General features: G+C 38.2%; 89 protein-coding genes and 1 tRNA gene (1 of these 90 running past the window's edge). 55 read left to right on the top strand and 35 right to left on the bottom strand.

Features of this window, described 5'->3' with window-relative positions; translation table 11 throughout:
• The 6 genes from ACSQ6I_RS14415 to ACSQ6I_RS14390 all read right to left on the bottom strand — a co-directional run.
• Positions 1–354: the 5' end (the start) of an FAD-dependent oxidoreductase gene (locus tag ACSQ6I_RS14415; RefSeq protein WP_438891005.1), read on the bottom strand. It extends 1,281 nt beyond the left edge of the window; 354 of the gene's 1,635 nt are visible here — the first part of the coding sequence; it begins with the start codon at positions 352–354; its stop codon lies off the left edge, out of view.
• A gap of 73 nt (positions 355–427) precedes the next feature.
• The gene (locus ACSQ6I_RS14410; RefSeq protein ID WP_438891004.1) at positions 428–1,228 is read right to left on the bottom strand and encodes an SDR family oxidoreductase; all 801 of its coding nucleotides are present in this window, start codon (positions 1,226–1,228) and stop codon (positions 428–430) included.
• 60 nt (positions 1,229–1,288) lie between these two features.
• The gene (locus ACSQ6I_RS14405; protein ID WP_438891003.1) at positions 1,289–1,729 is read right to left on the bottom strand and encodes a beta-lactamase hydrolase domain-containing protein; all 441 of its coding nucleotides are present in this window, start codon (positions 1,727–1,729) and stop codon (positions 1,289–1,291) included.
• A 27-nt stretch (positions 1,730–1,756) separates the two neighbouring features.
• Positions 1,757–2,968, bottom strand: coding sequence for a glutathione S-transferase family protein (locus ACSQ6I_RS14400; protein WP_438891002.1), 1,212 nt, complete (start codon positions 2,966–2,968; stop codon positions 1,757–1,759).
• Between the two features lie 3 nt (positions 2,969–2,971).
• Complete coding sequence (locus ACSQ6I_RS14395; RefSeq protein WP_438891001.1) at positions 2,972–3,628, bottom strand: class I SAM-dependent methyltransferase family protein; 657 nt, start codon at positions 3,626–3,628, stop codon at positions 2,972–2,974.
• 342 nt (positions 3,629–3,970) lie between these two features.
• The gene (locus tag ACSQ6I_RS14390; RefSeq protein ID WP_438891000.1) at positions 3,971–4,906 is read right to left on the bottom strand and encodes a LysR substrate-binding domain-containing protein; all 936 of its coding nucleotides are present in this window, start codon (positions 4,904–4,906) and stop codon (positions 3,971–3,973) included.
• 335 nt (positions 4,907–5,241) lie between these two features.
• Here ACSQ6I_RS14390 and ACSQ6I_RS14385 point away from each other — a divergent pair, with 335 nt between their 5' ends.
• From ACSQ6I_RS14385 to ACSQ6I_RS14360, 6 genes are all read left to right on the top strand, one after another.
• A complete protein-coding gene (locus ACSQ6I_RS14385; protein ID WP_438891051.1) occupies positions 5,242–5,994 on the top strand; it encodes a cadmium resistance transporter in 753 nt (250 codons plus the stop codon).
• Between the two features lie 105 nt (positions 5,995–6,099).
• Complete coding sequence (locus tag ACSQ6I_RS14380; RefSeq protein ID WP_438890999.1) at positions 6,100–6,723, top strand: hypothetical protein; 624 nt, start codon at positions 6,100–6,102, stop codon at positions 6,721–6,723.
• A gap of 387 nt (positions 6,724–7,110) precedes the next feature.
• Positions 7,111–7,536, top strand: a complete 426-nt coding sequence (locus ACSQ6I_RS14375; protein ID WP_438890998.1) for a YidH family protein — start codon at positions 7,111–7,113, stop codon at positions 7,534–7,536.
• 473 nt (positions 7,537–8,009) lie between these two features.
• A complete protein-coding gene (locus tag ACSQ6I_RS14370) occupies positions 8,010–8,684 on the top strand; it encodes a cadmium resistance transporter (protein ID WP_438890997.1) in 675 nt (224 codons plus the stop codon).
• Between the two features lie 35 nt (positions 8,685–8,719).
• On the top strand, positions 8,720–9,034 hold the full coding sequence (locus ACSQ6I_RS14365; RefSeq protein ID WP_438890996.1) for a hypothetical protein: 315 nt from the start codon (positions 8,720–8,722) through the stop codon (positions 9,032–9,034).
• Positions 9,035–9,273: 239 nt separating this feature from the next.
• On the top strand, positions 9,274–9,879 hold the full coding sequence (locus ACSQ6I_RS14360) for a pentapeptide repeat-containing protein (protein WP_438890995.1): 606 nt from the start codon (positions 9,274–9,276) through the stop codon (positions 9,877–9,879).
• Positions 9,880–9,984: 105 nt separating this feature from the next.
• On the opposite strand, the gene ACSQ6I_RS14355 is transcribed toward ACSQ6I_RS14360, so the two are convergent.
• On the bottom strand, positions 9,985–11,025 hold the full coding sequence (locus ACSQ6I_RS14355; RefSeq protein ID WP_438890994.1) for an NADP(H)-dependent aldo-keto reductase: 1,041 nt from the start codon (positions 11,023–11,025) through the stop codon (positions 9,985–9,987).
• Positions 11,026–11,484: 459 nt separating this feature from the next.
• Between ACSQ6I_RS14355 and ACSQ6I_RS14350 the strand changes: the two genes are divergently transcribed.
• The 11 genes from ACSQ6I_RS14350 (at position 11,485) to ACSQ6I_RS14300 (ending at position 23,807) form a co-directional block, all read left to right on the top strand.
• On the top strand, positions 11,485–13,164 hold the full coding sequence (locus ACSQ6I_RS14350; RefSeq protein ID WP_438890993.1) for an iron uptake porin: 1,680 nt from the start codon (positions 11,485–11,487) through the stop codon (positions 13,162–13,164).
• 71 nt (positions 13,165–13,235) lie between these two features.
• Positions 13,236–14,324 carry a sulfonate ABC transporter substrate-binding protein gene (locus ACSQ6I_RS14345; protein ID WP_438890992.1) on the top strand — a complete coding sequence of 363 codons (1,089 nt, stop codon included), beginning with the start codon at positions 13,236–13,238 and terminating at the stop codon, positions 14,322–14,324.
• 46 nt (positions 14,325–14,370) lie between these two features.
• Complete coding sequence (locus ACSQ6I_RS14340; protein ID WP_438890991.1) at positions 14,371–15,192, top strand: NADPH-dependent oxidoreductase; 822 nt, start codon at positions 14,371–14,373, stop codon at positions 15,190–15,192.
• Between the two features lie 484 nt (positions 15,193–15,676).
• Positions 15,677–16,486, top strand: a complete 810-nt coding sequence (locus ACSQ6I_RS14335; RefSeq protein WP_438890990.1) for an ATP-binding cassette domain-containing protein — start codon at positions 15,677–15,679, stop codon at positions 16,484–16,486.
• A gap of 34 nt (positions 16,487–16,520) precedes the next feature.
• A complete protein-coding gene (locus ACSQ6I_RS14330) occupies positions 16,521–18,002 on the top strand; it encodes an amidohydrolase family protein (RefSeq protein WP_438890989.1) in 1,482 nt (493 codons plus the stop codon).
• A 360-nt stretch (positions 18,003–18,362) separates the two neighbouring features.
• A complete protein-coding gene (locus ACSQ6I_RS14325) occupies positions 18,363–19,475 on the top strand; it encodes an aliphatic sulfonate ABC transporter substrate-binding protein (protein WP_438890988.1) in 1,113 nt (370 codons plus the stop codon).
• A 38-nt stretch (positions 19,476–19,513) separates the two neighbouring features.
• Entirely contained in the window at positions 19,514–20,377 is an 864-nt protein-coding gene (locus ACSQ6I_RS14320) for a TauD/TfdA dioxygenase family protein (RefSeq protein ID WP_438890987.1), read from the top strand.
• Positions 20,378–20,780: 403 nt separating this feature from the next.
• Positions 20,781–21,581, top strand: a complete 801-nt coding sequence (ssuC, locus tag ACSQ6I_RS14315) for an aliphatic sulfonate ABC transporter permease SsuC (RefSeq protein WP_438890986.1) — start codon at positions 20,781–20,783, stop codon at positions 21,579–21,581.
• A 178-nt stretch (positions 21,582–21,759) separates the two neighbouring features.
• A complete protein-coding gene (ssuD, locus tag ACSQ6I_RS14310; protein ID WP_438890985.1) occupies positions 21,760–22,920 on the top strand; it encodes an FMNH2-dependent alkanesulfonate monooxygenase in 1,161 nt (386 codons plus the stop codon).
• Positions 22,921–22,986: 66 nt separating this feature from the next.
• On the top strand, positions 22,987–23,553 hold the full coding sequence (gene ssuE / locus ACSQ6I_RS14305) for an NADPH-dependent FMN reductase (RefSeq protein ID WP_438890984.1): 567 nt from the start codon (positions 22,987–22,989) through the stop codon (positions 23,551–23,553).
• A gap of 8 nt (positions 23,554–23,561) precedes the next feature.
• Positions 23,562–23,807 (top strand): DUF7219 family protein, encoded by a 246-nt coding sequence (locus ACSQ6I_RS14300; RefSeq protein WP_438890983.1) that lies wholly within the window; start codon positions 23,562–23,564, stop codon positions 23,805–23,807.
• Positions 23,808–24,176: 369 nt separating this feature from the next.
• On the opposite strand, the gene ACSQ6I_RS14295 is transcribed toward ACSQ6I_RS14300, so the two are convergent.
• On the bottom strand, positions 24,177–24,815 hold the full coding sequence (locus ACSQ6I_RS14295) for a DUF2808 domain-containing protein (protein ID WP_438890982.1): 639 nt from the start codon (positions 24,813–24,815) through the stop codon (positions 24,177–24,179).
• A gap of 409 nt (positions 24,816–25,224) precedes the next feature.
• Complete coding sequence (locus ACSQ6I_RS14290; RefSeq protein WP_438890981.1) at positions 25,225–27,354, bottom strand: sensor histidine kinase; 2,130 nt, start codon at positions 27,352–27,354, stop codon at positions 25,225–25,227.
• A 50-nt stretch (positions 27,355–27,404) separates the two neighbouring features.
• Here ACSQ6I_RS14290 and ACSQ6I_RS14285 point away from each other — a divergent pair, with 50 nt between their 5' ends.
• On the top strand, positions 27,405–27,545 hold the full coding sequence (locus ACSQ6I_RS14285; RefSeq protein WP_438890980.1) for a hypothetical protein: 141 nt from the start codon (positions 27,405–27,407) through the stop codon (positions 27,543–27,545).
• 312 nt (positions 27,546–27,857) lie between these two features.
• On the opposite strand, the gene ACSQ6I_RS14280 is transcribed toward ACSQ6I_RS14285, so the two are convergent.
• From ACSQ6I_RS14280 to ACSQ6I_RS14270, 3 genes are all read right to left on the bottom strand, one after another.
• A complete protein-coding gene (locus ACSQ6I_RS14280) occupies positions 27,858–28,385 on the bottom strand; it encodes an MgtC/SapB family protein (protein ID WP_438890979.1) in 528 nt (175 codons plus the stop codon).
• A 175-nt stretch (positions 28,386–28,560) separates the two neighbouring features.
• Entirely contained in the window at positions 28,561–30,369 is a 1,809-nt protein-coding gene (locus ACSQ6I_RS14275; protein WP_438890978.1) for a vanadium-dependent haloperoxidase, read from the bottom strand.
• 269 nt (positions 30,370–30,638) lie between these two features.
• A complete protein-coding gene (locus ACSQ6I_RS14270; protein WP_438890977.1) occupies positions 30,639–31,163 on the bottom strand; it encodes a P-loop NTPase in 525 nt (174 codons plus the stop codon).
• 201 nt (positions 31,164–31,364) lie between these two features.
• On the opposite strand from ACSQ6I_RS14270, the gene ACSQ6I_RS14265 reads away from it, so the two are divergent.
• From ACSQ6I_RS14265 to ACSQ6I_RS14255, 3 genes are all read left to right on the top strand, one after another.
• Complete coding sequence (locus ACSQ6I_RS14265) at positions 31,365–32,447, top strand: sulfonate ABC transporter substrate-binding protein (RefSeq protein ID WP_438890976.1); 1,083 nt, start codon at positions 31,365–31,367, stop codon at positions 32,445–32,447.
• A 178-nt stretch (positions 32,448–32,625) separates the two neighbouring features.
• Complete coding sequence (locus tag ACSQ6I_RS14260; RefSeq protein WP_438890975.1) at positions 32,626–32,853, top strand: PLP-dependent transferase; 228 nt, start codon at positions 32,626–32,628, stop codon at positions 32,851–32,853.
• A gap of 286 nt (positions 32,854–33,139) precedes the next feature.
• On the top strand, positions 33,140–33,607 hold the full coding sequence (locus ACSQ6I_RS14255; RefSeq protein WP_438890974.1) for a GNAT family N-acetyltransferase: 468 nt from the start codon (positions 33,140–33,142) through the stop codon (positions 33,605–33,607).
• On the opposite strand, the gene ACSQ6I_RS14250 is transcribed toward ACSQ6I_RS14255, so the two are convergent.
• The 3 genes from ACSQ6I_RS14250 to ACSQ6I_RS14240 form a co-directional block, all read right to left on the bottom strand.
• Positions 33,549–34,442 (bottom strand): sensor histidine kinase, encoded by an 894-nt coding sequence (locus ACSQ6I_RS14250; protein ID WP_438890973.1) that lies wholly within the window; start codon positions 34,440–34,442, stop codon positions 33,549–33,551. The genes ACSQ6I_RS14255 and ACSQ6I_RS14250 overlap by 59 nt on opposite strands.
• A gap of 26 nt (positions 34,443–34,468) precedes the next feature.
• Positions 34,469–35,062: an L-threonylcarbamoyladenylate synthase gene (locus ACSQ6I_RS14245; protein ID WP_438890972.1), complete on the bottom strand. Its 594-nt coding sequence runs from the start codon at positions 35,060–35,062 to the stop codon at positions 34,469–34,471.
• Between the two features lie 590 nt (positions 35,063–35,652).
• The gene (locus ACSQ6I_RS14240; RefSeq protein ID WP_438890971.1) at positions 35,653–37,185 is read right to left on the bottom strand and encodes an iron uptake porin; all 1,533 of its coding nucleotides are present in this window, start codon (positions 37,183–37,185) and stop codon (positions 35,653–35,655) included.
• 494 nt (positions 37,186–37,679) lie between these two features.
• On the opposite strand from ACSQ6I_RS14240, the gene ACSQ6I_RS14235 reads away from it, so the two are divergent.
• Positions 37,680–38,684 (top strand): metal ABC transporter solute-binding protein, Zn/Mn family, encoded by a 1,005-nt coding sequence (locus tag ACSQ6I_RS14235; protein WP_438890970.1) that lies wholly within the window; start codon positions 37,680–37,682, stop codon positions 38,682–38,684.
• A gap of 128 nt (positions 38,685–38,812) precedes the next feature.
• Positions 38,813–39,574 (top strand): metal ABC transporter ATP-binding protein, encoded by a 762-nt coding sequence (locus tag ACSQ6I_RS14230; RefSeq protein WP_438891050.1) that lies wholly within the window; start codon positions 38,813–38,815, stop codon positions 39,572–39,574.
• Between the two features lie 265 nt (positions 39,575–39,839).
• Here the strand turns inward: ACSQ6I_RS14230 and ACSQ6I_RS14225 are convergent, their stop codons facing one another.
• Positions 39,840–40,103, bottom strand: a complete 264-nt coding sequence (locus tag ACSQ6I_RS14225; protein WP_438891049.1) for an ArsR/SmtB family transcription factor — start codon at positions 40,101–40,103, stop codon at positions 39,840–39,842.
• Positions 40,104–40,339: 236 nt separating this feature from the next.
• Here ACSQ6I_RS14225 and ACSQ6I_RS14220 point away from each other — a divergent pair, with 236 nt between their 5' ends.
• Together ACSQ6I_RS14220 and ACSQ6I_RS14215 are read left to right on the top strand one after the other, a co-directional pair.
• The gene (locus tag ACSQ6I_RS14220; RefSeq protein WP_438890969.1) at positions 40,340–41,209 is read left to right on the top strand and encodes a metal ABC transporter permease; all 870 of its coding nucleotides are present in this window, start codon (positions 40,340–40,342) and stop codon (positions 41,207–41,209) included.
• Positions 41,210–41,290: 81 nt separating this feature from the next.
• Positions 41,291–41,363: transfer RNA gene (locus tag ACSQ6I_RS14215), tRNA-Phe, on the top strand.
• A gap of 222 nt (positions 41,364–41,585) precedes the next feature.
• On the opposite strand, the gene ACSQ6I_RS14210 is transcribed toward ACSQ6I_RS14215, so the two are convergent.
• Positions 41,586–41,843 carry a hypothetical protein gene (locus tag ACSQ6I_RS14210; RefSeq protein WP_438890968.1) on the bottom strand — a complete coding sequence of 86 codons (258 nt, stop codon included), beginning with the start codon at positions 41,841–41,843 and terminating at the stop codon, positions 41,586–41,588.
• A gap of 153 nt (positions 41,844–41,996) precedes the next feature.
• Here ACSQ6I_RS14210 and ACSQ6I_RS14205 point away from each other — a divergent pair, with 153 nt between their 5' ends.
• From ACSQ6I_RS14205 to ACSQ6I_RS14190, 4 genes are all read left to right on the top strand, one after another.
• Positions 41,997–42,629: a bifunctional 4-hydroxy-2-oxoglutarate aldolase/2-dehydro-3-deoxy-phosphogluconate aldolase gene (locus ACSQ6I_RS14205; RefSeq protein ID WP_438890967.1), complete on the top strand. Its 633-nt coding sequence runs from the start codon at positions 41,997–41,999 to the stop codon at positions 42,627–42,629.
• An 88-nt stretch (positions 42,630–42,717) separates the two neighbouring features.
• A complete protein-coding gene (locus ACSQ6I_RS14200) occupies positions 42,718–43,230 on the top strand; it encodes a L,D-transpeptidase (RefSeq protein ID WP_438890966.1) in 513 nt (170 codons plus the stop codon).
• A 220-nt stretch (positions 43,231–43,450) separates the two neighbouring features.
• A complete protein-coding gene (locus ACSQ6I_RS14195; protein ID WP_438890965.1) occupies positions 43,451–43,984 on the top strand; it encodes a L,D-transpeptidase in 534 nt (177 codons plus the stop codon).
• A gap of 301 nt (positions 43,985–44,285) precedes the next feature.
• Positions 44,286–48,917, top strand: a complete 4,632-nt coding sequence (locus ACSQ6I_RS14190) for a GAF domain-containing protein (RefSeq protein WP_438890964.1) — start codon at positions 44,286–44,288, stop codon at positions 48,915–48,917.
• Between the two features lie 170 nt (positions 48,918–49,087).
• Here the strand turns inward: ACSQ6I_RS14190 and ACSQ6I_RS14185 are convergent, their stop codons facing one another.
• The gene (locus tag ACSQ6I_RS14185) at positions 49,088–49,504 is read right to left on the bottom strand and encodes an ATP-binding protein (protein ID WP_438890963.1); all 417 of its coding nucleotides are present in this window, start codon (positions 49,502–49,504) and stop codon (positions 49,088–49,090) included.
• Positions 49,505–49,711: 207 nt separating this feature from the next.
• Here ACSQ6I_RS14185 and ACSQ6I_RS14180 point away from each other — a divergent pair, with 207 nt between their 5' ends.
• A complete protein-coding gene (locus tag ACSQ6I_RS14180) occupies positions 49,712–50,902 on the top strand; it encodes a PP2C family protein-serine/threonine phosphatase (RefSeq protein WP_438890962.1) in 1,191 nt (396 codons plus the stop codon).
• Between the two features lie 24 nt (positions 50,903–50,926).
• On the opposite strand, the gene ACSQ6I_RS14175 is transcribed toward ACSQ6I_RS14180, so the two are convergent.
• Together ACSQ6I_RS14175 and ACSQ6I_RS14170 are read right to left on the bottom strand one after the other, a co-directional pair.
• Positions 50,927–51,265, bottom strand: a complete 339-nt coding sequence (locus tag ACSQ6I_RS14175) for an STAS domain-containing protein (protein ID WP_438890961.1) — start codon at positions 51,263–51,265, stop codon at positions 50,927–50,929.
• A 101-nt stretch (positions 51,266–51,366) separates the two neighbouring features.
• Positions 51,367–53,388: a glycosyltransferase gene (locus ACSQ6I_RS14170; RefSeq protein ID WP_438890960.1), complete on the bottom strand. Its 2,022-nt coding sequence runs from the start codon at positions 53,386–53,388 to the stop codon at positions 51,367–51,369.
• A gap of 503 nt (positions 53,389–53,891) precedes the next feature.
• Between ACSQ6I_RS14170 and ACSQ6I_RS14165 the strand changes: the two genes are divergently transcribed.
• The 4 genes from ACSQ6I_RS14165 (at position 53,892) to ACSQ6I_RS14150 (ending at position 61,382) form a co-directional block, all read left to right on the top strand.
• Complete coding sequence (locus ACSQ6I_RS14165; protein ID WP_438890959.1) at positions 53,892–55,160, top strand: sensor histidine kinase; 1,269 nt, start codon at positions 53,892–53,894, stop codon at positions 55,158–55,160.
• Between the two features lie 338 nt (positions 55,161–55,498).
• Positions 55,499–56,950, top strand: a complete 1,452-nt coding sequence (locus ACSQ6I_RS14160) for a hypothetical protein (protein ID WP_438890958.1) — start codon at positions 55,499–55,501, stop codon at positions 56,948–56,950.
• A gap of 77 nt (positions 56,951–57,027) precedes the next feature.
• On the top strand, positions 57,028–58,482 hold the full coding sequence (locus tag ACSQ6I_RS14155; RefSeq protein WP_438890957.1) for a DUF3131 domain-containing protein: 1,455 nt from the start codon (positions 57,028–57,030) through the stop codon (positions 58,480–58,482).
• 119 nt (positions 58,483–58,601) lie between these two features.
• Entirely contained in the window at positions 58,602–61,382 is a 2,781-nt protein-coding gene (locus tag ACSQ6I_RS14150) for a DUF3131 domain-containing protein (protein WP_438890956.1), read from the top strand.
• Between the two features lie 53 nt (positions 61,383–61,435).
• On the opposite strand, the gene ACSQ6I_RS14145 is transcribed toward ACSQ6I_RS14150, so the two are convergent.
• Positions 61,436–63,025, bottom strand: coding sequence for an Hsp70 family protein (locus tag ACSQ6I_RS14145; protein ID WP_438890955.1), 1,590 nt, complete (start codon positions 63,023–63,025; stop codon positions 61,436–61,438).
• A gap of 57 nt (positions 63,026–63,082) precedes the next feature.
• Positions 63,083–64,027, bottom strand: coding sequence for a UV DNA damage repair endonuclease UvsE (uvsE, locus tag ACSQ6I_RS14140; RefSeq protein WP_438890954.1), 945 nt, complete (start codon positions 64,025–64,027; stop codon positions 63,083–63,085).
• A gap of 96 nt (positions 64,028–64,123) precedes the next feature.
• Between uvsE and ACSQ6I_RS14135 the strand changes: the two genes are divergently transcribed.
• The 11 genes from ACSQ6I_RS14135 to ACSQ6I_RS14085 all read left to right on the top strand — a co-directional run bounded on the left by ACSQ6I_RS14135 (position 64,124) and on the right by ACSQ6I_RS14085 (position 74,157).
• Positions 64,124–65,515, top strand: a complete 1,392-nt coding sequence (locus tag ACSQ6I_RS14135; RefSeq protein WP_438890953.1) for a hypothetical protein — start codon at positions 64,124–64,126, stop codon at positions 65,513–65,515.
• Positions 65,516–65,591: 76 nt separating this feature from the next.
• Positions 65,592–66,155 (top strand): Uma2 family endonuclease, encoded by a 564-nt coding sequence (locus tag ACSQ6I_RS14130; protein ID WP_438890952.1) that lies wholly within the window; start codon positions 65,592–65,594, stop codon positions 66,153–66,155.
• Between the two features lie 858 nt (positions 66,156–67,013).
• Complete coding sequence (gene cysE / locus ACSQ6I_RS14125; RefSeq protein WP_438890951.1) at positions 67,014–67,748, top strand: serine O-acetyltransferase; 735 nt, start codon at positions 67,014–67,016, stop codon at positions 67,746–67,748.
• A 3-nt stretch (positions 67,749–67,751) separates the two neighbouring features.
• Positions 67,752–67,982: an Asr1405/Asl0597 family protein gene (locus ACSQ6I_RS14120; protein ID WP_438890950.1), complete on the top strand. Its 231-nt coding sequence runs from the start codon at positions 67,752–67,754 to the stop codon at positions 67,980–67,982.
• A 503-nt stretch (positions 67,983–68,485) separates the two neighbouring features.
• Entirely contained in the window at positions 68,486–68,683 is a 198-nt protein-coding gene (locus tag ACSQ6I_RS14115; protein WP_438890949.1) for a DUF2949 domain-containing protein, read from the top strand.
• A gap of 505 nt (positions 68,684–69,188) precedes the next feature.
• Positions 69,189–70,322 carry a homocitrate synthase gene (nifV, locus tag ACSQ6I_RS14110; RefSeq protein ID WP_438890948.1) on the top strand — a complete coding sequence of 378 codons (1,134 nt, stop codon included), beginning with the start codon at positions 69,189–69,191 and terminating at the stop codon, positions 70,320–70,322.
• Positions 70,309–70,596 (top strand): nitrogen fixation protein NifZ, encoded by a 288-nt coding sequence (locus ACSQ6I_RS14105; RefSeq protein ID WP_438890947.1) that lies wholly within the window; start codon positions 70,309–70,311, stop codon positions 70,594–70,596. The genes nifV and ACSQ6I_RS14105 overlap by 14 nt, the downstream gene beginning before the upstream one ends.
• On the top strand, positions 70,571–70,774 hold the full coding sequence (gene nifT, locus ACSQ6I_RS14100; RefSeq protein WP_323309584.1) for a putative nitrogen fixation protein NifT: 204 nt from the start codon (positions 70,571–70,573) through the stop codon (positions 70,772–70,774). The genes ACSQ6I_RS14105 and nifT overlap by 26 nt, the downstream gene beginning before the upstream one ends.
• Positions 70,775–71,024: 250 nt before the next feature.
• A complete protein-coding gene (locus ACSQ6I_RS14095; RefSeq protein WP_438890946.1) occupies positions 71,025–71,591 on the top strand; it encodes a (2Fe-2S) ferredoxin domain-containing protein in 567 nt (188 codons plus the stop codon).
• Positions 71,592–71,868: 277 nt separating this feature from the next.
• Positions 71,869–73,038, top strand: a complete 1,170-nt coding sequence (locus ACSQ6I_RS14090; protein WP_438890945.1) for a hypothetical protein — start codon at positions 71,869–71,871, stop codon at positions 73,036–73,038.
• 228 nt (positions 73,039–73,266) lie between these two features.
• Positions 73,267–74,157, top strand: a complete 891-nt coding sequence (locus ACSQ6I_RS14085; protein WP_438890944.1) for a hypothetical protein — start codon at positions 73,267–73,269, stop codon at positions 74,155–74,157.
• Positions 74,158–74,615: 458 nt separating this feature from the next.
• Here ACSQ6I_RS14085 and ACSQ6I_RS14080 read toward each other — a convergent pair whose 3' ends face one another.
• From ACSQ6I_RS14080 to ACSQ6I_RS14055, 6 genes are all read right to left on the bottom strand, one after another.
• Entirely contained in the window at positions 74,616–77,786 is a 3,171-nt protein-coding gene (locus ACSQ6I_RS14080) for an MFS transporter (RefSeq protein ID WP_438890943.1), read from the bottom strand.
• Positions 77,787–78,369: 583 nt separating this feature from the next.
• Positions 78,370–82,371, bottom strand: coding sequence for a tetratricopeptide repeat protein (locus tag ACSQ6I_RS14075; protein WP_438890942.1), 4,002 nt, complete (start codon positions 82,369–82,371; stop codon positions 78,370–78,372).
• A gap of 574 nt (positions 82,372–82,945) precedes the next feature.
• Positions 82,946–83,638 carry a manganese catalase family protein gene (locus ACSQ6I_RS14070; protein ID WP_438890941.1) on the bottom strand — a complete coding sequence of 231 codons (693 nt, stop codon included), beginning with the start codon at positions 83,636–83,638 and terminating at the stop codon, positions 82,946–82,948.
• A 47-nt stretch (positions 83,639–83,685) separates the two neighbouring features.
• Complete coding sequence (locus tag ACSQ6I_RS14065; protein ID WP_438890940.1) at positions 83,686–83,958, bottom strand: GlsB/YeaQ/YmgE family stress response membrane protein; 273 nt, start codon at positions 83,956–83,958, stop codon at positions 83,686–83,688.
• A gap of 175 nt (positions 83,959–84,133) precedes the next feature.
• On the bottom strand, positions 84,134–85,516 hold the full coding sequence (hemN, locus tag ACSQ6I_RS14060; RefSeq protein ID WP_438890939.1) for an oxygen-independent coproporphyrinogen III oxidase: 1,383 nt from the start codon (positions 85,514–85,516) through the stop codon (positions 84,134–84,136).
• 357 nt (positions 85,517–85,873) lie between these two features.
• The gene (locus tag ACSQ6I_RS14055) at positions 85,874–86,548 is read right to left on the bottom strand and encodes a heme oxygenase (biliverdin-producing) (RefSeq protein WP_438890938.1); all 675 of its coding nucleotides are present in this window, start codon (positions 86,546–86,548) and stop codon (positions 85,874–85,876) included.
• Positions 86,549–87,000: 452 nt separating this feature from the next.
• Between ACSQ6I_RS14055 and ACSQ6I_RS14050 the strand changes: the two genes are divergently transcribed.
• Entirely contained in the window at positions 87,001–93,618 is a 6,618-nt protein-coding gene (locus tag ACSQ6I_RS14050; RefSeq protein WP_438890937.1) for a PAS domain S-box protein, read from the top strand.
• A gap of 573 nt (positions 93,619–94,191) precedes the next feature.
• On the opposite strand, the gene ACSQ6I_RS14045 is transcribed toward ACSQ6I_RS14050, so the two are convergent.
• From ACSQ6I_RS14045 to ACSQ6I_RS14035, 3 genes are all read right to left on the bottom strand, one after another.
• The gene (locus tag ACSQ6I_RS14045) at positions 94,192–95,283 is read right to left on the bottom strand and encodes a hybrid sensor histidine kinase/response regulator (RefSeq protein WP_438890936.1); all 1,092 of its coding nucleotides are present in this window, start codon (positions 95,281–95,283) and stop codon (positions 94,192–94,194) included.
• Between the two features lie 782 nt (positions 95,284–96,065).
• Positions 96,066–97,142 (bottom strand): magnesium-protoporphyrin IX monomethyl ester (oxidative) cyclase, encoded by a 1,077-nt coding sequence (acsF, locus tag ACSQ6I_RS14040; protein ID WP_438890935.1) that lies wholly within the window; start codon positions 97,140–97,142, stop codon positions 96,066–96,068.
• Positions 97,143–97,271: 129 nt separating this feature from the next.
• A complete protein-coding gene (locus ACSQ6I_RS14035) occupies positions 97,272–98,567 on the bottom strand; it encodes a hypothetical protein (protein WP_438890934.1) in 1,296 nt (431 codons plus the stop codon).
• Between the two features lie 198 nt (positions 98,568–98,765).
• Between ACSQ6I_RS14035 and recN the strand changes: the two genes are divergently transcribed.
• From recN to ACSQ6I_RS14015, 4 genes are all read left to right on the top strand, one after another.
• The gene (gene recN, locus ACSQ6I_RS14030; protein WP_438891048.1) at positions 98,766–100,493 is read left to right on the top strand and encodes a DNA repair protein RecN; all 1,728 of its coding nucleotides are present in this window, start codon (positions 98,766–98,768) and stop codon (positions 100,491–100,493) included.
• A gap of 431 nt (positions 100,494–100,924) precedes the next feature.
• Positions 100,925–102,007: a Photosystem Q(B) protein 1 gene (locus tag ACSQ6I_RS14025; RefSeq protein ID WP_438890933.1), complete on the top strand. Its 1,083-nt coding sequence runs from the start codon at positions 100,925–100,927 to the stop codon at positions 102,005–102,007.
• Between the two features lie 144 nt (positions 102,008–102,151).
• A complete protein-coding gene (locus ACSQ6I_RS14020; protein ID WP_438890932.1) occupies positions 102,152–102,808 on the top strand; it encodes an HD domain-containing protein in 657 nt (218 codons plus the stop codon).
• Positions 102,805–103,218: a thiol-disulfide oxidoreductase DCC family protein gene (locus ACSQ6I_RS14015; protein WP_438890931.1), complete on the top strand. Its 414-nt coding sequence runs from the start codon at positions 102,805–102,807 to the stop codon at positions 103,216–103,218. Before ACSQ6I_RS14020 ends, ACSQ6I_RS14015 begins: the two co-directional genes overlap by 4 nt.
• A gap of 95 nt (positions 103,219–103,313) precedes the next feature.
• On the opposite strand, the gene ACSQ6I_RS14010 is transcribed toward ACSQ6I_RS14015, so the two are convergent.
• From ACSQ6I_RS14010 to ACSQ6I_RS13995, 4 genes are all read right to left on the bottom strand, one after another.
• Positions 103,314–104,564 carry a family 3 adenylate cyclase gene (locus tag ACSQ6I_RS14010; RefSeq protein WP_438890930.1) on the bottom strand — a complete coding sequence of 417 codons (1,251 nt, stop codon included), beginning with the start codon at positions 104,562–104,564 and terminating at the stop codon, positions 103,314–103,316.
• A 292-nt stretch (positions 104,565–104,856) separates the two neighbouring features.
• Positions 104,857–106,212 (bottom strand): cysteine desulfurase-like protein, encoded by a 1,356-nt coding sequence (locus ACSQ6I_RS14005; protein WP_438890929.1) that lies wholly within the window; start codon positions 106,210–106,212, stop codon positions 104,857–104,859.
• Between the two features lie 109 nt (positions 106,213–106,321).
• The gene (locus tag ACSQ6I_RS14000) at positions 106,322–107,206 is read right to left on the bottom strand and encodes an ATP adenylyltransferase family protein (protein ID WP_438890928.1); all 885 of its coding nucleotides are present in this window, start codon (positions 107,204–107,206) and stop codon (positions 106,322–106,324) included.
• Positions 107,207–107,233: 27 nt separating this feature from the next.
• A complete protein-coding gene (locus ACSQ6I_RS13995; protein ID WP_438890927.1) occupies positions 107,234–108,022 on the bottom strand; it encodes a tryptophan-rich sensory protein in 789 nt (262 codons plus the stop codon).
• 532 nt (positions 108,023–108,554) lie between these two features.
• Between ACSQ6I_RS13995 and ACSQ6I_RS13990 the strand changes: the two genes are divergently transcribed.
• The 5 genes from ACSQ6I_RS13990 to ACSQ6I_RS13970 all read left to right on the top strand — a co-directional run.
• Entirely contained in the window at positions 108,555–110,363 is a 1,809-nt protein-coding gene (locus ACSQ6I_RS13990) for a proline--tRNA ligase (protein WP_438890926.1), read from the top strand.
• 91 nt (positions 110,364–110,454) lie between these two features.
• On the top strand, positions 110,455–111,162 hold the full coding sequence (locus tag ACSQ6I_RS13985) for a class I SAM-dependent methyltransferase (protein WP_438890925.1): 708 nt from the start codon (positions 110,455–110,457) through the stop codon (positions 111,160–111,162).
• 157 nt (positions 111,163–111,319) lie between these two features.
• Positions 111,320–112,957 carry a protein kinase domain-containing protein gene (locus ACSQ6I_RS13980; protein ID WP_438890924.1) on the top strand — a complete coding sequence of 546 codons (1,638 nt, stop codon included), beginning with the start codon at positions 111,320–111,322 and terminating at the stop codon, positions 112,955–112,957.
• A gap of 199 nt (positions 112,958–113,156) precedes the next feature.
• Positions 113,157–114,203, top strand: coding sequence for a zinc-dependent dehydrogenase (locus ACSQ6I_RS13975; RefSeq protein WP_438890923.1), 1,047 nt, complete (start codon positions 113,157–113,159; stop codon positions 114,201–114,203).
• Between the two features lie 133 nt (positions 114,204–114,336).
• Positions 114,337–115,343: inorganic phosphate transporter (locus ACSQ6I_RS13970; protein WP_438890922.1), on the top strand; the 1,007-nt coding region annotated here is incomplete at its 3' end.

Genomic DNA, 115,343 nt, shown 5'->3' with positions numbered 1-115,343 from the left:
AGGATAACCCCAATCAGCTAATTGGTTAACATTCGCATAAGTCTGATCTAGCACCCGTTGCATCCAATCCCGGCTGGACAAAAATCCGCCCAAAGCTTCCCTAGAAGCCATTGCTGCTTCTCTACTATCGGGGTCTGGTGGGACATACCACACACCGTTACCCGAAGCGGCAGCACAGCCACTTGTACCACAATAGCCTTTATCTACTAAAATGACTTTTGCACCAGCATTAGCAGCACTCCACGCTGACCAAGTACCAGCCGGTCCACCACCAATTACCAGCACATCAGCCAGTAAGGTTTGGTCAAAATCAGTAGTAGATGAATCTTCTGAAAATAATTGTTTCTGACTCATCGAAATTCCTCTTTATTAAGATTAGTATTGGCTTGAAAAACGTAACTTTTGGGATACAGAAAATCCCCGTAGCTTATACTCCAGGTGTGCTTCCACCATCAACTTGAATTTCTGCACCAGTAATAGAAGAGGCTAAATCAGAAACTAAAAATAATGCTAAAGCGGCAATTTCTTCAGGCTTGACGATTTTTCCTAGAGGAATTGCTTTGACTGCTTGCGCTTTATATTCCTCCACACTAATACCCAAGCTTTGAGCATTTTGTTCTGCTAAAGTTTTAGCTCTTTCTGTGTCTGTTAACCCCGGAGAGATAGCATTAATCCGAATATTATTTTGGGCTAATTCTTTAGAAATGCCCCGTGTAAAGTTGAGCAATGCAGCATTTGTCGTTCCTCCTGGTAGGAAGTTGGGGCGGGGTGTACGTCCAGCACCACCGATAATATTAACAATGCGTCCATCTCCCTGATTTTTCAAATAGGGGACAACGACTCTAACTAATCGAATGTAACCTAACAGTTTTAAATTCCAAGCATCTAAAAATGCTTCATCACTCAATTCTAAAAATGACCCAGCACGGGCTGAACCAGCATTATTAATTAAGATATCAATTTTGCCGAATTTTGCAATTGTTGTAGAGACAACTTTTTCAACATCTTCTGCTTTGGTTAAGTCGGCACTAATGCCAATAACTTTAGTTCCAGTTGTGGGTAAAGATTGGATATCAATTACTGCTTGTTCTAATCTTTCTTGATTGCGAGCAGCAATAACTACATTCACACCTTCACTGTATAAAGCTTTAGCTGTAGCTAACCCGATTCCGGAACTACCACCTGTAACAATAGCAGTTTTACTCAATAGATTTAGTTCTAAGCTCATAACAAATTGCACCCAAATAGGTTTGACTATGGGAAAAAGTGACAAAATAGATGTGAAAAATTAACTTTGCCTGGCAGCAAACTTTTCTAACAAGAATTGCTTCAAATGTGGCTGCTCTAAATTAATATCAAGTTCGGTGGCTTTATGAACAATTTGCTCATAAGTTAAACCTGCTTCTATGGCATCAGCAATTAAGGCTATTCCCCCGGCTCTTGCACCACCAGCGCAGTGAATTAAAATTGGCTTAGGTAAATGATCAATTTCTATAATTGCCTCTGCTGTTAGCTGTTGATTTGGTTCTTTAGGATTTAAAGGAATATTTGCATATTCTAGCCCCACTGCTTCTGCCTGTTGCTGTTCATTATGGAAAAAACCAGTTTCATCTGGAGAACGCAAATTCAAAACTGATTTAAAACCAACTGTTGCTAATTCTTGCAATTTCTCAGCAGAAATTTGTCCAGCGATACTTAGGTCATCATTAACTTTTTTTACGTCACTCATTTTTATTCCTCTTGGTGTGAGACAAAATTAATAAATAGATGCCAAAACTTTATCTGCTGCGGCTCGAAATGCAGTTGCAGCACCAGCACTCATATCTCGTGGCGCACAAATCCTATTCCGCACATAAGCCAGTGTAATAGCTCCTGTAGCCGCGATAATAGGATCGATACTTTCCTTACCTCCAGTTCTTCCTCCCGGTAATAGTTGACCATTACCATTAATGAGATAATCAGCTAATAATCGTAAATGAAAATCAACAGCTTCTTTGATTATTGAGCTATCACCTAAAGATTGAACTCCAGAATTTTTCAGAATATCGCTAATAGCAACTTCTCGATTATCACTTAATCTTTCCGCAGCTTCAGCCCGATATTCAATAAACTCACTTTCTGCTAAATCTAAAGGTAAGGGATTACCTATAGCTTGTAAGCCAAATCTGCGCCGTAAAAGTAAATTGTTGGTAATATTATCTGACTTAACTCTTTGGTAAGCAGAACGTTGATTAAGGGCTGCAAACCAGGCATTTATTAGAGGAAAACGAGGATTTCCTTTGATGTCATAGCCTCGATATACTGGTAAATTAGCCGCCAATCTGTCTAAATGGGGGCTATACATAATGTCTACTAGGCTAAATGTTGACAAAAAGAAAGAACCAGGATATCTACTTAATGCTTGCTCAATTTCATCTAACTTAGCTTCAAATTCTGCCTGTAAATTTACTAAATCATTCGCATCTTCAGGGGATTCTCTGAGAAATTGGTAAGCAATATTCCTAAAATTATTAGTTTCAGCATCATCAACCCATTTTCTAGCAACAGCATTTTCTTCTAGATTTTCTGGTAACAACGTTTCGCCAAAGTGTTCTTCCAATTCTAAAAGAATGTCTTTAGATTCATAAACTAACTTACCCTCAATTTTGGCGGCGGGGACAAGGGTTGTTGGGACTAAATCTGTGTACCATTTCGGTTTATTACTCAGATTAATAAATTCTGTTTCAAAGGGAATTTGTTTTTCTTCTAACGCAAACCAAACTCTTTCACAAAAAGGACACCAAGAGTTACTATCTCTATATAACAATACTGGCGGTTTTCTCTCAGGGGGAAGTTTATGTAAACTACTAGGAATAGGAGCAGTATAAGGTGCTTGTCCTGGTCTTTTGACTCGACGGGCGGGGGTATTTTGTCGAGCTTTTTCTAATAATTGATCCCAACTAGATATGGTAGTGCTTGCAATAGACATTTCTTACCTCGCCTTATTTGGAACGCCAGAAAATACAAATAGTTTTTCTTCTTTAGGTGTAGGTAGATTTTCACCTAAATAACGATGAATACCTACTCCCATATCTCCTGTTGCTGTGAGTTTAAAGTTAACTTCTGCAAATCCAAAATCACGGAAGTATTTACGCACTGTTTCTGAATAAGCAATACAGTTAAAATGTCCACGAGTCCAGAGAACAAACGCGCCTTTTTTACTTATAAAACTCAAGTTTCCTAACAACCGATTGAGTTCATTCTCATCAGCTAAATTGCCAAAAATACCACAAACAATGACAATATCTGCTGGTACTGCTCCTACATAGTTATCAGCAGCAGTTGCATCACCATTGATAAACTCAATTTGCTTTGTTAAACCTAATGATTCTATAGTTGCACGTCCACGTTCAACTAACTGGGGATTGATTTCAATTAATTTCGCATATACATCTTTAGCGCGGGGATGTTTTGCTAAAGTTCCTAATAAATCTCGTCCATCACCTGCACAAAGGCTGACTATCCGAATGTCCCCTGTTGGGGAGTTATCCAAACTATAGGAAATATATTCCTGCACGATTTTTAGACGCTGCTGTAATTTTGGTTCAGTGTTGTAAAGATCGTGCCATTCTAACCAATCTTTTAGCATAAAAGAAGATTTCCAATTGCTAAAAACTTAATTTTAGAGTGTGTAATTGATTACTTATATACAAAACTACTGCAAGTCTATCAAATTACCGTAGTTTTATGATAAATACAGACTACCATAGAAACTCTGAATAAATCAAGTCCTCAATAATTGAAAATTTGGCGTTGCATAATGGCGGTATGAATTTTGTTTCGCGCAATCGCGCTTCGCAATCTCGTTCGCGGTAGCGTTGCGTAGCAAAGAATAGGCGCAAAGAAGTTTTGAATTTCATCCTTCAATTCTGCAATGCCGAAAATTTACATCTGGTGAAAAAGATGCTAAATAATTTCTAATCAAGTCAAACTATGCAACTTGTGCATTTTCTTGCGTCAGTATTGCTTCAAAAGCTATCATTACGCGTGTATGAAAGCGTTGGCGGTGTTTGAGTTTCCAAACAGGCTGGACAATTTCTAGTTTCTTTCCAGATTTTTTGTGCGGGTTGGTAATCTGTACAGCGTGTAATGTCCCTAATTGTATTTCTTTTTTCACCATTGATTCTGGTAGTGCAGATGCACCAACGCCACTTTCTACAACTGCTTTCACCATTTCACTGGTGTTGAGGTTCAGTACAACATCCAGCTTGTTGGGTTCAATTCCCCAACTTTGTAAGGCTTGCTCAAACATTTGCTGTGCGCCGGAACCAGACTCACGCATTACCCAACTTGTGCTAAATAATTCATCTAAATAAATCTCAGTCAGCTGATACCAAGGGTGAGATTTACCTACAACGATTTGCAAGCGATCGCTTCCAACTTCGTTTTTTTCTAAAGATTGCTGCAATGATGGTTTAATATCACCTGTTACCAAACCCAAATCATACATACCTAAGGCAGTCCCTTCACAAATTTCTTCAGCATTTCCTAACTTACAATTTATAAAAATGCCAGGATATAACTGCTTAAATTGGCTAATTTTTTCGGGTAGCCAATAGTTACCAACTGTAAGACTAGCACCGATCTTCAACTCCCCTCGTTGTAGATTATTTAATTCCTTTAAGCCACGTTCTGTTAACTCTACATGATCAAGAATTTTTTGCGCCTCACCCTGTAATAATTTACCAGCGTCTGTAATTTCAATATGACGACCAATGCGATGAAATAATCTCACCCCATATCCTATCTCCAAGCTTTGAATAGCAGCACTGACTGCTGGTTGAGTAATATAAAGTGCTTCGGCTGCACGGGTGAAGTGCAGCATTTCTGCCACGGCTAAAAAAATTCGCAACTGTTCCAACGTCATTTTGACTATGTACAAGCTTGTACGGTAGTGATCTTGAACACCTTGAAAGCATTATACGGTAAATTTACCGGAAAACAGTAGATAACCGTAAATCTTCTTAATGTCGTGGTTACAGTCATCTTTGAAAAACCATAAGTTCAATCTATGGATTTGACAAAAAAGACTGTTTGCTCTTATTAATAATCAGCCATAGAGTAAAACTATGCCTTTAGCAAAAGTGCTTAGGGACTCAATAACTTTCTGAAACCTAAGAATTTCCAACACTCAAAGCCTTCATGTCACCGATACAGATGGTTGAGAGTCACTACCTACCATTAAGGAGACATGACGTACCCATGAGTGGATTATTAACTGCTATTCCTACTGGACTGACTGCTTTCGCTGCTACCAATCTCGATGATATCGTCGTCCTATCACTGTTTTTTTCACAAATAAATACTTGCTTTCGCAATCGTCACATCGTTTTCGGTCAGTATTTAGGTTTTAGTGCGTTAGTGGTTGCAAGTTTGCCCAGCTTTTTTGGCAAGTTCATTCTCCCAGACTCTTGGATTGGGTTACTCGGTATTATTCCCATCATTATTGGTATTAATCGTTTACTAAATCAAGAAACTAATGAGACAGAAAATTTAAACACTCCTGAATCTTCGTCAGCTTGGTGGAGCAATTTCCTTTCACCTCAAACCTATGGTGTAGCAGCAGTTACAATCGCTAATGGCAGTGACAACATTAGTATTTATATGCCAATGTTTGCCACAAATACATGGGATAGCTTACTTGTGATTTTGATAGTGTTCTTCGTAATGGTAGGTGTGTGGTGTTATACAGCTTATTGCTTAACTCAGGTAAAAGCGATCGCCTTGACAATCACTCGCTACGGTAATTCTTTAGTTCCCTTTATTTTAATGGGATTGGGTGTTTCCATTTTAATAGAAAGCCACACTTTAGAAACTCCTACTTTACTTCTCATCACTTGTTTAAGTCTTGGTTCTTACCTGTTAATTCTAGGCAAAAACACTTGGCTAGAAAATTATGGATTTTCTGTGGAGTTACCTGAAACTGAAGTTTTAATTGGAGTTAAAAAAAATTGAGCTTTTATTGTAATAAGCCGCATCAACCGACAGATTAAAAACGTTTAATTAATACCTGAAATCAGGTAATTAGGATCTAAAAAACTTTTTTCTGAGGATAAAAACATGAAATTCATCAAAAATACTCTTGTCAAGATTACCCTTATTTGCTTATTACTGCTAGTAAACTTGATGATTGCTCAACCATCATGGGCGGGAAAAAAATATGCTAATGATCCAGACTATATAGAAGTCACAAAATCACTAGAATCTACTTTACAAGATAAACAAACCCAAGGCTCTACACCAGAAATAGAACAAAAGATTTCTAATTTGCAATTCCAAAAATACATTTTAGAAAACAGTGAAGATTCTGTAGGAATTTGTCGTAATGAAACAGATAAACCCCTGCTAGTCTACGGTGAGAAATCGAAAAAATCTACCTCAACCTACGATAATGAATTATATCTGTTACCCAGTAATGTAGAAACTGATGATGCATGGGACTGTCAAGGCGTTTACATACCTGGACAAGCGGCTACAGAAGAAAAAGCAGCAATACCTGCTAAAGCTTTTAAGATTGTTCATGGAACTCGGTTAGTTGCGACAAACAACCCCCAAACTGGAGAAATTGAATTCAATCTCCCACCTGCGAAGGTTTCTCAATCTGGTGAAGTAAACTGGTTGATTCCTGAGAATTTCCAAACGGCGATCGATACCGGAATTACCACTGCACAAATTGACGATTAAGTAACTAGTATTGATTGAATATGTAGATTAAGCAAAAATTTTTAATAAACACAAAGAGTCAGAATTTTTCTGGCTCTTTTATTTTCAATTTATTAGGACTTATGCAAAAACTCTCCCTTTCCTCTTATTCCGAACTGCCCTCTGCGGTTCAATATTGTAGGACTCGTGCGTAAATCCTATTTATATTTTTATCAAGTTAAACCAAAGCAACCTAAAAATTATGAAATTCGATAAAAACAAGTGATTAAAAAACTTAAATTAATCAATAAAATGAATCGAGTAAAAATAAATAGCGTTTAATTGACAAATATATTAGTGATATAGTCTTATTAAATAAAAATAATTAAATACTAAAAAATTCAATAGCTACTTAAGCACATAAATCTTATGAAAATAGAGACAAAAAAATTAGAAGTGAAGAATTTAGAAAAAAAGAAGTACCGTTCAGACCGAGTTCGGGATCACTTAGCAAATGAACGTACTTATCTAGCATGGATGCGGAGTGGTATTGCCCTCATGGGTTTTGGCGTTTTAATTGTGCGGTTGCGAATTATTTCACCTCCACTAGCACCACAACCTCCTGGGAATGGTTGGAAGTTAGGTTTAGCTTTTGCCGTGGTGGGAGTATTGACAGTATTACTTTCAACACAGCATTATTTCGCTGTTCGCCGAGATATTGACGAAGATACTTATCAACCACCAGATCGTTGGATACTTCTGGCGAGTCTAGCTGTAGTTATTCTTGGGATGGGAGTACTATACTATGTGTTTACGGTTCCTCTAGATTATCTGAATACTTTTATACTGGAATGATTTAGTTAAGTTAAAAATACAAAAACCCAGCAATAATACCCTAAAATTCTACTGATTTTCCTAGATTGTATCTGTCAAATTAATTTTTAATTGATCAGGACTTATGCAATTGGCATATTAGTAGAGTGTGTTGCCCGTTACCAAATTATCGAGTCTGATACACTCTATAAGAAACATTAACTGTGACACGCAGCTATTGAGAAGGGCGTAAGCAAAAACTTTTTAGCAAACCCTAAATATTAATGTTTTGCACCAGGCTATTTCTAGTCCTGGTTTTTTAATGTTTAAATTAATAAATTCATTTTATCGTTTTAACAAAAAAGAGTATTTGCTCTTATCTTAGCCAGATCATATTATTGAATTTATAAGCTATTAAGCTTACCTGTTGAAGAAATAAATTACATCTTTAATTGATGATAATAGCTTCAAATAGCTTCTGAAATAATTTCGATAAATCATTGCGGAGAAAGACTATGAGTTGGCTAATTGGAACATTACTTATTGGAATATCTGCGGCTTTTGCAACGACGTTTGATGATAATTTATACTTGACAGCTTTTTTTGGCAAAGTAAATCATATATTTCGTCCCAAGCATATTATTATTGGCGAATTTATGGGGTTTACTACATTAGTAATGGCTAGTCTTCCTGGCTTCTTTGGTGGTTTATTGCTTCCAGAAGCATGGATTGGATTGCTAGGGATTCTCCCAATCATGATTGGTATCAGCCATCTTATGAATCGAGAAGAGGAAGAAGATACTGTACAAGCCGTATCAGTTAACTTTGCTCATTCAATCAAACATAAGCGTCATGACAAAACATTATTAGCAACGCTCAAAGATCCCCAAACTTATCGCGTTTCTGCGGTAACGATTGCCAATGGCGGAAATAATATTGGTATTTATGTCCCGTTATTTGCCAGCAGTAATGTTCCCAGTCTGGCAGTAATTTTATGTGTTTGCTATTCAAGTATTGGACTGTGGTGCTTTCTTTCTTACAACCTGACTCGCAATCCTATTATGGCTTCTGTTATGACTCGATATGGTCGAAAAATCTTTCCTTTTGTATTAATATACTTGGGGTTATCCATCATCGTTAAAAGTGGAACTTATGAACTTGTACCTAATCTAGCAATGCTTTTTCAATAAATTCTTTGTCGTAAATAAAAGCTTCAATCACACACATGAAAATTCTCAAAATATCTTTAATGATTTTAATACTTTTGGTCAATTTAGTAATTGCTGTCCCCTCTTGGGCAGATGGAACGTCACACTTAAGTGCAAATTCTGACTATTTCATAGGACAAAAACTTATCTGGCTTTATAAAGCTCGTGCTGACTCTGAAAACACCCAACGAATTCCTGTTGAAGTTATCAAATTAGGATCTAAGCAAGTACAAGTCAAGGTAGAAAAAGAGAAAAATGAGTTTGTTAATCGTTGGGTAAGTCGAGAACGGCTGGAAATTGACAAAAGTGATAATTATTTCAAAACCCTATAAACATAATTTAATTAATAGAAGTGTTCATGAATTATTTAGAACTGCTATAGATAGATGAATACATCAAGCAAATTATAGATTTGCAGTTTTAATAACCAACTAAAAATTAATCATCACTTTTATTTATCGTCATGCAAAATAATAGTATTTGATTTTGAGGATGGATTGGTATTAATGTAGAATCAAAGTGAATCTAACCCAAATTAAAAAACAATATCGAATTCAAGAGGAATAAACAAATGCACAAATCAAACTCAAAAAAAGTAAGTGCTTGGCTTTTAGGTGCTGTATTTATAGCATTTCTAACGGTATTTTCTCTGTTTGATCAGCCCTATGCTTTAGCTCAATCAGAAATACCATTAGTAGCTACAGAATCCGTATCAACTCCAATAGTATCTCCTGAGCCAGTTGCAAGTCCAAGAGCTACTGTAGCTGCAAATGTTCAACATCTATTAACAACTAATGAATGCGTTGGATGTAACCTAGTTGGAGCGCAATTAGACAATGCAAATCTGCAAGCAGCTAATTTGGCAGGTGCAAATCTACAAGAAGCAGAATTAGAAAGAGCCAATCTACAAGGAACAATTCTCACAGCAGCTAATTTAGAGGGAGTAGATTTAAGTAAAGCAAATCTACAAGGGGCAAATTTGCAAGGGGCTAACTTATTTGATGCAGATTTAGAGGGAGCAAATCTACTAGGGACTGATTTGCAAGGAGCAAACTTACAAAAGGCAGATTTACAAAAAACAAATCTCACAAATGCAAAAATACAAGGTGCAAACCTGCTAGAGGCTGATTTGGAAAATGCAATAGTACCCGCAGGATTCACGAATCAGTATCAGTAATTCCAAATGTGTAGCTAGATGCAATTGACATAAGTAACAAGTGCAATCTCACCATTACTATTAAGTAAGGTGAGAATTTCGTTTTGTATTTTCTACAAAAAATGATTAAGGTGCTGGATTAGGGTAACGGGTATGAATTGCATCTAATTCTGCGAAAATCTCTTTTTCTAGCACTACATTTACACCATCTATATTTTCTTGCAATTGTGTCAAAGTTGTAGCACCAATAATTGTGCTTTTAACAAACCAGCGACTTTTGACAAATGCGATCGCTAATTGTGTAGGTGTAATATTATACTTCTTGGCTACTTCTACATAAGCAACTACAGCTTCCTGCACATTGGGTTTTAAATAGCGTTGTCCAAAACCTGGAAACAGAGATATTCTCGTATTTTCCAATTGTTGATTCTCGATATACTTACCAGTTAAAAAACCAAAACCCAGGGGACTATAAGCCAATAAACCAACATTTGTATAGCGAGAAACTTCTGCTAAGGCTGACTCAAAGTTGCGATTGAGTAAATTATAAGCATTTTGTATTGACACAACTTTAGGTAATCCCAAATCATTAGCAATGCGAATAAACTCACTTACTCCCCAAGGCGTTTCATTACTCAAACCCAAATAACGAATCTTCCCAGCTTTAATAATGTCAGCAAATGCTGCTAACTGTTCAGCAATAGGTACGGTTTCCCTTTCAAATTCGGGATTATAACTTGTCTGTCCAAAGGTAGGGACATAACGATCAGGCCAATGAATTTGATACAAATCTATGTAATCAGTTTGTAATCTCTGCAAACTATCATCAACAGCTTGTGTAATATTATCACGGTCAATTTTGTTACTTCCGCCTCTCAACCATGAAAAAGGACGACCCGTCCCAGCAATTTTTGTGGCGACGATAAGTTGATCTCGTTGCTGTTTTTTCAACCATTCTCCAATATATGCTTCAGTTTTTCCTTGGGTTTCACCACGAGGTGGTACTGGGTACATTTCCGCAGCATCTAGGAAATTTATCCCTTGGGTAATCGCATAGTCGAGTTGTTGATGTGCTTCCTCAATAGTATTTTGATTACCATAAGTCATGGTTCCTAAACAAATTTCCGAAACCTGGAGGTCACTTTCTCCCAGTTGGTTGTATTTCATAATATTTGGATAATTCTCCTTAATTACTTTTTGCTACAAAAACTAAAAATATGACCATCTCACGTAACTACACTAAATCTATTGATTTACCGGAGTTAATATCTAAAACCGTATACTATCATACACTGTTGAGATAGACAACCCTTTGTAACAAATAATGTAAAGTTAGAAAAAATGTATCCATAAACACTCAAATTCTACATTTTTTGTGAAATAGTGCTATTTAATCAAAGCAAATAACAGTAAATCGACCAAGTTGCCGTATTATTATCAAATAAGGTAATCTTGTCATTACTATAGGCTTTCATGTCATTACAAATACAAAATTTACCGAGGGTAGACCTTTTATGGGAAAGTTTTATCTGATAAATTTTGATACTTTCCCTACGGTCAATACGATAAATACAAAATTGGTTGTAATTTCGTACTGGATAAAATTATGTGTGTGCGGTTATCAAAATGAAAAAACCTATTTGGAGTTTATTGCTCACTTTGCCAATTTTTCTAGGAATACTACTTTTTATAGATAGTAAAAAAACTATTGCTAATGAAAAAGAAACTGTATCAAGTATCCACTTAAAGATTGCTTCTTCTAAAGAAATTACCCAAATAGTTGCCCAAAACACTCTAGAAACTAAGGAATCTGCAATTACATCTGTATCCCAACTTTCCGATATTCAACCCAGTGACTGGGCTTTTCAAGCCTTGCAATCCTTAGTAGAGAGATATGGCTGTATTGTTGGCTATCCTGATAGTCAGTATCGAGGAAATCGCCCCTTAACTCGGTATGAATTTGCAGCGGGGTTAAGTGCCTGCTTAGACCAAGTTACTAAACTCATTGCATCATCCACTGCGAATATTGCGACTAAGGAAGATTTAGCAACTCTAGAACGATTAACTGAAGAATTTCGTCCAGAAATAGCTCAATTACGAGGAAGATTAGATAGCTTAGAAGCACGGGCAGCAGAGATAGAAGCCAATCAGTTCTCGACAACAACCAAATTGACGGGTGAAGTTATATTCTTAGCAGCTGATACCTTTGGTGACAGAGCAAATAATACTCCTGCTAATGATACCAAAGATGATACTAATACTTTTTTATCTTACCAAGCTAGGCTTAACCTGCAAACTAGTTTTACAGGTAAAGACCAATTAATAACTACCCTAACAGCAAACAATATTCCTGTTTTAGCAAGTAGTACAGGAACGCACATGACCCGGTTTTCTGTGGATAAGTCTGGTCCTTATGCAGATGGTAGCTTATATATTGCCAGTTTATTTTATCGTTTCCCAGTCGGCAAAAATGCTACGGTTTGGATAGGTCCGAGAACAGTCAATTTTCCGGCGACAACTCCTACATTAAACGCCTTAAATGGTAACCCTGCACAAGGTGGTATTTCTCGGTTTGGACAGTTTAACCCAACTGTTTATAGACCTGGTTTTGATGGTGCAGGGGCGGCTGTTGCTTACAAGTTTAACAATAAATTACAACTTAATTTAAGCTACATTGCTGATAATTTTCAGGCAAATCAACCCGATAAAGGACTTTTTAATGATAGTTCCCAAGCAGCACTGGCTCAACTCACATTCTCTCCTAGTAAGCAATTCGATTTAGGGCTAACTTACACCCGCAAATACTTTCCTACTAATTCTGGCAATAATCTCACTGGTGGTACAGGTAGTTCTTTTGCTAGAGATCCCTTCAGACTAAATTCTACAACTGTATATGCCACCACATCCGATAACTTTGGCTTGCAATTTAATTGGAAAACCAGTTCTAAGTTTCATTTAGGTGGTTGGTTTGGTTACACCCTTGCTCACCAAGAAGTTGGCGGTAACAATGATGCAACAATTATCAATGGGGCGCTTACTCTTTCTTTTCCTGATTTATTTAAACAAGGTAACGTGGGAGGAATTACTGTCGGAGTTCCACCTAAAGTCACAAGTAATAGTTTTCAGGTAGCTGGACAAAAGCGAGAAGATAAAGATACATCTTTGCACATTGAAACCTTCTATCGTTTCCGGGTAAATGACAACATCAGCGTCACTCCGATTTTTTATCTGATTACCACGCCAGAACATAATGCTACCAATGACCTAATTTGGGTAGGCGCTCTCCGTACAACCTTTAATTTCTAGAGTTTTTGCTCTAAAACTACGGTAAATTTATCAGTTTACTGTACTATTAGTCTATAAAGGATTTAATTGTAATGATCAACAGAATATTTCAGCGGTTTACAAGATTGAGGTTTTTTCAAATTGGTGGTCGAAAACAGTTATTTTCTGTCATCCCTATTCGCATTTTTGGCTCTTTCGTTACTGGCTTATGCCTCAGCTTATTATTTGCCGCTTGCACAGCCAATAATGCCAACAATACTAATACTGTATCTACTAATAATTCTACTCAGACAAAAGCCACAGTAGTTAGATTTGGTTATCAAAAATCAGCAATTCTTCTTAAAAATAAGGGAGTTTTAGAAAAACGCTTACAACCAGAAGGAGTATCTGTTCAATGGATTGAATTTCCGGCAGGGCCTCAGCTTTTAGAAGCAATGAACGTTGGTAGCATTGATTTTGGACATACTGGAGAATCACCACCAATTTTTGCTCAATCAGCAGGTGCTTCACTTACATATATTGCAGGAATAGCACCAAGTCCAGCAGGTTCAGCAATTTTAGTACCCAAAGCATCTTCTATTCAAAAAATAGCTGATTTGAAAGGTAAAAAAGTTGCTTTTCAAAAAGGATCAAGCGCCCATTACTTGCTAGTCCAAATTCTCGAAAAAGCTGGATTAAAATACAGTGAAATTCAACCTATTTATTTGCCACCAGCCGATGCCAGGGCTGCTTTTGTTAAGGGCAGTATAGATGCTTGGGTAATCTGGGACCCCTTTTACGCAGCAGCAGAAAAAAATACAGATGCTCGTGTATTAATTGATGGGCAAGCAATTACAAAACAGGGCGGCTATTATTTATCCAGCCGTAAATTTGCAACTGATAATTTACAAATTATTAAGTCCATGCTTGAAGAAATTCAGAAATTGGAGGATTGGTCTGATAAAAATCGTGATACTGTGGCAGAAACTCTTTCTCCGATTTTAGGTGTTGATTTAGAAACCATGAAAAAATCAACTCAAAGAAAGAAATTTGGTATTGTGCCGATTGATAATGCCTTAATTTCCGAACAGCAAAAAGTTGGGGATAAGTTTTATGAATTGAAATTGATTCCTAAAAAAATTGATGTTAAGGAAGCATTTTTAAAACCAGAGCAATATACAGATTTTTCGCCCAAATTATAAGTTAGGAGTTGGGGATTAAGAATCATTGATTAATAACTAATAAATTATGAGCAATTTTCGTGAACTACTTAACCGCCGTTATGGTTTAGCTCCATTTAGCGATAATTTACCTGAAAATGATACTTTAGCCACTTTGTTATCTCATCGTTCAATTCGGGCTTACTTACCTAATGCTTTACCTCCAGGAACTTTAGAAACTTTAATAGCCGCAGCCCAATCTGCTTCTAGTTCCTCTAATCTCCAAACTTGGAGTGTAGTAGCAGTAGAAGATAAAAATCGCCAAGAAGAGTTATCAAAACTGGCTAATAATCAAGTTCATATTCGCCAGAGTCCTCTATTTTTAGTGTGGTTAGCAGATTTGGCAAGATTGACCTATGTTGCCGAAAGTGATGGAATACCCCATGAGGGTTTAGATTATTTAGAAATGTTTTTAATGGCGGCTATAGATGCAGCTTTAGCAGCCCAAAATGCAGTAGTAGCGGCAGAATCTCTTGGTTTAGGAACAGTTTATATTGGTGCATTACGAAACAAACCAGAAGAAGTGGCGCAATTATTAAATTTGCCTTCTCATGTAGTTGCAGTGTTTGGGTTATGTATTGGTTATGCCGATCCCATTGTGAATGTAGCTGTTAAACCACGTTTGCCTCAGTCGGTAGTGCTACATCGGGAAACTTATCAACTTGCAAAACAAAATGAAGGAATTTCTCTTTACAATCAAATTATGAAAGATTTTTATGCTTCGCAGAAAATGAATATTCCTGGTGATTGGTCGGAATATTCTAGCAAAAGAGTAGCGTCTGCTGAGTCTTTATCAGGTCGGGATAGGTTACGGGAGGCTTTGAATAATCTGGGTTTTGAATTACGTTAAATACAGCAGAATTCAGGCTTTGCTGTGAGTCTCATTTATCTGCAATATGCTGTAACTCTTAAAGAGAGATTATTTTACTTGACGTGAGCAATTAATTAGTTAATTGTCAAAATTTTGAATGCGGTAAATCTCCATAGACAAGTGGGGATTTTTTTGTACATTTATTCTAAAAAATACTTGCATTTTTGATCTAATTATGCAAGACTAATATAAAGCTACGGTATTCCTACCGAGTTACCGGAGATTAACCTAAAACAGAGTTAAACAACAAGCATATTGGTATCAATGCCAGATGCTTGTTTACTAAAGCTTTTGTTTGAGAGACATTCAAGCTGATTAAAAATGAAACTTAAGCATTCAGCTATCAGCAGATACACAGTACCGAAATTTCGGTTGGAAAGATTGTTATGCGATCGCAGCCTATGTTTAGTTGACAGATTTACTTAGGCTGACTAATAAAAATCTAAAATGAGAGGTTTTGAATATGACTAATGAAGTAAAAGGAATGCAATTAAATCTTAAAGGGCTGAAAAAATCTTTTGGAAACAAAACTGTTTTACAAGGAATTGATTTAGAGATTCAGCCAGGAGAATTTGTGGCCATTGTGGGACGGAGTGGCTGTGGTAAAAGTACAATGTTGCGTTTAGTTGCTGGGTTAGATGCTCCTAGTGATGGCAATGTTTTATTGAATGGTAAATATAATGAGCAGCGCATTAATCCAACTATCCGCATGATGTTTCAAGATGCACGACTTTTACCTTGGCAACGAGTGTTAACAAATGTAGAGTTAGGTCTATTAGGTTCTAACTCCAAAGTTTATGCCAAGCAAACGGCTTTACAAGTGCTGCGTGAAGTGGGGTTAGAAGACCGCGCCCTCGAATGGCCTTCCGTCCTTTCCGGTGGACAACGGCAACGGGTAGCTTTAGCTAGGGCGTTGGCGAGTAAACCTTCTTTATTACTACTAGATGAACCCTTGGGGGCGTTGGATGCCCTAACCAGAATTGAAATGCAGCAATTATTAGAACGTTTGTGGCAAGAACAAGGATTTACAGCACTGTTAATTACCCATGATGTTGAAGAAGCGGTTGTACTAGCAGACCGAGTAATTTTACTTGAAAATGGTCAAATTAGTATGAATCTGAAAATTGACCTGCCACGTCCACGGGCTAGAGGAGATGCAAAGTTTGCAAAAACCGTAGAGAGAATCTTAGACAGAGTAATGGGTAAGGAAAAATACCCACAAAAAGAATTGATAGCCGAATCTTCTTATTTGTTGAGTTCAATGTCTGCATAAATGCCGAAATTAGAAACCATTTGGAGACAGTATTATGACTATTGCCATAGAACGTCCACACAAAAGCAAATCTGCACAGATACGCGAAAAGTTAGGTTATCCTGTGATAGATACCGATGTTCATACCCAGGAATTTCCCCCCGCGTTCTTAGATTATTTGGAGTTGGTTGCTGGAACTGAAATCGTAGACCGCTTTCAACAGCATTTACCTGGTGCTTCTCGCAGTAAATGGTTCCACCAAACTTCTGAAGAACGCCATAGTTACCGCACAGCCCGTCCTCCGTTTTGGACTCGTCCTACCAAAGACACTTATAGTTTAGCCACCGTTAGCTTACCCAAACTGCTGCATGAACGTTTGCAAGAAGCGGGAACAGATTTTGCTGTAGTGTATCCCAATTTGGCAACCCTCGCACCGCATATTGGACATGAAAAAATGCGACGTGCTGTTTGCCGTGCTGCCAACTTATATCATGCAGATATCTTCCGTCCTTATTCTGACCGCTTGACTCCGATCGCAGCGATTCCCATGCACACTCCCCAAGAAGCAATTGAGGAGTTGGAATATGCAGTCAAGGTACTGGGATTAAAAGCGATTCAAATTCCTGGTCATGTGCGGCGTGCGATCGCTGCATTCCAAAAATATGGGGAAGAAGTCACCAACGAAGCCGTCTGGATTGATACCTTTGGCTTGGATAGCGAATATGATTATGACCCCTTCTGGGCTAAGTGCGTAGAGTTAAAAGTAGTTCCTACTACCCATTCTTCGGGTATGGGTTGGACAACGCGCCGCTCAACTTCTAACTATCAATATAACCATATTGGCCACTTTGCCTCAGCCGGTGAGGCGCTGTGTAAATCCCTCTTTTTTGGTGGTGTGACACGGCGCTTCCCTTCCCTCAAATTCGCCTTTTTAGAAGGAGGTTCCGCTTGGGGTGCAAGTTTATACGCAGATATCCTTTGGCATTGGGAAACTCGTAACCGAGAATTTCTGCAAAATAATAACCCTGTGAATGTAGACCGGGAGTTACTACGGGAACTGTTTGCTACTTATGGCGACAAATTAGTAGAAGGTCGTTTGGATAAACTCGGTGATGGTTTAGGATTTTACAGTAAGTTATTTGCACCAGAAAATCCAGGGGAATTGGATGAATTTGCAGCAGCAGGAATTGAACATCCTGAGGATGTGCAGAAACGATTTTTGAATCATTTCTATTTTGGTACAGAATCAGATGATACTCGTGTTGCCCATGCTTTTAATAGAAAAGCTAATCCTTTTGGCGATCGCGTTAAAGCTTTTTTAGGTTCTGATTCTGGTCATTGGGATGTACCAGATATTACTGCCGTTGTTACTAATTCCTACTCTTTTGTAGAACGGGGAATTATCACTGAGGAAGATTTGCAGCATTTTCTGTCAATTCATCCCTTGGAATTGTATACCAGTCTCAATCGTAACTTCTTCAAAGGAACTGCTGTAGAAAAAGCCGCAGATGAGTATTTGGTTAGTGTTAATCGGTAATTAAGAATTTTCCCGTTATCTCAATTTCCATTCCTGCAATTTCTCTTCCCTAGATTTAGTATAGATACTGCCGGGATTTATTTTCCTTCAGGCTTCACATCCCGTAGATTACAAATTGAGCGATATCATATCGGCAATTGGTTACTCAACTAAAAACTACCAACTGTTACCTAATATTTCTAAAACCCACATTTCGTACTTCAATAAGTCTCTTTTACGGCTAAATGAGGTGGGTAATTTTCACCTTACTTTTTTAAAGATGAAACCCATCGGCTCAGAAAAACAAAAACTTCTTGAATTGAAATTGAGAATTAATTCAATTTTGAATTGAAGCCAAATTAACAAGAGGTAAATAAATTTATGGAAGATTGGCAAAATCAGTTTGAATCATGGAAAGTCCGACGTATCAACCGTCGTAACACAATATTTTTTCTTGGACACAGCTTAATCTTATCTATTCTGCTATTTAGTTGCAGTAACTCACCAAATAACACTCAAAAACAAGCAAATTTTTCTACAGATAACACAGCTAGTGCAAATACTTCTAGTAATAATACTAGTAAAAAAGTAGTCCGAATTGTCCGCTCAAAACAACTGACAGCCCTAGCAGTTTTAGAAAAACAAGGTACTCTAGAAAAACGATTAGAATCGCTAGGTTACAAAGTCGAATGGCCAGAATTTGCTGCTGGACCCCAACAGCTAGAAGCTTTAAATGCAGGTGGACTTGATATCGCTTCTACCGCAGAATCACCCCCCGTTTTTTCTCAGGCTGCTGGAACACCTCTTGTATACTTAGCCGCAAACTCTTCAGATGGTCAAGCAGTCTCACTTTTAGTTCCTGTTAATTCCCCAGTTAAAAATTTCCAAGATTTAAAAGGTAAAAAAATTGCTTTTCAAAAAGCATCTATAGGTCATTACCTGACAGTGAGAGCAGTAGAAAAAGAAGGGATAAAACTCGCTGATGTAGAATCAGTTTTTCTAGCACCTCCCGATGCTAATGCAGCATTCAGCCAAGGTAAAGTAGATGCCTGGTTTATCTGGGAACCATTTGTTACTAGAAATGTACAAAATAAAGTTGGTCGTGTGCTAATAGATGGTAGCGGTGGATTGCGAGATACTAACAATTTTTACACCACAAATCGCAAATTCTATCAAGAAAAACCTGAAGTAATTAAAGTATTTCTGGAGGAACTACAAAAAGCTCAAGTCTGGGCAAGGAATCATCCTAAGGAAATTGCTCAATTGCTCACTTCAGCAACGCAGCTTGATGTACCAACATTAGAAAAAATGCATAGTAAATATGATTTTGCTTTAGTACCAATTAATGAAGAAGTAATCAATAAACAACAAGAAGTTGCTGACAAATGGTTAAATTTAGGATTAATACCCAAAAAAGTAAATGTCAGAGATGGTTTTTTAACTCCTGAACAATATACAGAAATTACTCCCAAGGAAGTGCTTGCTCAAAAATAGCCATTATTTTTTGTTGAACTTTGAATTAATTTTTAATTATGCCAACACTCACTTTAACTAACTTTCAAATTACTCCCATTAATGCACCATTGGGAGCCACTGTTACTGGATTAGATGCTGGAAAATATCTTGCACCTGAAACAATTTTACAGATTAAACAAGCATTACGTGATTATCATATTCTCATCTTCAAAAATCAAAATCTCAATAATGAGCAATTTTTAAATTTTGCTTTTAACTTTGGCTCATTATTTGTACCACCAGATGATGTTCCGGTTCTAGCTTCTCAACCAGGATTTACACCAGTGATCATTCCTGTTTCTAATGTAGATGGTGGCTACACTGGTACAGGTGAATTAGCTTTTCATTCTGATCACAAATGGACACCCTATCCTTCCAGTGGTTCTCTACTCTATGCTTTAGAAGTTCCATCTGAAGGTGGAGATACTTCTTGGTTAAACCTGAATTTAGCTTATAAAACTTTGGATGATTCCACAAAGCGAAAAATTGCAGATTTGCAGTTGATTACTTATAATCCATTTTTAAATAAACCAGGTGTACCACGCTCAAAATATCGTTTTGATCAGAGTATTCCTCTAATTAGTCCTGTTTTTCCTCACCCACTAATAAGAACACATCCAGAAAGTGGTAAGAAGATTTTATATTTAGATTATGCCACAGAAGTTGAAGTTGTCGGTTTAGATCCTCAAGAGGGTTCAGAATTAATTGAACAGTTGAGAGAACATCTTCATCAACCTCAGTTTTATTATCAACATAAATGGTCTGTAGGTGATATTGTCTACTGGGATAATCAATCTACTTTGCATTACCGCCAAGCTTTTGATCCTAATCAACGTCGGGTCATGAAACGTGTTAGTTTGGCTGGTAGTCGCCCATTTTAATTCGATCCACCTAAATCCCTTTTAACCCTCTTTCGTCACTTTCGGCAACGCAAAATCTCAATCCTTTATTTAACAAGGCTTTTGGCGATTTATTAATGTTTCAAAATATTGAAATAAGAGAGCATATTTGGAGCGTGAAAATTAGGAAATTATTTTTTTGATTCCCAGTTTGACGAAACAGGGTTAAGGGGGCTTTGAGACTTTAAGTAATTTTTGAGCGAAAAAATCCTGCTATTACTGAAAGAGTGCTGAGTAAAAAAATTAATTAATTGCATTCTTTACCTAATTACAGCAGATTGCAGATCAATGAGGCTTCGCCGTGAGTTTCGACTCCTGAATTCTACTGTAATAGCTCATTATGAAACTTTATTCTAGTTCTAAAGATTTTTCCTCAAGTTATACAATGAGAAAGAATAAATTCTATTTTAAGTTTATTAACAATCGCTATTTTCAATGTTTTGTGCCTTGGATTGTACCGATGTTAATAATTGTTTTATGGCAAATATTATCCACTACTGGTGTAATTCCCACAAGAATATTACCAGCGCCTTTAGCAGTAGTTAATGCTGGGATTCAATTAACTAGAACAGGTGAATTGTTTATAAATATTGGTATTAGTGCTACACGGGCAATTTCTGGTTTTGTCATTGGAGGAGGTATTGGGTTTAGTTTGGGGTTACTTAATGGTATCTCTCCCATTTCTGAGAAGTTGTTAGATACGTCTCTTCAGATGCTGCGTAATATTCCTAACTTAGCATTAATTCCGCTGGTAATATTGTGGTTTGGTATTGGCGATGAAGCTAGGTTATTTCTTGTCGCTTTAGGTGTGATGTTTCCCATTTATTTAAATACTTTTCACGGCATTCGTAGTGTCGATCATGGTTTGATAGAAATGGGTAAAATTTACGGCTTAAACACTTGGGGTTTGTTTTGGCGAATTATTCTTCCAGGGGCTATGTCTTCGATTTTGGTGGGTGTGCGTTTTTCTCTAGGAATTATGTGGTTAACTCTTATTGTAGCGGAAACTATTGCTGCTGATTCAGGAATTGGTTATATGGCAATGAATGCTAGAGAGTTTATGCAAACTGATGTAGTGGTATTGAGCATTTTATTATATGCCCTGTTCGGTAAGCTGGCTGATGTCATTGCTAGAGCTTTGGAGAATTACTGGTTGCAGTGGAACCCCAGTTATTTGAAGGGTTAAGACAATGTCAAAGCTAAAACTACATATATTTGATAGAGTTACAGTATTTTTTGGTAAAAGTATTGCTTTTCTTCACCTATATATGTAATAATTTTGGACATACCACATAGTACAGTTTGTCGATAGACTTAACGTAATTTGCGATTTAAAAGTTTTACAGCTAATTTAAATAAGAATCATGGAAGTACTTTGGTTTATTCCCACTCATGGCGATGGACGCTATCTAGGAACTGCTATAGGCGGCAGGTCAGTCAACTTTGATTACTGGCGACAGATTGCCCAAGCGGTTGATCAATTAGGGTTTACGGGTGCTTTATTACCGACAGGTCGTTCTTGTGAAGATGCCTGGGTTTTGGCATCAACTTTGGTAACTCATACTAAAAAAATGCGGTTTTTGGTGGCGATACGTCCGGGGTTGATGTCACCAGGGATAGCGGCAAGAATGGCGGCGACTTTTGATCGGATTTCTGGCGGACGGTTATTAATTAATGTGGTGACTGGTGGTGATCCTGTGGAATTAGCCGGTGATGGTTTGCACCTTAGTCATGACGATCGCTATAAACTGACAGATGAGTTTTTATCTGTTTGGCGGGAAATAGCTGCGGGTGAGGTTGCCAATTTTGAAGGTGATTATCTCAACATCAAAGAAGGTAAAATACTTTTTCCCCCTGTGCAGAAACCTTATCCACCTTTGTGGTTTGGTGGTTCTTCTCCTATTGCCCAAGAAATTGCTGCTAAACACGTTGATGTATACCTGACTTGGGGTGAACCACCTGCACAGGTAGCTGAAAAGATTACTTATTTACGACGATTAGCCGCAGCAGAAGGGAGAACATTACGTTTTGGGATTCGTCTTCACGTGATTGTTAGAGAAACGGAGAGTCAAGCTTGGGATGCAGCCAATGATTTGATTCGTTATGTGGATGAAGATGCGATCGCTAAATCCCAACAAGCTTATGCCAGGATGGATTCAGTCGGACAGCGGCGGATGAAGGAATTACATAACGGTAGTCGGGAAGCTTTGGAAATTAGCCCAAATTTATGGGCAGGAATTGGTTTAGTCCGTGGTGGTGCAGGAACTGCATTGGTCGGTGATGCCGATACTGTTGCTAGAAGAATGCAAGAGTACGCAGATTTAGGAATTGAGACATTTATTTTCTCTGGTTATCCCCATTTAGAGGAAGCTTATCGGGTCGCAGAATTGCTTTTCCCTCACTTGCCTTTAGATAATTTACCAACAGTAGAACCACAACTATTAAGTCCTTTTGGCGAAATTGTTGCTAATCGGGAATTTCCTAAACAGCAACCCAGGAAGAAAGCAGTTGCTACCGTAGATTAAGTCTTTGGTCAAAATCGCCCAGAGACACAGAGAGAGAAAATAATTCAAATTAGAGGTTTTTGTTACATGGCTTATATTTTAGCGATCGCTGGTAGTCCTTCTCATCCTTCCAGAACCTACGGACTTTTAGAATATGCGACTAAATTTATTTCCCAGCAAGGGTTAGAAACGGATATCATTTCTGTGCGGGATTTACCTGCTGAAGATTTAGTTTATGGACGTTACAATAGTCCAGCTTTAGAAAAACCAAAAGCACTCCTAGAACAAGCAAGTGGAGTAATTATCGCTACGCCAATTTACAAAGCTGCATACACAGGCTTACTCAAATCTTTCTTAGATTTATTACCCCAGAAAGCCTTGACTGGTAAAGTTTTACTTCCCTTAGCTACTGGAGGTACAATTGCTCATTTATTATCAATAGAATACGCATTAAAACCTGTTCTAGGTGAGTTAGGGGCAAGGCATATTTTAAGTACTGTTTATGCAGTGGATAAGCAAATTCAAGTTCAAGCTGATGGCAATCTTCAATTAGATAAAGAACTGGAAGAACGCCTGCAAGAAGTTTTAAAAGAATTTGTACAAACTGTAAATAATGCCCAGTTAGATGTCAAACAACTAGCTTATAGTAATTAAAGGTATCTATGAATCAATACTCTGATTTGTTATCCGAACTATCTGATTTTCTTTATCCTCATAATCCATATTATGGGCAAATTAACTCGGAATACTTAGCATTTAACGCTCAACTCCAAGATTTTTCTCAACGAGTGAACTATATTTGCAGTCTACAAACTGGTGGTAAACTTTCTTCAGAAGAGGCGTATAAACAAATTCAAGTCCTCTGGAAACAGTTAAAAATGACCAAGAAAAAAATATCAGTTTTTTAGTAAGTGGGCGTTAAAAAATATAATATAAACCTAACCCCCCAACCCCCTTCCCTGGTAGAGAAGGGAGAGGTTTGGAGAAATGTTTTATATTTAATTGTGCCAAGGTACTTTAGAAAAAGGAGAATATTACTCAAGTTTTAGCTTACTAAAGGAATCCTACTCAATTATTTTTGAAAAATCTTCATTAGTTTAGGCATTGCTTACCGTATGCAATTACTGTAAAGCATAACCCTACTCACATATATTTCAAAAATTAAATAGGAGTTCTATATCGGTTTTAATTCAATGAATTAACAACCATGTACAAGCGACCTAAAAAGGAGATATTCTCCATAACAGACATACTCAAATTAATCAGATTATTCTCAATTATTCATTACTAGTATTGCCGTAGAATTGCAAACGAGCAGTACCAACAACTAAATTATTTGTCATTTGACCAGAGGGGACAATCTGCACTCGGAATTGATAAATACCTTCGTAAGTGGGATTACGAAAAGGTTTTAAACCGATAGTGATTGTTTTACCAGCTACAACTGGTTGATCAAAGGTGACAATAAGGGTTTGCGGTTGATTTTCGTCTTTGGCTAGGATGACACCTAGCTTTTCTTTTTGTCCGTTTGTTTCTACAAAGGCAATACTATTTTTCTCATCGAAGTCAATAGTTTCCAATCCTTCTATTTGTGTGAGTGCTACTTGTTTCAGTGGCACATTAGCAGTGGAGGCAGGTAATTTGATTGTGAAATTATAGGTTGCTCCCCAAGCACTAGTTTGATTATAGGTTGTTTCAGCAGTTAACAACGGTTTTGCTTGTATTCCATAGGTAGCAGGAACAGATAGCAAACAGATTCCTGTACCAATAAATAGGGTTTTACACAGAATTATAAAGCTGTTCATTTTTGTTGGTAATGGATATTTTGAATTAGCTTTTTCTGTGGACAATTTATCAACAGAAAATATTGAATAATTAAGAATAAATACCTGAATACGCTTTGGTTGCATGGGCATGATAAAATGGAAAACTAAACTCAAATGTGAGACATAAAATGAGTTCAATCATCTACAATTAGCCAGATTATGCAACTAAACTGGTACAATAGGGTATTTGGTTTTATTCAATCCTTTAAGTCTAACAAGTTGAAGTCCATAAAAGTTATATATATTAGTTAATTTTAATCGTCCAAATTCCTATCTGATTAGGTGGATTAAATCAGAAATTAGGCTATGGATAATCAGGGTGGAGAAATGTAATTAGATGCAATATCTAAGTAAAAACCCTGTCACTAGAATCAGAAATGTTGAATTGCGTAACAAAACTTTATATATTGAGATAAACTTAGCCTAGAAGCGCCATTTTTATCTTTTTTCCAATTTCATACTTCAATTCAGTAATGGTGACTCTGGTTGAATAACCGATTTAAGTTGCCAAGTCTCGACAAAGGGGAAGCTGAATTTGAAATTCTGTTCCCTTCCCAGGTTCTGAGAATAAATCAAGTTTGCCACTATGTCGTTCTACTACTATTTGATAGCTAATTGATAATCCTAGTCCTGTTCCTTGCCCAACTGGTTTGGTTGTAAAGAAGGGATCAAATACTCGTAGCTTCGTTTCCTCTCCCATGCCTAATCCATTATCTGCAATGTAGATCAAAACCCAACGATTATCTATCACATTAGTCCGAATAGTAATGGTAGGAATAAAATTACTTGGCTGATGGGTAATAGTTTCTTCTAAAGCATCTATGGCATTACTCAAAATGTTCATAAATACCTGGTTGAGTTGTCCTGGAGAACAATCCACTACTGGTAAATTCCCATATTCTTTATTAAGAATAATAGTAGGCTTGTGAGAATTACTTTTCAAACGATGCTGCAAAATTAATAATGTATTTTCAATGCCTTCATGAATATCAACTGGTTTAATTTCTGCTTCATCCAAACGTGAGAAATTTCTTAAAGAATGGACAATATTTCTAATTCTTTCGCTACCCACACGCATAGAATTGAGTAATTGCGGCAGGTCGTTACTAACAAAATCAAGTTCAAATTTTTCTATTGCTATTTGAACTGGATCTATCGGCTGGGGATAGGATTGCTGGTATATATGAACTGTATTCAATAAGCCTTGAACGTACTCCTCTAAACAGTTGAGATTACCATAAATAAAATTTACTGGATTATTAATTTCATGAGCAATTCCTGCTACCAATTGCCCTAAACTTGACATTTTTTCACTGTGAATCAATTGCATTTGTGTTTGTTGCAATTCTTTCAGTGCTTGTCGCAAATACTGAGTTTGAGTTTTTAGCTGTAATTCAGACTGTCGCAATTCTTCCTCGGCTTGTTTGCGTCGGGTGATATCAGTGTGAGAACCTGCTATGCGGTATGGTTTATTTCCAATATCTCGCACCAGTATTCCTCGGCAAAGCACCCAGAGATAGTTACCGTTGCGATGTTGCAAGCGATATTCCTGTTCGTAAGTGGAAAGTTGTCCTTCAAAGTATTGCCGAAAAGTTTTCAAAACGCGATCGCTATCATCAGGGTGCAAACGCTGTTTCCATTCCTCAAAGTGATTGGGGATCTCCGTTTCCGCATACCCTAACATTTCTTTCCAGCGGGTAGAGAAGAAGACTTCATTTGTTTCTAGATTCCAGTCCCACAAACCATCATTTGATCCCTTGACTGCAAGTTCAAAGCTGGAACTGATTTTACCGAAATCTTTATAAGGATGAACCTGCAAAACCTGAAAGCAGTCATGGATTGATTGATAATTGAGGGGAATTGTCCAACCTTCCGATTCTGCTGCTTTTGCTGCGGGATGGTTTTTTGGTAATTTTAGCAATGCGATCGCTACTCGTTCTGCTAATTCACTCGAAGTTTCTTGGGTGACAGCAAAAGGCCATTCGGGATATAACCGGGTACTCAAAGCAAAGGGAAATTTTTCTCCATACTGCGTCTGCTGATTAATAATTTTGAAGTTTTTCAAGTCAACTTTTCCTTCTAAAGCCATCTGTTCTAATACATTTGTAGAAATAGTTCCTGCATCTGCTTTACCTTGCCCAACGGCATATATTACTGCATCATGACTATTGGTGAAATGCAGACTTTGGAAATCCCGATAAGGATTTATCTCTACTTCCACAATTTCTCGCCATGCTGATCGCCAACCCCCAAAAGAATTTTCTGCAACAGCAACAAAGTTTTTACCCCGTAAATCCGTAAGACTCTGAATATTGTCACAATCAGCCTTACAGAAAATTACCCCACCAAACATGGTGTAAGCTTTTCCCATCCGCAGGTGCTTTAAAGTCGCCAGGCGATTTACTCCATAGAGGGCTTCAAATTCCACATATATTCCTGGACTAGTAATCACAAATTCCACTACATTCTGTTCAACAGCAGCCTCAATCTGAGTGAAATTTAGAGGAACAATAGTAAAGTGATATTCAGGAAGTTCTGACGTAAGATAATCTGCTGTTTTTTGCCAAGTTTGTAGCGTGTTCTGGATATCTCGATGTGCTAAAACACCAATTTTAATCAGGAGTTTCATGGCTTGGTATTACTTAGTTGTATAAAGATGGAATTGAGCCTCCGTCCGTAATGTTTACTGCCACGCTGATAGAAGAATTACTACTGACTGCTGCTTTATTTCTTCAATACACTACCTATCCCTATTTCGTCACTTTCGGCAACGCAAAACCTGATAGCGGTAACGTGGCTTTAGCCATACCCTTTATTTAACAAGGATTTTGGCAATTTCTTAATGTTTAAAAATGTTCGCCATATTTTGTTAGTAATAAAACATTGAAACCTTTGATATATCTGGAGCGTGAAAATTAGGGAATTATTTTTTAGATTCCCATTTTGATGAAAGAGGGTTATAAGTTATTCTCAAAAGAGATTTTAGTAAATATTTAATTTTTCACAAGAAATATTCGTTTTCAAAATCCCAGTCAATCATAGTGATTCTTGGCAATTAATTCTGATTCTATTTAGTTAAATATGCACATATTCATTACTAATTAGAAAAGTATTTTTATTACTTATTTAGTGTTAATCATCATCAGTGGAATCATTTAGCTGTGAAGCAATTTCTTGACTATTTTGACCAACTAAAAATCTCAGAAACCGATCAAGCCGCTTCACACCACTGAGGGTGATTAAAGTCAAGAATCCTCCCAATAATCCCATTTGCCACAAACCACAACCAATGGCTGCTCCCAATCCTGCTGCTGTCCAAATACAGGCTGCTGTAGTCAAACCCCGTACTTTTGGCACTTCAGATTTTCTAGGAGATTCTTGCAAAATTAATCCTGCACCAAGAAAGCCTATACCAGTAGTTACACCTTGAATCGTGCGACTCAGGGCATTAGTGGCTGCAAAGGAACTATCACCTTCAGCTTGTAAAGGAATCATCACAAATAGTGCTGCTCCCATACTTACCAACATAAATGTCCTCATCCCTGCTGATCTACCACCTTTCTGACGATTCAATCCAATTATGCAACCGACTAAAAGCGCCAATATTAGTCTAAAACCTATATGTACCCAATCATCGGCAGCCAAAAACATTGCACTCATGGATTGATTCCTCTGTAAGATGGAACGGATTTTTTATCCGCAAGGCGAAAGATTACTCACTCGTCATCGGTGTCAAACCAACTCCGGTAAATTGATAGGCTTAAAGTAGTTTGTTGCTACTTTAGCAGAAAATTAAAAATAAGTAAAATAGAGGTGAAAATTCACCCTTTTGCCATTAGACAGTGATTTTAGTCCCATCAAACTTCGTAAACGTAAAGCCGTTGAACTTCTCGTTATAACCCAGTCGTTCATCCTTGAGAAGACTAATAGCAACTTCCTCACCCAAAGCCAACGCCGCAGAACCATCTGTGCGCCAGTGAATACCACCATGACCACGACCAAGGGTGTAATTAGTTGCCAGCTTGTTTAACTCACCACCCACAGTTAAAGGCTCTCCTACATAGGGAATCACCTTAGTAGGATCATTGGGATCAGGGACTACAGGATTGGGAATGACAAAACTTTCATCAAAGTATGCTTTTAATATTGTCGCATTAACGCCTGCGATCGCAGCCGCACCACCAACATAAGATGAATGGATAGGTGAGCCTTCCGGGTATCCATGAGGTAACAGATAAGAGCCAAACTTACTAAAACTCTGAGCTATAGCTTTGGAGTTTAATATCTCGCTATGAATCGGATACTGAGTTTTATTAACAATATTGTTGTGGACTAGTCCACCATAAGCTTCAGGACGCAGAGTCCGGTGTACAAAAAACTTCTGCCAGTAAGCTGCTCTAATTGTACGAGATGAACCCAGACTCAGTAAAGCTTGTAAATGTCCCAGTCCAAATGACCCATTTCCCCCCTGTTGAGTCTTTGATTTAACAAAGGGATTGCCGCCATTAAAAGGTGCGCCAATACCACCACTCAAAGGATCTTTCGCATTGAGACTTGTACTTAAAATTAGAGCAGCCCCAAAGAATGCCGCCCCTGGTGCATGGGAAAATTCTGATAAATCACGATTAGTGAATATATAACGGCGGACTGGATCATAATTAAGTGATTTAGGCGCACCACCATTCTGCACATTCAGCCATTCTTCATAATCAGTCAGAAAGTCATTACCAGGAAGAGCAGTCCGAATCACTGGTGGTACATATTGAATTCCCCAAGGAGTATTTAGTAATGCAAACTGGGAGATATGAGGTCCTACTAATACCCCTGATGGGGTAACGTGCTTTGCAGTGATCCCAGATTTATCATTCTTATCAACGTAGGTAACACTACCACGAAATAAACTTTGTGGAGTGACACGCCCATTTTCTCTTGGCCCCTTGAATGCCGAAAGCTTATTAAGTTCTTCTACCGCAGCTAAAACAAGAGGATCATCCGTATTATTTTGTAATTTATAGAAAGGTACATCCCGCAGTAAAGCTTGCCAATATAGTTCAACAGCTTCCGCAGCCCTTTCTGGACTAGCTAAGGCAGCTGGTGGTGGTACTGATATCTGCGCCGGATGACACCCTTCCAGACTGATAGCTAAGGGACCTTGAGCATTAACCAGTTTTCTTGTACCACCCAAAATCACGTTTTCAAAGTCATCATGGTTAAAAGTCGTCACTGCCTTAGTTAAAGATTCATAGGCTTTGAGATCAACTTCACCCAGCTTATTGTGTGGTAGCCCCCTAGAATCAGAGCCAATCTTATTAGAATACCGTTCTTCATCGCCGTTGGTGGGATGGGGAGGAATAGGAATATCCTGATTCGCTTTTGCTGCGGCTACACGCACTTTATAGGCTTTTTCTAGCCACTTGGCATAGTTACTTCGCCCTACAATATTTTGGGCTTGGACAGTATCTCCTCCCTGCTTCCCAGACAAAGATACTCCCGTAACTCCAGCGACAAAACCAGCAGCAGTCAGTAGACTACTACGACTAAGAAATGAACGTCTACTAGAACTACTAAAAGATGAACGTTTACTGCCTACATTAGCCAGAGCGGGATGCTGTGAGTCTTGATGAAAATTATGGTCTTCTTGCATGGGATTCTCTAAATAGCTAAAAAGTGAAATATTCAGTAGATGATTGAGCGACGATTAAGAGTATTAACTAAAAAATTACTTCAGCCTTTTAGGTGTAATAGCCTCAGTTAATTGAGGTGGTAAAGTTGCATCTTTAACATTGATTTTGCGGGGAATAACTTTTTCTTCAAAATAAAAATCAGTTCTAATTTACTTACCAGAGTGAACCCATTAATTAATTTAAACCACTGTAATTTGATAAAGTTACCGTAGATTTAAGATCAAGCATCTCACAGATAACTAGAAAAAGCAAGAAAAGTAGCCTCCATTGCCGCAGCAATATGTATAAATACTTGACTTGTAGCTAAACTAGAGTCAGCAAGAGTAAGAGGTTGCCCAGTATCACCACCATTACAGCTCCGAGGATCGAGGGGAATTTTGCCTAAAAGCGGTGCTTGGAGTTCATTTGACAATTTTTCACCGCCACCACTGCCAAAGATCGGAGTTTCATCACCATTTACACCGATAAAAAAGCTCATATTCTCGATAATACCGAGAACAGGAACACCCACTTGACGAAACATATAAATACTGCGACGCACATCAGGAACAGTAATTTCTTGAGGAGTTGTTACCAATATCACCCCACAAATCGGACTTTCTTGCACCATTCCTAAACTAACGATGTCGTTTTTTAGGGTGAGTTCGATTACTTGTTTCAGGAGTTGGATAACTTCTTCTTGTCGGAAATTGGGAGAATCTGTTTGTACTTCCTCTTGCACAAAACTATTATTCAAATCTAATTTTTTCAGCATTTCAGGATGATTATGTATATAAAATTACAAAGCAAGTAGTTAAATAACAAGATAATTGCTTTTTTCAGCGAAATGCTTGCATTTGAATTTCCTCTATGTGATTATTTAAAAATAAACTACGGTAATTTGATTGATATACAGTAGTTTTATCATGAATTGACTTAAAGTCTGAATATTCTATTGACCTTAACAACTAGGGTAATGTTGACTAAATTTTCTCCATTCCGACTCTTGAAAGCTGGAATCACCTTCCTCAAAAAATATCAAAAGCAGAACATTCACACCTTTTCCTTACTGTTTGCAGTTGGACTAAGCTTGACTTTCGCTATTTCTGCTTGTTCTCCTAGCACCAGCGAAAACTCAGGAACAACTCAGACAGCTAATCCAAATACCAATTCCAGTGCAACAAATAGCAATACAGTAATTCGTATTGGCTACCAAAAAGCAGCAACTATTCTCTATGCACTGAAAGCAAAAGGAGAATTAGAAAAAGCCTTACAAGCTTCTGGTGCTTCTGTTACTTGGAGTGAATTTTCCGCAGGACCACCAATGTTAGAAGCATTATATGCTGGCAGTGTTGATTTTGGTTACACAGGAGAAGCACCCCCTGTATTTGCTCAAGCCGCAGGTACTCCTTTTCTTTATGTTGCTTATGATCCTTGGACTCCCAAAGCAGAAGCGATCATTGTCCATAAAGATTCACCAATTAAAAGCATAGCTGACCTCAAAGGTAAAAAAGTTGCTTTTGCTAAAGGATCAAATACTAACTACTTAGTAGTCAAAGCACTAGAAAAAGCAGGATTAAAATACAGCGATATCAAACCAACTTTCCTCTCTCCAGCAGATGCTCGTGTAGCTTTTGAGGGTAAAAATGTTGACGCTTGGGCAATTTGGGATCCCTTTTTAGCCGCAGCGGAAAAAGCCACAGGCGCACGTACTCTCACAGATGCAACTGGACTAGCTCCCAATCTTGGTTATTATCTTGCTGCTAAATCTTTTGTAGAGAAGAATCCAGAAGCCTTAAAAACTGTTTTGGATGGGGTAAATAAAGTCAGCAATTGGGCAAAGAATAATCCTACAGAAGTAGCTCAATTACTTTCCCCTGCATTGGGAATAGATGCGGCTGTTTTAGAAATAGCAGAAAAACGGCGTGATTATGCTGTATTACCACTAACAGATGAAGTAATTATCAAACAACAAGAAATTGCTGATGCATTTTATAAAATCCAATTGATTCCTCAAGAAATCAATGTTAAAGAAGTAGTTTTGCAAGGCAATAAATAATTTGTAGTTGGTAATTGGTAATAGGAAAATTGCTAATTATCAATTATTTCTAAAAATCTTCCTTGACTCTCTCCGCGTCTGGAGCGCTACGCCAGTTGCTACAACGAGGGAAACCCGCGCAACGCACTGGCTCCTCTGCGTGAGAAAAATAAATTTTGAATTCTTGAAAGAGTTGTATATGGCAATAAGTACGATCGCTCAGGCAGGAGATAATATTGTTTCTACCAGTTTCCTCTATGGGGGAACTTATAACCAGTTCAAAGTTTCCTTACCACAATTGGGGATAAATGTCAAATTTGTAGAAGGAGATGATCCCGAAAATTTCCGTCAAGCGATCGATGAAAACACCAAAGCCTTTTTGTCTGAATCAGGATTTTCAGGATGTTGTCCGAATCAGGATTTATAGGATTTGAGGCTTTTCAGGATGTTCTCTGAATCAGGATTTGCGGGATTTAAGGTTTTTCAGGATGTTGATGATGAATATTGAGAATTTGTAGTTTCACTCATTAACGATATGAATAATTACAAAAAAATCTTGTTAATCCTCTAATCCTGTAAATCCTGATATGGCTTGCGCTACGCTATCAGATATTTAAAAATTAAATATTTAGTTGCATATATATATACAGTTACAGTAATTTCTAGCAAAATATGGCATAACAGAAGCGAAGATACTGCGACAATTGGTGTCTATGAACTATTCTCAAATTCATTTTAGGGAAGGCCATGGGGAAATTGATCTTTATGAACTTCAAAATCTATTTAATATTTCCGCTTTTTGGGCGCAAGGACGTAGTATAAAAGATTTAGGCATAGCCATTGCTAATAGTGAACCTGTGATTTCTGTCTGGGATGGAGAGAAGCTGATTGGCTTTGCTAGAGCCAATTCTGATGGGATCTATCGCGCTACGATTTGGGATGTTGTCATTCACCCGGAGTATCAAGGTAATGGACTGGGAATCAAGTTGGTAGAAACTGTTTTAAGTCATCCTCGGATGCAGGTAGAACGTGTTTACTTGATGACTACTAACCAACAGGCGTTTTACAAAAAGATTGGTTTTCAGATCAATAGCACAACGACGATGGTTTTATACAATCAGTCTAATCTGGGTTCGCTTCCGGCTGGACAAATTCAGCTTCAGGAGTCACTAGGGGCATAGATATTTGCAATCTGGTGGAATCTGTGGTGGGAGAGGGTAAAATCTCTAGCTTTCCTCCCATTACTGCTAATAACTTTTGATTAAGTAATAACTTCATTCCTGGTGATAGATCGGTATTTTCTTGATTTGTCATCTGTTCAGATGCAATCAAGTCTACTGGTTCACTGAATATGACAGCATGAGTGGGGACATCTAGCCAGATATGAACGGCATTATTTGTAGATACAACACTAGTGGCGAGACAAATACTGCCTTCTTCCATTTGAGAGATTGTGGTATCTACTAAATTTACCAATACTTGGCGGAACCAGTGTATATCTGCAAGAACATAAATTTCTGGTTTGGGAAGTGAGACGGTAAAGGGATAATTACGATTTGCCGCTAACATATAAGTTAATTGATGAACTTCGTGTAAAACTTGGGTTAGCTGTATGGGTTGAATAGATAATTTATTTGTCCCGTGTTCTGTTCTGGAAACGCTGAGAATTTCATCTATCATTTTTAGTAGTTTTAGCGATCGCTCGTATGCTTGCTCTACAAATTCCCTTTCTTCTGCTGGATTTTCACACAAGTCGTTCAAAATTAACTGATGTAAGCCAATTAAACCATTGAGAGGCGATCGCAATTCGTGGGTAATCCGTGCCAAAAAACCCGCTTTAAACTGGCTCATTTCCTGCGCCATTTGGTAGGCCAGTTGGCTTTGCTTCACCTGTTCTTGTAAAAGTAGGGGGATATCTTGTTTCTCTGCTTCTGGGCTTGTAGGCGTTAATAACCGCGCTAATAACCAGCCTCCAAGTAATCCTATTCCCAAATATAGCCAGTTATCTAAATTCATATTTCGGCAGTTTTGAACTTGTTCTGTTACAAATTTATACTGCCTGAATTATCTAACTTAATGCCACCTTGTCGCAAAATTTGCCAATTCATCCCTGTCCATTTAGCAACGGTAGAAGGTACACTCAGCCCTTGATATGCAGTCGATTCTAGAGTTATCACCCCTGGAAAGGCGGTTTGAATTGCGGCTACTGTTTCTAATGGTGGCTGACCTGATAAATTGGCGCTAGTAGTAGCTAGTGGTCCAGTTTGTGCCAAAATATTTTGAGCGATCGCATTATTTGGTACTCTAATCCCAATGGTGGTAGGGTCAACAGGATTCATAACAGTAGGAACTTTGTCACTGGCTGGTAAAACTAAAGTCAACCCACCAGGCCAATATTTATCAACTACCTCTTGCCAGATTTGATGTTCTATCTCGCTACCTTGCACATAAGCCCACAAATCATCAGCCCTAGCAGCCATCAAAATTAAAGGTTTATCTAAACTACGTTGTTTAGCAGCATAAATCAACTCTGCTTTTTCTGGGATAGTAGCTAATGCGGGAACTGTATCTGTGGGAAAACTAACTAAACTCCCACTTCTAGCACCATTTATCAAGATTTCTAGACAAACATTCATAAACTTATGATTTAGGCTTTTCTTTCTTCTGATCTCGTATTCTTCCCCTACAAAACCTGACAAGTGTTGTTTTTCCCCATCTTTCCTGGATAATAAGTCTTTAGCTAGACATGATCTGACATGAACGCGAATATAGTTATAAATTTAGCTGGATAGCTTCTGCTTTGTGTCTTCTCTCTTCTGACTTCTACCTTAGAGCATAAAAATCTACCCATCTGCGGACAGATATTTTTTGATATATTTTCATGAAAAAACTGTACTGGCTGTTACAATCTTGTTAAGAAAAGTTGCCCGTTACAATTTGGGAACGCGCAATTTGGTTTTGACTCTATTGAGAAGACAACGCGAACAACATTTTTTTTGAGCAAGACTAGCTGTGGGAGGCTAGTCTTTTTCTGTAAATGGTCATATTTGGGAACTCAGGGACTTCAAGGAAATAAATTATCCAATCTTGTGGGATGGGCTTACTATGGCTAACGCCACGCTACGCTATCGACAAGCTCAGTACAAGTCTAGCCCGTCCGGGTTTAAGGGCAGCCAAGATGCCTACCCCACAAGAATTAATTGAATATTTGTTATTTGGAAGCCCTTTAGAAACTGAAAGTGGTTCTCAGCGCCCCAATGACCACATCATCATTATTATTGTTGTGATCTGGTGCTGTTAGCCAAATCACTCCTGGGGTAATGGTGATATTGTCGCTGACTTTGTATTGATAAAATGCCTCAATATGATATGAGGTATCGTTGTTTTCAGCTACTCCAGCAAAACTGGAACTTGTAACTTTCGGTTCCATACCGACTATCACACCAGCTAAGTTACCTTTTTTGCCCAAATCTGGGAAACCGAGAGTAACAGCATAGTTCCAAATATCAACGTCTCCCTTTGCACCTGTCAAAACTTTGCTGTTAGTATATCCAGCCCAACCACCTAAAACAAATTTTTCACTAATACCGACAGATGCTTGCACACCGTAAGAATTACTGGAAAATGCTTCACTGGTAATATCAGACGTTGCTGCATTACTACCTGTGAGTAATGGCTGTTTGTAGGAATTGATGTATGTTAGACCAAGAGAAATGCGATCGCTTGGTTTGAGTGTTAACTGTGCCAAAGCACCATAAGCGCCATCAAATAAACCATTTCCCGCACTGGGGTTATTAGCATTACTACTCAAATAGGCTAAACTTAGTCCTGCTTTATTACTAAACTGGTGATTTACTCCCAGTCCTTTACTACCTAGTTGTCCATAAATTGGGTTGCGTGTACCAAAAGTGGACAAAGCACCAAACGCCCCATCACCATCAAAGATGTTAACTGTACTGGTAACATCGTCGGCTGCACCACCTTCAGCAATAGCTATGACCTGTGTTTTTTCACCTATGGGGAATTTGTACCAAAGTGTACCTAAATAAGCGTTGGTATCACCATTAGGACCTTGAAAAAACAAATTGCCCTCTGCTGTATTAATATTAGGGCTGTTAATATTATTGGACTCAATTCTGGTAAACAGGGTATCTTTACCTGTAAAACTGCTGACAAACTCAATCCGCGCCCTGACCCCTAGAGTTGTATTTTTGTCTGTAATTGGTCCGTTAACATTGTCACCAGCAAAAACATCGCTAACAACTCCTACAACTTGCCCTTGCAATTTACTAGTAGTAGAAAATTGATTTGCTTCTAACTCACTAGCCCTCGCTTCTAGTGCATCTACACGACCCCGTAAGGTTGCTAATTCAGCAGCAAAATCTTCTTGCAGTTTTTGAATTGTCGCTAAATCTTGTTTTGTCGCCCCATCAGCAGTTGCAGTAGCAATTAGTTCATTCACCCGATCTAAACAAGCATTCAAACCGGCTGCAAATTCATACCTCGTCATGGCACGATTACCACGATAAGTACCGTTAGGATAGCCAGCTATACAACCATAACGTTCTACCAAAGACTGTAAAGCTTGGAATGCCCAATCTGTGGGTTGCACGTCCGATAGCTGGGATACGGAGGTAACTTGGGAAATTAAATCTTGTTGAGAAGATTTATTAACTTCTTTTTCTAAACTAGAAACTGCTAAAGGTTCACTAGGTTCTGTTTTTGCAGGTGCTTCTCCTGCCCAAACAGATGTATTCATACATAGGATTACACCGCAAATTGCTGGACTAGCAAGATTATTCAATATTTTATGCATTTTTCCACACACCCATTTACATTTCACACTAGTATCAAATTGATCTAAAACCCCAACGGTATAGAGAATATTCGGAGTTGTGCCAAGATGGCTGGCAACAAGACACAAAGCATCTTTTTCAATTCCTGCGTTTCCCTATGGGTTACTTAGCACTCCTGAACAAAAACGATTTTAAGTATATTAGCAGGGACAGGCAAAGTTTCTAACTTTGTAGTAAAAAAACTCCTAGCACTTAAGAAACGTACTATAAAGTAGTATGCCTGGAAAAAATGTATTTTAGATTACTTAAATTAAAGGCATCTTGCAAATCTTGCATCATATGATTGTCAGTATTGAGTGATAATGATAATTATTCTAATAATAATGTATAATTTTGAGTATGATTTTTAATCAAAATTATTGAAATGCAGCAAGTATCCTTGATAACGGAAAGCAAAATGACTAGTACTGGTATAAAATTTAGAAGAAAAAGCCCAAAAAGGCAAATCCTGCTTGTAATGACGCTATTTATATTATCAATTGCGTCTGGTTGTAGCCAAGCGCAAAATAATACAGATAAACGTGCTAAAGAGATATCTGTAAAACAGTCAGAAAAAACCAAAGTGGTGACAACATTTTTACCTGTGTATTTGTTTACTAAAGCAATTGCCGGGGATGTAGCAGATGTAGCAATTTTAGTGCCACCAGGTACTGATATACATGATTATCAGGCCACACCGGATAATGTAAAAGCGATCGCAACTGCTAATGTGTTGATAAAAAATGGCTTAGGCTTGGAGACATTTCTCACAGATACAGTTAAAAATGCTCAAAATCCTCAATTAGTTGAAATTGATGCTAGTAAAAGTATTAAAGTTATAAATGATATTTCTCCAGTAGAGGAAATAAAAGATCAAGACCAAGACCACGATCACGATGACAAACATGAACACGCAAAAGGTAATCCTCATGTTTGGTTAGATCCAGTTTTTGCTAAACAGCAGGTAATTAATATCCGAGATGGATTAATTACTGCTGATCCTGGAAATAAAGAAGCTTACCAGACTAATGCTGCGGCTTATATTCAGGAATTAGACAATTTAAATAATGAATTTCAGCAGACTTTACAACAAACTCCTAATTGCACCTTTATCACTTTTCATGATGCCTTTCCTTACATAGCGAAACGTTATAATCTTAAGCAACTAGCGGTTGTGGAAATTCCTGAAGACCAACTTTCACCAGCGGATGTGCAGAAAGCCATCAATGCAGTGAAAAAATATAAGGTTAAAGCCTTATTTAGTGAACCAGGAGTAGATAACAAATTACTGACTAGCCTTTCTCAAGATTTAAAATTAACCTTGTATCCTCTCAATTCTTTAGAAAATGGTGACACAAATCCGCAATATTATTTTCAGGCAATGAAAACTAATTTACAAAATTTATCAACAGGGTGTAGATAATTCCTAATAGTGCTGACCACAGGCTGCACTAACATAATTTAAGAATTAGACATCTGGGTATTTAAGTTCAAAATCAGTGTGAGCAATTTCTCGTAATTTAAAATTCGATGACTGACGACCAGCAAGCAATGACATTGCCGATATTAAAAGTTGAGGGATTAACTGTCTATCAAGGGAACTTTCTAGCTGTACGCGATGTTTCCTTTGAATTATTTTCAGGAACAGATACAGCTATAGTAGGACCAAACGGCGCGGGTAAGAGTACTTTGGTCAAAGCTATTTTAGATTTGATTCCCCGCAGTGCAGGAAAGATTGAAATCTTTGGTCGCCCAATTTCCAGGTTAGGAAGTTTACGTCATCTAGTGGGATATATGCCACAAAACTTTATTTTTGATCGTAGTTTTCCTATTTCTGTCAGTGAGTTAGTAGGACTAGGACTAGATGACAGGAAAAATTCCTTATTTGCAAATTTTTGGCAAAATCACCGAGAAAAAACGGCAGCAATAGCAGTAGCTTTACAGCGAACAGATATTTATCGTTTGAGAAATCAAGCTATTGGGACTCTGAGTGGTGGTCAACTGAAGCGAGTATTACTGGCTTATTGTTTGGTAACACCACGAAAATTGTTGGTACTTGATGAAGCTTTTGCTGGGGTAGATATGCAGGGTGCGGCTGATTTTTATGCTTTGCTAAATGAATTAAAACGGGAGGAGGGTTGGACTGTTTTACAGGTTTCCCATGATATTGATATGGTAAACCGTCATTGCGATCGCGTCCTTTGTCTTAACCAAACTCTTGTCTGTACTGGAAAACCAGAAATTGCTCTTTCACCGCAAAACCTTTTAGCAACCTATGGGCCAGGTTTTAGTCGTTACCAACACCATCACTAATTACAGCAGGAGTCAGGAGTCAGGAGTCGGAAGAGTTGTGAGTACCAAGTACCGTTAGCGGTAGCGGGGCGTTTAGCCCGTACCGAGTGCTTGACTCTCCTTCTTACTCATTACTCGTTACTCGTTACTCATCGCTCTGTACTGGCTTGGTGTCTAGGTTTCAATTTTGATTCTGTCCTCATTGATCTGCAATCTGCTGTATGTTGCTTTCCAGGGAGATGAAGGAGATGGGAAAATATTTATCATTCTCCCAATTACCAATTACCTAATCTTTTTCATCTAAATGTTCAGCTACAGCCTGATAAAGATGGAAAACATGACTATCATGGAGACGATAAAATACATTACGTCCTTGTTTGCGGTAACTAACCAAACGCATGACTCGTAAGTTTCTCAGTTGATGTGAAACAGCAGATTCACTCATTTCTAGTAATGCGGCTAAATCGCTCACACAAAATTCTTTATTAGCTAATAAAGAGAGAACCCGCAAGCGATTAGCATCTCCTAGAAAACTAAAAAATTCTGCCATGCGTTGAGCTTTTTCAGTACTCAGAATTTCATCTGGTAAGGCTTGAAGAATATTACTATCTAAGGTACTTTGCGAATTAGATTGAATCATGGGTTGGTGTCAAATCAATTTATTTATAGAAAAAATATAATTTTTAACTATTCATATAGTTATTATGAACTAGAATGGAATGTTTATTGATGAAATAAAAAATAATCTGTTTACGCCGCAGCGAAAAGAACCATAAAAGCGCAGATATGAATTTACTGACTGATGTTCAAAGCATCTTATTAGCTATTACTAATAGTGACGATTTGGTAAACTTATTAAAGTTTCCATTCATGCAACGTGCCATGATCGGTGCTGTATTAATGGGAATACTTGGCGGTTTACTAGGCAGTTTTGTCACTTTGCGCCAATTGTCATTTTTCAGTCATGCTGTGGGTCATGCGGCATTAGTAGGCGTGGCATTAGGTGTGTTATTAAATACAAATCCTACTTGGATGTTATTGCCGTTTACCTTAGTTTTTGGTGTAATTGTCCTCTACTTAATTGACAAAACAGATTTAGCTAGTGATAGCGTTCTTAGTATAGTCCTATCAGGGGCATTAGCTATCGGTGTCATCCTCACCAGCTTGATTAAAGGATATCGCGGTAACTTGATGGCTGTGCTGTTCGGCGATATTTTAGCGATTGATACCACAGATTTAATTTTGACACTGGTGGTACTTGTAGGTAGCAGTATTTTTTTATTATCAACATTGCGATCGCAAATTTTGTTAACCCTTAACCCCGATGTTGCCCAAGTGCAAGGTGTTCCTGTTCAATTATATCGTTATGGGTTTGTCGTTTTACTATCTTTAGCCGTCGCAGTGGCAATTAAAGCTGTTGGTGTTTTACTCGTGAATGCCTTTTTAGTGATTCCTGCTTCCACCGCTAAACTGATGAGTCACCATTTTAGTCGCTTTCTCATCCTGTCGGTGATTGTCGGTTCTAGCAGTAGCATTGTTGGAATTATGGTTTCTGGCGTGTTTAACCTGGCTTCTGGCCCCAGTATCGTTCTAGTTCAGTTCCTAGTGTTTGTTATAGTTTTCTCCTGGGTAAAGTTAGGGATAAAAGCAACCTAAAACTTTCTTCTGTAAGCCACTTGACAAATTCTTAATCCTTTGCTATTGTTAGTAATCGTGGCGAACATAAAAAAAGCCCGCGCCGGGATAGCTCAGTTGGTAGAGCAGAGGACTGAAAATCCTCGTGTCACGAGTTCAAGTCTCGTTCCTGGCATTCAGATAAAACAGCACATTTATTTGTTGGCGAGTTACAGCTATATCATGCAAAAGTTTATCTTAACTGTATGTGTCAGAAGCAAAAAACCTGTAGCTTTAATTCACTAACTCAAACGTAAATTACTGTTTATGGTGATTTTAACCCAAATTTATACTACATTTCGGTTAAATAACTTAATTATGTGCTGGTAGCTTTCCGTAGGCTCTATTACGAATAATTTTAATTGCTGCTGTTCAAGTCCCATTTATTTGTTTCAACAATGTGATGGGTGAAAAACCATTTACGGTAAGTCCAATGAATAGCCAGAAAAATCAAACTTACTAAGCTAAGAATCAGGATACTAAAAACTGTTCCGTAGGCGTGAGAATGCCATAAAAGCTGCTGTAGTTGCAATTTACTAAGTTCCCACAGACTGAATAAATTGACTTTTTGGGAATTTTGAAGATTGATTGGTGTGTTCTGCTGTGCGATCGCCATTTTTTAATCTACGGTAATTCGATAGAGTTTGCGATGTATGAATAAAGTATGGCATAGTTAGATTTAATAAGCAAGCTTGAATTTAAATTGCTGTTCCTATGTCACCCTTGTAGAGGGGGTTTTAGCGCCTCTTGGTTACAAGTCACGGTGAAAATGTCGAATCAAGTTTGGTTATCACAGTTACAACAACATCGAGCGATCGCAGTTATTCGCGCTCCTAAAATGGATTTGGGTGAAAAAATGGCTGCTTCTGTGGCTGCTGGGGGAATGCGGCTGATCGAAATTACCTGGAATAGCGATCGCGCTGCTGATTTAATTTCTCTACTCCGCGCCGAATTACCCGGCTGTATTATTGGTACAGGAACGCTGTTTAATGTCCAGCAGTTGCAAAATGCGATCGCATCTGGGGCGCAATTCCTCTTCAGTCCCCATACTGACCCAGAAATGATCAAAGCCGCAGTCGCTAAAGATGTACCAATTATTCCTGGCGCACTTACACCCACAGAAATTGTTACTGCTTGGAGCCAGGGCGCAAGTTGTGTCAAAGTATTCCCAGTGCAAGCAGTGGGAGGAACCAGCTATATTCAAAGTTTACAAGCACCACTTGGGCATATTCCCTTAATTCCTACCGGTGGTGTAACGTTAGAAAATGCTAAAGATTTCTTACAAGTTGGAGCAGTAGCTGTAGGCTTAAGTGGCGAATTATTCCCTAAAGAATGGGTATTAGAGGCAAATTGGAGTGCGATCGCTCTTCAAGCAAAAAAGCTCATACGGAGGTTAAATTAGTAGTTAAGTGACAGGTGATAGGAGAAAGTTTACCAATTACCAATTACCCGTTACCAATTACGAATTAGTGAAGAGGAGTGTGTTTACCATGAAAAACCTTATTTATCCTAACTGGGTGCGTCCTTTCAAAATGTTACTTGCCAGTACATTCGTATCGGCTAGTATTTTTACTCCCGTATCGGGTCAAGTTTGGGCTAATTCCCATAATAATAAAATTGCTACAGCTATTGAAACACTAAAACAATCTGATCAACGCTGGATTCAAATTGACCTCTCAAAGCAAAATTTAATTGCTTGGGAAGGTAGCAAACCCGTGTATGCAATCACCATTTCTTCCGGGAAACGATCTACACCCACTCGCATTGGGACTTTTAAAATTCAAACCAAGTTGAAAAAAACGCGGATGCAAGGTAGAGGGTATAACGTTCCCAATGTTCCCCATACTATGTATTATCAAGGCGGTTATGCTATTCACGGAGCATATTGGCACAACAGATTTGGTACACCCGTCAGTCATGGCTGTGTAAATCTTGCACCCAATCATGCTAAATGGGTATTTGAGTGGGCTGACGTGGGGACACCAGTCGTTATTAAGAAATAGAGGATTAGGGATTGGGAATGGTGATTGGTGATTCTCCTCCTACCCAGTCTCTAAATCACAGGAAATCAGAACAATTAAACAGTTCTTGGCGACCCAGGATAGGTAAAATGAAAGAAGGGGAGGAAACATTATTTAAAATCTCTGTTTCCTTGAATTTGGCGTAAATCCTGATAAATCCTGCACGAACTGATAACAGTAAATCTTAAAAGGTAATTGGATTATGCCAAGCTGGATTCGCAGTGCTTTAATACGTTCCTCTGGAACTTTTTGTACAGGTTTAGTGTTGATGTTGGTGACTTTGTTTTCTTGGTCTTCACCAACCAGTGACCCCAAAATGACAGCGGCTAATGCAACTACAGTAAATCAAAGCACTACTGTATCTAAAACTAAGCAAATATCCCTATCTCGCCGAATTGAAATTGATTTGTCTGAGCAACGATTACGGGCATGGGATGGTAAAACTCTAGTTTATTCATTCCGAATTTCTACTGGTAAACGCCGCACCCCTACACCAGTTGGTAGGTTTGAGATTAATTCTAAATATCGTGTTAATCGAATGCGTGGTAGAGGTTACGATATTCCTGATGTTCCTTACGCTATGTATTTTCATCAAGGCTATGCTATTCATGGTGCTTACTGGCATAACAATTTTGGAACTCCTGTGAGTCATGGTTGCGTTAACTTACCAGTTAGCCAAGCACGAAAATTATACAATTGGGCTTCTACAGGGACTGTGGTGGTTGTGCGTCGATAGATGAGACAAAATTAGGCTAAGAGTGACAAAGATTGTAGAGAAGTTCTCTGGAACATCTCTACAAAGGTTCTAGAAAATGCATACTTAAATTCGGTCGATGTTCATAGAATATATCTGCATTGACACTCTCAGGACTCAAGCTGCTGAGTCTTGCGCTTACCGAGTAGTTCTATAAATTTACTTGCTTTAAAAGAAAACGGTGGAGGACAAAATATATTTTCTGTCCTCTGCTTTTTTTCGGTAATAATAGCAAATATTACTTAAAGTAGAAAATCTAACGGTAGTGAATTAAAGTTAAATTATGAAAGCACCATTACCTGATGACGAAGCACAGAGAATAGAAGCACTTTTAGAGTATAAGATTTTAGACACCCCACCCGAACAGGCTTTTGACGAGATTACTCGTTTAGCTTCGTATATTTGTGGAACTCCTATTTCCTTAGTTAGCTTAATTGATCAAAATCGCCAATGGTTTAAATCTAAAGTCGGTTTGGATGCCTTAGAAACATCTCGTGATCTTGCATTTTGCGCTCATGCTATTCTTCAAAATGATGTCTTTATTATTCCTGATGCAACAGATGACAAAAGATTTGCAACTAACCCTTTAGTCGTAGATGATCCAAGTATTCGTTTTTATGCAGGTGTACCTTTAATAAATGCTCAGGGTCATGGACTGGGAACTCTCTGCGTAATTGATCGTGTACCACGAAACTTAACAAATGAACAAGTAGAAGCATTAAGAATTTTAGGTCGTCAAGTCATCCAACAACTAGAAATGCGACGCAATTTAGCTAGTTTGGTACTTGCCGGACAGGAACGCAAACAATCAAATAAAATACACATTCAATTTTTCAAAAGGGTTTCGGCAGGATTTGGATTGGCATCAGCAATTTTAGTGATAATTGCCGGAGTTTATTATCAAAATACAAAATTTTTTATTACAACTAGTAATCAAGTCACCAAAATTCAAGAGCAAATTAATAAACAAGAAAAATTTCTATCTTTAATGAAGGATGCTGAAACTGGAGGACGTGGTTATATTCTGACAGGAGATAAGTCTTATTTAGAACCATATCAAAAAGCAGTTAACAAGATTAATCAAGAAATTAAATCTCTGAAATCTTTAACAATAGATCAACCGAATCAACAGCAGAGAATTTTAATTCTTGAAGAGTTAACATCAGCAAAACTAGCATTAATCAAGCAGACTATCGACTTGCGACAAGAAAAAGGATTTGCAGCATCATTGCAAGTAATTCTGACAAATCAGGGCAAAAATCTCATGGATAATATCCGCGAGGTGATCGATGAGATGGAGAAAGAAGAAGAGGTACTGCTTAAACAAAAAACAGTAGCGGCAAAAAGCAGTTCAAAAAATACAATTTTGATAGTTGCGATCGCTCTCTGTTTGTGTTTTGTAGTTCTAGCTATAGTCTATTACCTAGTTTATCGAGAATTTATCAGACGAAAACAAACTGAAAACATCCTTAAACTAGAGCGTAATTTTATCTCAGCCGTCTTAGATACAGCCAGCGCTTTGGTGATAGTTCTCGATTTAGAGGGGCGAATTGTTCGTTTTAATCAAGCTTGTAAACAACTGAGCGGTTACTCATTTGATGAAATTAGAGGTAGGTATATCTGGGATATTTTCATACTTCCTGAAGAAATAGATACTATTAAATCATGTTTTCAAGATTTACAATTGCATCAAAGTTTTAAAGAATGCGAAAGTTACTGGATAACGAAAGATAAAAGCTTGCGATTGATTACATGGACTAATACTTCCCTCAAGGATATGGAAGGAAATATTGAATATGTGATTTGCACTGGTATTGATATTACAGAAAAGAAACGAGATCAAAAATATTTAGAGGCACAATATGCTGCCAGTAATGCTTTAGCACAAGCTATCACTATTAATGAAGCTATTAACCGCATATTACAGGGAATTTGTCAGAGTCTGGACTGGGATTGGGGTGAACTTTGGCTAATTGATCAGCAAGATAATGTTCTGCGATGCCTGGAAGTTTGGTATGGAGAAGTTCCTGAATTACAAGAATTTGAAGCCATAACTAGGGCAATCACTTTTAGTATAGGAGAGGGTTTACCTGGTCAAGCATGGGCAGATTTTCAACCCATATGGATGATTGATGTTACCAAAGAATCTAACTTTTTAAGAGGAATTACTGCCAAAAAAATAGGACTACACGCAGCTTTTGGGTTTCCGATCTGTAGTGAAAATAAGACTTTTGGTGTCATGAGTTTCTTTAATAAGAAAACTCACCAACCAGATCCAAATCTGCTGAAAACTATGATGTCTATTGGTAATCAGGTAGGACAGTTTATAGAGCGTAAACAGGCCGCAGAGGAGATCGAACGTCAAAACCAGCGATCGCTACTTTTAACCGATGTCACCCTGAAAATTCGCCATTCTTTACAAATCGACGAAATCCTGCAAACCAGTGTCACAGAGGTACAGAAGCTGCTGCAAGCTGATCGTGTACTGATTCTAGAGTTGCTGGCAGATGGCTCTTTAACTGCCAAGAAAGAAGCATTGATTCCCGGTATCCCTGTTGTCATAGGGGAAAATATTCTTGACCCTTGTTTTGCAGAACAGTACATCCAGAAATATCGTCAAGGATTGATTAGTATCATTAATGATATAGAGCAAGCCAACATCCAGCCTTGTCATATCCAACTATTACAAAGATTTCACATTAAAGCTAACCTTGTGATTCCCCTGTTCTGCAAAGAGCAACTTTGGGGTTTACTAATTGCTCACCAGTGTACCCAACCCCGTGATTGGAATACCTGGGAAATTGAACTTCTCAAGTCCTTATCTGACCAAATCGGTATTGCTTTAACTCAAGCCCAATTACTAGAAGCAGAAACCCAACAACGACAAGAACTCGAATTAGCACGGCATCAGGCCGAGTTAGCATCTCTTGCCAAAAGTGCTTTTTTGGCCAACATGAGCCATGAAATTCGTACCCCGATGAATGCCGTTTTGGGAATGACAGGCTTGTTGTTAGAAACTCCCCTCAATCGAGAGCAACAAGATTTTGTCGAAACAGTTCGCATTAGTGGAGATGCTCTCTTATCTCTAATTAACGAAATTTTGGATCTCTCTAAACTTGAAGCTGGGGAGATGGAACTAGAAAATCTAGATTTTGATTTATCCTCCTGTATAGAAGAAGTATTAGATTTGTTGGCTCCCCAAGCTCATCATAAAGGCTTGGAAATCGGGGCTTTAATTCGTCGTAAAGTTCCCATCCATCTCCAAGGAGATGCCAGCCGCTTGAGACAAATTTTAATGAATTTGATTGGTAATGCAATTAAATTCACCAGTGAGGGAGAGGTAGTAGTGCAAGTAGAACTGCTGTCAGAAACTTCGACTACAGCTACCATCAAATTTTCGATTACAGATACAGGTATCGGCATTACTTCTGAAGACCAACACAAGCTGTTTCAAGCATTTAGCCAAGTCGATGCTTCAATTACCCGTCAATATGGTGGCACAGGTTTGGGATTAGCTATTTGCAGGCAGTTAGTCAATTTGATGGGAGGAGAAATTGGAGTTACAAGTGAGATGGGGCAAGGATCTAAATTTTGTTTTGATCTATCTTTTAGCAAACAACTTCATTTTGCTTGCCCAGTTAAAGAGCCAGAAATTCTCACTAATAGACGCTTGTTAGTGGTAGATGATAATGCTACAAATCGCAAAATTGTTTACCATCAGGCTACTCGTTGGGGAATGCAAGTAGATGAAGCTGCTAATGCTCAAGTCGCTTTCCAGGCTTTACAAGCAGCAGCAGCAGAGGGTAAACCCTATGATATTGCTTTGATTGATATGCAAATGCCGACTGTAGATGGCTTGACTTTAGGGGTACAAATTAAAGCCAATGATGCGATCGCTCATGTTCCTTTAATTATGTTGACTTCTACCAATCAACGCGATGAAGTCCAAAAAGCTCTAAAAATAGGATTTGCTGGTTATCTAGTGAAACCAGTCAAGCCATCCCGTCTATTTGATACTATTATGAATATTTTGGTAGCAAAATCAGAGTTAGATGATCGTCAAATCAGCTTAACATCAGAAAAACTCTGTCTTGATCAGCAATTTTCACAGACTACTGGCTCTACTAAAGCAAACATACGAATACTGTTAGCAGAGGATAATTTAGTTAATCAAAAAGTCGCTCTCAAGCAACTTCAAAATCTGGGTTATATGGCTGATATTGTCAGCAATGGTGAAGAAGTTTTACACCTATTAGAAACAGTCCCTTATGATTTGATTCTGATGGATTGTCAAATGCCAGTTCTCGATGGCTTACAAACAACAAGAGCAATTCGTAATTGGCCAGATAGTCATTTTCTCCGTCGTCGTCAACCTGTGATTATTGCCATGACTGCTAATGCTATGAAAGAAGACGAACAAAACTGTCTCAATGCAGGAATGAATGGTTATCTAAGTAAGCCTGTAGTCAAAGAAAAATTAGCAGATATATTAAATTACTGGAGTGGCAGCATACTCACTACAGATGAAGTTAGTATTTGTGATCAAACAGTTACTGACAAAAAGAGTGATTTGTTAAACTTAGCTATTGACTGGGAATATTTACATCAATTGTCTGACAGTAACACGGAATTTGAATTCGAGTTATTACAATTATTTGTAGAAGATAGTTTATTTCATTTAAAAATAATCAAAACAGCAATCTCATCCTATGACTTCCAGCAAATTGGCAAGGAAGCTCATCATCTCAAAGGATCTAGTGCCAATATAGGAGCGAAAACTATTCAGATCGCCGCTGAAAAAATAGAACAACTAAGCCGCGAACAAGAATGTAGGGGTACAGATAAATTAGTTGGGGAAATCAAAGATTTTATCCAGCAGATTCAAGTTTTTTTAAGCAATAATCTCAATACTTAATTCTCAGGGTTGAAGAGTATGTAACAACGAGGTAGATTACTTCCATATAGCGGTATTAATAATTACGAATTACAGCAGTTTGTGTAGTTAGGAGGTACAACATCTAAATTCAAACCTATACACCAAGGCAGTTTTACTCCTGACTCCTGACTCCTGACTCCTGCTGTATTTTAATATAACTTACTCATAAATAAACAATAACGATTATCTAGAGTTTTTTCATAACTTAATTTATCGGCGATTGCGGACATAATTTTTAAACCACGGCCTCGCTCTTGATAATTATCTTCTAATTCATCAATTTCTTGCAATGCTTGTTCTAAATCAAATGCTTCACCTAAAGACCAAATGCGAATTTCTATAGCTTCATCCAAACGGATAGCTTCTAGCTCAATAGGAGTTTCTATAGGTAAGTGTTTGTGTGAATGTTCTGCAATGTTAGTAAATCCTTCCAAAAGCAGTGTTTGACATTGCCACCAGATTTTTTTATCCTCCATCGGAGGTTGATTTATTTCCTCAAACCATGATAAAACTTGAGGTGAAGTAGTTAAATCAGAGTTAACTATCAGACAAATTTTGTGATTCACTTGAATTAACCTCAGAATATTGTTGGTTGCATTAAACTCACCAAAAAATGTTATTTTAAAATTGAAACTTTTATTTTTAGGAAAATTAATTTACTTGCTAGACAACTTCATATAGTCTAGTTGTATTAAGTCAAATCAAGCCAATACCAATAAAATAATACGGTTAATTCAACGACTTGGCAATACACCCGAAATAACTAAAAATCTATGTTTAAAATTCTAATTATTGATGATGATCCTATAGTTCGAGCAGTACTCAAAAGAACGCTCCAAAACCAAGGTTATGATATCACCGTTGCCAGCAATGGTGAAGAAGGAATCGCACAAGCAAAGCATTTGCTGCCGGCTTTAGTTATCTGTGACTGGGTGATGTCTCAGGTAGATGGATTAGAAGTATGTCGTCGCATTAAAGCAGATCCAGAGTTAACAACTACCTTTTTTATATTACTGACTTCTAAGGGAGCCGCACCGGGAGAAGAAAAAGAGCGAGTTGAGGGATTAGATGCAGGTGCAGATGAGTTTGTTTCCAAGCCGATTGAGATGAATGAATTAAAAGCACGGGTGCGAGCAGGGCTAAGATTACACCAACTACATCAGGATTTACAGGCTCAAACGCAAGCATTAGTCAAACTAAACCAAAATTTGCACACCCAAAAGCGAATTTTAGAAGCAGAATTGGCGGAAGCAGCTGATTATGTGCGATCGCTATTACCATCCCCTCTAATCGGTACAGTCAACATTGACTCACTGTTTATCCCCTCAGCACAGCTAGGAGGTGATTGCTTCGATTATTACTGGTTAGATGATGATCATTTAGCAATTTATTTATTAGATGTCTCCGGACATGGGGTGGGTTCAGCCTTATTATCTGTATCTGTACTCAATATTTTGCGATCGCAGTCCCTCCTCAATACTAACTTTTACAAACCCCAAGAAGTTCTCAAGGGACTCAATTCTGCTTTTCAAATGACTCAGCACGGCGATAAATACTTTACAATCTGGTACGGTGTTTATCATTGTTCAACACGTCAACTCATTTATGCCAATGCAGGACACCCACCAGCCATAATATTTTCCCATCCAGATACAACCAATATTAATGTGCAGAAACTAGCTTCTTTAGATATGCCAATTGGCTTTTTACCTGATATCCACTTCAATGAAGTTGCTGTAGAAATAGCAGAAAATAGCCTGTTGTATCTATTTAGTGATGGTGCTTATGAAATTCAGCAACCCGATGAGAAGATTTGGGGATTTCCGGCATTTTTGGACTTATTGATTAAGTCTAGTCAGACTAACAACTGTAATCTCAATCAGATTTTAGAGCAGATTCTCATCTTAAGTCATAATCCTCATTTAGGTGATGACTTATCTTTGCTGAGAGTTAATTTCACTTAAGTGATTTGAATAAAAAAATCCACCCTAATTAATAGCTTGTCTTTGTTCTAAAATCTGGCTATTGAACTCATGTCTATCAGTAAAACTTGGTAAAATTCTATCCATTTTAGTCAGTTCAAATACTATTCTCACTTGATCGTTAACAGAACAAATAAAGAGGTCAGTATTAGCTTTTTTCAGGATTTGTTTAGCCGATACTAAAGCGCCCAAACCAGAACTATCAATAAAGTTTACATCTTTAAGATCAATTAAAACAATATCCGCTCCCGTAGTAGCAATATCACTTACTTCACGACGCAGATCATTACCTCTAATAGCGTCTAGTATTCCTGAAGGTTCTAGGACTTTAAGATTCAGGCTCATAAGTTTAGCTTTATATTATTGTTGTCTCTCACAATACACTATTATTGTCACATCATTTATTGTCAACTGCAAGCGACGTGAAAGCAAATGGATATTGTTGACTACACTGACGTATCTTTTGCTGGTTTCCAGAAAGCAGCGTGGATAATAGCCCAGAGAAGGAACAAATTATAGATAGACCAACCACCATTAAGTAAGTGAACCCACGGATCAGTTAAACTACCTATAGAAAAGCGGTAGAGACTCCATAGTATTCCTAATATAGTCAGAGAGAAGATTAGCAATTGAGGCCAAATTAGCTGGAGATAAATTCCTGATTGTCGCTGCTTGGGTGTAACTTGGAATTTAATTGATCTTCCCGTAAACACACTCCATACTGCTTGTATGAGCAAAGGAAATAAAGCAATTGCATATTGTTCTGAGCGCCATATCTCCCTAGCCGGAATTCCCCAACTAGCAACCATAAAAGTGAGCCGATTAATAATAAAAGCCGGGAAAAAATGTAAAGCAAAATCTGCACCGTAGGTTTTAACTGGAATAATTCCCGTAAAAAAGTAGAGAATCGGACAACAAATGAAAAGCAGAGTAGCAAAACCAGAAAAATAGCTATACATGGTCTGAAAATATTGTAACCTCTGCCAAAATGTCAGCCCTGGTTTTGTTAATGGATTTTCTCGCACCAGGACTTGAATAGTACCTTGGGCCCAACGAAGTCGCTGTTTGAGAGTAGAACTTAAATCATCAGGTGCTAAACCTTCTGCCAAAAGTTCATTGTGATAGACAGATTTCCAACCAGCACCATGTAACCGCATAGCTGTATTCATATCTTCAGTAATACTATTGCTAGAAACACCCCCAACTAATTCAAATTCATCTAGACGTTTTTCATCTTTACTAAACTCATCACCAAAATATTGTAGTCCGACATTAATTAAAGCCTCTCGTCTGAGAATAGCATTTGTTCCTGTATAGAAAGCGGCATCCATACCATCTTTACCTTGTTGCAGCGGTCCATAAAATAGACTGGCTTTATGTCCAAAAGGATCACCCCCCGGAATATTATAAAAGTCCTGTGGTGTCTGCACAAAAGCAATTTGGTTAGGTTCGTATTTTCCTGTAAAAAGATTATATTTATAAAAATAAGGTAACACCCGTTTTAAAAATTGTGGCTTGGGAATATGATCTGCATCTAAGGTAAGAATAAACTCCCCCGTAGTTTCTCCAGAAAAGATTGCATAATTCAAATTTCCTGCTTTTGCATGATGGGGTACACCTGGTTGTTTAGGACGTGCAATATAACGGAAACGAGGCAATTCTACAAGTTCTAATTCTTTTTGAGCAATAGCTTTTTCTAATAATTTACATTCATAAATTATGCGTTCTTGTAAATTATCTTGAGGATAATTACTAATATTTTTATCTCCAGGCTTTAACCACAGAATAAATTGTCGTAAACTTTGCAAAAATATGGTAGTGCTATCTTCAGCAGTATTATTATTTTCCGGTGATGTATTTTGCAGCCATTTTTCAGCAGCTTCTAAATTAGGTGTTAATTTATTTACCTCTTCCCAGCGTTCTATTAATGTAGAAAGTTCCACATCAATCCGATTAGCTTCCTGTTGTAATAAAGGTGATTGTAAATCTTCTATACACAGTCTTTCTGACATAGCTCGCATTTCGGATGAATTACCATCATCCAAGATATAAACACGTAACTTAGTCGGGGGATAATCTATAGCTAGAGCCGCTCTAGCCGTTTGTTCGACAATCTCGGTTGGTTCGTTACAGCAAGCTATAAATACATCTAGAGTTGGCCAATCAGCCTTTGGTAGAGATGGCTTCATCAGATCAAGAGACTTAATCTGTCGGACTAGAGGCCGCCAAAGTCCAACCACAAACATTACTCCCCCAAAATAGCTGTAAGTTTCTGCTATTAGCAAAGGAACAGAAATCCATAGAGCATCAAAATTAATAGAATGGGTCATCCGCCATTGCAAATACCAAGCGCCTAAAATGAGGTTAATTTCTGCTAGGTAGCGAAAAAGCAGCGTTCTTTTTTTCAGTGTTGAACGGCTATTACCAAAAAAATTGGAGGAATCATTAGTCAATGATACTGAATTCATTTTGCCACCAAAAATAAAAAATTAAATTTAAATTAATCAATTAGTGATTGCGTTTCTAAAGTCCGCAGCAGGGTATCCATGCGCTATTTAAATAAATCATTTGGCAATAAATCTAATTGTCTAGCAGCATGAATCCCTAATAAAGCACTACCTTGATGTCATTTTAGGCAAAGCTTACCTTTTACTAAGTAAAGTTTCTTAGTAAATGTTTATAATTTTATCATGTATAAATTTTAAACTCTATCAATTTGTAATCTATGGTATGATTCAATTTCTGTCAATAGTTTTCATTCTCTATATAACTCTTCAACGTATAAGGTATTTTTGATGTACATAAGTGTAAAGGTATAGAGTTTCACACTAGGAATTAGTCTAAAGTCCAGTTAATAAGTAGCTAATCGCAGTATCTATTTAAATAAATTTGTATAAAAGGTGCAATTTTATGGTTACTAAGTGCAAAATGGGTACTTTAAATATATACCTCTTTATGTACTAACAAATTTATGTATGATTTTCTAGAGACAGATCAACTTCCTTGGTTAATAGTTAGCGAAAACTTAGTCATTTCTTGCTGTTATTTGATCATTGCTAGTGTAATCGCTTACGGAGTTTGGCGTAATCGGCTGCTTGGAGTTGACTCACTTGTGGTTACAGTGGCTATGATTTTCTTGAGTTGCTCTTTTGGTCACGGCTTGCATGGATTGAAAATGCTGGGGTTGATTCATTCACTCCTCTGGCAAACAGTAGCAGACTTGATCACAGTTGTTATTGCTGTAAGATTTCTCACTTTTTACAAAAGTTTTGATTTACTAGCTTGTTTCAGTCAGATATTCGCATCAAAGATGGAACTGGAGAGCAAAAACAAACTTTTGGAACAAGCTATGGCAGAACTTAAGCAGACGCACACTCAGTTAATTCAAAAAGAAAAAATGTCGAGTTTGGGACAATTAGTTGCAGGTGTTGCACATGAAATCAATAACCCAGTTAACTTTATTCATGGTAATTTGACTCATGTCCAAGAATATGCAGAGGGTCTGTTGAGCATTGTGAAAGCTTACCAAGCTCAATTTCCTATTCCACAATTGCAAATTCAAACGCTAATCAAAGAAGTTGATTTAGAATTTCTCCAAGAAGATTTGCCAAAAGTCTTAGCCTCCATGAAATTAGGAAGTGAGCGCATACGGCAAATTGTTCTGTTACTGCGAAATTTCTCACGCTTAGATGAAGCTGAACTTAAAACGGTAAATATTCATGAAGGAATTGATAGTACACTCATGATTTTGCAACACCGTCTCAAAGCAAAACCAGAGCGTCCAGAAATTATGGTTGTAAAAGATTATCATAATTTACCCGATGTCGAGTGTTATCCTGGTTCACTCAATCAAGTAATTATGAATATTCTTACAAATGCAATAGATGCACTGGAAGACAGCATTACCAAAAAATCATATCAAGAGATTCAAGATAATCCTGCTCAAATTACAATTCGGACTTCTCTAATAGCAGAACAATGGGTAGTGATTACAATACAAGATAATGGAATTGGTATTCCTGAACATCTTCAGCAGCAAATTTTTGAGCCATTTTTTACTACAAAATCCATAGGAAAAGGAACAGGAATTGGTATGTCGATTAGCTATCAGATTATTGTCGAAAGGCATCATGGAAAATTGGTTTGTTTTTCAAATATAGGTAAAGAAACAGAATTTATAATTCAAATTCCATTGAAACAAGAAAACAAGACATACAGCAGAATTCAGGAGTCAGACTAGCTTGGTGTCTAGGTTTCAATTTTGATTCTGTACCGTATGGCTGACGCGGTAGTTGAGCGTTCACATAGTGTGTCGAAGACAAGTTGAAACTCACGGCGAAGCCTCATTAATCTGCAATCTGCTGTATATGGAATCAAACAATGTTGGATAAAACTTTGCTGTTCAGCTTTACAGATTTTTGGATAATTTTTTATATTTATTTATCTAAAAGCAATGTGCGTATCCAAAATTTGTGTTTAAATAGTTACAGGTTTTATAAAAAAATCCATTTATCAAAATCATTCTTTTATAAAGTGTTACCATCACTGAACATACTCCGACGGTTAGTATATCCACTATTGCCATTTTATATAATCGGTAACTTTGTAATTTACAGCGTATCCGCAGATGCTAATCAACCAGATGATGACTCGCACTCATCTTCACAGTTGCAAGAACCGATGAATGCGGTCAAAAATTTAGCAAATTTACGCCAAAATAACGTAAATATCACAAAAACTGAGTATTCTGTCTTTCCCGAATTGGATCAGAACTCGAATCTAGTCCCAGAATTGACGGCAGAAATTACAAGTGTTGCAACTCTAGAAAATTTAAACACATTTGCTGACAGCAAAGTCTTTTCCCACGAATTAAAGTCACGAAGAGGAAAAGGGGCAGGGGGCAGGGGGCAAGGGGGAAGACCGGGACGGAGCTTGGACTCTGCCCCGTATAAGCGTCCTAGAAGGACGGGGCTTGTTCCCCCCGTTCCCTGCTCCCTTTCCCCCTGCTTCTTCCGGTCAACACCAATATTAATTGCTGCACCCGAAAACTTTAATCCTGCGCTACGGGAAGTTTCACCACCAACATTACCACCACAACCCATATCTCCACCAACAGCCACTACACCTGTACAACCAGCTTTAGTTTTGGAAAATATCCAAACAGGTTTTCGTAGTGAGCTAAATAATTCTGAGCAGCAGAATCAAATTATTGAACCAGTATTTCAATTTCGGTTGCTCAATGGACAAAAAATTAGGTTCAAAACTGGATTTAATACTTTTAATCAACCTGGATTTGAGTCTATTACCAATATTCCATTTCAGTTGGGATGGGAAGGAAAAACAGGTAAATATACTATACAGGCAAATGCAGGAATTGACGTATTTAATCGGTTGCCAACTGCTTTTAATTTCAATGCTCAGATAGATAGACCAATTTTTGTGAACTTCACACCGAATAATCAATTAAAGTCAGGTTTATTTTTATCAGCAGTAGTTGAACAAAGTCCTTATAAGTTTAATGCTAAAACATTAGATAATCAAATTACTACTTTCCGCTCTGGTTTAAATGTCTATTGGCAAATTGACCCTAATACTAGCTTTTTTTCACAGTATCGTGTTGGCTTATATAATGATGATAACTTTGAACAGCAGTCTTTTAGTAGAATAGAACATAAATGGGGGCAATTTTGGTCGGCTGCTAATTTATTTACTTGGAAATATGCAAATGATCGTCAAGAGATTAGTGGATATTTTTCTCCTCAAGATTTCTTGGTTTATAACGGTGAAATTGGGTGGGGAGGAAATATTTTTGATTTTATCAATTGTCGAGTAAGTACTACTTTAGGACAACAGCTACTTAATGGAAAAACTACTGGAGGTAATAGCTCTCAAACTCGTTGTACGGCTAAAATATCACCAAATATAGATTTTGATTTTGGTTATAGTTTCAGCAATGTCCGTAATCTAGATACTGGCAATAGTCCTTACAATAATCAGGTTTTCACAGGTCAATTACAGATTAAATTTTAAACTATGAGATACTGGGTTGGCTGAGTGAAAAATTCTGTAAAAAAGTTGTTTAAAAAATTAAACAGAGACTGGAAATAATGAAGTCTGATTTTGAACCACCACCAAAAAAGTTTTCGATTCTAGCTTCTGTGGGAGGAGTAGTGACAGCTATAGTAGCGATCGCAGGACTGAATTATTTATCTGCGTATCTCAACAAAAATGCTGTTGCTGAAAAAACTGAAGGATTACAACCCGTACCTAATTCCCCGGCTCAATTAGCTGAAAAAGTGGCTAAACTTGATACCCAATCTCTGGTTTTACCAGGTCAACCAATTAGCCTGAGCGAACTGAAAACTACTAAAATTCCCTATATTGCTCCTGGAGTCGGGAAATTAACGCCACAGGAAATGGCGATCGCACGTCAAGCTTGGTCATACTTCCAACGCAACTGGAACGACAAAACAGGTTTGGTCAATTCCGTGGATGGATTTGCATCTGTAACCATGTGGGATCAAGCGGCAGCGATCGCAGCTTTGGTCAGCGCTAGAGAACTAAATATCGTCTCTGCATCAGAGTTTGACGGCAAAATGAGTCAAACCTTAAAAACTCTCGCAACCATACCTTTATACAAAGGAGAACTACCCAATAAAGTCTATAATTCTCAAACCCTCATTCCCGTAAATTATGGTCAATTAGATAAAAAAGAAGAAATAGGTTGGTCAGCCATAGATTTAGGCAGAATGGCCATATGGTTAAAAATTATTGGCGCTAAATATCCACAAATGCGATCGCAGACAGAAGCCGTCTGGAAGCATTGGCAAGTCAACCGTCTCACCAAAAACGGTCAAATGTTCGGTACTAGCGTCGTCAACGGTAAAGAACAATATAACCAAGAAGGACGTTTAGGCTATGAAAATTATGCTGCCTATGGTCTACAGTTGTGGGGTTTGAATGTGAATAAAGCCCTGGAATATACCGCTAATACTGCCTTTGTCAATCTTTATGGACAGGGAATACCCTACGACAAACGTGATGCTAAAAATTCGGGAGCTAATAACTACGTTCTCAGTGAGCCTTATATCCTAGATGGTATCGAAACTGGTTTTCAAGCTTTACCCAAAGCCTATGCAGACAGAGTTTTAGCTGCTCAAGAAGCTCGTTATCTGGCAACTAAGCAATTAACTGCCGTCACCGAAGACAATTTAGATCGTCCTCCTTACTTCGTTTATGGAACCTTGTTTGTTAACGGACAAGCCTGGGCTACTATTACAGATACCCAACAAAAATATAACAATTTACGTTTTCTCAGTGCCAAAGCAGCTATAGGCTGGTATACACTTTACGATACAGCTTACACTCGCCAGTTATTTGATTTTGTGCAAACAAATCTTAAGTCTGAAAAGGGTTGGTACAATGGCTTTTATGAATCTTTAGGTCAGCCAAATAAAGCCCTCACTGCCAACAATAACGGTGTAATTCTAGAAAGTCTACTGTATAAACAAGTTGGTAAACCCCTAACAGTTTGGGCAGGGTTATATAGCGATCCGAAATAAGATGTGAACACCCCTTTTGTATGCCTCTGCGTTCTCTGCGTCTCTGCGGTTCGTTAAAAAACTCAAAATCGCCAGAAACTTTTCAAACACCCTCTAACTCCTGATATATCTTTAAAGTCATGCAACAACGCAGTCAAAAAAACCTGTGGTCATTGATTGCATTGTTCCTCTGTGGGACATTGCTACAATTTCTTTTGTATTTACCCACAGTAGCCGTAGCTCAAAATCCCAATGGGAATAGCTGTAGTAATATTACTACTCCTCTGACATCAGAAGAACAGGCTTATGCTAATGAGGCTTGGCAATATTTTGTTAAAAATTACCAACCAGAAACAGGATTTACTAATTCCACAGGTGGGTATCCCTCCAGCACACTCTGGGATATGGGTAATTACTTAATGGCATTAAATGCCGCACGCTGGCTTAATCTCATTGATCAACCAGAATTTGACTCTCGAACCAACAAATTTCTTACCGGACTGAGCAAGCTGAAGTTGTTTGAAGATGCCTTACCAAATAAGGTTTACAACACAGCAACAGGACAGATGGTTGATTATGGCAATAACCCATTGGAGAAAGGAATTGGTTGGTCTGCTTTAGATGTTGGTCGTGTACTAGCAGCATTTCATGTCATTCGTACCTGTCATCCTCAATATAATGATTGGCTCAAAGGGATTGTGACAAAATGGCAGTTAGGGCGATCGCTCAAAGATGATCAACTTTTTGGAGCCGCAGTTCTACCTGATCAAAGTACTTTGTTAGTTCAAGAAGGTCGTCTTGGTTATGAAGAATATGCTGTGAGGGGTTATGAACTTTGGGGTTTTAAAGCACCTAAAGCTGTTGCGTTAGAACCGTATAAGTTTGTAGATATTAATGGCATCTCAATTCCCGTTGATACTCGTGATTTTCCCAACACCGGAGCTAACAATTATGTAGTTAGTGAGTCTTATATTTTAGATGGGATTGAATTTGGGTTAGAGGGATATTTACAAGATTTTGCCAAAAGAGTTTTAGAAGTACAAAAGCGTCGTTACGAGTCTACTGGACAATTGACGGCTGTTTCTGAAGATAACATCGATCAACCACCTTATTTTCTCTACAATACTGTTTACGCTAATGGTGTTCCTTGGGCAACTATTACGGATGAAAATAAGCTTTTCCCACAGTTTAGAAGTCTGAGTACAAAAGCAGCTTTTGGTTGGCGCTATCTTTTTCCCAATGATGCCTATGCTCAGAAACTTTTTGATGCGGTGAAGGATTTGCGGAGTCCTGATGGTGGTGGTTTCTATGCGGGAATTTATGAAGAATCTAAACAACCGAATAAAGCTCTCACTGGTAATACCAATGGCTTAATTATGGAGATTTTATACTATAAAGCCAGAGGAAATCGTCCCCTGATTGGACCGAATGGGGTGACTTTTGCAGCAGCACCACAGTCACAACCTGGAGCAAAACCAGCAGAAACTCCTAAAAATCCCCCAGTTGCACCAGTACAACCAGCTTCATCTGGTCCTCCAGGAGAAACTACTAAAACTCTACCAGTTGCAATTACAGTTGCACCGATAAAACCTGTAGGTGAACCCCAGCCGTCATCCTGTCCTTTAGTTCAACCTTTAACTGTAATTCAACAGCGTTATGCAAATGCAGCTTGGGCATATTTTCAAGCCAATTATCAACCTAAAACTGGTTTGGTGAGCGATCGCTCTGACCTCAAAGGAACTACTGTTTGGGGCATCGGAGATTATATAGCAGCACTGAATGCGGCACAATCACTGAATATCATATCTGCAAAGGAATTTGACCAACGCACTCGGCAATTATTAGGTGCATTGTCCCAAATACCTCTCTTTGCGGGAGAGTTACCACATCGGGGCTATGATACACAAACACTGCAACCCATAGATTACGGCGGTAATTCAGTTCCTGAAGGCACTGGCTGGTCAGCTTTAGATATAGGACGGTTATTTGCATCTCTGCATAACTTAAAAAGTTGTCATCCTGAATATACTCAAGCCATTGATCAGATTGTCCTAGATTGGTCATATTTGCGGGTGGTCAGAAATGGTATTCTCTCCAGTGCAACTATGATTAAGGATGAAAAAGGGCGATCGCTCCCCCGTGTGCATCCAGAAACTCGTTTAGGATACGAAGAGTATGCTGCTCGTGGTTTTCAATTGTGGGGGTTTGATGTTCAAAATTCCGCTGTTGGAGGTAAATATGAAACCGCTACTGTGGAAGGTGTAGAAATACCAACCCAGCGAATACGACCAGATATAAATCCCAAAGCTAACCTGTATACAGTCAGTAATCCTTTCTTGCTATATGGTTTAGAGTTTGGTTTAGATCCGCAAATGCGATCGCTCTTTACACCTATTTTCCAAGCCCAAGCTCAACGCTACAATCAGAGCAAAATATTCACTGCTGCCGGCACTAGTTTAATTGAAAGTCAGCCATATTCTCTCCACAGCACAATCATCAGTCAAACAAAACCCTGGGCTGCTGTAGGTGATGATGGCAAATCTTTGACCGTAGGAAGATTGGTAAGTACAGCAGTAGCCTTCGCTTATCATGCCCTACTCCCAGAGGATAACTATACCCAAGAGTTATTAAAAGCCACAACAGATTTATATAATCCTGCCTTGGGTTTTTATGAGGGTTTTTATGAAAAAGATGGCAAAAAGGCACTGGGTTTTACTAGTAGCACTAACAGTATGATTCTCCAATCTTTACTATACACAGCCACAAAGCAGCAACCTCTAATCCGTGCCAATACCGCACTAAAATCCCCTTGGTGGCAAGCAATTAGCAAAGGTAAATCCGGTAACGGTATACCCAACACTGCTACGCAAAAATCCCAGTTCGTAACTAACGGCTCTAAAAATTACTGGGTAACTGAATAATTCGTAATTCGTAATTCGTAATTCGTAATTCGTAATTACCCATTACCCATTATTTAACTCAACTGCGCGACAAGTTGATTTTGTACTAGGGTGTCATTTGTCAACAAATCCTCAACGGTGACGCGTAAAAACCGCTGTTCATCTACTTGAAACAGGATTTTAATGCGATCGCTCCCCGGAAACCCTGGGGGGCTAAGTTGGGCAATATTTCTGGCACCTTCTTGATCATTAAGCGGTTTGACGGTGGTGGCCATACTGTTAATTTTACGAGTAATTAAACGCTCTCCATCAAAATAAACTTCTGTACCTCCGGTTTCTGCACCCAATTCCCCCAAAACTAACTCTATGCTGGGTTGATTTTCCCTAGAAGCACCCAAGACTAATTCTACTGGTTGGGTCATGGGATAAGCCTGTCCAGCCCTGATAATTGGTTGCCAGCTGTGACGCTGGTGACGACGATCCCAGTAACGCACACCATAACTATGATAGAGATAGTCTTTAATTTCTAAGCCTTGAGTGATTTGCAGCGCCCCTTGTGCGATCGCTTCAAACGGACTTTCACAGCGGATTTTTTCTGGCTCAAAATATTGGCTTACCCATGTCTGCACCGCAGTTAATTGCACAGATCCACCAACCAACAAAACTGCATTAATATCATCCAGTTCGATGCCCTGACGACGTGCTTGTTGTAACAGTGTCATCATCGCCTCATGCAAGCGGTCAAAAAATCCGTTTTCTTTGAGGATTTCTTCTAGTCCCTTGCGATTAAGTTCCATATCATAGCTTTCAAAAGTATCATTATTAAAATAAAATTCACTAGCGTGATTTTGGGTAGATAGCTGAATTTTTAACTTTTCTGCCAGTCGAGTTGTCAGGGAATTAACTGGAAATCCTTGACTTTTCGCAAAGTAATCAACTATCCAATTATCTATATCAGTACCGCCTAAATTTTGCCCTGCTTTCGCCAACACACGGGCTGTTTTGACTTTTTGCTGTGAGCCTTCAGCCAGAGATTTATTACCCCATTTGAGCAGAAATCCTACTTTTGCTGGTGTTTTTTGCTCTAAACTCACTAAAGACAAATCTAAAGTACCGCCGCCAAAGTCAATTACCAAGAGATTTTCCTGTCCTGACAAACCATAACCCAAAGCAGCGGCTGTTGGTTCATCTAATATCCGCACCTGTTCAACGGGCAGTGCTTGACAAACTTTGCCCAGCCAGTAACGATAAGCTTCAAAGCTATCTACGGGTACAGTTAAAACTAAAGAATCTATTCCCCCTTCCATGGGTGCTAATTCAGAAATTACCTTGTTTAAAAACCATTCTCCTACTTGTTCAAAAGAGATAGTTTTTCCATCTATTTCCGGTGAAAACCCTGGGATATTTGCACCAATCCCCCGTTTAAAGCTGTGGAAAAATCTAGAGTCGCCTTTGATATCCAAACCGCGATCGCGCACTTGTTGCCCAATTAATATCTGACTCTGAGTGGCTTCTTCCACATAAACCAAGCTGGGAATCAGTGGGGGATTGAGTTGCTCCTGAATTGATAAGTTCGGTATATTTATAGTTTCTGGTTGCTGGGTGACGGGATTCCAGCGGGTAATGACTGTGTTACTAGTACCAAAATCAATAGCAATGGGCATATCTTATTTTATTATTTCGCACTAAGATAAAAATACGTAAGTACAGTTAATATATCGTTAATTATTCGGGATTAACCACCAATTTTGCAAATGAGTGATAGCTTTTTCTTTTTGTTTCGCTTCTACCTCTATCCAAGACGCTTGGTAGTAAGCATCAGGCATAGCAGTAATTAAATCACTGTGCTTTCTATCATTAAAACCTGAGTCACCGTTGGAAATATGTACTAACTGCCAATCTGGATTTAACCAAGTTTCTCGCGCTGCCAAAAGCATAGACTCTACACTAGGATGATTATAAGTATCTAACTTTTCATAACAAATATGGTGATGAGCATCAAATACCATCGGTATTTTTGCCTGTTGACATACCATTAAAATATCATTGGCATTATATGCATATTCATCATTTTCTAAAGTCAAGCGGTTTTTTATACCTGGTGGTAGTTCAGAAATTACCTTTACTAACTTTTCTGCACGTTGAGACTTGCCACCATGAATATTCATCAGCGCCCAAGGTGACTGGGGTAAACCCAGTAAATCTAATGTGCGGGCGTGTCTTGCTAAAATTTTGATACTCGTTTCTACGACTTCAGATGAGTCAGAACTCAGCACTACAAATTGATCAGGATGTAAAACCATTCTGATCCCCAAAGTTTGAGCTATTTGACCAATTTTGCCTAAACCGACACTCATCTCCTCTAAAATATTTGCGCCAATTTCATCTTCCATATCGCTGAGAGGAAATAAAGCCGAAGTCATTCGATAAAGCCGAATATTCTGCTTTTGACAAAAAAATAAAGCCCCATTCAAGCACTGCAAATTATGTTGATAAAGTTCTCTCAAAGTATCTTCACGTTGTTGAAGAGAGAGTGTTAAATAACGAGTACGGGTAATAGTCCGAAAGCGTACTTGCTGATCAGAAGTGATGCACACCAAACCTAAATACGGTGTAGTGCTGGGTTGCTGCTGTGCATTGATTTTTTGTAACTGAATTTGAGTCATTAATTTAACAATGTATTCTTAGTATTTTTGCAGAAACTTTTGTGAGATTATATCTGTCAAGATGCTTAAATTATCTAAAAATCTCAATATCTGCCCATGTCTCCTTCTGCTCAAGGCATTCCCGGTTTGCCAGATTTGACACATCCCCATGAGTTAGTACAATTTGGCACTCAAGTATTTCAAGGTTCATTGTTACTGATATTTTTGATTGTAGCGTTGGGAGTTGCGATCGCACTCATCAGTTTTTCCCTCAGACGAAACACCAGCGAACAAGCAGTTTTTTTTAGTGAATGGTCGATTCGCTATTCTCAATTATTGCGCGGACTACAGCATTTAGCCCTAATTTTAATTTTATCAATCACCGGATTTTTCCTATTTTCAACCCTCAGCAATCGTTACCACCACTGGGAACAAGCCAAAATAGCCCAAGTCGCCGAAAGTGTTGCTGGTGATAAATTAGAACAAAGTACGCCCCAAATCCGCTACATTACCGAAGAGCCATACATCTATACCACCCAAGTAGATGGCAAAATAGTTAAAATCAACGACAAACAAAAAGTTACCCGTTATCTGACACTAGCCGGCTCGCAAATTCAAGTCACAATAGATCAAAGTGTCAACGTTCAAAATAGCAGCGTCATTTACAACACTGATTACACCGCAGATTATAAAGTTATTAACCCACTCAGCGATATTGATAGTTTTTTCTTTGAAGCACCACCACCAGAGGGGTACTCATTACTAAAAAGTTATAAAGTAGAGCGTGACGGTACGAGATTAAAACAAATTAATCCCGGTGATTATGGTTTTCCCTTTCGTTTAAAACCAGGAGAAGAAACAACATTTAAAGTTACCTATCAAGCTCTAGGTGGTTCACGCTGGGTTTATAGTGCCGCAAATCAAATACTTTCCCAATTCCGTCTCATAGCAATTGCCAATTTTAGAAATGCCGACTTTGCTAGTGGCATTGTTCCCAATAATATTAAAGTTGATGGCAACAGCAGCCAATTCACTTGGACATTTGATGAAAATGTGTCTGTCAAAAATCCTTTTGGCGTATTTACCAGTACCCAACCTATTAAGAATACTGGCATTATACCCCGATTATTACTATTAGCCCCAGCATTATTTTTATGGTGGATATTACTTTTGTATTTGTCTCTACCAATGAATTTAAAAAATGTCGCTATATCCGGGGCTATTTTCTTCGCCTGCTTACTAACTTTAACCTACATGGCGCGGGTAATAAATGCCGAACTAGCTTGGACAATCATTGCATCTATCTTTCTAATTTTAACCTATGGTTTAGGCTCAAATCGTCATACTTCCTTAGCTGCGATTATTTGTACTATTGCTGGGGCTATTTTACCTATTTTTGGTTTATTAATACCCTTTAGTGGTTTAACTTTAAGTCTAGCCGGCTTGCTATCAGTCGCATGGTTAGCAGTGCTTCATTGGTATGGTTGGTATCGTCTACCCAATTCTTAATGTAACATTCTGGATATCCTGATTCTGACAATTAAAAAACGATACAATATTAATAATCCACAAACCCGAAATTGTAATGGTTCAAACCCCTATCAAACCCTTAACCCTTGATGAATTTCTCAAATTGCCAGAAACAAAACCGGCAAGCGAATTTATTAACGGTGAAATCATTCAAAAACCCATGCCTCAAGGAAAACATAGCACAGTTCAAAGCGATTTTGTCTCTGCGGCTAATACCGTTCTCAAACCCCAGCGCATTGCCCGTGCATACTCTGAATTACGCTGTACTTTTGGAGGTAGATCCATTGTACCTGATATTGCAGTCTTCACTTGGGAACGCATTCCCCGCGACGAAAATGGTGAAGTTGCTAACACCTTTGCTATCCCTCCTGATTGGACAATTGAAATACTTTCTCCTGAACAAAGTCAAACTAAAGTTGTTCGTAATATCCTCCATTGTCTTCGTCATGGTACTCAAATGGGTTGGCTAATTGACCCCGCAGAAAAATTAGTTTTTGTCTATTTGGCAGATCAACGTATTCTATTATTTGAACTAGAAACAGACAGTTTACCTCTTCCACCCTTTGCAGAGTCATTTAATCTTACTGTGGGTCAACTTTTCAGTTGGCTAAATGAATAAATCTTCAATATATTCTTTGTCAGAATCAGGATATCCAGGATTTAAGGATTTAAGGATTTAAGGATTTACAGGATACTAACTGAGTCTAATTTTTTTAGATATAAGCATTTTTTTGATGTTGATATTTTTTAGATATTTTGTAAATTATGATTATCCAGTAATTCTATCTTAAATCTCACAATTAATCATCAAATCAATATTCAAAACGTGATACTTTAAAATAACATCCTGTACATCCTTAAATCCTGTAAATCCTGATTCAGACAAAAAAAGATATATAGCATTTATCGGTTGAGTGAGGTATAAAAGATAAATTTGATTATTGTTTTCCGAGAGTGACAAAACAGGGCTATTCCTACTATCAGCAAATATTCTGACTCCTGAATTCTTACAAATCTATACCACCAAAAGCTTTAGGTATTCCTTATTGTAAATCCTAAAACAAAATAAAGAAACAAGTCTTTTGACTACCAAAACCATAAGATGATTATAGTAACTGAGTATACAGAAATCCAAGTTGTAATCCCTTCTACCTGCCATTTTTGGGGAATGAGTACAGCTTAATATATCATCAATTATCTTACCTAAATCACTGCAAAGTCTCACAGGTAAAGAAATTTATATTGAGTACCAAAAATCTCAATCCCTACCCTAAAAATACAAGTACCCCTGTTCTCAAAAGCTAGTACCCCTACCCCAAGAGAAAATGTAAAGTTCTGTTAAATAGGGGTTTAAACCTATTGAGTACAAGCATAATAAATTCAATAAATCCAATCGGTATGTGCTGTTTTTTTTGCTTTTGAGTCACCTGATATAAGCATAAAAATACAACATGGCTCTCTTAACCAGACAGTACCGATGCAACAGTCTTTAGACAGTATCAGTAAAACCCAAACTGCAAATACAGACTTGATGAAAAATCAACGTTCTGGCAGTTTTTTGGAGCCATTAATGAGCGATTTTCGCATCATTTTTGAACGTGATCCAGCAGCACGTAATTGGTTGGAGGTAATATTTTGTTACCCTGGATTTCATGCTCTTTGTTTACATCGGCTTGCACACTGGTTACACCGCAATAAAGTGGGTTTTATCCCCCGGTTAATTTCCCACTTAGGACGATTTCTAACAGGTATTGAAATTCATCCAGGTGCAGAAATTGGTAAAGGTGTATTTATCGATCATGGCATGGGTGTTGTCATTGGTGAAACTGCCATTGTTGGAGATTATACGCTGATTTATCAGGGTGTAACTCTGGGTGGAACAGGGAAAGAAAGCGGTAAACGTCATCCCACAGTGGGTAATAACGTTGTTGTGGGTGCCGGTGCGAAGGTTTTGGGAAATATCCAAATTAGCGATCGCGTGCGGATAGGTGCAGGTTCTATTGTCTTGCGTGATGTTCCCCCAGATTCTACCGTTGTCGGAATTCCTGGACGCATTATTTCCCATAAACAAAGCAAACGTCTCTCTCCCTTAGAACATGGAAAGTTACCTGATGTTGAAGCGGGTATAATTCGTTCCTTGCTTTCCCGAATCGAGAAACTTGAACAACAACTGCAAACCCTGACAAATCATCAGCAGGACGAGGATAGTTGAATTATGTTTTCACCAGGAGAACAAGTTTTACAGATTCCTTTGAGCGATAGATGGCAAATTTATCACCGTTTGCAAGAATTGATGATTACTTGTTCCTGTCCCCCAGATGGTTCGTTGCGAGTGCAAGTTAATAGTTTACAAGAAGCAGTCCTTGTCCGCAGTGCAGTCATGCAATTTTTAGCTTCTCGTTGTGAACTAGTGGAATGGTTAGAAGGTTGTTGGTGTCAGAGTTAAATCATATTGTAGCCGTAAGAATTCAGGAGTCAGGAGTCAGGAGGAAGAAGGAAGAAGAATATTTTTCTCTTCTGTTAAGAGTTCCCCGTTATATCAAACATTCTGTATGCTGAATCCTTACTTGTAGCCACATCGACAATCTCAAAAATCCAAATTTGCATGAGTAATTACAATTTACAACTTCTAGAATGTCTAATCAATACAATATCAGAGCATAATTCATGATGCAAGCGTGATTTATCCTCTGCAAAAGTTAAAGTTATTGTTCACTCACAAATTAGCTTGCAGACTGGAGGTAATTAACCTAAGCTTAGGTTTCATTCATTCTGCCAAATCTGCTAAATCTACAACTTCTCTCACATAGAGCAGATAGCATAGTGTGGCTAAAGCCATAGGGCTGAATTCTGCTGTATTTCATTTCTAAATAGAGTGAAATTAGCAAGTAACACTGGGGATGGCATTTGCAAAATTATTGTCTAGCTTGATATTTTCAACGTCAAATTATGGTACAGCGTAACAGCGATAAGAAATTACTTCACTTTTTGCATAATGAATTGGCACTTTCAAATGCGGATATTGCTGTCGCATTACGACACCGTGAGTTAGATAAAGGCCCCATACCAATGCTGCTTTGGCAGTATGGTTTCATAGATTTAGAGCAATTAGAAAAAATTTTTGATTGGTTAGCAGAACACGCATAGTGAATTATTACATGACTAACTGATTAAAGAGTTAATTTTTTTGCACTTAGATATGAAGCAGCTATTTGTGAGACATCAATTGTCCAAATCACAGATCACTTTTCGTAAACAAATGAGGTTATTACTATGATTGCTAGTTTAATTGCTGGATTGAGTATCTTATTAATTACTGGACTTACTAATAGTTATATTAGCTACTTACTGTTTGACAAACATCAAATTTACAACAGTAAAAAGCCTTCGTAAATTATACCAATATTTTGTTTTCTGTCATACAGATGTGGTGTGAGTTATTGAGCAATAATTAAAGATCATAAACCGTGTTCAATAACTGGTGCTATGGAATCAGGCAGGAGGAAAGGAAGTTGGATTGCTTTTATATATATTTGGGTCTTTTTATTTAATGTTTATCTAGAAATTTTTAATATTTCTTTTATATCTATTATTACTAGGGATTGTAGTGTTAAAGGGTATTAGTAAAAACTCCGCCAGAGGAATATTTGAGATGAGTCAAATCATTATTAATGATACCACCTTACGTGATGGAGAACAGGCGGCAGGTGTTGCTTTTAACTTAGAAGAAAAAGTGGCAATTGCTCAATTTCTTGATGCCATTGGTGTTCCTGAAATAGAAGTCGGTATTCCGGCAATGGGAGAAGAGGAAATTCGGGCAATTACAGAAATTGTCAACTTAGATTTAGATGCCAAATTACTAGGTTGGAACCGCGCTGTAATCTCAGATATTAAAGCTTCTATCGCTTGCGGACTTCAACGAGTACATATTGCTATTCCCGTTTCTGGTATTCAAATTGCCGCTAAATTTCATGGTCAATGGAGAGTAAGTTTACAAAGACTCAAAGACTGTATTAGCTTCGCTGTTGATAATGGTCTTTGGGTCGCAGTAGGAGGAGAAGATTCTTCTAGAGCAGATGAAAACTTTCTCGAAGATGTAGCATTGTATGCTCAAGAATGGGGTGCATCAAGATTTCGTTTTTGCGATACAGTTGGAGTTCTAGATCCCTTTGGAACACATCTCAAAGTTAAGCGGTTAGTATCTACTTTATCAATTCCCCTAGAAATTCACACTCATAATGATTTTGGTCTAGCAACTGCTAATGCTATTGCTGGTATTAAAGCCGGTGCAGTTTCTGTCAATACCACTGTTAATGGTTTAGGTGAAAGAGCCGGAAATGCAGCTTTAGAAGAAGTTGTGATGGCACTTAAATGTATTTATGGTGTTGATTTAGGTATTAACACTCGACATTTATTAGAACTATCTCAATTAGTTGCGGCTGCTTCCGGTGCTAATGTTCAACCTTGGAAAGCAATTGTTGGTAAAAATACCTTTGCTCATGAATCTGGTATTCATGCTCATGGTGTATTACAAAACCCAGAAACTTATGAACCCTTTGCTCCTGAAGAAGTAGGTTGGGAACGCACTTTAGTAATAGGTAAACATTCTGGACGGCATTTAGTCTCTAACTTATTAGAACAGTATGGCATTTTTTTGAATGCGGAAGAAACCCAATCTATATTAGATGCAGTGCGTCAACAATCAACACTAAAAAAACGCAGTCTCACCACAGAAGAATTGTTAAATTTAGTACGTGAACAGAGGTATTCTCATGCAGCGCGATGAATTAGAACTGGACTTACCTCCCGCTTTTGAAATTGGTCAAAAGGTACGAATTCGTAAATTGATCAAAAATGATGGCACGTTTCCCGGTCAAGACATTGGTGCAGTTTTGGCTCAAAAGGGAGACGTTGGTTATATAGCAAGTATAGGTACATATTTACAAAATACCTATATTTATGCGGTGCATTTCTTAGAAACAGGGTTCGTCATCGGTTGTAAGAAAAAAGAACTAGAAATTGTTGAGGAAAATAATGAAAGTAATGCTACGAATGAATGATGCTGGTACTTTGGTGGCTTATGTTGCCAAAAAAGACCTTGAAGAAGAAGTTGTTAAACAAACAGATAGTGATGCAGGTAAGGTTCTTACTTTAGCTAATGGTTGGGAATTAGAATTTAGTGAGTTACCAGCTACGGAAAAATTACCCCTCACTGTAGAAGCTAAACGCCTCGCTTAAAATTTTGATGGTAGGGAGATGGGAAGATAGTGAAAATCTATCTTTCAAATCATGTCAAAATAATTAGTAATTGATAATCCTTAATTTGTAATTCTCATCATTGAGAAATTGAACCGCTTAATTGATGGTGTCATTTGCTCTCTTCAATTACGAATTACGAATTACGAATTATGAATTACGAATTAGACATGATTCACCCTATCTAACTCAGGTTAAACAGAAGTTAATTTTGGAATTTTGAGTTACTGATATGGGTGAAAAGTACCAGACTTTATCGGAATTGAATCTTGAGGGACAGTTTTTAGGTTTTGTCGGTGATAAATCAGGACAATATAAACATTTACGGTTAGCGATTCCTTCAGGAAAGGTGAAAGTTAAACTACCTAAAGACTTGCGCTGTTCTCCAATATCTACTTTAGTTCCTGGTGAACAAATTCGCATTGGTGCTATCGGTAAATTAAACTCGCGAACAAGTAAAGTTAAACTCAAGGCTTATCAAGTTGAAGCAGTTGGTTTGTGTCTTATTGAAAATCGACTACCACAAACCAAGGCGAAGATTATGGTTTGTCAAAAATCTGGTTGTATGAAGCGGGGTGGAAAAGGTTTATTATCAGAGTTAGAGAAAACTCTGTGCGATCGCGGTTTGTCAGATCAAGTTACTATTGAACACACCGACTGTCAAAAACGTTGTAGTAGCGCACCCAATTGTGTTTTGATGTTGGGTAAAAAGCAATACAAAAAAGTTCATCCAGAAGCGATTGCTTCTTTGTTAGAGAATCATTTAAAAGGATGTTTTAAAAGTGAGAAAATAATGTAACAAAACTCACATTTTTAAGCTGAAATTTGAATGATCAGCTTAAAATTCTTTTCCGGATCTGTCTAATTCACTATTGGATAAATTTTATATTAGAGGATATTTTGAAAGGGTCTCCTGCTATTAAATCTAGCACATTAAAGCATCTCAGTACATTAATAAAACCTTGATTTTCCGTTGTATTTAACCTCAGTAATAACGGTAAAATCTACCTTTTGGTAGTTTACGAATATCCTTTAATCAAATAAATAAGTTCTATAAGAGTGTGAGGACCATAACTTTGAATAAATGCCAATTTGCCAATGTAATTTCCGCTAATTGGCTGCTGTTGATTGGAATAAATCTTTTAGGTGGCCTTTTCCTATCTACATCTGTCGCCATTAAAGCTGCATCTGCGGTTGATAGAGAAGTTACTGATGCTGCAAGCAAGGAATTAGCGACTGATAAAAAAGCAGAATCCACTGAAAAGATTAGCCAAAAATCGCAACATCCATCTTTTAAACTGAAGCAACGTTTGATTCAGTTCAAACAACAACAGATTCTCAACCAACAAATAGATGCCTCTGGTGGTGCAGGTGATACCTTTGGTGAAGCCAAGAAACTTTCTCCTACTCAAAACCAAACTATCACCCAACAGATAGATGCCTCTGGTGATGCAGGTGATACATTTGGAAATGTTAATAAATTACGCCAAGATTTATTAGTTGAACCTCTGTTTCAAATAACTCCTCCACAAACTCCTCCACAAACTCCTCCACAAACTCCTCCACCCAAGCGAACCTACCAACCTGGACTCAGTTTTGGCGCTCCGAGTGCTTTTGGGGCGGCTTGGGGTGACTTATTTGTAGGAGCATCGGGCGCTACAGCAGGTAAAAGTAGGGACGGGAACCCAGACGCGAGTATGAGCGCAGGTTTTGGCTTAGGAGATGCCTACAACCTAATTGGTTTGGAATTCACCTTCAACAACGGTAGTATCAAAAACTTCGGTTATAACGGCACTTTTGACCTCAAAGCTCACCGCGTTGTCTATGTTAAAGGCAACAATCAAGTTGCTGTAGCTGCTGGCTGGAATACCTTTGCCCAGTATGGTAATGAAGGAATTAGACCTTCCGGTGCTTATGGTGTAGTTACAACATACTCTCTTTTACAGCCCGACAATTCTGTTAATCCAATGGCTATCTCCTTTTCTTTAGGAGCCGGTGGTGGCGACTTCCGACAAGGGAATGAAAGTACTGGTGTATTTGCTGGAGTGGGTGTGCAAGTTCATCCCCAGATTGGTATGGGTTTCGGTTGGAGTGGAGTAGGTTTAAATGCTGGGGTTTCCTTCGTTCCTGTGCCTACCATTCCCTTGATAATTACTGCTCAAGGTGCTGATCTCACAGATAACAGTTTCGGCGGTAGGATACTTGTTCTGACTGTGGGCTATGGTTTCAATTTCCTACCTAGATAGGTTTGATAGCATCAAAACTCAAACAATACATGAAGGTTTTCAATGATTCTGAAAACTTCCTAATTTCTCCTGCCGACTCCTGAAAGGCAGTTGCTCTTGGGAAACCTCAAGACCGTACTGCCTTCTCTTGATTCCTACTCTATGGCTTACGTCAAGCCACTCCTCACGACAAAGTTTTTCAGCCAACCCTAAATCAGCACTTCAATATCGACTATCTAGAGAATCACCATGTTAAAAATCAGAACCTTTTTTATCGCTCTGGCTTGTGCGCCTTTAATTTCACTTTCTTTGCAGTTAACGAATCAAGTCCAAGCTAGTTCACCGAGTAAAGGTCAGGCAGGATCTGGTAGTGGTGGTGCAACCCCACCCACAAATTATCACCCATCACCGAGTAAAGGTCCGGCGGGATCTGGCAGTGGTGGTGGAAGCATAAATCACCCTGGTCAATCACCGAGTAAGGGTCAGGCGGGATCTGGCAGTGGTGGTGGAAGCATAAATCACCCTGGTCAATCACCAAGTAAAGGTCAGGCGGGATCTGGTAGTGGTGGTGGAAACACAAATACCCCTGGTCAATCACCGAGTAAAGGTGAGGCGGGATCTGCTAGTGGAGCAACTTCATCTAATATCATTGTCACAAAAGAACTGGATGGGTCTATCAAGATTACGCTTTTACCTGATGCTGTAAAGAAGCTAAATGATATTGCTGCTAGACTGCGTGCTAGTGGAAGGGATAGTAGATTTACACGGTTTAAAGCTATTTTACTTCAGAGATACTTCGTTTCAAATGGGCTTCAACCACAATTAGCAAAAGCATTCACAAGTGTATTACCTCATATTTTCTTAACCTCTTCCGATGCTTCTACTACACCCAGTCTTCCTTCAGTTCAGTTACCACAAGGAAAGTTAGTAGCGAGTATGAAAGCTTTCAAAGCTGGTTTAACAATTGCTGAGGCTAATGAAGCACCAACTGTGAATGTTGATAAACTGAACGAAGCTATTAATATCCACAACAAGATTGTTCTAGAAAGCGATCCAGCCACTCTTCAGCAACTTGTACGAAATTCAGACTTTGTGGAAATTGGTAAAGCTCTCACAGAATTAAGGGCTGCAATCCAGTAGTATTGAGATTAAGTCCGTAGGGTGCGTTAGGGGCATTTGCAAAAAATCTTGATTCATGAATAACTGGATCAAGCGCCGTAACCCACCATTAGCCATTGGTAATTATATATATCTTCTTATGGTGGGTTACGCTTTCGCGCAGCTATGCCTATAGGGCTATACCAACCTAACCATTAATCTTGCATTCCAAAAACCGATTTTCCGCGCATCTTTGTTAGAAAATCATTTGAGTTAAGTTTTAAATATAGCGGTTATCGGTTAAGTGAGGTACAAAAACCCCACCCCCAACCCCCTCCTCCTTCGGATTCACCAGTCGCCTACGGTGGGAAACCCGCCTACAGCGCTGGTTCACCGCAAGCGATGAGGGGGCTATGATATACCTCATGTGATTAGGAAACGCTATATATGCAAATAAAAAGCCTCTCAATGAGAGGCTTGATTACTAATTTAGAGAAGCTTTAAGCAAATAAATTAGGAGTAATGACTGCTAAAACTCCAGCTATTACGGATGCGGCTAGGGAGACTAAAGCGGCGTTAAATAACCACCAAGCAGCATCTGCAACGGCTTTTTTGCTGTCAATTGCTTGCTGTTTCGCTTGTTCTCTAATTGCTCGCAGTCTTTTTTGGGTTTCTTGCTGGATGCGTTCGGCTCGGTGTAATACGGTATCCCGCGCAGATTCGACTCGATTGATAATTTGATTTGCTTGCTCCTCGGAGATATCGGAACGGGAACTGAGGAGAGCAACTAAGGTATCTCGATCGAATTGACTTAAGCGATCGCGCAAGGCTTCAAATCCGGCTTGAGGATCATCGAATATTTTCGCAAAATCCTGCTGGACACCTTCATAATTGAGTTCAGGACGCTCCATAGAGTTGAGATAGTTACGAACTCTGTCAAAAATTCTATCAACGAGCGATCGCACTCTTTGCTGAATTTGCTGGAATTGTTCAACAATCGAGTCACGCACCGATTCGATTTGGTCTACAATGCGGTTCGCTTCTGCTTCTGAGATATCCTCACGTTGAGAAAGCAAAGCGACTAAAGTAGAACGGTCGAAGTGAGAAATGCGATCGCTTAGAGTTCCCATACCTGCGCGGGGTGAAGACAGCAGCAATTGCAAGTCACGTTTGATACCTTCGGGATTGAGTTCTTCCTTGTTGGTATTACGTAGATAATTTTCCAGATTTGCTTCAAATTCTACCGCTTGCTTAGTAGTACGTTGTGCTAAACGTTGGGGAGTTTTGACAATATTAGCGATCGCTTCTTGTACAGAATCAATAATTTGGTTAACTTGTTCCTCATTCAAATTCTCGCGCTGACTGAGCAATTTAACTAAAGTTTCGCGGTCAAACTGCGACAAGCGATCGCGTAATGCTAAAGCACCTTTTTGTGGTTCATTAAACAACTGTTGCAAATCTCGCTGAATACCTTCTGGATTGAGTTCTTCCAAATTAGTATTCCGCAGATAATCAGCTATGGCTGTTGTCGTTTGTTCATACTGCTCTTTCGTTTTGTCTGCAACTTTCTGCGGTGTTTGCAGAATATTATCTCGTACCCTTTCCAAAGCGTCTAGAGTTTGATTAACCTGTTCCTCACTTAAATCTTGACGCTGACTCAATAATTGTACTAAAGTATCTCTATCGAATTGCGATAAGCGAGAACGCAAAATATTTATTCCTGTTTCCGGGTCTTCTAACAAAACTTGAAAATCCCGCTTGATAGCATCAGGATTGAGTTCATCCTTATTCGTATTTCGCAAATAATCTTCTACCCTTTGGCGCAATTCATCAGCCTTATTTCTGGCTTGTTCTTGCAATTCTCTGCCACGGTTAATAACATTATCACGAGTACTTTCGAGTTGACCAAAAATATTGTTAGCTTCCTCTTCGCTGATATTCTCCCGTTGCTGAAGTAATTGTAAAAACGTATCGCGGTCAAATTCACCCAAACGTTTCTGCAAACTTTCAAAACCAGCTTCTGGATCTGCCAACAGAGTACTAAAATCTCGCTCAATACCTTCAGGATTCAGTTCCTCCCTATTAGTATTCCGCAGATAATCTTCTATCCTACTACGTAAATTCTGAGTTTGCTCCTGTTCTTCCCTTTGCTGAACAATTTGTAAAACTTCTTGACGAATACCTTCTAATTGTTCGGCAATTTCTGTCATTCTATCTTCGCTGATACCACCCCGTTGTCTCAGCAAATTAACAAAGTAATCTTGGTTGATTTCTTCTAACTCACGGCGGACAGTTCTAGGGTTGGCATTTTCATCATAAATCACTTCTCTAAATTCATCTTGAACCGTAATCCGGTTGAAATGCCAAGGAAAAGAATTAAGGATATAATCTTCTACATCTGCTTTGATATTATTCTGAGATTGTGTTGGTAAACCTTCAGCAAATTGAGTACCAATTTTACGTGCTTGCTCACTAGTTTGCTTAGTAACCTGTTTCAGTTGCTCAATAATTTTATCGACATCAACATCTTGAACCCTGCTACCAATTTTTTTTAATTCACTAGTAATTTCCTGAACATTAATATCAGCAAGGTTAACCCTCTCTAAAACTGCTGTTCCCGCAGCACCCAAACCATATTGAACAGCTTTTTTTATCACACCATTGGTTTGCTTGCCATTTCCACCACCAACACTTATCAACTCTTGAAGTCGTTCACCTAATTTTTCAGATTTTAGTTCTTCTGGGCTGGCAGATTTTAGTAAATCAAGGACTTTTTCTGTTGAATCTTGGCGATTTATAACCTGCTTCCAAGCTTCCTCAAGTTGGTCAGCAACTTGTTTTACCTGTTCTTGAGAAAAATCAGTCCGACTGCTGATTAAATCAACAAAAGTCTGACGATTAATATTCTTCAGAAATTCCCTATCGCCAATATCTCGCAAATCTAAATCTTTTAACAATTGGTCAAATTGATTTCTAATTTCTTTAACATCTAGATTTGGTAACTTTAGAGAACTCAAAGAACTTTGCAAAGTATTTCTAATACTGTCAGCATCAAAACCTGAAGTTAATTCTCGACGAACTGCGGCTGTAATTTCTTCAGCCGTAGCCACCATCTGTTTTTGAGCAACATTAGCACCAAGAGCATTAGTTGCAGTACCCATCAAACCTTGAATGCCCGAAGTTACAGTGTTAACAAAAGAACCAATTAAAGAGCCTAGAGCATTGGAACCCAGCCACATAATTACGGTGAAGAAGCTAGACCAAATAACTACACCAATAACTGCTCCTAAAAACACACTTTCAATTAAGCTCAGTTTAACAGCCAAAAAACAAGCGAGGAACAATGCAATACTGGAACTAGCAATTGCCCAAGTCCCAACTTTGGCTTCAAATTTACGAATTGTACCTCCCACTGTTTCTGCATCATCAACATCAGAATATGCACCAGTTCCTATAGCTGAAATTCCCGCAGCTACAGAAAGATTTGTGAATAATAATTGAAAAGCAAATGCCATGAGTACACCACATAGCAAAGCCAGCAAAAAATTAGAACTAGAAAATATAAATGGTGCTTGTTCTGGAATAAAAACATCACCAGTCACTGTAATTGGAGCTAGTCCTAAGTGCAAATAGCACCAATTGAAAGTAGTTAATAAACTTGTAAAAAACATAATTTCCTCTTGAAACTCGAAATAAATACTGCGTAAATCTTGATTAAGAAACACGCCTCAAAGGTATCCTTGGTAGGAGTAATAGCTGTCGTCTATTTTGGTCGTAGAATGAATCAAATTAGGGCTTGCAACTGTATAATATTAGCTTCGGCTTTTCTGTAATATCTTCTGCCATTCGATATATAAGCTTCTATGCTGTAAGAGATATTAATTAGGGCTTGCTGATAGCGTAGCGTAAGCCATAAAAGTTTTTGGTTAAAAGTAGGAGTCACGCAAGCTATAGCTATATGCAGCAGATTTCATTTAAATGATGTACAAGCTTGAATAATAAAACTCTTGTGGTGCGGGCATCTTGCCCGCTAGATATTTCCTAACGAAATCCGCTGTAAATAGAAAACCTGAATAAATTAATTTTTATAGTCATATTCAATATTGATAATGTGCAATAAATAACGCGTTGATACCATAAAAATTCAAGCACTTTTTCAGTTTATAGATGATTCTTCTTTCTCCTGACTCCTGACTCCTGACTCCTGAATTCTTGATTGTTAAACCTGATCTTTAGACATCTCCTCAGTTTGCATCACTGCCAATCACCTTGAATAGAAAAAGCTGCCCAATAATAAGGTGCAGAAAAGTTCTGATTGCGCCACATTTCTAATTGCGCCGTCCTCAATGCTGCCATTGGATTTAACCCCTCCTTGAGCATTTTTTGATAAAACTTAGTCATCAACTCCGCTGTACCCACATCGCTCACACTCCACAAACTCACCACCACCCGTTTAGCTCCTGCATACATAAACCCTCTCGTTAAACCCACTAAACCCTCACCTTTCACTTCCTCACCCAGTCCCGTTTCGCAAGCACTTAAAACTACTAATTCAGCAGGTAAATTAAGGTTAAAAATATCTTGAAGACGCAGAAAACCATTTTGTGATTTGCCATTTTGATCAAATAAAGACAATACCACACCAGATAACTCTGGATGGGTAGAATTGATTAAACCGTGAGTTGCTAAATGAATAATTTGGTAATTTCCTAATTCAGAATTAGTTGCTATGTCACGAGAAGCTTGGAAATCGAATGCTTGCAAACGTTTATTTTCTGGGACAAGGGCAAGAATTTTCTCAGCTTCCTGGCGTGTGTATTCCAATCTATTTAGAGTAGAACCAACATCCAAAGCAGAGCGAGTGAGACTGCTGGCAATGGTGGTAGTCTTAGCAAACGTTGGCACACCTGAAAAACGAGTATCTGTTAATTCAAATACCGGGTCGGCTATTACTGCCAGAGTTTTAGTTGCTGGACGACGGCCTCGGAGTTGACGACGCAAAATAGCTACAGTCGAAGCTGACGGTAAAGAGACAATTTCATTCTGTACCAACAGAGGTGTGTAACCTGATTTTGCTGAAGGTACTGGTAGGGCTGCAAAGGGAATATATTGCAATGCCCCGTCACCGACTATTAGCAAGCGTTTGTTGCCCAATTGATTCCCTACTGGTTGCAACAACATTTGGCTTAATTTCTGTCCTGCTTCTGAATCTCCCTCTTTCCCTGTCTTCAGAAAGGAGTAAAATTCATCAGATGCAGCTTTCACTTCTACAAGTTTTGGGAGTTGATAGCTAGTCATCCTCTTTTTGCTAACTACCCACAGATAGCTCCTATTCTTCCCCAAGGAGTATTCTAAAAGTACAGTGTTATCATCTAGTACCTGTTCTTGAATCTGTTTCAGAGTCAAAGGTTCGGGATATTTAAGTTCAGCATAACGAGGACTAGTAAGGCGAATTTTTGCTGCCAGTTGGTCAATTTGGATAAGTAAGGATGCAATATTTGCTTGAATTTCTTTTAATTGTTTCTGGCTGTACTGACTATTAAGAAGTTGATATTTGTTATTTTCTAAGGTGTTAAGTTGTTGTTGCAAATTACTTTCTTCAGCTAAGAGTTGAGAATCTACACCAGTACGAATATCTGCATTCGCTTCTGTAAGTAGTTCCAACAAACTGCGAGCGCGGCCACGTTCACTAGCATGAAGGGCTTGAGCATCATAGCCTTGATTAGGGTTTTTTTGATGCAGTTGCATCAGTAAGTCAATATATAATTTATAGTAATTTTGAACTGTAGCAAAGTAAGAAGCGCGGAGTTCTTGGGAACCAATTTTGGTTCGCAGTTTTTCTACAATTTTGATAGCCATTTCTATTGAGGTCAGGGCTTGTTGAGAATCACCTAACTCACTTTGCAGTTCAGCGATATTGTAAAGACTCAAAGCTTCCCCAGCTTTATCTTCTACTTCTCTTTTGAGTACAAGAGATTTGTTATAGTAATCCAGGGCTTTTTGTTTTTCTCCTGTACCGGAGTAGATAGAAGCAACGTTATGAATAAAAATTGCTTCTGAACCTTTTTCTCCCATTTGTTGGGCAAGAAAAACAGATTGCTGGTAATATTCTAAAGCCTTCTGCATTTCTCCTAGACCGCTATAAATTCCCCCAATATTATTGAGCAGCAAAGCCTCTCTACTCTTGTTACTTACTTGTCGAGCTAGGGGCAAAGATTGATTGAAGTAATCTAGAGCTTTTTGCTTTTCGCCTAAATCATTATAAATCCCACCAATATTATTGAGGGTTAGGGATTCTCTGGATTTATCTCCCAATTTTTTGAATAAACTTAAAGATTGATTATAGTAATCAAGTGCCTGATTTTCTTCTCCTAATTTATCATAAATACTACCAATATTATTGATAATAATACCTTCTATATTTTGATTACCAATTTGTCGAGCCAGCAGCAGAGATTGATTAAAATAATCTAAAGATTTTTGCTTTTCTCCCAAATCATCATAAATTCCTCCAATGTTGTTAATCGCCAATACTTCTAGATTTTTATCCCCAACTTGTTGGGATAGATTGAGAGATTGCTGATAGTAAGAAAGCGCTTTCTGTTTTTCTCCTAATTTATCGTAAGTTCCACCAAGATTGTTGAGAGTACTTGCTTCTTTACCTTTATCGCCTAACTTTTGAAAGATGGGAAGAGATTGAGTATAGTATTCTAGTGCTTTTTTATTTTCCCCTAAATCATTATGAACTTTAGCAATTTGATTGAAAATAACTGCCTCTCCAGATTTATCGCCTAACTTTTGAAAGATGGGAAGAGATTGAGTATAGTATTCTAATGCTTTTTGCTTTTCTCCGATATCTGAGTACAGATCACCAATTTTACCTAAAACTGTTGTTTCTTTGGCTTTGTCAGCTACTTTTTGAAAAAGTAGTAAAGATTTCTGGAAGTATTCTAAAGCTTTAAGTTTTTGATTTCCATCACCATTTTGATTGTAAAGAAAGGCAATATTATTGAGAGTATTTGCTTCTCCAATTTGGTCTTTAATTTTCCTTCTCAGCAGCAGAGATTGATTATAATATTCTAGTGCTTTTTGTGTTGCATTAAGATTGGAGTGGATGAAACCAATATTATTAAGTGCAAGGGCTTCTCTATATTGATTACCTATTTGTTGCCACAAGGATAAGGATTTATTGTAAAATTCTAGGGATTTTTGTTTGTCATCAAGTTCATTATAGATAGCTGCCATATTGTGGAGTGTATTGGCTTGATTGTTTTTATCATCTATTTGTTGAGAGATAGAAAGAGATTGTTTATAATATTCAAGAGCTTTATTTTCTTGGACGATATCATCATATATCTTGCCTATATTGTTGAGAACCAAAGCTTCTCCTTTTTTATCTCCTAACTTTTGTCTAATAGGAAGAGCTAAGTTGTAAAATTCTAGTGCTTTTTGTTTTTCACCGATATCATCATAGGCTTTACCAATATTATTTAATGTAAGCGCTTCTAGGGATTTATTCTCTATTTGTCGAAATATAGGAAGAGCTAAGTTATAATATTCTATTGCTTTTTGTCCTTTAGCAATTTGATCATAAATGAAGCCAATTTTGATGAGGGTAATAGCTTCATCAACTTTGTTTTTTAATTGTTGGAAAATGGGAAGAGATTGTTGATAATATTTTAGGGCTGTTGGCAATTCTCCTAGTTGAGAATAAAGGCCTGCAATGTTGTTGAGCGCTGCTGCTGTTTCGGCTTTGTTTTCTAATTGTTGGTAGAGGAGGAGAGCTTTTTGATAGTATTCTAGGGCGGTTGACGATTTTCCTAGTTGGGAATAGATAGCTGCGATATTGTCGAGTGCTGTAGCTTCTCCATTTTTCCCCTCTACTTGTTGCCATAAAATCAGAGATTGATTAAAGTGTTCTAGAGCCTTTTTTTTGTCTCCCAGGTTGTTGTGAATAGAACCGATATAAAGAAGAGTGAAGGCTTGGGCAGAGCGATTGCTGGCTTTCCCATATAATATAAGTGCCTCTTCAAATTTTGTAATTGCCTGTTTGAGAGATGCTGCTGTTTTTTGCTGAAATAGTTGAATACCTTCCTGAAAAGCTTTATCGGCTTTATCTGTATTAGCTGGCTTTTGGGCTATGATCTCTATCTGTCTAGGTATGGCAGCTATAGACTCTGATAGGAAAAGAATATTCATAATTCCCGGTAATGAGACGAGTGTGAGTAATGCCAACAGTGATTTTTTCAGCATCATTAATTCCAATATCCTTGAACAGAAAAACCTGCTCAATCATAAGGTGCAGATTCTTCAGTTTGTAATATTGATAACTGCGTTGTCAACATAGCCGGAGCAGGTTTTCAAACATCATTCAAAATTTTCTAATAAAACCTCCTCATTACAGCATTTTTCACGCATTTAGACCAAACTTTGTCGATGTATTTCTTTCTTCCTTTGCGTCTTCCCTGCGGGACGCTCCGCGAATGCGCCTTTGCGTGAGATTTTCAAGTGTGGTTCATTTACCTAAAAATCGCTGTAACTTAGAAGTTGTCACATAATTTATACTTTACAAACTCACAATATGCAGACATACAAAAAAACCGCCTAAGCGGGTCTTATAGTGATTTTCAGGTAAATAAACTATCTTATCCCCCTCTGGTTAAGAGGGGATTTAGATAACACCTGATAAGTACCTGGACAGAATTAATTACACAATGTCATTGCGAATGGAACGAAGTGGAATGACGCAATCGCAGGGGCTGGGATTGCTTCGCTTCGCTCGCAATGACTGTAAATATTTTTGTCCAATTACTTACTTCTCAGATATCCTCTAAGAATGAATTTCTAAAGGATTTGCGATGTAATTAAATGTTGGTTCAGAATTCCAAGGGCCACGCTGCTCTTGCTCGGTTCCATTTGTTGATAAGTTGTAGTAGAGAGAGACGGTTTCATCTGGTTGAATATTACCAAAGAAGGGATCTGTTAACTTACCCAAAGAATCTAAAGCTTTCATAAACATTTGGGTATGTGAAATTTCTCTCGTTAACAAATGTACTAAAGTTTGTTTAGTTCCTTCGTCTGTTGCTAATTTAATCAACGCTTCGTAAGTTTGACGTGCGCCAGCTTCTGCGGCAATATTAGCACGTAAATCACGGACTACATCACCACCCTCATTCAAGTAATTTGCAGTCCAAGCGTTTCCTTGACTATCAAGAAAATGGGGACCAACTCCTCGGATAGCAAAAAGAGTGCTTTTGTAAGCTTCGGTTTGGTCGGTATTTTTCGTATGCGATTCGATGAGTTTACCAACCATCTCTAAATGACCAAATTCTTCGATGGCTATGTCTTGGAGCATATCTCGAATTCCAGCATTTTCTACATGGAAAGATTGTACCCAATATTGCAAGGCTGCTGATAGTTCTCCGGTTGCACCGCCAAATTGCTCTAGGAGTAGTTGAGCAAAATGAGGGTTTGATTCATCAACTTTGACTGTATGAATCGGATCTTTTTTGTGGAAAAACATACCTTTTTCTCCTATTCTCCTATTAAGTTCAGCCTCAATTTAGAAAATTAGGCTCTACTGCGTCTTTGGAACAGTTCCCATAGAAAAATAGCAATCATTGCACCAATAATTGCCACTAAAAAACCGGGAAGACTAAATGTAGCAGATGTCAGTTGTAGCGTTCCTGTGCGTAAAAATGTAAATAAAGTACCACCAATAAATGCACCAACAATACCTAAAATCATTGTCGAGAGAATTCCACCTCCTTGATAACCAGGATAAACAGCTTTAGCGAGTGCACCAGCCAATATTCCTAAAATTATCCAAGCAATAATATTCATAATTTCCTCAAATATCTGAATCTAACCTGTATCGAATTTATCAGTAATTAGTCATAATTATTTCTACCAGATGAGATAAATGTTTAAATCAAAAGGTGGAGATTTTTAAAGTCGGTAGAGAATGTAGAGACATTCTATGGAACGTCTCTACAAGGTTTTCACTCCTATGTCTAGTTCAAATTGCACGAGAGAATTTTGTGGCTCTAGTTTTTGTATGTGTATCAAAAACGACAGCTATGTTTCTCACGAGTAATCTACCACTATCTGTAATTTGAATTTCATCAGCTAACAAATTGACTAATTCATCAGCTTCCAGGGGTTTTAATTCCTCTAGTTCTTGGGAGAAATATCCATCAAAATTGATGTGATATTTCTGTTCAATGTCTGACTTATGTAGCTGAAAGTGAGACATGATTGACATAATTACATCACGTCTGATGATATCATCCTGAGTGAGTTTGATACCTTTACTGGTGGGGATAACACCTGCTATTACGGACTGATAATAATCTTTTAATCCCTTGTGGTTCTGAGCATAAGCATCTTCTAACATACTGATAGATGTAGAACCGAAGCCAAAAAGCTCTGTTTCTGCGTGGGTGGTGTAGCCCTGGAAGTTACGTTTTAGAGTACCATTGTGTTGAGCGATCGCTAATTCATTGTTAGTTTTTGCAAAATGATCCATACCAATAAACAAATACTCGTTATTTGTTAACTCCTCAATGGTCATTTTCAGAATATCTAACTTTTCCTGTGCTGTAGGTAGCGATTCTTCAGGTATCCTTTTTTGCACAGTCTTTATCCAAGGTACGTAAGCAAAATTAAATACCACAATTCTATCAGGATCTAGAGCGATTGTTTTTTGTACGGTTTCCCGGAAAGTATGTAGAGTTTGGTAGGGTAAACCATAAATTAAGTCTACATTGACACTAGCAAAATTAGCCTCTTTAATCCAATCCATCACATTATATAACAATGCTTCTGGCTGGACTCTGTTGACTGCTGCTTGCACTTTGGGGTTAAAGTCTTGGATACCAAAACTAATGCGATTAAATCCAATATCTCTGAGAAACTTGATATAGTCTCTATTGACATAGCGGGGGTTAATTTCAATTGAAACTTCTGCTTGAGAATCAATATTGAAATAACGGTTAATCTTATTCCACAAAAATTCAACTTGATGCAGTTCTAAATAATTAGGTGTACCACCACCCCAATGAACCTGAAGTACTTTTCTGCTTGTGTCAATTAATTCTGTTGTATTCTTGATTTCTTGTGCCAAATGCTGTAGATAGGGTTTAGCAATATTCTTGTTATTAGAAATTACCGTATTACAGCCACAAAAATAACAAGCACTTTGACAAAAGGGAATGTGGAAATACAAAGATAAGGGGGTTTGACGTTGATTAGAAGCGGTTATTGCCGTTTGGAAATCTTTCGCAGTAAATGTTTCACTTAATTCTGTCGCAGGTGGGTAGCTGGTATATCTGGGAGCGCGAGTATCGTACTTTTTAATCAGATCCAGATCAAATTTAACACCAGGTAATAGAAAGACCATCAAAACCTCCGAGTATCTGTGAGTTTAGTGCCTAGTGGTCATAGCCATTTTGTAGGAATACTTACGGTTAGTTTTCCTAATTTGTGTTGTCAGATTGACAATTTTTTGATTATTAATTGCCAATATATTTGTATGCTTCAGTTTAAAATACTGAAACGAATTAGCTAGGACTTACGTCAAGAAACCCGGTTTTGATCAAAAATACTATAAACTAGTTGTAGTAAATAGAATTCACGACTACACAAACTCGTTTAGTTGTAAATTCTACTATTTTTAATAAACCGTAAAAAGCACAAAATAACAAGGGTTGGAGTAATATTTTGTGTAATTTATCAGTTTATTTGCAGAATTAACTGATCAAATCAAATCGTTGTATGTAGCGCGACCAAGAGCTAAAATTAAAATATTTTCTAACTCCTTAATGATCTGCATATTCAAATAAAAAGCGTGGTTAGCTTCTGCTACAATTTGATCAGCATTTGTATCATCAACGGGTACAGTATCTAATGCTTGACGATACTTGTTTTTGAATGCTTGCTTATCTGGAATTTGCTCAAAGTTATAAAAAGAAGTTCCTTCATATCCAGATAGTTTTAAAGCTGATTGAGCAATTTTTTGTAGCATTTGCCCTCCAGAAAGATCACCTAAATAACGAGTATAGGAATGACCTAACAATAATGCTGGTTGATGAGCAGATATTTCTTGGATGCGAGCAATATAATTTTGAGCCGCAGTTGTAGGTGCAATCCGCTTGTACCATTGACTTCCATAATAAAATTCCATGTCTTTTTCTAGGGAAGCTTGGCGATTTAGCTCAGGAAAATAAACTACACTAATCACAGGATGTTGTTTATTTTTCTCAATTGCTGCTTCTAGTTCACTGTAAACAAAATACAAGTTCCTCAACAATTGAATAAAGCAGTCTCTATCTATCACACCTTGGACAAAACATTTCATGAAGCCGACATTTTCTGCGTCTGTATGAGCTTGTTGAGTACCAGAACGCAGTTTGATGGCTAAATTATTACTCATGGTTACTTCCTTCATGTTCAAGCGCCAAATTTCCTGAATGTCATCGACTTGTTTATCAGTTCACCGTCGATGTCAACGTTAAAAAATCGCTTTTGTAGAGATATGTGGTTTCTGCACTAATTTATCCAGCAGATACCGCTTCTGATGTAGAGCCTGGATATTTTTGATATCTTACAAAATATTTAACTATTAATCTTCTGAAAAATGTAAATATAGTCCTATTTCTTTAGACTTTAACTAAGTAAAATTGCTCTATAAGTTGCTTTTATAGGGAAAATTACTTGAAGTCTATAACAATTACTGAGTTTTATGTATATACTCGTAATTAAAAGCTAATTAAACCTCATCTACTTGACTATTAATAACAATGATTGATTGTGGCAATTTTGTGATAGTTTAGAAAAACAGCTACGCTAAAATGTAATTAAAACTGTAGAATTACGGATAAAGCTATGGCAATCTCCCATTACTCAATTATGATTCTGGAGGGTGCGCCAGAAGATCGGTTACTATACTGCCGCTATTTAAGTGAGGATAGAACTGCCACTTATGATGTACTTCAGGCTGAATCTGGATTAGAAGCATTAACCCAATTGGCTGAAAGTCAGCCAGACTTAATACTGCTAAACTATCAACTGCCAGATGTGGATGGGCTAGAATTTTTGAGCCAGTTGCGATCGCAATTTGGTAGTTTGCAAATTCCAGTGATCATGTTAGCAAACCAGGGGGATGAAGCGATCGCAGTTGCAGCCATGAAAAATGGCGCTCTCGACTACATGGTCAAAAGCAAACTCACCCCTAATGGACTTCGCAGGGGTGTTCGTACTGCCCTAGAAAAAACCCGCCTCATCAAGCAGATTCAGATGCAGGAGCAACAAAAACAGTTGTTTGCTGGCATCTCATTCCGCATTCGTCAGTTTTTGCATTTAGAGGAAATTCTGAAAACAGCCGTTCAAGAAGTTCGGGAACTTCTCAAAGCAGATCGGGCAATAGTATACCAGTTTGATCAGCAAATGAATGGGAAAATCGTTGCTGAATCGGTACTATCTCCGTGGAAAGCCGTCCTCAATCTTCAAATCCAGGACAGTTTATTAGAAAATAATGGCAGAAGCTATCGTGATTACAAAATCCGCGCAATTTCTGATATTCATGATGCTGGGCTAACAGCTGCTTATCTCAACCTGCTAGAGCAATTTCAAGTCAAGGCTCATCTTGTTGTACCCATTTTTCTAAACACAGAAGCCAGGGGACAGGGAGCAGAAGACAAGAAGCAAACAGGAAACTCGACATTGTTACCTGTTTCTCAATCTTCTTCTCATGTGCTTTGGGGGTTACTGATTGCTCACCAGTGCAACACGACTCGTGAGTGGCAGAAAAATGAACTCGATCTACTCCAGCAACTTTCTGTACAGCTATCTGTCGCCATTCAACAAGCAGAACTTTATGAAAATCTCCAAAATCTCAATACCTCTCTAGAGCAGAAAGTAGAAGAACGGACACAAGAACTGCAAGCCAGTGAGCGCAGATTTCGGGCTATTTTCAATAACTCTTTTCAGTTTACAGGACTGCTGACAACCGAGGGCATCTTACTCGAAGCCAACCAGACAGCTTTAAACTTTGGCGGCATACAAATAGAAGATGTCATCAATCGACCTTTCTGGGAAACTTATTGGTGGAAAATTTCCCAGGTAACGCAAGACAGCTTAAAGCAAAATATCGCTCGTGCAGCCCAAGGCGAATTTATCCGCTACGAAGTAGATGTTTTGGGTGCTGGAGGTCAGGTAGCTACCATAGATTTTTCTCTCCGTCCCCTCAAGAATGAATCAGAACAGATAGTAATGCTGATTGCAGAGGGGCGAGATATTACTGAGAAAAAGCGTGTTGAAAGTGAATGTCAAAACGCTCTAAAAGCTCTAAAAACCTCAGAAATTGAACTGCGAGGACTGTTTAACGCCATGGTCGATGTGATTGTGGTGCTAGATAGACAGGGACGTTATCTCAAAATTGCTCCTACCAGTACAGATAAGCTTTACCGACCTGCTCAAGAAGTGCTTGGTAAAACTGTCTATGAAGTTTTACCCGGTCATGTAGCAGACCTGTGTGTGAGCATGATCGAGCAAACTCTAGCCAGACAAGAATCCTTAGAATGCGAATACAGCTTACAGATTGGCAATCAACACATTTGGTTTAGTGCCAAAGTTTCACCAATTTCACCAGAAGCAGTAATTTGGGTGGCACGAGACATCAGCGCAGCCAAACGCAGCGAAATTATTCGCCAACAGGCAGAAAAGGCATTTCAGGAAAGCCAAATTTTGCTGCAACTGGTCATGGATAGCCTACCTATGGCCATCTTTTGGAAAGACAGAAACTGCCGTTACTTGGGCTGCAATCGGCAACTAGTTTTAGATGCGGGAATATCATCTCCAGCAGACATAATTGGCAAAACTGATTTTGATATGCCTTGGAAAGATCAAGCACCACTTTATCAGACAGGCGATCGCTTAGTCATGGAGTCTGGTCTACCTCAATTCAATCTTGAAGAACCATTTACAAACGGTGAAAACCTTTCTAGATGGTTACGCACTAATAAAATACCCCTGCTCACCCCTGCTGGTGAAATTATTGGCGTTCTCGTCAGCTATGAAGATATTACAGAACGCAAAGAGATGGAGAGGGCATTACAGAAAAGTGAACGCCGCTATGCAACTCTAGCAGCATCAGCCCCCGTTGGTATTTACCGCACCGATACAGCGGGAAATTGTTTGTATGTCAACGACCGCTGGTGTCAGAATACTGGATTGACACCCCAAGCAGCCATTGAGTCTGGATGGAAAAGAGCCTTACACCCAGAAGATCAACATCTAGTTGAGACGGAGTGGAATCAACTTGTGCAAAGCGGTGAAACTTTTAATTTGGAATATCGGTTTCAGCATGATGGGGTGGAAACCTGGGTATTTGGGCAAGCAGTTCCCGAACTAGACCAAGAAGGAACGGTCATAGGATACGTCGGGACGATTACAGACATCAATCTTCGCAAACAAGCAGAAACAGCCTTACGTCACAGTGAGCAGCTTTATCGTTCATTAGTAGATAACTTTCCCAATGGCATGGTTGTGCTGTTTGACCATAACCTGCGATACCTACTGGTAGGAGGCTTAGGACTAGCTAATGCTGGTTTGAGCAAGGTAGAAATGGAAGGCAAAACGATTTGGGAAATATTTCCAGCAGAGGCATCTAAGGTGATTGCACCTCTGTTACAGCAAGCTCTAGCTGGAGAATCTGTGATTGCAGAAGTTCCCTATCGCGATCGCCTCTACATTACCCATAATATCCCTGTGCGAAATGATCAGGGTAGTGTTATTGCAGGCATCCTCATGAGCCAAGATATCACTGAGCGCAAACAGTCTGAGGATGCACTAAAGGCTAGTGAAGAGAAATTTCGGCAGTTTGCAGAAAACAGTCGGGAAGTAATTTTACTTCGTCAGATTGATTCAGGAAAGTTACTTTATGTCAACCCTGCCTATGAGAAAATTTGGAAACAAACCAGCGAAAGCTTGTATGAAAATCCTGACTCCTGGATGAATTTTTTGCACCCTGGTGATCGTCAGCGTATTCATAGCGCCTATAACAACATTGGTGGGCAGGTATTCTTAAACGAGGAATACCGGATTATTCAACCTGATGGATCGATGCGGTGGATTAGGGGACGATGTTTCCCCATTAGGAATGCGGCTGGGGAAATTTACCGCATTGGTGCGATGGCAGAGGATATTACAGATCGCAAGTATACAGAAGAGGAACGCGATCGCTTGTTGCAAATTCTAGAGCAACAAAATCAGACTTTAGAAAACCAAGTTACCCAACGCACAGCAGAACTACAACAAAGTGAAAAACGCTTCCGTAATCTTGTCGAAACATCAAGTGATTGGGTGTGGGAAATTAATGAATGTGGGATTTATACTTACGCCAGTCCGCAAATTTTTGACGTTTTGGGATATTCTCCAGAAGAAGTTTTAGGCAAAACTCCCTTTCATTTAATGCCGCCAGAAGAAGCACTAAGGGTATTGACACAGTTTATGAAATTCATCTTAGTTCAAGCACCCTTTCAATGCTTAGAAAATATTCACCTACATAAAGATGGCAGACTGATTACTTTAGAGACAAGCGCAGTTCCTATTTTTGATGAAGATGAAGAATTTCGAGGCTATCGCGGCATGGATAGGGATATCACTAGACGCAAACTCTCAGAAGCAGCTTTACACCAAAATGAAGTCCGATTCCAGCGGATTGCAGCCAATGTCCCTGGCGTAATGTATCAATATCTTCTCCATCCTGATGGCTCCCATAAATTTGTATATATTAGCGATCGCTGTCGAGAACTATATGAACTACCATCCGCTACCATGCTCGAAAATGGCAATGTTTTATTTAACATGACCCATCCAGATGATTTACCCACATTGCAAGAGTCTATGATCCGTTCAGCCTCTTCTTTGCAGCAATGGTCATGGGAAGGTAGAGTCATTACCCCATCTGGTCATATCAAATGGATACAGGGCGTTGCTCAACCTCAAAAACAAGCCAACGGTGATATTTTATGGGATGGATTAATTCTCGATATCAGCGAAAGAGCGCGGATGGAAGCCGAACGCAAAAAAATCGAAATCGCACTCCGCAACTTATCAGACAGATTGGATCTAGCAATCAAATCTGCTCAAATTGGCATCTGGGACTGGGATATGGTTAACGATTGCCTGCTCTGGGATGACCAAATGTACGAACTCTATGGCGTACAAGCTTCAGACTTTACAGGTGCTTACCAAGCATGGGAAGCAAACTTGCATCCCGACGATCTTTTATTTTGTCGTGCCGCTATCCAGCAAGCTATTGCCGGCGAAAGCGACTTCGAGTCTGAATTTAGGGTGATCTGGCCTGATGGCACAATCAAATTTATTAAAGCCTATGCCCTCATCCAGTGGGACTCCCAGGGCCAAGCTCAACGGATGATCGGCATTAACTTTGACATCAGTGAACGCAAACAATCAGAAGCCCAGTTGCAAGCAGCAGAAGTACAACTCCGCAGTTTATCAGATCGCCTGAGTTTGGCAGTCAAATCCGCAAAAATTGGCATTTGGGATTTGGATTTGATCAACGATTCCCTCGTTTGGGATGAACAAATGTATGAAATATTCGGTGTGACACCTCTGAATTTTGACCCCAGTCAGGGAGCTTGGGCAAAATTTGAGCAATTTGTTCATCCTGATGATAGAGTCACTATCCGCGAAACTGTTCAACAAGTTATTGCCGAAGATCAAGAACTGGATATCGAGTTCAGAATTATATTGTCCAATGGCGCAATTCGCATCCTCAAAGGCTATGCAATTGTTCAGCGTAATTCCCAAGGGCAACCCCAACGGATGATTGGCGTTAACTACGACATCACCAATCGCAAACTAGCAGAAGCTGAGATTATTCGCAGTCGAGATTTACGAGAAGCAATTTTTAATGAATCAGCTGATGCCCTATTCCTAGTCGATGCAGAAACTGTCAAAACTATAGACTGTAACAAACGGGCAGTAGAAATGTTTGCAGCTACCAATAAAATTGATCTGATTAATATTGAAGGACATGAGTTACAAAAGCTGCAATTCACCTCCGAAGAGATGCAAGTAATTGCAGATGATATGTATAAACAAGGCTTTTGGAATCAGGAACTTGAATACAAGACCTTCAAAGGTGACTTATTTTGGGGCAGCCTGGCCGCCAAACAAATTACTGTAGCCAGTCAGAAAATGAACCTTGTCCGAGTCACAGATATTAGTCAACGCAAACTAGCAGAAGAACAACTGCACCAGACAAATAAACAACTTGCTGCTTTCAATCACGAACTTGCCCGTGCTACTCGTCTTAAAGATGAGTTCCTCGCTAACATGAGTCATGAATTACGCACCCCCCTGAATGCCATTTTGGGTATATCAGAAGCATTACTAGACGAGGTGCTGGGAACGATCAACGAGAAACAACGACGGGGTTTGCAAACCATCGAGCGTAGCGGAAACCACCTGTTGGAATTAATTAACGACATCCTGGATTTATCAAAAATTGAAGCCGGGCAACTGGAATTACACTACACTCAAATAGCCATCAGTCCCCTTTGCCAATCCAGTTTGTCCTTTATCAAACAACAAGCCTTCCAAAAACACATTCAGCTGGAAGTGAAGATTCAACCCAATTTGCCAAACTTATTGCTAGATGAAAGACGTATCCGCCAGGTTTTGATTAACCTTCTCAATAATGCTGTAAAATTCACGCCAGAAGGAGGGCAGATCACTTTAGAAGTCACCCACCAACAACTTGCCCCTGAAGTAGAGATGACATCTCTGCAAAACTCGATTCAGATTGCAGTCATTGATACAGGCATCGGTATCGCCGCAGAAAATCTCGACAAACTGTTTCAACCTTTCATCCAAATTGATAGTTCCTTAAACCGCCAATATGCTGGAACTGGTTTGGGGCTTGCACTCGTTAAGCGGATTGTGGAAATACATGGTGGACGGGTGGGAGTAAGCAGTGAAATCGGTGTGGGAAGCCGCTTTACCTTTGATTTACCCTGCGGCCATGTTTCTGAGTCTTCCCAGGAGTCAGTCCAGCAGATATCATTTGATGTAGACTCTACTGCCAACGACACACCACAGGAATCTCCTCTCATCTTGCTGGCAGAAGACAATGAAGCTAATATTTTTACGATCTCTAATTATTTAGAGGCCAAGGGATACCGTATTATCTTGGCAAAAAACGGTCAGCAAGCGATCGCTCTCACCAAAGAACAAACTCCCAATCTCATTTTAATGGATATTCAAATGCCGGGAATAGATGGTATGGAAGCAATCAAGTTGATTCGAGTAGAACCAAAATTGGCAAACATTCCCATCATTGCCTTGACAGCTTTAGCTATGCCCGGTGATCAGGAAAAATGTTTAGCAGCCGGAGCAGACTACTATCTGACAAAACCTGTAATACTCAAACAACTTGTAAATATAATGCAACAGCTTTTATCAGTAAAAAAATAGACCTCTTGCAAAATAAATTATCACCAAATCGGCTTATTTCTAGTTATACAGCCGAAAATCCCTATAATTTAACCTATCTTCCGCACCCTCAACTGTCACAATCGGTTTTTACTGTTTTTTATAATGACGCGAGGATGTATTATATACTAAATCTCTAGGAATTAACGGATGCAGGATGCCGATAAGGCATAATTTATATCCAAAAATTAATAGAAAATTAAGTGATAATACTATGTGACACCCCAGGGTGCGGAATGTGGGTTTAACGTGAGTTCGACAGGAAGCGAAAGGTAGAAAGCTTGTGCGATATAAATTGTTTGTGCAGAAATCCAAAAATTCTCTTTCCCCCTGCTCCCCTTCGACTACGCGGTAGTTGAGCGTTCACGTAGTGTGTCGAAGACAAGTCGAAACTCAGGGCAAGCCTGCTCCCTGCCCCCCTGCTGCCTTAATGATAAGTATTCAACCTGACATGATTAGGACTTACGTAAAAAACCCTCCAACTCTTATTTCTCTGTGTCCTCTGCGACCTCTGCGGTTCGATATTCCGTGATTCGTGCGTAAGTCCTAATGATATTACTGGGGAAAAAGAATCCTCACAATAGTTTGTTTCCCAGGTATACTCTCAATTGAAAACTCTCCTCCATGAATTTCTACCAACCTCTTAGCAATTGATAATCCTAAACCAGAACCTTGTTGTTCATACATTTTTCTTTCAAATTGGACATAAGCTCTAACTCCAGAAATCTGCTCCTTGGTCATACCCCGTCCGTGGTCAATTATATACAAATGATAGGCTTGATTACTGTTATATCCTATTATTTTTACTAGTGTATTTGGTTGGGAAAATTTGAAGGCATTATCAATTATCTCTTCAACAATTTTACCCATTTTCACCGAAGAAATATTGATCATTGTATCTGCTACTTCTATCTTTAAATCTGCCGACCTATTGGCATTGTTGGCAATCTTTATAGCTGCATTTTCAATAGCTGATTTTACAAAGTTTTTGACTTCATGATTGCGGAAATTCGCAATTTTTTCAGGATTAGATGCTAATAACTCTAGGTCTGCATACACAAGGAAATTAAGGGTCAATCTATGCAGCCTTAGACCAGCCCGATGAATTGATTCTAGCATTTCTAAATTTTCTTCATTAGAAAGTATTCCCTGCTCTTGAATCAATAACTTTGATAATCCTATAATATGATTAAGAGGGGTATTAATTTCATGAGGTAATGAGTGGCTTATACAATTGCTTAAAGTATTTAATTTTTGCTGAGTTTGTTGATCAACTAAAGATTGTTTATCAAGCCTAGTCGCAATTGCTTGGAGTAATTCATCCGGTTGAAAAGGCTTAGTTAGGTAATCATCTGCACCAAGTTCCATCCCTCGACGTACATCAGACCGATCTGACTTAGCAGTTAAGAAAATTAAAGGAATTGTGGCAGTAGCAATATTCTGACGAAGTTGAGTTAATACACCATAGCCATCTAATTCAGGCATCATCAAATCACAAAGAATCAAATTAGGATGTTTCTCTTGAGCCAACTCCAAACCCTGCAACCCATTTTCTGCAACTAGTGTCTCAAAATCTGATAATTCCAATATTTCTTTGATATTATTCCTGATTTGAGGCTCATCTTCAATGATTAGAATCGTATTCATATCGTATTCATATAAATTGGGTCAAACTAAAAGTAACAATTCAGAGTGCGGAATTAGTCAATCTTAATACTCTATTATGACTAATATCCAGTTCTTTGCGCTTCGTGATAAATGATGAATATTAAATGAATGTTAAAACTTGCTTAAGTAATATTTCGTAAGTATTATTCACGAAACTTAAGCGTGATTATCTATAATTACTGAGGACTTACGTAAGTGTCATCGAAGAGGCAGAGGGGCTGGGGACTTCCAAATAAAAAAATATACACAGGACTCACGCATTGAAACGGAAAACTGTCATTCTGAGCGCAGCGAAGAATCTCTCCAGAATTTGAAACGCCTATTCTACCGTTCTCAACTTGGCTGAGTGCGTAAGTTCTAATACAATATTTCTTGTGGTGCGGGCATCCTCGGACTGAGCCTGTCGAAGTCTTGCCCGCTAATTATCAAGGACAGGCAGGACTTGTACTGAGCAGTTCGACAAGCTCACTGTAAGACTTGTCGATAGCGTAGCGTGGCGTTAGCCATAGTATGCCTACCCCACAAGATGAGATCATTTATTTTCTGGAAGTCCCCTGGGGGAATGCTTCTTCTCTTCTGCCGTGGAGAGGAACATGGGGTTAAAGAATACTGTAGAGACGTTTCATGAGTAGGGATTCTCGGCTCTATATCCGCGAATAAAGTGCATCCTTATCAGGAAATGGTATTGAGTTTAAAAATATTAGGAATTACGCAAGAGTAGCAATTAATAATCATAAAAACTGCCAAAGATAGCAAGAAAATTAATACACCGTTTCACGAATTACTTCCGTGTTGATTGGCTTGATGAGGTAAAGCCGCAACATATACCAAACGATGTTCCTCAGCAACGGAATTTTTTTGAAGAACTTGATAATTCCCCAACCTTTGCTATTATTGAGTTCAATTAATTTCTGGTTATTGATTGCACATTGTTCCAAAAACCAGAAAAAGTAGGGGTGATTTGTATTTAAGATAATTGGAAATGCCCTAGCAGCAGTTTTGTTGGTTTCTTCAATTACCTGATTATTGTATTTACGGGGATGAATACCTAATATTTCATAGAAACTCGCCCGTTCAAATACTGTCATTGTGTGAGTAGCAAATACAGTTAATAAAAAGAAACGCACCCATAATCGTGCTTTCCAATTATTCCATAACTGGGGTTGAGAACGTAACAAAGCCTTGAAAAAATCCCCGTGTCTATTTTCATCCTGACACCAGCTTTCAAATTTCCGAAATAGGGGATAAAACTGGAATTCTGGATTTTTTGCCATGTGGCGATAGACTAAAATATAACGCCAATACCCAATTTTCTCCGATAGGTAAACAGTGTAAATCACCCATTCTGGAGGAAAAAATGTATAGGTACGATTTTTAGTTAAATAACTTAAATCAAGGGAAAGATTAAAATCTGCCATTGATTTATTCAGAAAACCCGCATGGCGTGCTTCGTCTCGTGCTAAATAACCAAATGCTTCTGATAGTAGAGGGTTACTGTCTTTGATACGGCGAGATAATTCTTTAAACAGTAAAAATCCAGAAAACTCTGAAGTGCAAGAACGTTCTAAAAAGTCCAGAAACGCCAGCCTTTTCTCTCCCTCAATGTGATCCCAACACTGTTTAAATTCATCATCACGAACAAAGTGATGGCGGTTATAATCAGCTTTGAGTTCATCAACTACAGCTCTTAATTCGTTCTCATAGGCAGAAATATCCATTTTGGCCACAGCATCGAAGTCTGTGGTATAAAAACGGGGTGTTAATAATGTTTCTTGAACAGGTGCTTTGACACCTGGTTTCAATAACTCAACTGGGGGAGTTTCCAAAGACTTAACCATGATACTCCTTTGACTATTTTATGCTTTTATAATTATCTAAGCATAAATAGTTATGAGTAGTCATCAGTTAAATTATTGAAAATAAATTGTACAAAAACACCTGATTAGCTTGAGCAATTGCCTGAAATTTTAGCGGCCTCTGGATACAGGATTTTCAACAATGCCGCCATTATCAATTGCATTATAAGTATCATTATTTGCTAAACCCAACCAAGGATCAGAACTAGGTGTTAAAAACAGTTCAGCATAAACTTTTTCATTGAGTTGATTTACATTAGATGTTTCATTTTCTTCTAAAAACCATTGGTGAATTTGCCTGTGCAGGATATATTCATTTCTGACTGTATCTAAGGCCATAACTGTTTCAAAATTACGAATTACTTTAGATAAATTATTTCTGTCTGTTGTATTTGGTAATTTCTTGGCTTGAATTAAAGCTATGCTATTCGCATCTAGTTTGGCATCAGCTTGATACAATTGAGCTAATTTATTCCAAGTTGCTTGGTCAATAATTTCTAAAGAATTAGGTGTCTGATTTGATGTTTCAGGTTGAATTGAATTAATAATTGGTCTTTCTACTACTGATTTAGAAACTGCTAAAGAACCTGCTAATACAGCACTTGGAGGTGAAGTCAAATTATTTCTACGTTCTACTAATTGGGGTGGAGATTGAATACCCAATTTGGATAAATCTGCTCTCCATTGATTTTGAATTTTATCAAGCTGGCGAAGATGATATTGTTGCAATAAAATTTCGTATTCTGAGCCGCTACTTTTATTTAATTTTGTTGCTATTGCTGTTGTTTGCTTGAGTTGGTTAAAAAAAGCTTTCGGGCCATACAGTCCGGGAATGGCATCAATGGGACGACCAGAACTATCTAAAATATAATGAATACTATTACCTGTAATTGTTCTTTCTAATTTGCGTCCGTCTCCAAAATCAATTGTTACTTTGGGAACGGGTCGTACTGTTTGCCAATGCAAAATAAATTTGTCTTTCAAGAATTGAGAAATTTCTGAATTTGGATATAATGCAACTCTAAAAAATCGACTGTTTGCACAACTGAGGTCTGTGTCTAATCTACCTAATAATCGCAAAGAAAGGATTGGTTTCCTGCTAGTTTTAGCAGCGGCTTTAGCTTTTTCTAAATCGGTGTACCAATACAATTTGGAAGCGTAACAATCTCGTTGTTGACACAATTGATCTAAAGCTGTTTTCACTTCTGGTGAGGGTGGGGATGTTAAATCGCTAATATGAGATTTGAGGAAAGTCTTTAATCCTGTTGCACCTTGTTGACGTAATTTTGTAGCTTCTTGAGTTAGTTTAAATGTTGTTTTTGCAGTCTCTTGGGTATAACCAGCTTGGGAAAAGAAGCAACTGGCTAAAATGAAACTAACGGTAAGGTTTAAATTGGTGAATTTCATATTTTTAAAAGTGATTTAGTTGACTTTTCTAATTATGCCACTAAATTTTTGATATATCTACTTGCTAATTCTTCCTTTTGCTGATGTTTGTGGATATTTACCAACTTCTATGAAGAATAGTCTCTCTGTTAAGATCAAGAATACGTGCTGTTAGCTTTTCACCTGCTGTTAATTCACTCTCACGGAGATTTTAGCCTGATGTTGCTGTGCCTCAGAATTGAGAATTTTGCCCTCATCGATCACCTGGAGTTGGAGTTTGGTGCTGGTTTGAATGTGTTGACAGGGGAAACCGGCGCTGGGAAGTCGATTATTTTAGATGCGATTGATGCGGTTTTAGGTGGGAAAGTGTCTAGTCGTGTGATTCGCACGGGGACTAGCCGCGCTTTGGTGGAAGGTACTTTTAGTATCAATCCTTTCCTGAGTGCTTGGTTGAGTGAGCAGGAAATTGATTTAATTGATGATAATTCGGTCATAATTAGTCGAGATATTTCTGCCACTACCAGTAATATCCGCACTAGATCACGGATTAATGGGGTGCTGGTAAATCGGCAAATTATGGGCAGTTTGCGCGATCGCTTGGTGGAAATTACCGCGCAAGGACAAACTCTACAGGTGGGACAATCTGCTCAAGTCAGAGATTGGTTAGATTTATATGGTGGTGACTCTTTGATGCAACAACGCCAAAAAGTTGCTGTTGCTTTTAGTGCATACCATGCTGCACACCAAACTTTAGAAAAACGCCGCACTTCGGAACGGGAACGCTTGCAACAACTGGATTTACTGACTTATCAAGTGCAAGAATTGGGAGCAGCAAATCTCAGTGATGTTCAGGAAATGGAACTATTGACACAAGAAAGGGAACGCCTAAATCACGTTGTTGATTTGCAACAAATGAGCTACAAGGTTTATCAGGCTTTGTATCAAAATGAAGATGAAAGCCCAACTGCTTCTGATTTATTGGGAGACAGTGACGCAACATTAACTAATATGGTGGAGTTTGATTCCCAGCTACAACCCCTATTGGAATTGGTGCGGGATGCAGTCACAACAGTGATGGAAGTGGGAAGACAAATTAGTGCTTATGGGGAAGGGTTGGAAGCAGATCCGCAACGGCTGGAAGAGGTTGAGGAACGGATGCGGGAATTAAAACAAATTTGTCGTAAATATGGCCAGACTCTCACAGAAGCGATCGCATATTATGAACGTATTCAAATAGAATTAGCCGAACTCAACAACAGCGAACAATCTATAGAAACCTTAGAACAGCAAGAACAGGTTTGTTTACAGCACCTCAACCAAGTTAGTCAGCAATTAACCCAACTACGTCGCCAAACTGCGGCTAGTTTAGAATCTCACTTGTTGGCTGAACTCAAGCCTTTAGCAATGGATAAGGTCAAGTTCCAAGTTGAGATTGTGCCTACTTCCCCCACGGCCACAGGTGCTGATAAAATCACTTTTATGTTTAGCCCTAACCCCGGTGAACCCATACAACCGCTCACAGAAATCGCTTCCGGTGGGGAAATGAGCAGATTTTTACTAGCTTTGAAAGCTTGTTTTAATCAAAATGATGGTGCAGAAACAATGGTATTTGATGAAATTGATGTCGGTGTATCGGGAAGAGTTGCTCAAGCTATAGCTGAAAAATTACACCAACTCAGCCAAAGTTATCAAGTATTATGTGTTACTCACCAGCCCTTAGTAGCAGCAATGGCAGATCATCATTTTCGGGTGGATAAACAAGTGATTAATAACAATGGTAGTACTGAACAGCGCACAGTTGTCAGAGTTACCAGCTTGGATAATTTAAGTACCCGTCGGGAAGAATTAGCACAGTTAAGTGGAGGAAAATCTGCTAACGAAGCGATCGCTTTTGCCGGATCTTTGTTATTACAAGCTGCTAACCACCGTCGTCAAGAACAAAGTTGATACCATTTTGGATTTTAGATTTTAGATTTTAGATTTTAGATTGGGAATTCCTTTTTGTATCGTAAAAATATGAGTTCTGTAGATCCATCTCTCTCAATCATTTTTCTTTCTTGGTATCAGTTCTGAACTGAAATTAAAAATGTTAACGAAACCTGATAGCTAATAACCGGACAATGAATGTTTACTTGATAATTGCAAAGATATTTGACAAAGAGAAACTCTAATTTAGATTTTTCCTAGCTAGAATAAAAATAATCAGAGTAATTCTGAAGTTAAGTATCTCTCAACACCGTTTATCAACCTACTACTTACTGTTAGATTCCCAGACAAAAAACTAGCAGTGACAAAAGAAAAAATATTCCTGTTTTTGAGAGCTTTACATCATTTTGAATCAATTTTAATCATCATCTTCAAAAAATGAGGTGTAGACAATGACTATCATTGCTCCACGTCGAGAAGAATTCGATTTCTTGGAACTATGGGATCGTTTTTGTGCTTGGGTGACTAGCACAGAAAATCGTCTCTATATAGGCTGGTTTGGCGTTTTGATGATTCCCACTCTATTAGCTGCCACCATTTGTTTTATCCTGGCTTTCATCGCTGCACCAGGGGTAGACATGGAAGGTATTAGAGAGCCAATCCGGGGTTCTCTGATGGATGGCAACAATATAATTACAGCCGCAGTAGTACCAACTTCTGCCGCAATTGGTCTTCACTTTTACCCAATTTGGGAAGCTGCTTCAATGGATGAATGGCTTTATAACGGCGGCCCATATCAACTCATTGTGCTGCATTTTCTAATTGGGATTTGGTGCTATTTAGGCAGGTTATGGGAGTTAAGTTACCGTTTGGGTATGCGTCCTTGGCTTGCAGTTGCCTTTTCTGCACCAGTAATATCAGCTACAGCAGTATTGCTGGTTTACCCAATTGGTCAAGGTAGCTTTGCTGACGGTTTACCCCTTGGCATAGCAGGAACTTTTCACTTTATGTTGGCATTCCAAGGAGACCACAATATTTTGATGCACCCCTTCCATATGTTGGGAGTTGCAGGAGTATTTGGCGGTGCTTTATTGAGTTCCTTACATGGTTCTTTGGTAACATCTACCTTACTGCGGACAACCGATGAAAATGAATCTCCCAATGCTGGATATAAGTTAGGTCAGCGTCACGTCACCTATGACTATTTAGCAGGACATTCTGGTCATCTTGGCCGCTTGTTGATTCCCCCGCTGGCAAGTCGAAATCACCGTGCATTTCACTTTTTGCAAGCTGCATTACCAACAATTGGTATTTGGTTTGCCGCAGCAGGGGTAGTGAGTATGTCCTTTAACCTCAATGGTTTCAACTTCAACCATTCGATTTTAGATAGCCAAGGTGCAGTCATTAGAACTGATGCGGATATACTCAATCGAGCTAATCTGGGTATTCAGGCAATGCACGCGCCTAATGTCCATAATTTCCCAGTCATCATGTCTAGCGGCGACGCAATTCCGGTGAAATTCGCCACGTTGTAAATATTGTATTATGAGGTGGGTTATGCGATACTTGCGACGGAGAAAGCGATCGCATAACCCAGCATTTTTTCTAAATCACGATGATCATGAACACAAGGGTTAAGGTAGAAAAAATGCACATCATCAGTCGTAGCAGTTATAAGAATGTTAGCTGAAAATATCACAGATTGCTTATTTTCACATTGGCAGCATACACTCCAATCGTTTAATGTTGATCAAATAACGGCAAATAAAGCATTTTTTCAACTCGTTTCAGTTTATTCTAGCCCCAGTCGCCACTATCACACCCTACAACACATTTACTCTGTCCTTAACACAATTGAGACTTTTAAAACCTATGTCCAAGATTTGCCTTCTGTACAACTAGCAGCCTGGTTTCATGACGTAGTATATGACACTCATGCCCAAGATAATGAAGAAAAGAGTGCTGTTTATGCTGCTAATATGCTAAAAAAATTAGCCATTCCCGATATTAATATTATTCAAGTTAAACGTCTAATTTTGTGTACTAAAAATCATCAAGCAGATGATCTAGATAGTCAAATTTTACTTGATGCTGATTTAGCAATCTTAGCTGCTACTCCGATTCAGTACCAAGAATATGCCCAAGCCATTCGCCAAGAATATGCCTGGGTTTCAGAAGCTGAATATATCACAGGTAGAGGAAAAGTATTAGAGCATTTTTTACAACGTCAATCTATCTACTTAACACCATTAATGTTAGAATCTTCTGAAGAATTAGCCCGGTTCAATATCAGAACAGAATTGAAGTTTCTTCAGAAAAATATAGGATTTATATGAAATACAGCGTAATTTATGATGGTCAATGTAATCTCTGCGTTACTTTAGTGCAGTTGCTCGAAACTCTAGACAAAGGAAAGCTATTTCGCTACGTCTCTATGCAAGATGAACAAATGCTATCTCAATGGGGAATAACTGCTCAAGATTGTGAACAAGGAATGATTTTAATTGATAATAATGATCCGTCAAAACGTTGGCAAGGCAGCAACGCAGCAGAAGAAATTGGGCGCTTATTGCCACTAGGTAGTTTATTTGTAGAGGCTTATCGCGCCTTACCGGGGATGAAATGGGCAGGAGATAGGTTTTATGAACAAATCCGGGATAATCGCTACACTCTGTTTGGCAAGCGTGGAGACACCTATCAATCAGCATATTGTGTAGATGGTAGTTGCAAAACTGGGATTGAATAATTAGAGAAAAATGTCGGACAAAATTCATTCTGTTAGTGGTAGCGGGGCGTTTAGCCTATTCTGACTCCTGACTCCTGAATTCTATTCGGTAAAATTTACATCGCATAGGCAGTAACTTCCACACCAGAAACAATGTATTTAATTTCCTGACATTGGCTAAAATCAACTAATCCTTTTAAATTACTACTCAAATACAATTTACCAAATTCTCCTTTATCTCTAGCCATTTTAGAAGCCATATTTACTGGCATTCCAGCAATTTGCTTACTACCAATAGGTAAATCAAAAATCCCAACTAGCCCAGAATCAATGCCTATACGACAGCTAAACCCTTCAACAGATAATTCTTGACGAAATGCTGTCGCAAAATTTAAGGCTTTCTCAGCTTCATCAAAGGTATAAAGTCCTTCTGAGCCAACTATATTGATTTCTTCACCATTGTTTTGAGCCAGAAGACGCGTTCCAATTTCTTTTAGTTTGGCAGAAATAGATAAGTTAATAAACAGTGCAGTTTCGTGAACTTCAAATTGTTTAGTTTCCCTTTCAATTAAAACTACTACTTTTTTTTGCAAATACTTATCTGACAATTGTTGACAAAATTCTGTATCTGTGAGTTTATTTTGATATGCCACTAAGTCAGTATAAAAAGCATCAGTATAGGGAATAGGATATTTTTTATCTCCAGGCAATAGATCAGATAAAGTAGGCCCATCTAAAACCCGAAAAATATGACCAATATGTGTTTTTGATTGACTTCTTTGTACAATAGTAAAATTGTGATGAGATGGCAATAGTTCATATAAACTTTGGCTAATAACTATTTCCCCTCCTTCAGTTTCATTTTCAGTAATGTCTTCAATTACATCTGCTTCCAATCCATACAAACCACCATTAATATAGTAAAAATCCCCATAGTGTGCGCCCATTCCGATTTTGATTTGGCTATTTTTACTAAGTTCCCGTTGGATTGTTAACATCCCTGATAAAAGCCGTTCAGCACTAACAGAAGTTGGATATAACATCTGAGTATTGTCAGCAGTCCAAATACCAATTCCCTGTCCACCTATAGCAGATCCAAAGCTATATATAATTTCTTTACTTTGGTTAATCATTGCCAAGATTTTGACTAAGCCTTGTTTTTTGATTAGCTTAGTCAGTCCAGCCGAATCAGAAGATACGCTATAAGCCTTGATTTTATAAGCTTCTAATAACTGCAATGCTATTTCTGGTGTTTTTTCACTTTCTACCCACTGTTTAATGAGTTTGAGGGGCAAACATCCTATTATGTCTTGAGTAATATCAAATAAAGCTGGAGAATGTTTTTCAGTATTAAGCTGTGTGTTCATATTAAATAGAAAACAGAAGCCCAAATCACTTTTCTAGATAAAGCAGCACTGGAAGGGATTTTAACTCGAGTTACGTAATTAATGATGTATTATATCATGTGTTATTTATTTAACATCTTCTCATTCATAAATATTTGTGAAGAATTATACAGAGAGAAAATGCAACTAGCAGCCTAAATTTGGCAATAGATAAATAAATACAAAAAAGGGGAAAAATGTAAATTTGTCGATTTACCTTTCCCCCTTTTTCTTGTCATCACTTAACATTGATTTTTTCGCATTTCTTGAGAGTTTATATCTCAATTAACACTGACAAAAGTTGATGAATTTCTTCTACTGTGTTGTAGTGTACTAATCCGATTCTTAGCAAACCACCACTTGCTTCCACACCTAATCTTTCGATCAGGTCAATAGCATAGAAATGACCATGCCAAGCAAAGATTCCCTTTTCTCCTAAAATTTTCGCTATATTTGCCGGTGTTTGTCCTTCAATTGTGATAGAAACTGTGGGAGTTCTCCAGATAAATTGGCTAGGTTCAGTAATACCATAAACTCTTAAACCAGGAATTTCTAACAATCCAGAAATTAGCTTTTTACTTAATTCTCTTTCATATTGCTGAATGGCTGACATTGCAGCTATTAAAGCTGCACGGCGACTATGATAAGCTGATGCTAACTCATGATTAGGTTGTGCAGATAAAGTGAGAAAACTAGGACAATGGAAAGTAGTTAAACCTTCTTTATCCGCTGCCATTAAAGACGAAAGTAATTCATTATCTAAAGTTGGTGAAACATGACAACCTAACTTGGCTAGATAATTAATTGCTGCTACTACTCCTGCTAAACCTTCATGATTAAGAGTTCCTGTTTCCCAACGTGAAGGTACTTCTTCTGAAGCTGGTTTAACCTTATAAGGAGTAAACCGCGCTAAATGTTCTCGTTTCCCGTAGAGAACACCCACATGGGGCGCGAAGAATTTATAAGTAGAACAAGCAAGAAAATCACAATCTAATTGATGGACATTAATAGAAGCATGGGGTGCATAATGAACTGCATCAACAAAAACCAAAGCACCAACAGCATGAGCTAATTTTACTATTTTAGCAATATCGTTAATTGTCCCTACTGCATTGGAAGCATAACTCACTGCTACTAATTTTGTGCGTGAATTAATCTGGCTTTCCAAATCGCTCATATCTAGGGTGCAATCTGCAACATTAATATCAACCGTGCGAATAGTTACACCCTTTTCTTCCAAAGCCTTCCAGGGAGAAATATTGGCTGCATGGTCAAGACAAGTCACAATGATTTCATCACCTGGTTGCAGTTCTCGGCCAATAGCACGACTAACAGCAAAGGTGAGAGTGGTCATATTCGCACCAAACACCACCTCATCATGATCACATCCTAACAAATCAGCGATCGCAGCACGAGCAGAAATAATCAACGCATCAGTTCGCACGCTAGTAGTAAAATAGCCATGAGCATTAGCATTAGACCTCACCAAATAATCACTCATCGCATCAAGCACTGAACCAGGTATCTGAGTACCACCGGGACCATCAAAAAAAATCGCTGGGTGTCCGTCAATTGTTTGCGTTAATGCGGGAAACTGAGCGCGAATCCATTTTAAATCAAGAGATTCCATAAATAAATTTCCTTATTTTTTCACCAACTACAAAGAGGAAAAAAGCAACTTTCTCATGCAGATAATATCTTCATCCCAACAATAACCTCCTCTGCGTTTAAACTCTACTCTATTTCATCGGCCAAGCGACTTTTTTCAAAACATTCATTGGACCCAAATCTTTAAGCAGTTGCATTTGTTCAGCATTTCGCACCAACAAAGCACCGACAAAGCCCAAAGAATTGACAGAAATTGACTCAAATTCTTCCTGAAAACGCGGTATTATTAACATCCATTCTCGCGTAGCTAAAAGATTATACGCCCCAGATTGTCTATTATTCTCAACTGCTTCAATACCCACCGCTTCCAGTGAAGTTTGATATTTTGTGAAAGTTACTTCTGCTCCTTCCTTCAAATCGAGAGTAGTGAAAGCGTGTAAAAAAGGAAGTCCGGGTATAGTCGCAATAGAATCTGGAAACTTTGCTGCTGTTAAAAGTGGTGTAATGGGAATTTCTTGTTGAGAAAAAGGTAAAATTTGTAAATGTTTATGTCGCTGACTAGCCCCCGCAATCTTACCCCCATTGTAGAATACTAAACCATCAAAATCGGCTAGACAAGCCCACATTGCTGCAAAATCTTCTAAGGTAAGTAAGCTTTCCTGTTCTTCAAAGGCGCGGGTGATAATCAGCAGGTGATAATCAACAACATTGAATTTATTTAAAATACAAACGTGAGTGTCAGAAATATCTGCTACAAACAAATCTTCTTCGTAAGGTAAGAAAGGATTAAACTCTTTACCAGTATTAGCAGTTTGTTGATCTTGCTTTTTCTTCGCTGCTTGTTTGCGGTTTAAGTTCGATAATATTCGCACCAAAAATTTAACACCATCTTGTTCGATAAATTCAAATTCCGTCGGGATAGATTTTAGCGCCCCGCATTGTAAAGCTTGTGCTGTGGTTTGTTTGACTTTTGCCCACAATGTGCCTGGTTTGAGTAATATTTTGCCTTGTGTCATCTGTTTTTATAGTAGTAGGCTAATATTTTATCCATTACCCATGACCAGACGTGGATTTTTAATGATAGTAATCACAAAGAGGACAATTGCCAAAACCAAGGCTGCATACCTGATTAAAGAATTATCCCAGTGTTTGAGAGCGATCGCAATAACTGCCCAAACCGTTACCCCAGCATAAGCAATATCCCGGTACTGTATAACCATAACAGTAGTAATCGCCGCTGCTGCCAACAACATAATTACAGTCCATACCTCGTTAGTAAAGCCCCAACCATTCCAACCATAAAAATACAGCGCAGAAGCTACATTAACAATAGTCGCCACACTAATCCAACTCAGATAGATACTAATAGGTGCATGAAGACACAATTTTTTACTTTTACTTACACGCTTTCTGCCAATTTCTAAGCGCTGGTAAATAATAATCAGGGGAATCAAAATCCCTAACATTGCAATTATAGAAAGGGCAAAAAGTTTGGAGAGAAATAAATACACCCAGATACTTTGAGCAACGGAAGCAATTACCAATAAATATCCAGTCTTACGTAAATCAGGATCATTTTTTTGATTAGGAAGAAATTGATAAACTCCCAAAGTAAACAACCCTAAATAAATCATTCCCCAAATAGCGAAAGCATAGTTAGCAGGAATAATTAAGACTTCTTTAAAGACAGTATTAGAAATTTCTCCTATACTAATTCCATTCAGCGGAAAAATATTGGATAATACGTTAATCACGAACGCACCAACGATCGCAGCTAAGGTCGCAAGCTGCCGTATAAAATCCTGGTTATTGCCAGAGGTAGACTGTTGCATAAGATAATTGGATCAGCGATATATTCTATAATTTTAGCTTACATCTTTTGCTTTTATTATTTGAACCTTTTTTCGCTACTAAACTCGCAGGTAAAGGTATAGGTTTTGAGTTTATATATTAGTTGTTCACTTATTAGGCATTTCCAAATAAAAAATATCCGATTTGTAGGGTGGGTATGGCTACGCCACGCAGGCTATAAGACGGTAGTCTTTAACCCACCATAAATTCAAGGGATAATGGTGGGTTACGCTGCACTAACCCACCCTACAATTATTGAGCAATTTATTTTTTGATGTTCTCTGACTGCAAAACATCTGGAAAAATTGCAGTGTATTTCTTTTCATGAACACGGTAGAGAATTTATAATTTCTATTCCTGACAGCAATTTAATTAATCATTTATAATCTCGTTACTTTGTGGTATCTTGCTACAGGTGAAGTTGAATAATCAGCCAAATTTGATATAATTAAGGGCTGCATAAACAAAAACTGCCTAGTAAGATAAATTAGTGCTTTTGTAAAGGTAAAAACGATGCGATTATCACAAATGTTATTCGTTACACTCCGGGATGATCCTGCTGACGCGGAAATTCCTAGTCATAAATTGTTACTGCGTGCAGGTTATATCCGTCGCATTGGTAGCGGTATTTATGCTTATTTGCCTTTAATGTGGCGAGTTTTGCAAAAGGTTTCCCAAATTGTGCGGGAAGAAATGAACGCTACCGGCGCACAAGAATGTTTATTACCCCAATTACAACCGGCTGATTTATGGAAGGAGTCGGGAAGATGGGATACTTATACTAAAGCTGAGGGGATCATGTTTTCCCTGGTTGATAGAAGAGAACAACAATTAGGACTTGGCCCCACTCATGAAGAAGTAATTACAACTGTTGCTCGTGATATGATTCGTTCATATCGTCAATTACCTCTACATTTATATCAACTACAAACTAAATTTCGTGATGAAATTCGTCCCCGTTTTGGTTTAATGCGCGGTAGAGAATTTATCATGAAAGATGGTTATTCTTTCCATGCTGATGAAGAAAGTTTGAAAAAAACTTACCAGGATATGTACAAAGCATACAGTAATATGTTGCGACGTTCTGGTTTAGCTTTCCGGGCTGTGGAAGCTGATTCTGGTGCTATTGGTGGTTCTGGTTCTACAGAATTTATGGTGTTAGCAGATGCAGGAGAAGATGAAGTTCTCTACACTGAAGATGGTAAATATGCAGCGAATGTAGAAAAAGCGGTTTCTGTACCAGAAAAAGCAAAAATTTCAAATTTTATTAATTTTGAAAAACGGGAAACACAGGGAACAGATACAATAGAAAAACTCTGTCAATTCTTAAAATGTTCTCCAACGGTAGTTGTCAAAAACATTTTATATCAAACTGTTTATGATAATGGTTTGACAGTGTTGGTATTAGTCAATATTCGGGGTGATCAGGAAGTTAATGAAGTCAAATTACAAAACGAATTGACTAAATTAGCTCGTAAATTTTTTGCAAAAGCTATTATTGCTTTTAGCATACCTACTAGTGAAACAATTGCAACTTGGGCAACTAAATCTTTACCTTTAGGTTATATAGCACCGGATATTAGTGATGATTATATTGCTGGAAGTAAACAGGTAAATTCCAAATTTGTGCGCTTGGTTGATCAAACCGCAGTTGAGTTAAAGAACTTTGTCACTGGTGCAAATGAAAGCGGCTTTCATGTAGTTGGTGCAAATTGGGGTGAGCAATTTAAATTACCTGAATTAACCGTAGATATTCGTAAAGCAAAAGCGGGCGATCGCTCTCTGCACGACTCAAACCAAACGCTACAAACGGCTAGAGGCATTGAAGCTGGTCATATTTTCCAACTTGGTACAAAATACTCTGAAGCAATGGGTGCAACTTATACCAATGAACAAGGGGAAGAAAAGCCTTTAATAATGGGTTGTTACGGTGTGGGTGTGTCTCGTTTAGCACAATCAGCCGTTGAACAGTCCTATGATAAGGATGGCATAATTTGGCCAGTTGCGATCGCACCCTATCACGCCATTGTCACCATTCCTAACATTAAAGATGCCCAACAAATCGCAGTTGCAGAACAGCTTTACACCGAACTCAATAAAGCTGGTGTAGAAACCTTACTAGATGATCGTGATGAACGAGCAGGTGTTAAATTCAAAGATGCTGATTTAATCGGTATTCCCTTTAGAATTGTCACAGGTAGAGCTATTACTAACGGTAAAGTTGAAGTAGTAAAACGCGCAAACCGTGAATCTCAAGAAATCCCTATTGAGGAAGTTGTCAATACTTTGCAACAGTGGGTTAAAGAGGCGATAGAGAGGTAAGATTAAACGCAGAGGGGCGCTGAGGTAAACGCGGAGGTATGCTGAGGGTTTTTCTCGGTTAGCCCCCTAAAACTGGGTTATTGAAAAGGAAATGGCAGAACAAACTATAAATTTTGATTCTAATCCACCAGTTGCTACCAATGAATATGACACGATGATTCAAATGGCTTTACCTGGTTATGAGGTAATGCACAATATGGCATTATCTGTTTTAAGAGCAAGTTTACCAGAGAAGGCTAATTTGTTGATAGTGGGTGCTGGTAGTGGCATGGAATTAGTTAAGTTTGGTAAATGTAATTCACAGTGGCAGATGCTAGGTGTAGATCCATCTAGTAATATGCTTTCTATTGCTCAAAATAAAATAGAGAAGTATGGTTTATCTGAACAAATAAAATTATTTGCTGGATATACCTATGATTTAGATCCGAATTCTTTTTATGACGCAGCAACTTGTATTTTAGTAATGCATTTTCTTCCAGATGATGGCAGTAAATTAGCTTTACTGCAAAATATTTCCCAACGGCTAAAATCATCAGGTACTTTTATTTTAGTGGATATTTTTGGTGAAAAAGGTACTCAGGAATTTGAAAGAATGATTGCTATCATCAAAGTTTATTGGGAACAAATGGGAATCACCCCAACAAAAATAACAGAAGGACTAGAAACAATCAAAAAAGGTATTTTTCCTATTTCAGAAATGAGAGTAGTGGAATTATTACAGGAAGCTGGTTTTGGTAATATTTTGAGATTTTATACAGGGCTTTGGGTTGGTGGTTGGGTAGCAACTAAAAATTCTTAAGATATCATCTGAGTAAAATGAGAGCATGAAATTCTACTAATAACGTCTCTATTTTAGCCTGAGTCCTACAAAGCACATTTTGTTTAACAACAGGTGCAAAAGTACAGAAGAAATCCGTCCATTTTGTAACTTATTAAAACTTGGAATTATCTCCTATATGCATCTTCAAGTAGGTCAAAAAATTAGTAATTATGTTATTGAGCAACGCTACGATAATGGGGGTTTTGGTATTGTTTACCTTGCTAAGGATAAGTATGATCAACAATTTATTATCAAAATTCTAAAAGATATTAATAAGGATGAACCTAATTTTGACAAATTTAGACAGGATTTTCTAAATGAAGGATTAAGATATAAAGAATGTATTCATCCTAATATAGTGAAAATTAATGAATTAATAATAGAAGGAGATATTTTAGGAATTGTCATGGAGTATGTAGAGGGAGAAAATTTAAAAGGGCGATTATTATCTGAAGTTCAAGCTCTTAAATATATTTATCAAATAGGTGATGCCTTGACAACCATGCACGAAAATAAATTATTACATCAAGATGTGAAACCAGAAAACATTATAGTACGTAAAGGGAAAGAAGAAGCCATTTTAATTGACTTTGGTATTTCTAGAAAATTTCATCCTGAAGTAATTCACACTTATACAACACAAATGTCAGATTTCTATTCTCCACCAGAATTATATGAAAGTCATACTATAAGAGGTCCATTCACGGATGTATATTGTTTATCTGCTACTCTTTATAAACTTTTAACAAATGAATATCCAGAGGGATCTATATCTAGACTGCGCTATGGATATCCTTTAAAACCACCACAAGAAATTAATAAACAAATTAGTGACAATACCAATTTATGTATATTACTGGGATTAGAGCTAGAACCCAAGGATCGCCCTGGAACAATAAAAGAATTTCTTGAAATACTTGATGATTCTACGGGTATTTCTTCTAAAGTAAACTCTTTTTTAAAACAAATATCTATTCAAAAAAAAGTTCGGCGCTTAATTTCGGATTTATCAGATGATGAAGATAAATATTGTATTAGAGCCATCAATGATTTAGGTGAATTTGGTACAGCAGCAAGGGAAGCTATACCTCAATTAGTAACTTTTCTAAAACATAATCAAGAATCTTACTATCAATCGGCAGAGTCAACTTTATTAAAAATTGGATCTACAGCAGTACTTAGTCTGATAAAAATTTTAGAAAATCAAGAAGAGGATATAATAGTTAGAATGCGTGCCGCTGGAGTAATAAAAAAAATTGGAGTAATAACACAAGAGTATATTTTTTATCTCTTAGAAATTTTAGATCATCAAGATGCAAAAATTCGGTGGGATGCAGTTGTGACTATAGGAGAAATTCAAATAGAATACGAAATAGAAAATATAGTTACTATTTTAAGAAAAAGATTGAAAGATGAAGAAGCTGGTATTCGTGCTTATGCTGCTTTTGCTCTAGGAAAAATCGGGAAAGATGCAGAAACTGCAATTCCTGATCTGAAAGATATGATACAAGATAGAAATTATAATGTTTTTATAGCTTCATTAGAAGCATTACAATCTATAGGATTCGATATAGAAAGTATTAATATCAATTTTGTTTCTGAAGGCATCCAAACGGGAGAAATTTTATCGGGGCAAGAAGTAATTATTAATCACCGGAAAGAACAAATTAAACAACTAGATGAAAAAAGGAATAAACCTGGAATTCCATTCAGATGGACTCTCAGTTCCAATACACCACCTCAAGGAGAAACCTATTATTCTTATTACAAGTAGATAAACTTTAAATTCCATACAAATTGCGACTGAGTAAGAGGAAGGATATCCATTTACTGATAAATTCAAGCTATCACAAAATCTACAACGCAAAAGAATAAATTTTAGAAGAAGCTAAAAAATACAAATATTAAACTTTCTAACCTAAAGTTCACCACAAAATGTTAAATGTAGTAACGTTGAACAATAAGAAACCAACGTGAAAGCACAAGTTTTTAGAGGCGTAAATCAATTATCCTACGAAGAAATCCCAGTTCCTACTCTAGAAGCAGATGAAGTGCTGGTGCAGGTGCGGGTTGTGGGTTTGTGTCAGTCAGATATTAAAAAAATTCGTTATCCCCTGTATGAACCACCACGCATATTTGGACATGAAACGGCTGGAACGATCGCATCTGTAGGTGCTAATGTGAAAGGGTGGACAGTAGGACAACGGGTGGCAGTGATGCACCATATACCATGTATGCGTTGTTCCTATTGCTTAAATGATAATTTTTCCATGTGCGATGTTTATAAAAATATCTCGACTACCGCAGGTTTTAACGCCAGTGGTGGCGGTTTTGCTGAGTATGTGAAAGTTCCAGGACACATTGTCCAGAATGGGGGGTTGATTCCCATACCGGATGATATCAGTTTTGAAGAAGCGAGTTTTGTTGAACCGACTAATTGCTGTTTAAAAGCAGTCAAAAAGGCTCAAATCGCACCGGGACACACTGTGTTAGTGACAGGGGCGGGGCCAATTGGTTTAATGTTTATGATGTTGGTGAAGTATTTTGGTGCCAGAGCGATCGCTACTGACTTACTTCCCTCTAGAATTGAAAAAGCTCTAAATGTAGGTGCAGAAGCCGCTTTCGATGCGCGAGATCCCGATTTACCTGCAAAAATTCAAGCTTTAACTGGGGGAATGGGTGTTGATGTTACCTTGTTAGCTGTACCCAGTGATAAAGCTTTCTTTCAAGCGTTAGACTGTACTCGCAAAGGTGGAAAAATTCTCTTTTTCGCTGAATTTCCTGATGAACTTGAAATTCCTATCAACCCGAATATCCTCTACCGTCGGGAAATTGATTTAATGGGTAGCTATAGCTCATCCTACCGTCTGCAAAGCCTATCTGCGGATATTGTCTTTAATCGCCGCATTGATGTGAAAGCTTTAATTAGCGATCGCTATCCCTTACAAGATTTATCACAAGCCGTAGACCAAGCGATCACACCCACACCAGAAACCTATAAAATTTTAATTTATCCGTAAACCAATTTTGGATTAATTGTTTGAATCAGGATACCCAAGATTAAAGGATTAACAAGATTAAACAAATACATGAAAAATAATCAAAATTAATCCTGTACATCCTAAAATCCTGTAAATCCTGATTCAAACAATTATGATTATAATCGCTTTTTTAGCCTTTTATGTCGCTTTTAACCTGGGTGCAAATGACGTTGCTAATGCAATGGGAACCTCTGTCGGTTCTAAAGCCATCACCCTCAAACAAGCAATCATTATTGCCGGAATCTTAGAATTTACAGGTGCTGTCTTATTTGGACATGGGGTGACAGAAACATTAGGGACGAAAATTGCTAACCCCGAATTATTTACCACCACACCGCAAACCTTACTTTTAGGGATGGTAACGGTACTGATATCCGCTGGAATATGGCTGCAAATTGCCACCTCACGCGGTTTACCTGTATCCTCATCCCATGCAGTTGTCGGTGCGATCGCAGGCTTTACTTGGGTAGCCTTAGGAATAGAAGCCATAGATTGGTCATCTATTGGTCTAATTACCATCGGTTGGATTTTAACACCTGTGATAAGTGGTATCGTTGCCGCTTTTTTTTACAGTCTCATTCAGCGTTGGATTTTGGCTCAACCTCACCCAGTAGCGCAATTACAAGAATGGATTCCCTGGTTAAGCACAATTTTAATAACTATATTCGGTGTAATTGTGCTTCCAACCCTAACCCAACCACTAACAAATTATTTAATCAAAAAAGTTGGTTTAAACATACCTACTCACGACATACCCATATTTACAGGTGCAGCAGCCGCCATAGGACTTACACTCTATAGCTGGCGACAACTAGATCACAACATAATCCAAAATCCAAAATCCAAAATCCAAAATCCAGTTGAGAGCTTATTTGCTCGTTTCCAACTGTTGAGTGCTTGCTTTGTTGCCTTTGCACATGGTTCCAATGATGTCGGCAATGCGATCGCACCCCTCGCAGTCATATCCTACATCAATCAAACCGGAAGCGCCCCCATTAACGGCATCACCATCCCCATCTGGATTATGATCCTTGGTGGTCTTGGCATTGTCGCCGGTTTAGCCATTTGGGGTCAAAAGGTCATCGCTACTATTGGCGAAAACATCATTTCCTTGCAACC

Source organism: Anabaena sp. WFMT (assembly GCF_051781005.1).
GTDB lineage: Bacteria > Cyanobacteriota > Cyanobacteriia > Cyanobacteriales > Nostocaceae > Anabaena.
Note: the sequence above shows the minus strand (reverse complement) of the source record. Positions and strands in the feature narration are given on the sequence as shown.

What these genes read in the sequence shown, in the direction of transcription:
- ACSQ6I_RS14410 (WP_438891004.1), bottom strand. Translation starts at nt 1,228, where the DNA reads ATGAGCTTAGAACTAAATCTATTGAGTAAAACTGCTATTGTTACAGGT.
- ACSQ6I_RS14405 (WP_438891003.1), bottom strand. Translation starts at nt 1,729, where the DNA reads ATGAGTGACGTAAAAAAAGTTAATGATGACCTAAGTATCGCTGGACAA.
- ACSQ6I_RS14400 (WP_438891002.1), bottom strand. Translation starts at nt 2,968, where the DNA reads ATGTCTATTGCAAGCACTACCATATCTAGTTGGGATCAATTATTAGAA.
- ACSQ6I_RS14395 (WP_438891001.1), bottom strand. Translation starts at nt 3,628, where the DNA reads ATGCTAAAAGATTGGTTAGAATGGCACGATCTTTACAACACTGAACCA.
- ACSQ6I_RS14390 (WP_438891000.1), bottom strand. Translation starts at nt 4,906, where the DNA reads ATGACGTTGGAACAGTTGCGAATTTTTTTAGCCGTGGCAGAAATGCTG.
- ACSQ6I_RS14385 (WP_438891051.1), top strand. Translation starts at nt 5,242, where the DNA reads ATGAGTGGATTATTAACTGCTATTCCTACTGGACTGACTGCTTTCGCT.
- ACSQ6I_RS14380 (WP_438890999.1), top strand. Translation starts at nt 6,100, where the DNA reads ATGAAATTCATCAAAAATACTCTTGTCAAGATTACCCTTATTTGCTTA.
- ACSQ6I_RS14375 (WP_438890998.1), top strand. Translation starts at nt 7,111, where the DNA reads ATGAAAATAGAGACAAAAAAATTAGAAGTGAAGAATTTAGAAAAAAAG.
- ACSQ6I_RS14370 (WP_438890997.1), top strand. Translation starts at nt 8,010, where the DNA reads ATGAGTTGGCTAATTGGAACATTACTTATTGGAATATCTGCGGCTTTT.
- ACSQ6I_RS14365 (WP_438890996.1), top strand. Translation starts at nt 8,720, where the DNA reads ATGAAAATTCTCAAAATATCTTTAATGATTTTAATACTTTTGGTCAAT.
- ACSQ6I_RS14360 (WP_438890995.1), top strand. Translation starts at nt 9,274, where the DNA reads ATGCACAAATCAAACTCAAAAAAAGTAAGTGCTTGGCTTTTAGGTGCT.
- ACSQ6I_RS14355 (WP_438890994.1), bottom strand. Translation starts at nt 11,025, where the DNA reads ATGAAATACAACCAACTGGGAGAAAGTGACCTCCAGGTTTCGGAAATT.
- ACSQ6I_RS14350 (WP_438890993.1), top strand. Translation starts at nt 11,485, where the DNA reads ATGAAAAAACCTATTTGGAGTTTATTGCTCACTTTGCCAATTTTTCTA.
- ACSQ6I_RS14345 (WP_438890992.1), top strand. Translation starts at nt 13,236, where the DNA reads ATGATCAACAGAATATTTCAGCGGTTTACAAGATTGAGGTTTTTTCAA.
- ACSQ6I_RS14340 (WP_438890991.1), top strand. Translation starts at nt 14,371, where the DNA reads ATGAGCAATTTTCGTGAACTACTTAACCGCCGTTATGGTTTAGCTCCA.
- ACSQ6I_RS14335 (WP_438890990.1), top strand. Translation starts at nt 15,677, where the DNA reads ATGACTAATGAAGTAAAAGGAATGCAATTAAATCTTAAAGGGCTGAAA.
- ACSQ6I_RS14330 (WP_438890989.1), top strand. Translation starts at nt 16,521, where the DNA reads ATGACTATTGCCATAGAACGTCCACACAAAAGCAAATCTGCACAGATA.
- ACSQ6I_RS14325 (WP_438890988.1), top strand. Translation starts at nt 18,363, where the DNA reads ATGGAAGATTGGCAAAATCAGTTTGAATCATGGAAAGTCCGACGTATC.
- ACSQ6I_RS14320 (WP_438890987.1), top strand. Translation starts at nt 19,514, where the DNA reads ATGCCAACACTCACTTTAACTAACTTTCAAATTACTCCCATTAATGCA.
- ssuC (WP_438890986.1), top strand. Translation starts at nt 20,781, where the DNA reads ATGAGAAAGAATAAATTCTATTTTAAGTTTATTAACAATCGCTATTTT.
- ssuD (WP_438890985.1), top strand. Translation starts at nt 21,760, where the DNA reads ATGGAAGTACTTTGGTTTATTCCCACTCATGGCGATGGACGCTATCTA.
- ssuE (WP_438890984.1), top strand. Translation starts at nt 22,987, where the DNA reads ATGGCTTATATTTTAGCGATCGCTGGTAGTCCTTCTCATCCTTCCAGA.
- ACSQ6I_RS14300 (WP_438890983.1), top strand. Translation starts at nt 23,562, where the DNA reads ATGAATCAATACTCTGATTTGTTATCCGAACTATCTGATTTTCTTTAT.
- ACSQ6I_RS14295 (WP_438890982.1), bottom strand. Translation starts at nt 24,815, where the DNA reads ATGCCCATGCAACCAAAGCGTATTCAGGTATTTATTCTTAATTATTCA.
- ACSQ6I_RS14290 (WP_438890981.1), bottom strand. Translation starts at nt 27,354, where the DNA reads ATGAAACTCCTGATTAAAATTGGTGTTTTAGCACATCGAGATATCCAG.
- ACSQ6I_RS14285 (WP_438890980.1), top strand. Translation starts at nt 27,405, where the DNA reads ATGTTTACTGCCACGCTGATAGAAGAATTACTACTGACTGCTGCTTTA.
- ACSQ6I_RS14280 (WP_438890979.1), bottom strand. Translation starts at nt 28,385, where the DNA reads ATGAGTGCAATGTTTTTGGCTGCCGATGATTGGGTACATATAGGTTTT.
- ACSQ6I_RS14275 (WP_438890978.1), bottom strand. Translation starts at nt 30,369, where the DNA reads ATGCAAGAAGACCATAATTTTCATCAAGACTCACAGCATCCCGCTCTG.
- ACSQ6I_RS14270 (WP_438890977.1), bottom strand. Translation starts at nt 31,163, where the DNA reads ATGCTGAAAAAATTAGATTTGAATAATAGTTTTGTGCAAGAGGAAGTA.
- ACSQ6I_RS14265 (WP_438890976.1), top strand. Translation starts at nt 31,365, where the DNA reads ATGTTGACTAAATTTTCTCCATTCCGACTCTTGAAAGCTGGAATCACC.
- ACSQ6I_RS14260 (WP_438890975.1), top strand. Translation starts at nt 32,626, where the DNA reads ATGGCAATAAGTACGATCGCTCAGGCAGGAGATAATATTGTTTCTACC.
- ACSQ6I_RS14255 (WP_438890974.1), top strand. Translation starts at nt 33,140, where the DNA reads ATGAACTATTCTCAAATTCATTTTAGGGAAGGCCATGGGGAAATTGAT.
- ACSQ6I_RS14250 (WP_438890973.1), bottom strand. Translation starts at nt 34,442, where the DNA reads ATGAATTTAGATAACTGGCTATATTTGGGAATAGGATTACTTGGAGGC.
- ACSQ6I_RS14245 (WP_438890972.1), bottom strand. Translation starts at nt 35,062, where the DNA reads ATGAATGTTTGTCTAGAAATCTTGATAAATGGTGCTAGAAGTGGGAGT.
- ACSQ6I_RS14240 (WP_438890971.1), bottom strand. Translation starts at nt 37,185, where the DNA reads ATGAATACATCTGTTTGGGCAGGAGAAGCACCTGCAAAAACAGAACCT.
- ACSQ6I_RS14235 (WP_438890970.1), top strand. Translation starts at nt 37,680, where the DNA reads ATGACTAGTACTGGTATAAAATTTAGAAGAAAAAGCCCAAAAAGGCAA.
- ACSQ6I_RS14230 (WP_438891050.1), top strand. Translation starts at nt 38,813, where the DNA reads ATGACATTGCCGATATTAAAAGTTGAGGGATTAACTGTCTATCAAGGG.
- ACSQ6I_RS14225 (WP_438891049.1), bottom strand. Translation starts at nt 40,103, where the DNA reads ATGGCAGAATTTTTTAGTTTTCTAGGAGATGCTAATCGCTTGCGGGTT.
- ACSQ6I_RS14220 (WP_438890969.1), top strand. Translation starts at nt 40,340, where the DNA reads ATGAATTTACTGACTGATGTTCAAAGCATCTTATTAGCTATTACTAAT.
- ACSQ6I_RS14210 (WP_438890968.1), bottom strand. Translation starts at nt 41,843, where the DNA reads ATGGCGATCGCACAGCAGAACACACCAATCAATCTTCAAAATTCCCAA.
- ACSQ6I_RS14205 (WP_438890967.1), top strand. Translation starts at nt 41,997, where the DNA reads ATGTCGAATCAAGTTTGGTTATCACAGTTACAACAACATCGAGCGATC.
- ACSQ6I_RS14200 (WP_438890966.1), top strand. Translation starts at nt 42,718, where the DNA reads ATGAAAAACCTTATTTATCCTAACTGGGTGCGTCCTTTCAAAATGTTA.
- ACSQ6I_RS14195 (WP_438890965.1), top strand. Translation starts at nt 43,451, where the DNA reads ATGCCAAGCTGGATTCGCAGTGCTTTAATACGTTCCTCTGGAACTTTT.
- ACSQ6I_RS14190 (WP_438890964.1), top strand. Translation starts at nt 44,286, where the DNA reads ATGAAAGCACCATTACCTGATGACGAAGCACAGAGAATAGAAGCACTT.
- ACSQ6I_RS14180 (WP_438890962.1), top strand. Translation starts at nt 49,712, where the DNA reads ATGTTTAAAATTCTAATTATTGATGATGATCCTATAGTTCGAGCAGTA.
- ACSQ6I_RS14175 (WP_438890961.1), bottom strand. Translation starts at nt 51,265, where the DNA reads ATGAGCCTGAATCTTAAAGTCCTAGAACCTTCAGGAATACTAGACGCT.
- ACSQ6I_RS14170 (WP_438890960.1), bottom strand. Translation starts at nt 53,388, where the DNA reads ATGAATTCAGTATCATTGACTAATGATTCCTCCAATTTTTTTGGTAAT.
- ACSQ6I_RS14165 (WP_438890959.1), top strand. Translation starts at nt 53,892, where the DNA reads ATGTATGATTTTCTAGAGACAGATCAACTTCCTTGGTTAATAGTTAGC.
- ACSQ6I_RS14155 (WP_438890957.1), top strand. Translation starts at nt 57,028, where the DNA reads ATGAAGTCTGATTTTGAACCACCACCAAAAAAGTTTTCGATTCTAGCT.
- ACSQ6I_RS14150 (WP_438890956.1), top strand. Translation starts at nt 58,602, where the DNA reads ATGCAACAACGCAGTCAAAAAAACCTGTGGTCATTGATTGCATTGTTC.
- ACSQ6I_RS14145 (WP_438890955.1), bottom strand. Translation starts at nt 63,025, where the DNA reads ATGCCCATTGCTATTGATTTTGGTACTAGTAACACAGTCATTACCCGC.
- uvsE (WP_438890954.1), bottom strand. Translation starts at nt 64,027, where the DNA reads ATGACTCAAATTCAGTTACAAAAAATCAATGCACAGCAGCAACCCAGC.
- ACSQ6I_RS14135 (WP_438890953.1), top strand. Translation starts at nt 64,124, where the DNA reads ATGTCTCCTTCTGCTCAAGGCATTCCCGGTTTGCCAGATTTGACACAT.
- ACSQ6I_RS14130 (WP_438890952.1), top strand. Translation starts at nt 65,592, where the DNA reads ATGGTTCAAACCCCTATCAAACCCTTAACCCTTGATGAATTTCTCAAA.
- cysE (WP_438890951.1), top strand. Translation starts at nt 67,014, where the DNA reads ATGCAACAGTCTTTAGACAGTATCAGTAAAACCCAAACTGCAAATACA.
- ACSQ6I_RS14120 (WP_438890950.1), top strand. Translation starts at nt 67,752, where the DNA reads ATGTTTTCACCAGGAGAACAAGTTTTACAGATTCCTTTGAGCGATAGA.
- ACSQ6I_RS14115 (WP_438890949.1), top strand. Translation starts at nt 68,486, where the DNA reads ATGGTACAGCGTAACAGCGATAAGAAATTACTTCACTTTTTGCATAAT.
- nifV (WP_438890948.1), top strand. Translation starts at nt 69,189, where the DNA reads ATGAGTCAAATCATTATTAATGATACCACCTTACGTGATGGAGAACAG.
- ACSQ6I_RS14105 (WP_438890947.1), top strand. Translation starts at nt 70,309, where the DNA reads ATGCAGCGCGATGAATTAGAACTGGACTTACCTCCCGCTTTTGAAATT.
- nifT (WP_323309584.1), top strand. Translation starts at nt 70,571, where the DNA reads ATGAAAGTAATGCTACGAATGAATGATGCTGGTACTTTGGTGGCTTAT.
- ACSQ6I_RS14095 (WP_438890946.1), top strand. Translation starts at nt 71,025, where the DNA reads ATGGGTGAAAAGTACCAGACTTTATCGGAATTGAATCTTGAGGGACAG.
- ACSQ6I_RS14085 (WP_438890944.1), top strand. Translation starts at nt 73,267, where the DNA reads ATGTTAAAAATCAGAACCTTTTTTATCGCTCTGGCTTGTGCGCCTTTA.
- ACSQ6I_RS14080 (WP_438890943.1), bottom strand. Translation starts at nt 77,786, where the DNA reads ATGTTTTTTACAAGTTTATTAACTACTTTCAATTGGTGCTATTTGCAC.
- ACSQ6I_RS14075 (WP_438890942.1), bottom strand. Translation starts at nt 82,371, where the DNA reads ATGATGCTGAAAAAATCACTGTTGGCATTACTCACACTCGTCTCATTA.
- ACSQ6I_RS14070 (WP_438890941.1), bottom strand. Translation starts at nt 83,638, where the DNA reads ATGTTTTTCCACAAAAAAGATCCGATTCATACAGTCAAAGTTGATGAA.
- ACSQ6I_RS14065 (WP_438890940.1), bottom strand. Translation starts at nt 83,958, where the DNA reads ATGAATATTATTGCTTGGATAATTTTAGGAATATTGGCTGGTGCACTC.
- hemN (WP_438890939.1), bottom strand. Translation starts at nt 85,516, where the DNA reads ATGGTCTTTCTATTACCTGGTGTTAAATTTGATCTGGATCTGATTAAA.
- ACSQ6I_RS14055 (WP_438890938.1), bottom strand. Translation starts at nt 86,548, where the DNA reads ATGAGTAATAATTTAGCCATCAAACTGCGTTCTGGTACTCAACAAGCT.
- ACSQ6I_RS14050 (WP_438890937.1), top strand. Translation starts at nt 87,001, where the DNA reads ATGGCAATCTCCCATTACTCAATTATGATTCTGGAGGGTGCGCCAGAA.
- ACSQ6I_RS14045 (WP_438890936.1), bottom strand. Translation starts at nt 95,283, where the DNA reads ATGAATACGATTCTAATCATTGAAGATGAGCCTCAAATCAGGAATAAT.
- acsF (WP_438890935.1), bottom strand. Translation starts at nt 97,142, where the DNA reads ATGGTTAAGTCTTTGGAAACTCCCCCAGTTGAGTTATTGAAACCAGGT.
- ACSQ6I_RS14035 (WP_438890934.1), bottom strand. Translation starts at nt 98,567, where the DNA reads ATGAAATTCACCAATTTAAACCTTACCGTTAGTTTCATTTTAGCCAGT.
- recN (WP_438891048.1), top strand. Translation starts at nt 98,766, where the DNA reads ATGTTGCTGTGCCTCAGAATTGAGAATTTTGCCCTCATCGATCACCTG.
- ACSQ6I_RS14025 (WP_438890933.1), top strand. Translation starts at nt 100,925, where the DNA reads ATGACTATCATTGCTCCACGTCGAGAAGAATTCGATTTCTTGGAACTA.
- ACSQ6I_RS14020 (WP_438890932.1), top strand. Translation starts at nt 102,152, where the DNA reads ATGTTAGCTGAAAATATCACAGATTGCTTATTTTCACATTGGCAGCAT.
- ACSQ6I_RS14015 (WP_438890931.1), top strand. Translation starts at nt 102,805, where the DNA reads ATGAAATACAGCGTAATTTATGATGGTCAATGTAATCTCTGCGTTACT.
- ACSQ6I_RS14010 (WP_438890930.1), bottom strand. Translation starts at nt 104,564, where the DNA reads ATGAACACACAGCTTAATACTGAAAAACATTCTCCAGCTTTATTTGAT.
- ACSQ6I_RS14005 (WP_438890929.1), bottom strand. Translation starts at nt 106,212, where the DNA reads ATGGAATCTCTTGATTTAAAATGGATTCGCGCTCAGTTTCCCGCATTA.
- ACSQ6I_RS14000 (WP_438890928.1), bottom strand. Translation starts at nt 107,206, where the DNA reads ATGACACAAGGCAAAATATTACTCAAACCAGGCACATTGTGGGCAAAA.
- ACSQ6I_RS13995 (WP_438890927.1), bottom strand. Translation starts at nt 108,022, where the DNA reads ATGCAACAGTCTACCTCTGGCAATAACCAGGATTTTATACGGCAGCTT.
- ACSQ6I_RS13990 (WP_438890926.1), top strand. Translation starts at nt 108,555, where the DNA reads ATGCGATTATCACAAATGTTATTCGTTACACTCCGGGATGATCCTGCT.
- ACSQ6I_RS13985 (WP_438890925.1), top strand. Translation starts at nt 110,455, where the DNA reads ATGGCAGAACAAACTATAAATTTTGATTCTAATCCACCAGTTGCTACC.
- ACSQ6I_RS13980 (WP_438890924.1), top strand. Translation starts at nt 111,320, where the DNA reads ATGCATCTTCAAGTAGGTCAAAAAATTAGTAATTATGTTATTGAGCAA.